Origin of the sequence: Pseudomonas sp. B1(2018) (assembly GCF_003097365.1) — a bacterium.
Lineage (GTDB): Bacteria > Pseudomonadota > Gammaproteobacteria > Pseudomonadales > Pseudomonadaceae > Aquipseudomonas > Aquipseudomonas laurylsulfatiphila.
The window spans coordinates 1-98,916 of the sequence record NZ_PYUK01000025.1; the positions used below are offsets into that span (position 1 = coordinate 1).

The following is a 98,916-nucleotide window of genomic DNA, read 5'->3' on the forward strand; positions in this document are numbered from 1 at the left end:
GCTGGGCCAATGTACTGAGCAATTGGCCGCGGTTGGTTTTTTTGCGCAAGACCTGGTGGCCTTTAGAGTCCTGGCCATGCAAGTGGAAACTGTGTTTGCCGATGTCGATACCGAGAAGCGTCATCGTATTCATGAGAGATCCTCCGGCCGAAAACGAAAAAAGCCCTGCAAGCGTAAACCTGCAGGGCTTCTCGGTCAGGCTGACCATCTCATTAAACCGCATCGCTGCGGTTTTTTTGTGTCTGTCGAATCGCTTAGACGAACAGCGACAACAACAGGATAAAGCCCAGGCCCACCACCGACAGGATGGTTTCCATCGCCGTCCAGGTCTTGAAGGTTTCAGCCACGGTCATGTTGAAGTACTGCTTGACCAGCCAGAAGCCGGCGTCGTTGACGTGCGACAGGATCAGGGAGCCGGCACCGGTGGCCAGCACCAGCAACTCACGGTTCACACCCGGAATCATCCCCACCACCGGCACCACGATGCCCGCGCCAGTGATGGTCGCCACGGTCGCCGAACCGGTGGCGATACGAATCACCGCCGCCACCAGCCAGGCCAGCAGGATCGGCGAGATCTGTGCGTTCACCGCCATATGGCCGATCACGTCACCCACGCCGCTGGTCACCAGCATCTGCTTGAAGCCACCACCGGCACCGATGATCAGGATGATCGCGGCGGTCGGCGCGAGACTGGCATCGAGCCACTTCATCATCTGGCTGGAACCAATGCCCTGCTTGTAGCCGAAGGTATACAGCGACAGCAGCAACGCCAGCAGCAGCGCCGAAATCGGGTGACCGATCAGGTCCATGAAGGCGCGGAAGATGTTGCCATCGGGCAGCACCACGTCGGCAAAGGTCTTGAGCAGCATCAGGAACACCGGCAGCAGCACGGTCACCAGCGTGATGCCGAAGCTCGGCAGTTCAGCCGAATCCGTTTCGCGGGCCAGTTGATCCACCAGCTCCTGGTTCGGATGACCGGGGATGTGCTTGGCAATGAACGTACCGAAGATCGGGCCGGCGATGATGGCCGTTGGCAGCGCAACGATCAGACCGTACAGAATGGTCTTGCCGATGTCGGCACCGAACACGCCGATGGCCAGCAGCGGACCCGGGTGCGGCGGCACCAGGCCGTGTACCGCGGACAGACCCGCCAGCAGCGGGATACCGATCTTGATGATCGACACGCCCGTGCGGCGAGCGACGATGAACACCAGCGGGATCAGCAGTACGAAGCCGATTTCGAAGAACAGCGGAATACCGACCAGGAACGCCGCGAACATCATCGCCCACTGCACCTTGTCCTTGCCGAAGGCGCGGATCAACGTCTGCGCGATCTGATCCGCACCGCCCGATTCGGCCATCATCTTGCCGAGCATCGTGCCCAGCGCGAGGATGATGCCGACAAAACCAAGCACGCCACCGAAGCCGTCCTGGAACGCCTTGATGATGGTGCCGATCGGCATGCCGGAGGTCAGCCCGAGGAAGGCTGCGGCGATGATCAGGGCAAGAAAGGGGTGCAATTTGAACTTGGTGATCAGGACGATAAGCCCGATCACCGTGACCACTGCATCGAGCAGCAGGAACGTCTCGTGGGACATGCCAAACATTAGGGGTGTCTCCTGGTTGTTGTTGTTATTAAAGCGGGTTAATCAGAAGCCGCGAGGACAGCGCTGTCTTTGCAAGCACAGTCATACCGCCTGCTTCAGGCCGTTCGCCTGCCACCAGACATGAGCCTGCGCAGCCAGTTGCTCGACGCTATGGGTCGAAGCATCCAGCGCCAGGGTCAACGGCTCGCCGACGGGCGATTCGAGGGTGGCGAACTGGCTGTCGATCAGGGTCGACGGCATGAAGTGGCCCGGCCGATGGGACACGCGGTCGGCAGCCACCTCGGGGGTCAACTCAAGGAACACGAAGCCCAGGCCCGGCAAGGCGCTGCGCAGACGTTCGCGATAGATGTGTTTGAGCGCCGAACAGGTCAGCACCGGGCGCTCGCCCTTGGCGTCGACACGGCGCAGCTCATCGCACAGGCTGTCGAGCCAGCCGGCGCGGTCTTCATCGTTCAGGGGGATCCCCGCGCTCATCTTTTCGATATTGGCGGCAGGGTGAAAAGAGTCGCCTTCAATGGCCGTGGCGCCGCTCAGTTGGCACAGGGCCTCGCTGACGCACGTCTTGCCGCAACCGGCAACGCCCATGATGACCAGGGCGGTGATGGGATGGTTCATGTAACACCTCAGCGCGCAGACAGCGCTACCTTTGCCAGTTATGACACTAGACCAAAAGCAGAAGTTGCCGACGCCTTTCTTGTCATTTTATGGGTTGCAGCAGGTTAGGTCCCAACGCCAAAAAGCGAGGATCAGGCGAACCCTCGCTCACGCATTTGCAGCTGCATCGAGACAGCGCTACCTTAGTGCCTTGAATTTTGTTTGGCAAGCCGTCGATGAACACAACCAAGAACGATAAAAATACCCGCACCACTGGCCGCCCTACCCTGAACGAAGTTGCCCGACTGGCCGGCGTCAGCCCGATCACCGCCTCCCGCGCCCTGCGTGGCGTCAGCACCGTGGCCACCGAACTGGTGGAAAAAGTGCAGAAAGCGGCGCTGGAACTCAACTATGTCGTCAACCCTGCCGCCCGCGCCCTGGCCTCGGCCCAGAGCCATTCGGTGGTGGTGTTGGTGCCTTCATTATCCAATTTGCTGTTCATCGATACCCTGGAAGCCATTCATCAGGTTTTGCGCCCCAAGGGCTTCGAAGTGCTGATCGGCAACTTCCACTACTCACGTGATGAAGAAGAAAACCTGCTGCGCAACTACATGGCCTATCAGCCACGCGGCTTGCTGCTGACCGGGTTCGACCGCACCGAAAGTTCGCGGCGGATGATCGAAGCCAGCAACATTCCCTGCGTGTACATGATGGAACTGGACAGTGCGGCCGGGCTCAATTGCGTTGGCTTTTCGCAACTGGCGGCCGGCGAAACGGCGGCCGAACACTTGCTGTCCCGCGGTCGCAAGCGCCTGGCCTACATCGGCGCGCAACTGGACCAGCGTACCTTGCTGCGCGGCGAAGGTTTCCGCAAAGCCCTGCAAAAGGCCGGTTTGTACGACCCGGCGCTGGAAGTGCTAACGCCCCGCCCGTCCTCGGTCGGCCTGGGCGGCGAATTGTTCCTGCAGATGATCGCCAGCCGCCCGGATGTCGATGCGATCTTCTTCGGCAACGACGACCTGGCCCAGGGCGCGCTGCTCGAAGCGATGCGACACGGAATCAAGATCCCCGAGCAAGTGGCGATCCTCGGCTTCAACGATTTGCCCATGTCCGAACACATGGTTCCGCGCCTGAGCAGCATCAACACTCCACGCGAAGCCATCGGCCGCCGCGCGGCCGAGCAGATGCTGACGCTGATGGCCGGCAACAGCGTGGCCAGGCCGGTGCAGGACATGGGGTTTGAGTTGAAGGTGCGGGAGAGTACATAAGCACCGGCATCAATGTGGTCAGGCAAGGGACATTGTGGCGAGGGGGCTCGCCCCCGTTCGGCTGCGGAGCAGTCGTAGTCCGGTTCACAGGGTTTAACTGTATGACCGCAGTGTCTGTTTTTGGGGTCGCTTCGCAACCCAACGGGGGCAAGCCCCCTCGCCACAGAAAAGCCCCCTCACCTTCGCTCAGTGTTCAATCCTGCGGATCGAGGTTATCCAGCACCCGATTCACCGCCAGTTCCGCCAGCATGATGATCTGTGCGATCGCCAGCGCCGTGTTGCGCTGGCTGCCTTCCAGATACGTTGCAAAGTCATTGGTCATCACACTCGCCGAGGCCAGGGATTCGCAGGCGTGCGCCAACAGCGTTTCGTTATTGATGCCGGGTGAGATGGAGAACATCGGGCTGGGATTGCGTGGGGGGTTGGGCGTGGGCTTGAACATGGCAATACTCCTAGAGTAGTGGAGCTGCCACGATTCGCTGCTAGACGAAAATAAGGTGGCAGCCGTGCGCGGGCTAGCAGACCAGGACTCTAGAACCCGGTAGACCCGAAGGTCTTCCCACGCACAGCCGCCATAACGTGAACTGGCGGGCAGATCACGATGGGTGGGCGTCATGCGTCTAAAGTATCCAGGCTGCTAGACCCGATCGCTGAATTTGCAGCGACACGGAACGATAGAGTCCGGATACCAGGCGCACAAGTCGGCGGATTCTGGCGTAGTTGTAGGCAAGGGTGCAAGAAAGCGTAACCTGCACAATTCATCTGAAGCCGCCCTCCTACAGCGCCCTCCTACAGCGCCTTCCTACATGCCACCACCTACAATTGCCTGTACGTCATTCTCGCTGGAGCAGAACATGGAACATGCACTGAAGATTCTCGGCAAGGCGTCGTCCATTAACGTCAGAAAAGTCCTGTGGACCTGCGAGGAACTGGGCATCACCTACGAACGCGAGGATTGGGGCAGCGGTTTTGCCTCCACCCACAGCCCGGAGTTCCTCCGGTTCAATCCCAACGCGCAGGTGCCGGTGATCATCGATGAAGCCGGGGTGTTATGGGAGTCCAATACCATCTGCCGCTACCTGGTGGGCAAACACCATCACCATCATACCGAGCTGCTGCCTACCGAACCGGCCGCCCGCGCCCGGGTGGAACAGTGGATGGATTGGCAAGCCACCGAGCTCAATCCGTCCTGGAGATACCCGTTCATGGCGCTGGTGCGCAAGGACCCGGAATTCCAGGACCCACATAGCCTCGAGGTCGGCATTCGCGGCTGGAACCAGAAAATGGCCATCCTCGAACACCAACTCGCAACCACCAAGGCCTATGTCGCCGGACCGCGGTTTACCCTGGCCGACATCGTCATCGGCCTGTCCGTCAACCGCTGGCTGATGACCCCGATCGAGCGTCCGGACTACCCCGCCGTCGATGAGTATTTCAAACGCCTGGCGCAGCATCCCGGCTTCCTGAAGCATTGCTGCAACGGCTTGCCTTGAATGGCCGCAGGTTGCCGCCCGGCGGCAACCGCTGACCGAACCCCCGCTAGAGACATAACGCTAACCATTTGATTTTGTTGTTTTTAACCCACGAGGCACACTATTTGCTGAGACCACGCATCGCCATCACCCACAAGGTCTCTTCATCATGTTGGTCAGTGCAAAACAATCGTTGGTGACCCCACTCCCCAAGCGTCCCGGTGACGAGCCCTCCGCCGATGCCGCCGCCGGTCTTCAGGGCGGCATGCAGGCGGTCATCGCCCAGGCCATGCAAAACAATGTGCAGGCGCAAACCACAGCCACCCAGCAGGTGCAGGACTCCGCCACCCGGATCGCCACGCAGCAAGTCAACGAGGCGAGCAAGATCAGCGACAACGTCGACGCAGCGTTCGCCAAGACCCGCGTGAACCTGCAAGCGACAGACGCCACCCGGCTCAACGAAGGCTCGGCCACCGCCGAATTCAAGGACTACATGAGCAAAACGCCTGAAGAGCGTCTGCGCGACAGCATTCTGAAAGAGATGGGCATTACCGAGGAGGACCTGAAAGCCATGCCGCCGGAGAAACAACAGGCAGTGGCGCAAGAAATTGCCGATCGCATGAAGGACAAAATGCAATTGGCGCAAGCGGATAAAGACAACGGCAGCAGTCAGGTGGTCGACAAGTTCCTCGCCTCACTCTAACCACTGCGCGATAAAAAAGGTCCCAAGCCCGGGACACTGTGGGAGCGAGCTTGCTCGCGATGGCGGACTGTCAGGCACCCCTTGTGTGACGGTCCAATCGTCATCGCGAGCAAGCTCGCTCCCACAAGGTTTGCAGTGTTTCAACTGACTGACAGTGCCCTCTACCGGGACCCTTTGTCAGTTACCGTGACTAGTTCAGTTGCAACGTCGAGTTGAACTGACTGATCGCATCCACCACATGCCGTGAGCCCTGCTGGATTTCCAGGATCACCTCCCCCGCCTCGTTCGCCAATTCCACGCCCAGGCCTGTTCGGCTCAGGCTCGATTGCATGCTCGATACCGCACTCAGCGACAAATCGTGGTTCTTGCGCACCACCTCGACGATCTCCAGCGTCGCTTGGCTGGTACGCGCCGCGAGGCTACGCACTTCATCGGCCACTACCGCAAACCCGCGCCCGTGCTCACCGGCCCGCGCCGCTTCAATCGCCGCGTTGAGTGCCAGCAGGTTGGTCTGATCGGCAATGCCGCGGATGGTCTGCACGATGGTGCCGATGATGTCGGACTGTTTGCTCACGGCATCGATACTCAGCGCCGCTTCGTTCAGGTCGCGGGAAATGTCCTGGATTATCTGCACCGTCTGCTGCACCACTTCGGAGCCCTTGCGCGCACAGACGTCGTTTTGCACCGAGGTGCTGTGGGCCGATTCGGCGGCGGTTTGCAGGGTGGTCATCTGGTGGGTGATATCGCTGGCAAACTTGACCACTTTGTACAAACGCCCCTTGGCGTCGAACAACGGGTTGTAGGACGCTTCGAGGAATACCGTCTGACCTTGCTTGTTCCTGCGCTCGAAACGATGGGAGTGATATTCGCCGCGGTTGAGCGAAGCCCAGAAATTGCGGTAACCCTGGGACTCGGCTTCGGCACGGTGGCAAAACAGGCTGTGATGCTGCCCCACCACTTCGTTGAGCGAGTACTGCATGGTTTTCAGGAAGTTGTCGTTGGCGCTGATGACCTTGCCTTCGGGCGTGAATTCGATCACGGCCATGGAGCGGCCGATCGCGGCGAGTCGGCTTTCGTTTTCGTGCTCCTTGTTGACCCGGGCGGTGATGTCGGTAGCGACCTTGATCACGCTCTTGACCTGCCGGTCGGGTCCCAGCACCGGCATGTAGCTGGCTTCGAGCCAGATTTCACGGCCGCTTTTGTGCAAGCGCAAAAAGGTCCCGCTCAGCGGCTCGCCCCGCGCCAGGTCGCGCCACAGTTTGGTGTAGTCGTCGCTGCGGTAGTACTGCTCTTCACAAAAAATCCGGTGATGCTTGCCGCGTACGTCTTCGGCGCTGTAACCCATGGCACTGCAAAAGTTTTCATTGGCATCGATGACGATGCCATCCGGGGTGAATTCAATCATCGCCATCGAACGACTGACCGCCGCCAGCTTGGCGTTGGCCTCGGTCAGCGCACAGCTGAAACGTTCGATTTCCAGCAGGTCAGCCTTGTGATGTAGGTTGAACATTGTTGTATCACCTTGCGCGCAATTTTTTGATTGATGAAAGTTGCAGGTCTTTCACATCCACCACTACGTTCCGTGGAACAGGCACACGCATCCCTCCAAAAAGAAGGACTAGTCAGGTGATAAACGATGATCAATCGGAGGGTCCTTACAGCGACACGCTCATCAAGACATCCTTCTCTTGATAGCCCGCATGCGGGCCAGCCCTAACAGGTTCGAATCAAATTCCATTTAGCGGACAGCTCCCTGTGTTCAAGTGTCGGTGCCTTTGATTGCGCACTCTGGCGGCCAGTCGACCGCCTCATCACGGTCGACATAGTTAGTTACACCTGATCATAGACAGCGACGAAGGGCTTGCAAGGCCACTAGTCGGCCAGTATCGAGCAGAAAAACGATTCAGCGAATTGTTGCTAATTGAGCCTGGCCAGAAGTGCCTGCATCACGGGTTCTGGAGAGGGGGATCAGCGGCCAGCGGGGAAAGCGGCACTGACCACTCAATTGGCGTAAGACTTGAGACCATTCGCGAGCAAGCCCGCTCCCACATTGGGTCTGTTGTGTCCACAAATCCTGTGGTCAACAAAGATCCCCTGTGGGAGCGGGCTTGCTCGCGAAGACGGCAGTTCAGGCACCGCAGAAACTTCAGACAGTACTACAAGCTGGCGCTCACCCTGGTAGCCACCTCCCCTGGCACCCAGCCCTTCCACACCTGCGGTTGATCACGCAAAAACGCTTCGGCGACTTCGCGGGGTTTCTGGCGCTTTTCACTCATCTGGCCCAGGGTCTGGTTCAACAGATCAATCGGCAGGTCGACCTTTTCGAAGAACGTCACCAGGTCCGGGTATTGCGCCTTGAACGGTGCCGACACGCCGATGGCCAGGCTCGCCGGCATCGAGCGCGTGCCTTTGGGGTTCGGGTTGTTGGCGTCGGCCAGGGTTTTCCAGGCTTCGGCGTCGAACGGCGGTTCGTCGAGCTTCACCAGTTTGAATCGCCCCAACAACGGTGTCGGCGACCAGTAGTAGAACAGCACCGGTTTGCCACGGCGGATCGACGACGCCACTTCTGCGTCCAGCGCTGCGCCGGAACCGGTGCGGAAGTTGACGTAGCTGGCGGTCAGGTCATAAGCCTTGAGTTTCTGGCTGTTGACGATTTCCGAGGTCCAGCCGGTGGGGCTGTTGAGGAAGCGTCCGCGGCTCGGGTCTTCGGGGTCGCGGAATACATCCTTGTACTTCGCCAGGTCGGCAACGGACTTCAGCTCCGGGGCCAAGGGCTTGATGCCGCGCTCGGGATCGCCCTTGATCACGTACTCCGGCACCCACCAACCCTCGGTGGCGCCTTTGACCGTATCGCCGAGGCCGAAGACCTTGCCTTCGGCGGCAGCCTTGACCCAGGCCGGGCTGCGTCCGGCCCACTCTTCACCGATGACCTGGATATCGTTTTTGGCCAGCGCCGCTTCCAGGCTGACGGTGCTGCCCGGCAGCGTGTCGGTCGGGTAGCCGTAACCTTTTTCAACGATCAGGCGCAGGATTTCGGTGATGAGGCTGCCGCTTTCCCACGTGATGTCGCCAAAATGGATAGGCGCCGCTTTTTCCGTGGCCGATGCCGGGTGGGACAACAGGCTCAGGGCCAGCAGCGAACTGCCGAGCAGGGTTTTGATCGATCTCATGCGGACCTCTTGTTCTGGAGTGGGCGGTTCAGGGATTGGTTGGCGCTGTGCCGGTCACACAGGGCCTGGGAACGGGTCATGTAGTCGCTGACCGAGCGCAGGGAGATGCCCAGCGCAGCGGCAATTTGCGGATAGGTCAGGCCGTCGATCCGCGACAGCAGGAAGGTCGAGCGCACTTTGCCGGGCAGCCGCTGAAGACTGCGCTCCACACGGGTCAGGGTCTGGGACCGTTGAGCCAGTTCCTCCGGCGATTCGGCGTGGATCGGCTCGGCCTGTTGCAGTTGCTGAAGGTACTGGCGCTCCAGATCACCTCGACGCCAACGCTGATAAAGCAGGCGCCGGGCGATGGTGGTGAGCAAGGCGCGGGGTTCACGAATTGCCGTCAGGCTTGGCGCCTGGAGCAGTTGCACGAAGGTTTCGCAGGCAATGTCTTCGACAGCGGCGGCATCGTTCAGAGACTGACGCAGGCGTGTGCAGAGCCAGTGGTAGTGAGCGCGGAACAGTCCGTCCACGTGTTTGCGGTGAAGAATATCGGCGCCGGACATAGGGGCTCCTGGGTTAGGGGTCGCTGAATGTCCGGTGGTCCGGTGAGGCGAATCCTAGCAAGGAGCCTTATTCATTAATAATACTTAAAACTTATTTTTATATTCACTTATGGAATTAACCCACAGATACACCGAAACCCTGTGGGAGCGGGCTTGCCCGCGAAAAATAAACCTGTCGACCCAACATTTGCGCGCTATCGCAAATCCCAATACCCCAGCCCCTCAGCTTCACGCTGATAATCAAGCACAACCTGATAGTCGCGTTCACTGGCGGGCAGCACCTCTGGCAACCCGAGGATTTCGGCAACGTCAGGCAATTCGCTCAACGCCTGATTCATCGCCTGCAATAGCCCTTCAGCCTGCTGATCGCTGACGCTGGCGGCCGTGATGTAGGGCAACGTCGGACTCAATGCACTGCAAGCGATCACGCGCAAACCGGTCACTTCTTCCTCGGCGTATCGGGCCAGACAGGCAAATGTCACGCTGTCGATCGCCGCCAGATCGGCAAGCCCCTCGCGTAACCAGCGCAGGCTTTCACGATGACTGCCGCTGATGCCGACCTCGGCAAAAAAACGCCCGTCACGCTGCAACGGCGCCAACCGGTGGCGCAGTAAATTCATGCCGCTGTTGGAGTCATGGCCATTGATCACGCCTCGACTGCCGCGAAAATCCGCCAGGATCTGGCGCGGATCATCGACCCGTCCCAGGATCAGACTGCAGTGATTGCCGCCGCTGCTGTCCGGCAGTTCGTAACGCGGCCGCCCCAGCACCCGCACCTTGCCGCGCAACGCTGTCATCAGCGGATAGCCGCAGGTTTGGGTGAGCAGCAAATGCGGCGACAACCACATCTCCATCAGTGACAGGCCTGCGGCATCGCCGCGGGTTTCGCCCAAGTGCTCGAGGATTCGCGCCAGCCAGCGTTCGTTGGCCTGGTGGATGGGTTCGGGGGCGGTGTACATCAGCAGTTCGGCGATGTGTTGGGTCATCATCGTATCTCCATACAACGAAGTTCCCTGTGGGAGCGGCGGTGCGACGATTCGACTTGCCCGCGATAGCGTTGGATCAGTCACCAGGTGTGCTGGATTTGAAATCGCCATCGCGGGCAAGCCCGCTCCCACAGGGGAAAGCGTCTGGCAAAAAAATCAGTGAAACGGATGCCTCGGGCTGTCGATGGCCTTTACACCGTATTCACGCCACAGCTGCCCATACCCCTGCACCAGGAATCCACCACTGCGTGCCAGCCATTGCTCGCGGCGGGCCCAATAGGCGCGGGGCAAATCGTACCAGGGCAACCCCGGCAACTCGTGGTGCACCAGGTGGAAATTGAGGTTCAGGAACAGCCAGCGCCACGGCCACGCCGCTTCATTGAGCACGGTACGTTGCTCCGGCGCCGCGTGAGGTCGATGTTCATAGTAGGAGCGAATCATCGCAATCGACAGCGCCGGTACGCTGATCAGCAACAGGTAATGCCACACCGGCAACAGGCTGTAGCGCGCGATGAACAGCAGCATCAACAGGGTCAAGGCGCCATGGCTGAGCCACATCAACCAGGCCTGGCGCTCGCCGCTTTTCAGGCGTTGCAGTTCTTCCCGGGCCAGCGTCAGCAAGGCGATTGGCGCACCGAGCAGAAAGCGCCCGAGCACGGTTTTGTTCAACCAGTGCAGGCCTTGTTCGAACAACGAACTGCCCTGCCACTGCTCGGCATTCAGGTAACGGCTTTCCGGATCGCGACCGGGAATGGTCAGGTCTTCATCGCGGTGATGCAGCAAATGGCTGTCGCGATACAAGGTGTAGGGATACCAGACGGCAAACGGTGCGTAGCCGAGGATTTTGTTCAGGGTTACCCAGCGCGTAGGGTGACCGTGCAGCAGTTCGTGCTGCACCGACAGCCACAACACCACCACGGGAATCAGCAACAACGTGCTCAACCACAGGCCCAATGAATTACTGGCCAGAACAAGGGCGAACCACGCGCCGTACACGCCGATCAACAGCAACCAGGTCGGCCACTCGGTGCGGGCGGTGAGGCGTTGGCGCAGGGTTTCGATTTCTTCTCGGTGGGCTGCATCGAAATAATGAGGCATGGCATTGCTCGGATCGGGGACCAATCCTCTTCTGTGCAACGACGCCCGGATTTCTTGCAGATTATTTTCAATGTGATCGCTCCCGCATTGCGCGGGAGCGATGGGTCAGCGCAGGCTCAATGCCCGAACACATTGACCTTTTTGGCTTTCTTGTCGGCGCGCTTTTCGATTGCGGTTTTCGCCGGCTTTTTCTTGTCTGCTTTCTTTGAATCCATACCTTTGGACATGATGCGTACTCCACTCGGGGGGATGTGAGATCAGGTATACACCTATCCCGGCACGCGTGTTCTTTTATAATCGCCGCTTTGCACACCGACAGTCCGAGACCATGCCCGACACCCAGTACGCCCTGCTTGACGAGCCGTTATGGCCATTGATGAACAAGTTCTATCGCGCTCACCAATCGTCGATGAAAGCCGTGCGCGACGCGCAGCTCTGGGTGGCCCGGCGTGACCAGATAGTTGCTGCTCTGTGTTTGCGTCCGGTGTCCGGCGGGCATTGGCTGACCGGGTTGTTTGTCGATCCGCAGTGCCGGGAACAAGGCATAGCCGCCGGATTGATTGCGGCAGCGGTGAAGGATTGCGAACTGCCGGTGTGGTTGTTCTGTCATCCGGACTTGCGCGGATTTTATGAGCGTCGCAGGTTTACGTTCGACCCGCCGATGCCTTATGCGATGGTAGAACGGTTGAGCCGGTATGCCCGTAGTAAACCGATGATTGCCATGGGGTTGGCGCCAGGCGTTTAACTTACTCAACCCTGTTGGAGATCCAATGTGGGAGCGAGCTTGCTCGCGATGAGGCCCGGTCAGTCAACATTGTTGGCGACTGATACACCGCCATCGCGAGCAAGCTCGCTCCCACATTGGTTTGTGGTGTGCTCAGTCGTCGGCGTTGGGGTCCAGGTCCGGGAACATCACTTCGGTGAAGCCGAACTTGCTGAAGTCGGTGATGCGCGACGGGTACAGGCGGCCGATCAGGTGGTCGCACTCATGCTGCACCACACGTGCATGGAACCCCGAAGCAACGCGCACGATGGGCTCGCCCTTGGGGTCGACGCCTTCGTAGCGGATCTGCTGGTAACGCTGCACCGCGCCGCGCAGGCCGGGCACGGACAAACAGCCTTCGAAGCCCTCCTCCGTGATCGGACTGAGCGGCGTGATCAAGGGGTTGATCAGGATCGTCTGCGGCACGGCCTCGGCATCCGGATAACGCTCGCTGTGCTCGAAACCAAAGATCACCAGTTGCAGGTCGACGCCGATCTGCGGAGCCGCCAGGCCAACGCCTCCCACACTTTCCATGGTCTGGAACATGTCATCGATCAGTTGCCACAGCTCGGGGCTGTCGAACATCTCGGCCGGCACCGGCGGGGCAATGCGCAGCAGGCGCTCGTCGCCCATTTTCAGAATTTCACGAATCATGATCAGGTTTCATCAATGGTCGGTTTGATTGAGTGATCGCGGCCCAGGCCCGAGACGTGGTGTTTTTCCTCATGGACGGGACCATGCTCGCCAGCCACTTTTTCCCCAGGGTCCTTGCCCTCTCGCGACATGTGTTCGATCACCGCGTTCATCTCCGCACCCAGCAGCAGCACCGCGGCGGAAATGTAGAAGTACAGCAACAGCACGATGATCGCACCGATACTGCCATACATGGCGTTGTAGTTGGCGAACTCCTTGACGTACAAACCGAAGCCCAGGGAGGCAATGATCCACACCACCACCGCCAGTACCGAGCCCGGCGTGATGAAGCGGAATTCCTGTTTGACGTCGGGCATGACGAAGTAGATCAACGCCACCGCGACCATCAGCAGAATCACGATCACCGGCCAGCGCAAGAGGGTCCAGAGCGTGACGATAAAGTACTCGAGGCCGACTTGCGCAGCGATCCAGCCCATCACCTGCGGCCCGAGCACCATCAGCGCGGCGGCGATCAGCAGCATGCCGGCAATGCCGACGGTGTAGATGATCGACAACGGAAAGCGCTTCCACAGCGGGCGCCCTTCAACCACGTCGTAGGCCGCGTTCATCGCGCTCATCATCAGCCGCACACCGGCAGAGGCGGTATACAGCGCAATCACGATACCCACCGAGAGCAAACCACCCTTGGACTGCTGAAGCTGGTCGATCACCGGGTTGACCTGTTCCAGCGCCTGGGGCGGCAGCACCAGTTCCGATTGCAGGCGCAGCCAGGAGAAGAAGTCCGGCAGGTGCAGGAAGCCGATCAGGGCGATCAGGAACAGGATGAACGGAAACAGCGAAAACAGCATTTGATAGGCCAGCGCCGAGGCATAAGTCGACATCTCGTCGGCGATGAACTCGGTGACCGTGCGCATCATCACACGGTGCAGGGGCAGGCCTCTCATGTCCGGAAAAATCATTCGCGTCTCCATTCGCCGCATACGGATTTGGGTTGGAGTCGTGGCGACTCAGGGGCCGTTTTCTATCATCAAGGTAGCCCAGTTGGCGACTTTGAAACAATTTCAGGATGCAAGTTCAGGCTGACACAAAAACGGCCATCGGAGATGGCCGCGTCGTGTTTTCATTAAACGGCCGGATCACGCGTCGTCGATACCTTTTTTAAGCGCATCCTTGGCCTTGCCCACTGCTTGCTGGGCCTCGCCTTTCTTTTCCTGCATCACGCCCTCGGCACGCAACTTGTCGTTGCCGGTGGCCTTGCCGACGCCCTGCTTGACGTTGCCGGCGGCTTCATTGGCCATGCCTTTGACTTTATCGCTTGTGCTACCCATGGTGATTCTCCTGCGAACAGTTCAGTGGGAAGAAAAGTCGTTACACAAGGTTGACCGGGGGCTTTTGCAGGGAGTTTCATTTATTTTCACCACGACATTTCATCGTTCAGTGCAGGTTGCGCTTTATGTTTGCGGGCCAACCCCCGAGAATGCGCAACACGTTCAGGCCATGGCGCTGAAGATCCAATCCCGTAGGAATGTTATGAAACTCGATAAAAAGCAGGCCATTGCCCGCAGAAACCAGGAACTCGGCGGTGCTGTGCTTGGCGTCAACAACTGCCACTTCGCCGAATTGAACCGTAATCGCAACATCTGGTGGTTCGACCTCCCGGTGACGCGCCTGGCAATCGGTCAGTACGAGTGGATCCACCTGCTGATGCACACGCCGGCCACCGACGAGCTGCTGCACCTGAAAGTGCCGACCGTGTTCTTGCGCGAGAAGCTCGAAGGGCTGGTGGTGCGCAATGAAGGCAAGCGCAAGGCGGCATTGAGCCTGGAACTGAGCGCCGACAAGGACTCCTTCCTGCAAGACATGCGCCCGGCGGGCACCAACGTCAACTTCGCGCCGTTTCGCCAACAATAAAGAAAAGATCGCAGCCTTCGGCAACGCCTACATGGGATCGCGGTCACCTGTAGGAGCTGCCGAAGGCTGCGATCTTTTGATCTTCAACAAAAAGCCCCGCATCTGCGGGGCTTTTTGATAATTACGCGGTAGCTTTCTTCGCGTTGATCTTCTTCAGCTCTTCATCGCGCAATTCACGACGCAGGATCTTGCCGACGTTGGTGGTCGGCAGTGCATCGCGGAACTCCACGGAGCGCGGGACCTTGTAGCCGGTGACATTGGCACGCATGTGCTCCATCACCTGTTCCTTGGTCAGGGTCACGCCTGGCTTGGCGACGATGAAAATCTTGATCGCTTCGCCCGACTTCTCGTCCGGAACACCGATGGCCGCGCATTGCAGTACGCCCGGCAGGGTCGCCAGCACGTCTTCGAGTTCGTTCGGGTATACGTTGAAACCGGACACCAGGATCATGTCTTTCTTGCGATCGACAATGCGCATGTAGCCATCAGGCTGGATCAGTGCGATGTCACCGGTCTTCAACCAGCCTTCACTGTCGAGGATCTCATCGGTGGCTTCCTGGCGTTGCCAGTAACCCTTCATGACCTGCGGCCCCTTCACGCACAGTTCGCCGATTTCGCCCATCGGTTGTTCGACACCGGCATCGTTGATGACCTTGCACAGGGTCGACGGCACCGGAATGCCGATAGTGCCGATCTGGATGTTCTGGATCGGGTTGACCGTGGCCACCGGGCTGGTTTCGGTCATGCCGTAGCCTTCACAGATGGCGCAACCGGTGACCGCCTTCCAGCGTTCGGCCGCGGCCAGTTGCAGGGCCATGCCGCCCGACAAGGTGACTTTCAGCGCGGAGAAGTCCAGCTTGCGGAAGCCTTCGTTGTTGCACAGGGCCACGAACAGTGTGTTCAAACCGACGAAGCCGCTGAACTTCCACTTCGACAGTTCCTTGACCATCGCCGGCAGGTCACGCGGGTTACTGATCAGGATGTTGTGGTTGCCGATCAGCATCATCGCCATGCAGTGAAAAGTGAAGGCATAGATGTGGTACAGCGGCAGCGGTGTGATCAGGATCTCGCAGCCTTCATTGAGGTTGGACCCCATCAGCGCCTTGCATTGCAGCATGTTCGCCACCAGGTTGCGGTGGGTCAGCATCGCGCCCTTGGCCACACCGGTGGTACCGCCGGTGTATTGCAGCACCGCGACATCGCTGCTGGCCGGATTGGCTTCCGCCACTGGCTGGCCCTGGCCTTTGCTCAGCACGTCGTTGAACTTGACGGCTTTTGGCAAGTGATAGGCCGGCACCATCTTCTTCACGTACTTGATGACACTGTTGACCAGCAGGCGCTTGAGCGGCGGCAGCAGGTCGGCGACTTCGGTGACGATCACGTGCTTGACGCCGGTTTTCGGCACCACGGTTTCCGCCAGGTGCGCCATGTTGGCCAGGCACACCAGGGCCTTGGCACCGGAGTCGTTGAATTGGTGTTCCATCTCCCGCGCGGTGTACAGCGGGTTGGTGTTGACCACGATCAGCCCGGCGCGGATGGCGCCGAAGACGGCAACCGGGTACTGCAACACGTTGGGCAGTTGCACGGCGATTCGATCGCCTGGCTGCAAATCGGTATGCTGTTGCAGGTAAGCGGCAAACGCACCGGACAATTCGTACAGTTCACCGTAGGTGAGTGTCTTGCCCAGGTTGCTGAATGCCGGCTTGTTGGCGAAGCGTTGGCAGGATTGCTTCAACACTGCCTGAATATTCGGATACTCGTCTGGATTGATGTCGGCAGCAATTCCAGCTGGGTACTTATCCTTCCAAAAGTCTTCGATCATGGAAGCCCACTCCTCAGCAACGCGAATTCAGCACCGCATTTGATGCGATTATTATTGGTGTTTGGTCATTGGTGAATCTGGCTGATAGAAGGCCGAGAAGTCACAAAGCGCGCCGAGAGTAGCAGCTTTGCCAAGGGTCGACTAGAGCCAAAAGCGGCCTCTACGGTCACATTTGTGACTCAAGACTTACAAGCAGTCATTTTAGAGCAAAAAACCTATTAAGCCCTGAAAGCCACGGAATTCGGGGCTCTAGCGTACGCCGAAAAGCATCGCGGGCAAGCCCGCTCCCACAAGGTCCGCGTCGTACACAAAGTGTGTGCACAACAGTGAATCTGTGGGAGCGTGGCTTGCCCGCGATCCGTGCGAAGCGCGGCCATTCACCGATCAGGCGATATCACGCAACTCCCGCCGCAAAATTTTGCCCACCGGCGTCATCGGCAGCGACTCACGCAGCACGATGTGCTTCGGTACTTTATACGCCGTGAAGTTCTCCTTGCAGTAAGCCTTCAGCTCTTCAAGGCTGACGCCCGCTTCACGGGCCACCACGAACAGCTTCACCGCCTCCCCCGACCGTTCGTCAGGCACACCGATGACTGCACAGTTGGCGACGTTCGGGTGAGCCATCACCACGTCTTCGATTTCGTTCGGGTACACGTTGAAACCCGAGACAATGATCATGTCCTTCTTGCGGTCAACGATGCGCACGAAACCGTCCGGGTCGATCACCGCAATGTCACCGGACTTGAACCAGCCCTCGGCATCCAGCACTTCGGCCGTGGCTTCAGGTTTCTGCCAATAGCCCTTCATGATCTGCGGGCCCTTGATGCACAACTCGCCGCGCTCACCCAAAGGTTGCTCGACGCCGTCATCGCTGATGACTTTCAGCGTGGTGCCCGGCACCGGCAGGCCGACCGTGCCGATCCGGGACTGCTCGCCATAGGGGTTGGTACAGGCCACCGGCGAGGTTTCGGTCAGGCCGTAACCTTCGGTGATGCGGCAACCGGTCAGTTGTTCCCAGCGCTCGGCCGTAGCCTTGACCAGTGCGGTGCCGCCGGAGTTGGTGAGCTTGAGGCTGGAGAAGTCCAGGGTCTTGAAGTCCGGGTGATCCATCAGCGCGACGAACAGCGTGTTGAGCCCCAACAGCGCCGAGAACCGCCAGTTCTTCAGTTCCTTGATGAAGCCGGCAATGTCCCGTGGATTGGTGATCAGCACGTTGTGGTTGCCCGTCACCATCATGCACATGCAGTTCGCCGTGAAGGCATAGATGTGGTACAGCGGCAGCGGCGCGATCATCACCTCCTGGCCTTCACGCAGCAGCGGCTGACCGTCGCTGGCCGACTGGCTGAGGCAGGCCCGTGCCTGCTGCATGTTCGCCACCAGGTTGCCGTGGGTCAGCATAGCGCCCTTGGCCAGGCCGGTGGTGCCACCGGTGTATTGCAGTACGGCGATGTCGTCGAGGCTGACCTTCAGCGGCTTGATGCCCAGGCCACGGCCCATGCGCAGCGCGCTCTTGAAAGAAACGGCCTGGGGCAAGGAATAGTCCGGGACCATCTTCTTGACCTTGCTCACCACGGTGTTGACCAGCCACCCCTTGGCGGTGGGCATCAGGTCGCCCATCTTCGCTTCGATCAGGTACTGGATGTCGGTGTCGGGGAGCACTTCCTGGACTTTCTGGCCGAACACGTTCAGGTACACCAGCGCCCGGGCACCGGAATCCTTGAACTGGTGACGCATTTCCCGCGCGGTGTACAACGGGTTGGTGTTGACCACGATCAACCCGGCGCGTAAAGCGCCGAACACGGCAATGGGGTAATGCAGGACGTTGGGCATCTGCACGGCAATGCGGTCACCCGGCACCAGGTCGGTGTGGGCTTGCAGGTAGCCGGCGAAAGCAGCGCTCTGGCGTTCCAGTTCGGCGTAGGTCAGGGTCACGCCCATGTTGCTGAACGCCGGGCGGTCAGCAAACTTCTTGCAGGAACGCTCGAACACCTCGATCACCGACTTGTAGGCACCCAGATCGATATCCAGGGGGACGCCGGCCGGGCGTTTGTCATTCCAGAAATCAGGTTGCATTGTTCTTGTCCTCTTTACCTGAATCTATCCGGGGCCGCATTTCTGTCATTTCTCCCTGATCCCTCAAAGGCAGAAAGCGAAAAGCGGAGCTTCACGGACACTAGCAGCTATGGCGATTCAGGCAAATATGCGCAAAGCCGTCATTGATCGCGTGAATCTTCCTGCCTTGCTGTGGGCTGATCAGACGCATGCAACGGGATGCGCTATACAATGCAACGACTCAGTGCAAAGGAACCGCCATGATCCATGACACTTTCTGGCTGACCACGAGCGACCACAGCCGCCTCTTCGTCAACCAGTGGCTACCCGACGGCAGTCTCAAGGCAATGATTCTGCTGGCCCATGGCATGGCCGAACACAGCGGCCGCTATGGAGCCCTTGCGGAAAAACTCTGTGATCAGAGCTATGGCGTGTGTGCGCCGGACCTGCGTGGACATGGCAAAACTGCCGAAAACGGGACCCTGGGGCATTTCGCCGATGACGACGGCTGGTGCAAGGTCGTCAGCGACCTGGCGTGCCTCAACCAGCACATCGGCCAGCAGCACCCTGGCATACCGATCGTGCTGCTCGGTCACAGCATGGGCAGTTACATCGCCCAGGCCTATCTGCTGCACCACAGCGCCAGCCTGCACGGGGCCATCCTCAGCGGCTCGAACTTCCAGCCCGTGGCGCTTTATCGCGCGGCACGGCAAATCGCCCGTTTCGAACGCCTGCGCCAGGGCGGCAAAGGCCGCAGCGCATTGATCGAATGGCTGTCGTTCGGTTCGTTCAACAACAAATTCAAACCGGCACGCACGCCGTTCGACTGGCTCAGCCGTGATCCGGCGCAGGTCGACCTGTACGTCAACGACCCGCTCTGCGGTTTCCGCTGCACCAATCAACTGTGGATCGATTTGCTCGGTGGCTTGCAGCAAATCAGCAAAGCGTCCAATCTCGCCCAGATCGACCCGGGCCTGCCGCTGCTGGTGATTGGCGGTGAATGTGATCCGGTGAGCGAAGGCAAACGTCTCAAGGATCTGGCCGACGCGTTGCGGGCGGCCGGCAGCCGGCACCTGCAACTGACCGTTTACCCGCAGGCACGGCACGAACTGTTCAACGAGAGCAACCGCGATGAAATCGTCGCCGATGTGCTGAACTGGATCGCCCAGGTCTTGAGCACCCCTCGGCCGCACCGAGCCGAATAGTTTTTTTGTGAATTTTTTAATTCGTCACAGGAATTGAGACAGATGACCCAGGTTACCAACACCCCTTACGAAGCCCTCGAAGTGGGCCAGACCGCCAGCTTCAGCAAGACGGTCGAAGAGCGTGACATCCAGTTGTTCGCCGCGATGTCCGGCGATCACAACCCGGTGCACCTGGATGCCGAATACGCTGCCAGCACCATGTTCAAGGAGCGCATCGCCCATGGCATGTTCAGCGGTGCGTTGATTAGCGCGGCGGTCGCCTGCGAATTGCCTGGGCCGGGCACCATCTACATCGGCCAGCAAATGAGTTTTCAGAAACCGGTGAAGATCGGCGACACCCTGACCGTACGCCTGGAGATTCTGGAAAAGCTGCCGAAGTTTCGCGTGCGCATTGCTACTCGCGTGTTCAATCAGCGGGATGAACTGGTGGTGGATGGCGAAGCGGAAATCCTCGCGCCACGCAAGCAACAGAGCGTGACGCTGACAGAGCTGCCGGCGATCAGCATCGGCTGATTGACCAGTTAAAAAACAATGTGGGAGCGAGCTTGCTCGCGATAGCGCCAGATCAGTCAACATCAATGTTGAATGTCAGGCCCTCATCGCGAGCAAGCTCGCTCCCACAGTTGTTTCGGCCAGGCTTACGAACGCGCACGCGCCTGGTTACGCAGGGCCTTGACCTGATCGTGATTGCGTTGCACGCCATGGTACTGGCGCTCAACCAGGTCACGAATGCCCACCAGGTTGTGCTTGTTGATTTTCTCCATGGCATCCCGATAAGCCTTCAATGCATGGTCTTCACCACGCTCGGCTTCATTGAGCACGGCCTCCTCGCCCTTGCCGGTGAACATCGACTTCACGTCGACCCAGCGACGGTGCAGGTCACCGCTGACACTGGTGGAGGTTTCCGGATCGCCACCCATCGAACGCACCGCGGACTGCAGCTCCGCAGCGGCCGTAGCACAATCGGTCGAACGCTTGATAAACAGCGTTTTGAGTTCAGGGTGCTTGATGTCTTCAGCGCAAGTCTTGAACCCGGCCTGACCGTCCTTGCTGGTTTCAATCAGGTCGTTGAGTACAGAAATCGCTTCTTTATTCATGTCAGTCATTTTTCAATTCCTTCGGTGGATGAAAGATGCAATGAGTACTGCACCCTGCATGCCAGCTCGGAATCGTTTAACTATTCTTTGTTTTTCAAACAGTTATCCATTCTCAAAAAATCTGTATCCGTTTTATTTGCATGATCTGTCATTTGGCCTGCATGCAGAATGCCTGTATTTTCCAGACTGACTGAATCAAGACGACCGATCGATGAATCCTGAAAAGCTCGAACTGCTGATCACCCGTGAAATGCCCTTCGGCAAATACAAGGGTCGAATCATTGCCGACCTGCCCGGCCCTTACCTGAACTGGTTCGCCCGGGAGGGTTTCCCTCACGGTGAATTGGGCGGCCTGCTGGCCTTGATGCAGGAAATCGATCACAACGGTTTGTCGGACTTGCTCGAACCGCTGCGCGCCAAACACGGCAAACCGGCCCCGCGTCACTGAATCATCTACCGAGCACCCTCATGCCTGACAATACCCGCCGCGCCCGTGATGAAGCCTTCTGGCAAACCTTTGCCGACCGCTACGATGTCGAACCCGGCCCGCTCAACCTGGAGAACGGTTACTTCGGACGCATGTCGCGCACGGTCGTCGAGGAGTACCAACGCAACATAGAGCTGATCAATCGCAGCAATTCGGTGTACGTGCGCCAGCGCTTCGAACAGGGCGACAGCCTGAAGATCCGTGCGCAACTGGCCAGGTTGACAGGCGTCCCCGGCGACAGCATCGCCCTGACCCGCAACGCATCGGAAGGTTTGCAGTCGCTGATCCGCAACTACAACCGGCTGCAGCCCGGCGATCAGGTACTGGTTTGCGATCTGGAATACGATACGGTCAAAGGCGCCATGCGCTGGCTGGCGCGTAATCGCGGCGTGGAAGTGATCGAAATCGAACACGCACACCCGGCCACCTTCGACAGCCTGCTGAACACCTACCGCGAAACCTTCGCCCGGTACCCACGGCTGAAGCTGATGGCCCTGACCCACGTCACCCATCGCACGGGCCTGGTGATGCCGGTGCAGGCGATTGCGGCCGCGGCGAAGGAACAGGGCATTGACGTCATCCTCGACGGTGCCCATGCCCTCGGCCAACTCGAATTTGACCTGACCGAACTGGGTATCGCCTTCGCCGGCTACAACCTGCACAAGTGGATCGGCGCACCGCTGACGCTCGGCTATATCTACATCGCCCCCGAACGCCTGGCCGACATCGACCCGGACATGGGCGAGATGCATTTCCCGCTCACCGACATCCGCGCCCGGACCTCGTACAGCACCCCCAACATTCCGGCGCTGCTGACCCTGCCGCTGGTGCTCGAAGAACATTGGGCGATGGGAGGGGCCGCGGCCAAGGGCGCGCGGCTCAATTATCTGCGCAACCGCTGGGTCAGTGCGGCGCGGCGGTTGCCGGGCGTTGAAGTCCTGACTCCGGACGACCCGCGCCTGTATTGCGGCATCACCTCGATGCGCTTTACCCGGCAGGCCGACCAGCAAGTCATGACCGAGCGCCTGCTCAATGAGTACAACCTGTTCACCGTGACCCGCAGCGGTGCGGCATGCGGTCCGTGCATCCGCATTACACCGGGGCTGACGACCAGGGCCGCCGACATGGATGTGCTGACCAGGGCACTGACTGAACTGGCCTGACGTCAGACGGTGTCTTTATCAAAGTCTTCGGGGGTGATGTAAGTAGAAAAGGCGTCAGGATCCACACCGATCACGACCGTTCCCAATAAACGCTCTTGAGCTGTGCCCCGGTTGACCCAGTCCATATTCAACAGTGTGCCGGCCCCGTGCATTTCACTGTAGATTTCGTCCTGTTCATTTCTCAGCCGGGCAATCTTTCGACCAGCGTAGCCTGGAAGTTCATTTATCTGCGAAGAGATAAGTTCGGGCACATACAGTTGTCCAACATAGGCCACATGCCGGTCGTTATGCTGTTCATCCAACTTCCTGACCGTCACATGAATATGGACGGATCGGCCGGCATAGAATCCGGGAAACACCGAGAGAAAACTGCAATTACCGTACTCGTTGGTCAGGCCACAACCTCTGAGGTAGCTGTCCTCATCGGTTCGCGGTATCGAGCCAATCTCTCCGGAAGGAGCCTCCTGATCGGGGTCTACCTCACTCCATCCCGAGTAAAGCCCTTGGGCATTACAATGCCAGATATCCACCAACAGGCCTTCGACAGGCTCGCAGGTATTAAAGTTGACGATGTTGAGCACCAACTCCATCGGCACTCCATCGGCACCCTCGGTTATGTCATATCGTTCAAGTCGGTCGTTCCGGAAATAAGGTCCGGCAATTTGCTCAGGCGAAAACACACACAGGGTTGCCTGGGTCTTTTCAAGATCGTTAGAGTGCGCAGCTTTAATGAAATCTTCCATTTTAATATCCCTATTCATTTTTAATACCTGTTCCATACAGGTGGCCGGCTCAGAATATCCAAACTGAGTGAAAACAGGGCGGCATTATGTTTTAAGTTATGACGTTAGTTCGTGCTATCAAATACGACGGGCAAAAAAAACGGTGCACCGACCAAGTGCACCGTAAAGCCGTAGAACACACAACGAAGTGTAGGGTGAAGCGATCAGTCCAGCAGCGCCAAGGCCTCGGCGGTGCATTCCTGAATGCGGGCCCAGTCGCCGTTCTTGATCCACTCCGGATCAAGCATCCAGCTACCGCCCACGCACATGACGTTTTTCAGCGCCATGTAGCTCTTGATGTTGGCAGGTCCCACGCCGCCGGTCGGGCAGAATTTCACTTCGCCGAACGGGCCGCCCAACGCCTTGATGGCCGCAACGCCACCGCTGACTTCGGCCGGGAACAGCTTGAAGCGGCGGTAACCCAGGCCGTAGCCTTCCATGATGCCCGAGGCATTGCTGATGCCTGGCAACAGTGGAATCGGGCTGGCGACGCTGGCTTCCAGCAAGTCGCGGGTGATGCCCGGCGTGACGATGAACTGCGAACCCGCCGCTTCCGCCGCCGCCAGCATGTGGCGATCCAGCACGGTGCCGGCACCGGTCACCAGCTCCGGACGCTGCTCGCGCAGAATCTGGATGGCCTTGAGACCGAATTGCGAACGCAGGGTCACTTCCAGGGCTGTCAGGCCACCGGCCGCGAGCGCGTCGGCCAGCGGCAGGACGTCCTGCTCGCGGGCGATGGTGATCACCGGCAGGATCCGCGCTTTCGCGCAGAGGCTGTCGATCAGGGCAACTTTGTCCGCCATGGAAACGGTCGGGGATGGGTTTGTCATAGCGGCTGTTCCTTGGCTCATGGGCACCAGAAAATCTCTAACGTGGGTTGCAGAAATGCGCGCACCGGCATTGCGGCGACATCGTCGCCGGCCAGTGCGGTACTCAGGGTGGTCAGCTTGGACTGACCGGAAATCGATAGAACCTTGTGCTTGGCCGAGGCCAGCAACGCGCGGCTCATGGTCAGGCGCTGGTGCGGCACGGTCGGCGCCAGCATCGGCCAGCAACGACGGACGCCATCGGCCTGCAATGCCTCGGCAAGGTTCGGGCTGTTGGGGAACAGCGACGCGGTGTGGCCGTCATCGCCCATACCGAGGATCAGCACGTCGATCACCGGCAGTTCGGACAGCAAGCGGTCGGCCTGTTCCGCCGCCTGTTCAAGGTTGGCGCTGGCGCTGTACAGGCTCAGGAACTGCGCCTTGGCCGCAGGACCTTGCAACAGATAACGCTTGATCAGGCCCGCGTTGCTGTCGGCGTGTTCCACCGGCACCCAACGCTCGTCGGCCAGGCTGACCACCACGTTCGACCAGTCCAGCGACTGCTTGGCCAGGTGCTGGAAAAACGCCACCGGACTGCGGCCACCGGAAACCACCAGGGTCGCAGTGCCCTGGGTGTCGATCGCGTCGCTCAATTGTTTGGCCACATTCAGTGCCAGGCTTTCCGCCAGCAACACCGGGCTCTTGAACCCATGGGCGCTGACGCCCTGCGGCAGTTTCAGTTTAGATATCGCCATACCACGACCTCCCGTCCCGCGTGATCAGAGCAATGGAGCTCATCGGCCCCCAGGACCCGGCCGCGTACGGCTTGGGCGCATCACCGGATTTTTTCCACCCGGCGATCAACTGGTCACACCACTTCCACGCGGCTTCGATTTCATCTTTACGGACAAACAGGTTCTGATTGCCGCGCATCACTTCCAGCAACAACCGCTCGTAGGCATCGGGAATCCGTGCGCTGCTCCAGGTGTCGGAAAAATTCAGCTGCAACGGACCACTGCGCAGCTGCATGCCTTTGTCCAGGCCTTGGTCTTTGGTCATCACGCGCAAGGAAATGCCTTCGTCCGGTTGCAGGCGGATAATCAGCTTGTTGCTGATTTGCAGGCGCTGCTCGGGAGCGAAGATGTAGTGCGACGGTTCCTTGAAGTGGATGACGATCTGCGACAGCTTCTGCGGCATGCGCTTGCCGGTACGCAGGTAAAACGGCACGCCGGCCCAGCGCCAGTTGCGGATGTCGGCACGCAGGGCGACGAAGGTTTCGGTATCGCTCTGGGTGTTGGAATTTGGTTCTTCCAGGTACCCCGGCACCGCTTTGCCTTCGCTGTAGCCGGCGATGTACTGGCCGCGCACCACCTGGGTGGTCAGGCCTTCCGGGCTGATCGGCGCCAGGGCCTTGAGCACCTTGACCTTCTCGTCACGAATACTGTCGGCGGACAGGTCGGCCGGCGGGTCCATGGCGATCAGGCAGAGCAGTTGCAGCAGGTGGTTCTGGATCATGTCGCGCAGCTGGCCGGCCTTGTCGAAATAACCCCAGCGACCTTCGATGCCGACCTTCTCGGCCACGGTGATTTCCACGTGGGAGATGTAATTCTGGTTCCACTGGGTTTCGAACAGGCTGTTGGCGAAACGCAGGGCGATCAGGTTCTGGACGGTCTCTTTGCCCAGGTAGTGGTCGATGCGGTAGGTGCGGTTCTCCGGGAAGAACTGCGCCACGGCGTCGTTGACCTTGCGCGAGGATTCCAGGTCCGAACCGATGGGCTTTTCCAGCACCACACGGGTGTTTTGCGCCAGGCCGACCTTGGCCAGGTTCTCGCAGATCGCACCGTAGACGGCGGCCGGCGTGGCGAAGTAGGCAATGACCCGTTGCGTGGTACCGGCCACTTCGGCCAGGGCCACATAATCTTCGGACTTGAGGAAGTCGACGTGCAGGTAGCTCAGGCGCGCCAGAAAACGCTCGACCACGGCTTCGTCCAGCTCTTTGGCACCGACATAGCGGCGCAGCTCGGAGGCGATGAACGTCAGGTGTTCCTGCTCGCTGCCCGGCTCACGGGCCAGCGCGATGATTCGCGTGTCTTCGTGCAACAGGCCGGCGCCGTCGAGTTGATAAAGGGCAGGAAACAGCTTGCGCAAGGCCAGATCGCCAAGGGCGCCGAACAAGGCAAAGGTGCACGGTTCAACCGTAATCGAGAGCATGATGTTTGTTCTTTTATCAAGTTAAGCTACAAATACCTTTTTTCAAGGCATCACTCAAGGGAAAATGTAGTAATAACCACAACATTTTCGCAAAATACAGATTCCGAGTGGTGGTCGGTCTGAGCCATCAGTAGGATAGGCCACCGTCATGGGCCTCACCAAAGGCCCTTTTTGCATTAGCCGCGCGCTTATCGGCGCCGGTGAATCAAGGATACTTATATGGACCGCGTGCGAAATTTACTGGAGCAAATCCAGAATCGCCTTGAAGAGCTGAACAAGGCCGAACGCAAAGTCGCCGAGGTGATCCTGCTCAACCCGCAGCAGGCCACCCGCTTCAGCATCGCCGCCCTCGCCCAGGCCGCCTCGGTCAGCGAACCGACGGTCAACCGTTTCTGCCGTTCGTTCGGCGTCAGCGGCTACCCCGAACTCAAGCTGCAACTGGCCCAGAGCCTGGCCAGTGGCGCCGCGTACGTCAGCCGTGCGGTGGAGGCCGATGACAATCCGGAGGCCTACACCCAGAAGATCTTCGGCAGCGCCATCGCCTCGCTGGACAGCGCCTGCCAGGCACTGGACCCGAACCTGATCAGCCGCGCCGTCGACCTGCTGATCCAGGCCCGGCAGATCCACTTCTTCGGCCTCGGCGCCTCGGCTCCGGTGGCCCTGGACGCGCAGCACAAGTTCTTCCGCTTCAACCTCGCTGTCACCGCCCACGCCGACGTGCTGATGCAGCGCATGATTGCCTCGGTGGCCCATACCGGCGAACTGTTCGTGATCATTTCCTACACCGGGCGCACCCGCGAACTGGTGGAAGTGGCGCGTATCGCCCGGGAAAACGGCGCCTCGGTGCTGGGCCTGACCGCCGAGAACTCGCCGCTGGCCAAGGCCAGCACCCTGAGCCTGAACATTCCGCTACCGGAAGACACCGACATCTACATGCCGATGACGTCGCGGATCATCCAGCTGACCGTGCTGGACGTACTCGCCACTGGCATGACGTTGCGCCGGGGCGTGGATTTCCAGCCGCACTTGCGCAAGATCAAAGAGAGCCTGAATGCCAGCCGGTATCCGGTGGGTGACGAGTTCAATTAATTAAAAGATCGCAGCCTTCGGCAGCTCCTACAGGTGTGCACACGCCCTTGTAGGAGCTGCCGAAGGCTGCGATCTTTTGATGTGCTGTTAACCCCCCACCCGCGCCTGCAAACTCAAATGCGCCCGCTCCCCCGGCGCCAGACTCAAACTGTCCGTCCCGCCACTTGCGGCTTCTACACAAACAAATTCGGATATCTCGTTCCAGGTCACGCCGAGCAACGGCCGCGAACCGGGATGCCACACCACCGTGTCGGCCGTTTTGCCCGTGTCGATGCACAACGCCCGCTGCCAGGCGTGGTCGTTGAGTTGTAATTCGCCGTCATGCTGGAACACCCGCTGGCAACCGCCGTCCACGCGCAACTCGCCTTCCTGCTGACAAACCTGTCGGCTCAACTGGTCATAACCCTGCGCGCCTTCGAGCCCAGACAGCGCTATCTCACTGATATCGCCTATACGCCAGTAAGCATGCAAAGCCTGGCTCATCTGGCACGGCATGTCGTCCTGATGCTCGGTGCTCAGGCGCAAGTCCATGCGCTCACCCAGGTGCGCGTGCAGGTCCACCTGCCAGTCGCACAACTTCAGCTGCCAGTGCAACCGCACGCCTTCGTCGTCACTGCTGCTGTCGAGCAGCTTCCAGTCGAGCAGTCGCGCCCAGCCATGGGACGGCCAGGCGTTTTCGCTCGGATGCCGGCCATACCAGGGCCAACACACCGGCACACCACCGCGAATGGCCCCGACCTGCGGCCACTTTGCCGCGCACCACAGCCAGGGTTTTTGCCCCTTGGGCTGGAAGTGCAGCAACTGCGCGCCCTGCCGACTGAACACCGCCTGACACAGCGGATGATCGATCACCAGCACGTCGCGCATCTGATAGCGCTCCCACGCAAACACCGGACGTTCGCGCAAGGATTTGAAGAAGCGTTGTAGCGGATGCTCAAGCATGTGCCACGGTCCTGAAAAACATGGGTGTACTCATCTCTCCAAACGGCCTGTGCTTATTGTTGTGGCGAGGGAGCTTGCTCCCGTTGGGGTGCGAAGCGCCCCCAAAAAAGGGACTGCTGTGCAGTCCAGCGGGAGCAAGCTCCCTCGCCACAAGGCATCCCCTCAAGCCCACCTTGTTGCTGCAAAAAAAAGCGGACAGCCATGGCTGTCCGCAAATATGCGCACATGGAGAGAAGCTTATCGCAGACGCGTTAGAACACCGACTGAATTTTCAGGCCGGCCACCAGCGCGTTGTCCACTTCATCCACACCACCCGGGTGAGTGACGTATTGCAGGTTGGGACGTACGGTCAGCCAGTTGGTCACGTGGAAGCCGTAATTGATCTCGTAGTTGTATTCGGTTTCACGAATAGGCGAGAACAGCGGATTGTCGTATTCCGAAACACCGTTGGCCGCGTTGGTCAGCTCGGCGTTTTTCTTCACGTCATCGTTGACATGGATACGGGCGAAACCGATGCCCACGTCATCCTTGGGACGTGCGTCGAACGGGCCCTTGTACACGAACATCAACGACTGGTAGTTGTCGATGAAGTTGGTGTCCTTGTCGTGGAAGGTGGCGTTGGCCGCGATGTTCAGGCCACGGGAAGCATCGCCGTTGTGGCTGGTGAGTTGCTGCTGCGCAACGAACCAGTAGCCGTGCTTGCTATCGTGGACGCGATAAGGGTTGCCGGTGGTCGCGGCATCCTGGCCGTTGTCGTCCTTGAGAACGTCGTCGGCATCGGAGGTGCTTTTGTAGTAGCCGACGCGGTATTCGCCCGGCAGGCTGTTGACCTTCGGCGACCAGACCAACTCCACCGGCAGGACGGTGCCATTGGTGCCACTGCCGCTGAGCTTGAAGCCGTTACCGTGCTCCAGTTGCGACGTGTTCTGGTTGTACGCGCCGATCTGGGCGTAGAGCTCGTCATTGATGTGGTACTTCACGCGGATCGCCGCCTGGCTGACCGGCCAGTTGTACCAGATGTTGGTGGCCCAGTTACCGACCTGGGATCCGCAGAACGCCAGGTTCTGGAATTCGCACGGGAAGGTGTTGAAGTCTTCACCTTCACCGAAGTAACCGGCCTTGACGTCCAGTTTGTTGTCGAAGAACTGGTGCTGAATCCACAACTGGGTCAGACGCACCATGTGGCCACGACCGTAGACTTCCTGGGAGGAACTCAAGGTGCCGGCACGCGGGTCGCCGATACGGTCGTTGGAGATGTTCTCGCCGTTACGGTTGGTGAGCTGGATCTTGGCCTGGGTGTTGTCCCAGCCGAACAGTTTTTCCAGGTCCAGCGCCGCACCCAGGCCAAACTGGTCGGCGTAGCGTGCGGTCTTGTCATCGTTGAAGCCGCCATGCAGGTTGCCGCCGACTTCACCGACGTAGTCCATCTTGATGTCGATGCCTTGCTCGATCAGCTTGGTACGCTCGCCACCCCAATCGCCCGTCATCCACTTGGAGTCGGAGCTGAACGCTTCATCGGCCATCGCATTGCCGGCCAGAACCAGTGCTGCCGCTGCTGAAACCTGGCAGATCAACCGGGCCTTGTTCTTCATCTTCATCCCTACATCCTCGTTTTATTGTTATTAACTTTTCTTCTTTAACGCGGTTACAACCGGTGCAATGCGCGACAGGCCGTGCATTGCGAATCCCCCCCTGTGGGAGCGAGCTTGCTCGCGAGAAACCTGAGAACACCGTGGGGTGTCAGATTTCCAGTGTCATCGTTGACGTCCATCGCGAGCGGGCTCGCTCCTACAGGTTTGTTCTTCAGCGGCCTTTGAATTGGGCGACGTTGGCGCTGTGCGCTTCGGTTTTTGGCACGCCGGCAACGCCCAAGCGCTCCCCTGTCCTGGCATCGAACAGCAGCACTTTCGCCGGATCGAATTGCAGGGTCAGGGTCTCCCCCACCGCAGGCGCCACGTCCGGCGCCAGGCGGCAGCAGACCTTGGTGTCATTGAGGTTGACGAAGACCAGGGTGTCCGGCCCGGTCGGTTCGGTGACCTGGACTTCGGCACGAATGGTCGGCAAACCGTTCGCTTCACCGTTGGCCAGGATGATCTGTTCAGGGCGCATGCCGAGGATCACTTCGCGGTCTTCGAGACCGGCGTCCTGCATGCCCAGCGGCAACTCGCAACGGGCCTGGCCGCTGTCGAGCAGCGCCAGCAGGCGACCGTCCTTGCGCTGCAGGCGCAGCGGGATGAAGTTCATCGGCGGCGAACCGATGAAGCTCGCCACGAAGAGGTTGGCCGGGTTGTTGTAGATGTCCTTCGGCGTACCGAACTGCTGGATGATCCCGTCCTTCATCACCGCCACCTTGTCGCCCAGGGTCATGGCTTCGATCTGGTCGTGGGTCACGTAGACCGTGGTGGTTTTCAGGCGCTGGTGCATCAGTTTCATTTCGGTGCGCATCTCGACCCGCAGCTTGGCGTCGAGGTTGGACAGCGGTTCGTCGAACAGATAAATCTTCGGCCGCCGTGCCAGGGCACGGCCCATCGCCACGCGCTGCTGCTGACCACCGGAGAGCTGGCCGGGTTTGCGGCTGAGCAGGTGTTCGATCTGCAACAGCTTGGAAACCCGAGCGACTTCTTCGTCGATTTCCGCGGTCGGCATTTTGCGGATCTTCAGGCCGAAGGCGATGTTGTCGCGCACGCTCATGGTCGGGTACAGCGCGTAGGACTGGAACACCATGGCGATGTCACGATCCTTGGGGCTCATGCCGCTGATGTCGGCGTCATCCACCAGGATCGCGCCACCGCTGATGGTTTCCAGGCCGGCGATGCAGTTCATCAGCGTGGATTTACCGCAGCCCGACGGGCCGACCAGGATCAGGAACTCACCGTCATCGATTTTCAGTTCGATGTTTTTCAGGGTGTCCGGCAAGCCGGGGCCGTAGGTCTTGTTGACGTTGCGTAATTCGAGAGTTGCCATCTTTCTACCCCTTGACCGCGCCGGACGTCAGCCCACGCAGGAAATACTTGCCAGCGAATATGTAGACCAGCAGTGTCGGCAGCCCGGCGATCATCGCGGCGGCCATATCAACGTTGTATTCCTTGGCCCCGGTGCTGGTGTTGACCAGGTTGTTCAGGGCCACGGTAATTGGCTGGGCATCGCCGCTGGCGAAGACCACGCCGAACAGGAAGTCGTTCCAGATCTGGGTGAACTGCCAGATCAGGCAGACCATCACGATCGGGATCGACATCGGCAGCAGGATTTTCAGGAAGATCGTGAAGAAGCCCGCGCCATCGAGCCTTGCGGCCTTGACCAGCGCATCCGGAATGCTCACGTAGTAGTTGCGGAAGAACAGCGTGGTGAACGCCAGGCCGTAGACCACGTGCACCAGCACCAGGCCGGTGGTGGTGTTGGCCAGGCCGAATTTGCCGAGGGTGAACGAGGCCGGCAGCAGCACGGTCTGGAACGGCAGGAAGCAGCCGAACAGCAACAGGCCGAAGAACAACTGCGAGCCACGGAAGCGCCACATCGACAGCACGTAGCCATTCATCGCGCCGATGAAGGTCGAGATCAGCACCGCCGGCACGGTGATTTTCACCGAGTTCCAGAAGTAGCCGCCGACCACGTCCCAGGCCTTGATCCAGCCGATGCCGTCGATCACGGTCGGCCAGCTCAGCAGGTTGCCGGTGCGGATGTCTTCCGGGGATTTGAAGCTGGTCAGCAGCATCACCACCAGCGGGATCAGGTACACCGCCGCTGCCAACAGCAGGGTGGCGTAGATCGCGATGCGGCTGAAACTGATGCCCGATTTTCCGAGTTGATTAGTCATGGCGTTTGCCTCGCAGCTCGGAGTACAGGTACGGCACGAGGATGGTCAGCACGGCACCAAGCATCAGCATGGCGCTGGCCGAACCGATGCCCATCTGGCCACGGCTGAAGGTGAAGGAATACATGAACATCGCCGGCAGGTCGGATGAATAACCCGGGCCGCCCGCGGTCATCGCCGCGACCAGGTCGAAGCTCTTGATCGCGATGTGCGCCAGGATCATGAAGGCACTGAAGAACACCGGACGCAGGCTCGGCAGGACGATCTTCAGGTAGATGGTCGGCAGGCTCGCCCCGTCGACTTGCGCGGCGCGGATGATCGATTGATCGACACCGCGCAGGCCGGCCAGGAACATCGCCATGACAAACCCGGAGGCTTGCCACACGGCGGCGATCACCAGGCAGTAGACGACACGATCCTGATCCACCAGCCAGTCGAGACGAAAGCCTTCCCAGCCCCAGTCACGCAGCATCTTGTCCAGGCCCAGGCCAGGGTTGAGCAGCCATTTCCAGGCGGTACCGGTGACGATCATCGACAGCGCCATCGGGTACAGGTAGACGGTGCGGATGAAGCCTTCCTTGCGAATGCGCTGGTCCAGCAGCACGGCAAGGAACACGCCCAGCACCAGGCTGATGCCGATGAACATGCCGCCGAACACCGCGAGGTTCTTGCTCGCGACCCACCAGCGGTCGTTGTCCATCAGGCGCATGTATTGCTGCAGGCCGACCCACTTGTAGCTCGGCATGAAGCTGGAATTGGTGAAGGACAGAATGAACGTCCAGATGATGTAACCGTAGAAGCCAACCAACACGATCAGCATGCTCGGCGCGAGTACCAATTTGGGTAGCCAGCGTTGCAGCGCATCGAACGGTGAGGCTTTGCTGAAAACCGCCACAGAGCTCATCGGGATAATCCAGGTTTAGAGAAATGAAGCGACACAAGGACCCCTGGCTGGAGCAGGATCCTGTGGGAGCTGGCTTGCCAGCGATGAGATCAACCGGGTTCATAGTCAAACCGAGTCGCCTGCATCGCGGGCAAGCCCGCTCCCACACAATCCCATTCCAGTCAGGAACGGGTTGTGTCAGGGATTACTGGGCAGCTTTGACAGCCGAAGCCAGTTGGGCGCTGGCCTTGGCCGGGTCAGCGTTCTTGTCGTTCATGAAGTTGGTGACGACGTCGAAGATCGCACCCTGCACGGCCAGGGAGGTGGCCATGTTGTGCGCCATGCTCGGTTGCAGGCCGCCAGTCTTGTCGTCCGCAATGAAGTCTTTCGCCGACTTCTGGGCGCACTCGTCGAAGCCGAGCTTGTCCATTTCGCCCAGCATGTCGTTACGCACCGGGATCGAACCCTTGTTCATGCTGAAGACTTTCTGGAAGTCGGTGCCCAAGGCGACCTTGGCCAGGTCTTGCTGGGCAGCGATGTCACCCTTGCGATCAGCCTTGAGCTTGAACACCGCCAGGGAGTCGATGTTGTAGGTGAAGGCCTTTTCAGTGCCCGGGAACGCTACGCACAGGTAGTCCTTGCCCGCGACTTTCTTGGCCGCGGTCCACTCGCTTTTCGCCCAGTCGCCCATCATCTGCATGCCGGCCTTGCCATTGATGACGTCGGCGGCGGCGATGTTCCAGTCACGACCGGCGCGGTTCGGGTCCATGTAGCCGGTGATCTTTTTCAGCTCGGCGAACGACTGGGTCATCTCCGGGCCGGACAGGGTTTTCTGGTCCAGGTCGACCAGGGCTTTCTTGTAACCGTCGGCGCCCATGACCGAGAGCACCACGTCTTCGAACACGGTGCTGTCCTGCCAAGGCTGGCCACCGTGGGCGAGCGCAATGAAGCCTGCGGCCTTGAGCTTGTCGCCGGCGGCATAGAATTCTTCGAGGGTGGTCGGGGCTTTTTCGATCCCGGCTTTCTTGAACACTTCCGGATTGATCCACAGCCAGTTGACGCGGTGGATGTTCACCGGCACGGCGACGTAATCGCCTTCGTACTTCACGGTGTCGGAGACTTTCTTCGACAGCAGGCCATCCCAGTTTTCCGCCTTGGAAACGTCTTTCAACGCGTCGGTGCTGAGCAGGCCGGTGCTGCCCCATTCCTGGATGTCCGGACCCTTGATCTGCGCAACGCCTGGCGGGTTGCCGGCTACGGCGCGACTCTTGAGCACGGTCATGGCCGTGGAACCGCCGCCACCGGCGACTGCGCCGTCCTTCCAGGTGAAGCCGTCTTTTTCGACTTGAGCCTTCAGGACATCGACCGCTGCTTTTTCACCACCGGAGGTCCACCAGTGAACGACTTCAACGGAACCTTTGGATTCGGCGGCCAGGACACTGAGGGGGAGCGCAGACAGGGAAGCGAGAGAAATGACAGTAGCGAGGCGAGAAATCGCATTCATCTAGGAGCACCTTTCTTGTTGTTATGCATGCAAGTCTGTTGCTTGCGCTGCATAGGATTCTAAACAGGGGATATCCCCTCGCAGGTAACGAAGGGATGCGCGAATGTCACCGCATGGTTACATAGAACCGCTCTGGGACAACTGCGCCAGCGCCGTTGCCATGCTCGGCGCCAGCGCCAGGCGCGGAATCAGCACGGCTTGCCAGGCATGGTAAAGGTCAGGCTTTCCGGGCCAGATGTCGGCACTCGGGCGGTTTTGCGGATCGAGTTCGTGATACCAGCTGCCATCGCAGCGGTCGATGAAATGACTGTCACAGAATTCCCAGAACAGGCGATACCACTGCTCGTACTGCACGTCACCCGTGCGCTTGATCAGCGCACTGGCGGCGGCACTGGCTTCGCAATGGGTCCAGTGCAGGCGATGGCGGACCACCGCTTTGTTGTCCCAATCCAGGGTGTAGACAATCCCCGGCGCGCCATCGATGTTCCAGCCGTGACGACAGTTGTGCTCGAAGAGTTGTTGCGCATCGGTGACCAGCCAGCCCGGCGTGAGCATCCCCGCGCTCACCCGCGAAGCTTCGAGGTGCAGCAACAGCCGCGCCCACTCGAAACCGTGGCCCGGGGTGGTGCCGTAGGGGCGAAAACCGTCCGCCGGATTGTCACGGTTGTAGTCTCGCAGTGGCTGCCAGTCGCGGTCGAAATGCTCGATCACCAGGTAGTCGTTGGCAGCGGCGTGACCATGGATCACCCGCTCGACGATGCGCTGGGCGCGGCACAACCAGCGGTTGTCTTCAGTGACATCGGCCAGGGCGAGGAAGGCTTCGGTGGCGTGCATGTTGCTGTTGGCGCCGCGATAGGCTTCCTCTTCACTCCAGTCGCGATTGAAGGATTCGCGCATCGCGCCTTCTTCTTCACTCCAGAACCAGGTGTCGATGATGTCAATGGCATCATCGAGCAAGGCTTGCGCACCGGGACGCTGTGCGACCACCGCAGAACTGGCGGCCAGCGCGACGAAGGCATGCAGGTAGGCGTTCTTGCCGGTATTGCCATCGCGATGTTCGGCAGTGGCGAACCAGCCGCCGTGAACCGCATCGCGCAACGGACCACGCAGGGCCGCAACACCGTGATCGACCAGCTCGGCAAAGCCCGGCAAGCCCTGGATATGGGCCATGGCGAAGCTGTGGGTCATGCGTGCGGTGTTCATGGTCTGGGCTTGCGCATCGGCCGGGAGGCGGCCCCTTTCATCGAGGTTGCCGAAGCCTTCAGGGAGCCTGGAAGCCTTGGCAAAGCTCAACAGGCGCAGGCCTTCGGCGGCGAGCCATTGCTGGTGGGCCGGTGCGTTCAGCCAACTGCTGAAGGCGGGTTGGAGGGTGTCCATGGCGTACCTTTTTTGTTGTTATGACTGAGGGGGAGCATAAACAACGGAAGGCGACGGGCTTGTAACGAAGGGGGTGGGTTATGTCACTGACTTGTGACATTTCCTAATTGAGTGATTTTTTGTGGCGAGGGAGCTTGCTCCCGCTGGACTGCGCAGCAGTTCCTCTTTTGGGGGCGCTTCGCGCCCCAGCGGGAGCAAGCTCCCTCGCCACAGGGTCGGAGTCATTCCACTGAGCGGGGTAACTGCAGGGTCACCCGCAACCCGCCCTCACGCAGGTTCTGCAAGCTGACCTCACCACCATGGCTATGGGCAATGTTGCGGGCAATCCCCAGCCCCAACCCATACCCCTGCTGCTGCCCGGCCAGGCGGAAATGCGGTTCGAACACCTGCTCCAGCCGCTGCTCCGGCACGCCGGGGCCTTCATCATCGACATGCAGGATGAACGCGCGGTCATCGTCATCGATGTGCAGGTGCGCGTTCTGCCCGTACTTCAACGCATTGTCGATCAGGTTGCCGATGCAGCGCTTGAGCGCCAGGGGTTTGCCCGGATACGCCGCCAGCGCCCGCCCCTGCTGGGTCACGCGACCATTGCCGTTGGGCGCCAGGTACGGTTCCACCAGGCAGTCGAGCACATGGTTGAGGTCAACCGGCTCGATGTTCTCGTGGATGTCGGTGTCCTTCACGCATTGCAGCGCGCCCTTGACCAGCAACTCGAGCTCGTCCAGATCGCGCCCGAACTTGGCTTGCAGCGTTTCGTCTTCGAGCAATTCAACGCGCAGGCGCAAACGGGTGATCGGCGTGCGCAAGTCGTGGGAAATCGCACTGAACAACTGGCTGCGCTCGGTCAGGTAACGGCTGATGCGCTCGCGCATGGTGTTGAAGGCGCGCCCTACCTCGACCACTTCACTGCCACCGCCCTCGGCCACCGGTTCCACGTCGGCACCCAGCGACAGATCGCGCGCGGCCCGCGCCAGGCGCTTGAGCGGACGACTCTGCCAGTGCACCAGCAGGCCGATGAACAACAGCAGAAAGCCGCTGGTCAGGACGATGAACCACACCTGTTGTGCCGGCAGGCCCTGCTCTTCAAGACTGGTATAGGGCTCGGGCAGCAGCGAGGCGATGTACAGCCATTCACCCGGTGCCATCTGGATCTGCGTGACCAGCACCGGCGGGTTCACCGGTTCCAGGGTCAAGGCGTAGTGCGCCCAGGAGCGCGGTAACTCATCGAGTTTCAGGCCGCCATTGAAGATGCGCAGGTCTTCCGGGCTGACGAAGGTCACCGAGATGTCCGTGTCCTGGCCGAGGGACTGGCGCAGCACCTCGTCCACCGCCTTGAGCACCGCCTCTTTGCGCGGGGTGATGGGCAGCACTTCCATGCCCAGGGGTTTGTCGTTGAGCGTGACCACGAACCGGGTGCCGCCCATGCTGCGCAACTGATCGAGCACCAGGGGCCGAAACGCCACCGGCAACGAACGGAAATAACTGACACTGGCCGTCATCGAATGGGCGAGGCTGCGGGCGCTGGTGACCAGGCCCTCGAGCTGCGTGGCGCGCAGTTGCGACACCCAGATCACACTCGACAGCGCCTGGGCGAACAGCACGGCCAGCAAGGTCAACAGCAACATCCGCCCGAGCAGCGAACGCGGCATCGGCACCCTGGCGGCGAGCTTGCGCAACATCTCAGTGGCCATTGCCGGCAACCACATTGGCCGCCAGTTGGTAGCCGCTGCCACGTACGGTGCGGATCAACCGTGGCGGCTTTTCCGTGTCGCGCAGGCGCTGGCGCAACCGGCTGACCGCCATGTCGACGATGCGATCCAGCGGCATCAGTTCACGGCCACGGGTCGCGTTGCCGATGGTGTCGCGGTCGAGGATTTCCTGCGGATGGTCGAGGAACAGTTTCAGCAGTGCGAAGTCGGCGCCCGAAAGAATCACCTCTTCGCCATCGATGTGAAACAGCCGATGGCTGACCATGTCCAGGCGCCAGTCATCGAAGGCCAGCACCTCACCGCCGTTACGCTCCTGACCGAACTGCGCGCGGCGCAGCAACGCCTTGATCCGCGCCTGCAATTCCCGTGGGCTGAACGGCTTGCCGAGGTAATCGTCGGCACCCAGTTCCAGGCCGATGACCCGGTCGGCTTCGTCGGAACTGGCGGTGAGCATGATGATCGGCACCTGCGCCTGGCGCGGATGCTGGCGAATCCAGCGACACAGGCTGAAGCCGTCTTCGTCGGGCAACATCACGTCAAGGATCACCAGGTCGGCCGGCGCTTCGTTCAGCGCCTGGCGAAAACCGGAGCCATCGGCAGTGGCACGTACCTGGAACCCGGCGCGAGTCAGGTAGGTGTCCAGCAACTCGCGTATCTCTTGATCGTCATCGACCAACAAAATCGACTTGTTGACTGAGCTCACTTCGAAGGCATCCTTGTTGTTTGAATTGGGCGGATTATGCCTGATGAACCTTGAAAAATTGTTGCCTGTTCTGGCCTCATCGCGGGCAAGCCCGCTCCCACAAGGTTATGTACACATTCTGAAAATGCCGGTGATCCTGTGGGAGCGGGCTTGCCCGCGATGAAGGCGACTCGATCTCAAGCCTGTTCGAGCGCTACTCCCGCGCCAACAAGTCCGGAATACGGCGCCGTCACCAGCCACACCGGAATCCCCTTGAAGTAATCGCTCATGCACCCCTTGTCGGCGAAGCAGCGGGCGAAACCGCTTTCGAGGAAGAAATCGGCAAACCGTGGAATCACTCCGCCCACGATGTACACGCCACCGCGTCCACCGCAGGTCAGCACGTTGTTGCCCGCCACGCGACCGAGCCAGCAGCAGAACTGCTCAAGCACTTCCACGGCAATCGGGTCGCCCGCCAGCCCGGCGGCGGTGATGGCTTCCGGCGTGTCGAGCACCGGCGTGTGCCCGTCCACCGCACAGATCGCCCGGTAGACACGGGGCAAGCCGCCGCCGCTCAACGCGGTTTCAGCGCTGACGTGACCGATCTCGTTGAAGATGTGCTGCCAGAGTTGGGTTTCACGCGGGCTGCTCAATGGCAGGTCGACGTGGCCGCCCTCCCCTGGCAACGCAGCAAACCGGCCCTCGCCCAGATCGAGCAAGGTGCCGACGCCCAGGCCTGTGCCCGGGCCAATCACCACGGCCGGGCGCAACGGTTCCGCCGTGCCTTCGCAGACCACGCGGAATTCGCCGGGCTGCAAGCGAGTCATGCCCAGGGCCATGGCCGAGAAGTCGTTGACCAGCAACAGTTGATCCACCTGCAAGGTCTGGCAGAAACCCTTGCGGCTCAGACGCCAGTGATTGTTGGTGAACTTGAATTCGTCGCCGCTCACGGGACCGGCCACCGACAGGCACACCGAACCGATCGACCCCGGCGCCAGCCCCAGACCGTTGAGGTAGAGGCTGATCGCTTCTTCCGGGCTGGGGAAATCCGCCGTTGCCAGCACCTGGACCGATTCCAGCTGCTGGTTTTTCCACAACGCGAAACGTGCGTTGGTCCCACCGATGTCACCGACCAAAGCCAGTTTCAATTAAGCGTCTCCAGGGCAGAAGTAAAGGCGCTGGCGCCCTGCTCCGCCGAGCTGAAGGCCATGCGCATGAAACCAAACAGTTCGCGACCGGTGCCGATGTTGTTGCCCAACAGGCCCTTGGCCGGTGTGCGCGCTGCGAATTCTTCGGCGTCCACCTTAAGCTCCAGGGTGCCTTTGACGCCATCGACGCGGATGATATCGCCCTCTTGCACCCGCGCCAAAGCGCCGCCGACATAAGCTTCGGGGCTGACGTGAATCGCCGCCGGAATTTTCCCCGACGCACCGGACATGCGTCCGTCAGTCACCAGCGCCACTTTGAAGCCGCGGTCCTGCAACACGCCGAGGAACGGCGTCATCTTGTGCAGCTCGGGCATGCCATTGGAGCGCGGCCCCTGGAAGCGCATCACCGCGACAAAATCCTTCTCCAGCAAACCGGCCTTGAACGCATCGGCCAGGTCCTGCTGATCCTGGAACACCATGGCCGGCGCTTCGACGATCTGGTTCTCCACAGCGACGGCGGAGACTTTCATCACCCCGCGACCGAGGTTGCCTTCCATCACCCGCAGGCCACCTTCGGCCGAGAATGCACGGGCGACCGGACGCAGGATGCTTTCATCGAGGCTGTCGGTCACGCCTTCGCGCCACACCAGCTCGCCGTTGTCGAGGAACGGCTCCTGGGTATAGCGGCTCAGACCATGGCCCATCACGGTGTTGACGTTTTCGTGGAGCAGCCCGGCTTCCAGCAGTTCGCGGATCAGGAACGACATGCCGCCCGCAGCCTGGAAGTGGTTAATGTCGGCTTTGCCGTTCGGGTAGACGTGGCTCAGGGTCGGCACGACTTCGGAGAGGTCGGCCATGTCCTGCCAGGTCAGTTGAATGCCCGCCGCCATGGCGATGGCCGGCATGTGCAGGGTGTGGTTGGTCGAGCCGCCCGTGGCGTGCAACGCGACAATCGAATTGACCAGCGAACGCTCGTCGACGATTTCGCCGATCGGCATGAAATCGCCGTTCTGCTTGGTCAGGCGCGTGACCTGGTGCGCGGCTTCGCGGGTCAGGGCATCACGCAACGGCGTGTTCGGGTTGACGAAGGACGCACCCGGAAGATGCAGGCCCATGACTTCCATCAGCAACTGGTTGGTGTTGGCGGTGCCGTAGAAGGTGCAGGTGCCAGGGCTGTGGTAGGACTTCATCTCCGATTCCAGCAGCTCCTCGCGGGTCGCCTTGCCTTCGGCGTATTTCTGGCGCACGTCGGCTTTCTGCTTGTTGGAAATGCCCGAGACCATCGGCCCGCCCGGCACGAAGATCATCGGCAGATGGCCGAAGCGCAGCGCGCCCATCATCAGGCCCGGCACGATCTTGTCGCAGATACCGAGCAGCAGCGCGCCGTCGAACATGTTGTGGGACAGCGCCACGGCGGTGGACAACGCGATCACTTCGCGGCTCGGCAGGCTCAGCTCCATGCCCGGCTCGCCCTGGGTCACGCCATCGCACATGGCCGGGGTGCCACCGGCGAACTGGCCGACGGAGCCGATTTCGCGCAGGGCCTTTTTGATCAGTTCCGGAAAGACTTCGTACGGCTGGTGCGCCGAGAGCATGTCGTTATATGACGAAACAATCGCGATGTTCGCGGCGTTCATCATCCGCAGGCTGTGCTTGTCGTCGCTGCCGCAACCGGCCACGCCATGGGCGAAGTTGGCGCATTGCAGCTTGCCGCGCATCGGCCCGTCGCTGGCCGCACCGCGAATCAATGCAAGGTAAGCCTCACGCGTGGCGCGACTGCGGGCGATAAGCCGTTCGGTGACCTCAAGGACGCGGGGATGCATGTGTAGAACTCCAGGCTAACGGATGTGGCGACCTGATTGTCTATGCTGATCAAAGGCCGGTGTCGATGGGATGACAGACGGTTTTCTTGATCGGTTGGACCAGTTGATTCAGGTCACTCGTTGTAGATTGAACAAAATATTGCCATCAAAAAGGCTTGTTTTCTATTTTTTTGCGAATAATCTTGTAATTCCAACAACAAAACGACGGTAGCGCCGCACTATGACTCTTCGAATCGCAATCAATGGTTTTGGCCGCATCGGCCGTAATGTCCTGCGCGCACTCTATACCCAGGGCTACCGTCAGGATCTGCAGATCGTCGCCATCAACGACCTGGGCGACAGCGCGATCAATGCTCATCTACTCAAGTACGACACCGTTCACGGCACGTTCGATGCCGATGTCCAGCACGACCTGGAGAGTCTGACGGTCAACGGCGACCGCATTTCGGTCAGCGCCATTCGCAACCCCGCCGACCTGCCCTGGGCTGCGGAAAAGATTGATGTGGTGTTCGAATGCACCGGCCTGTTCACCGACCGGGCCAAAGCCGCCGCGCATATTACGGCCGGCGCGCGCAAAGTGATCATCTCGGCCCCGGCCAAAGGCGCCGATGCCACCGTCGTTTATGGGGTGAACCACGACATTCTGCGCCAGTCGCACCAGATCATTTCCAACGCGTCGTGCACCACCAACTGCCTGGCCCCGGTGGCCCAGGTGCTGCACCGCGAGCTGGGCATCGAAAGCGGTCTGATGACCACCATTCATGCCTACACCAACGACCAGCACCTGACCGATGTCTATCACGTCGACCCGTACCGCGCCCGTTCGGCCACCCAGAACATGATCCCGAGCAAGACCGGTGCTGCTGAAGCGGTGGGCCTGGTGCTGCCGGAACTGGCGGGCAAATTGACCGGCATGTCGGTGCGCGTCCCGGTGATCAATGTGTCGCTGGTGGATCTGACCGTGCAGCTCAAGCGCGAAGCGTCGGCCGATGAGGTCAATGCGCTGATGAACGAGGCCAGCCAGCACTCGAAGATCCTTGGGTACAACACCCTGCCGCTGGTCTCCAGCGACTTCAACCACAACCCCCTGTCGTCGATCTTCGACGCCAACCACACCAAGTCCAGCGGCAAGCTGCTCAAGGTCCTGGCCTGGTACGACAACGAGTGGGGCTTCTCCAACCGCATGCTCGATAACTGCCTGGCGCTGTGTAACGCCGAATAAAGCGCTGCCTGTTCACCTGTAGGAGCTGCCGCAGGCTGCGATCTTTTGATCTTGAATTTCAGCAGACCAAGATCAAAAGATCGCAGCCTTCGGCAGCTCCTACACGGGTATTTGCAACACTCACAGGCGTCTGGAGCAGCACGCAACTCACACAAAAGACCCTAGCGGCATCGCCGGGTAAAGCACTGCCTACTCACCTGTAGGAGCTGCCGCAGGCTGCGATCTTTTGATCTTGATTTTCAGAAGACCAAGATCAAAAGATCGCAGCCTTCGGCAGCTCCTACACGGGTATTTGCAACACCTCACAGGCGTCTGGAGCAGCATCAATGATCGGCATTACTTTTACGCAAAAGACCCTGGCGGCGCGCAAGCGTATCGCCCTGGTTGCCCATGACCACTGCAAGGTGTTCTTGCTCGACTGGGCCGAACGGCAGAAAGACAAGCTGGCCCAGCATGATCTGGTCGCTACCGGCACCACGGGGTTGTTGTTGCAACAACGCCTCGACCTGCCCGTGGAAAGCATGATCAGTGGTCCGTTGGGTGGCGATCAACAGCTCGGTGCGCAAATCGCCGAGCAGCGGGTCGACATGCTGGTGTTCTTCTGGGACCCGTTCGAGCCACAACCCCACGACCCGGATATCAAGGCATTGCTGCGGGTCGCGGCCGTGTGGAACATCCCGGTGGCGTGCAACGAATGCAGCGCCGACTACCTGCTCAGCAGCCCGTTGATGGATCAGGCGCATCCCCATCGGATTCCCGATTACGCGAGCTATTTGCAGGGTCGCGCGTAAAGCTTCTGTTATGTGCCGGTCTGATGCTGCTGACGCTCGATCACGGCTGGCCGATCTACCTGGCGATTGCCGGGATGGGGCTGGGCAACCCTCCTGAATTCACCCCGCGCTTTTTCCTCTTTTTACCCCCTTTTTCGGCACATTTTTCTGCGCAAACGTTCAACCACTACCGTTCGTCGGCAGCCCATTCATGTAACCTGGCCTTCACGCCGATGTGCATTGATCGGCGCTAAATGGATTTAGCGAGTGAGCCGCAACGGCTCACAGCCAACACTTCATCCATTCGCGAGTTCGCCCTATGTTCGACTCACTGTCCATCCGCCTGAAAATCGTCCTGCTGTCCGGTCTGTGCCTGCTGGGGGTAGTCGCCCTGATAGTGGGCATGAACATCTACCAGACCGATCAGAACGATGACCTGGTCAACGATTCCAGCAGCAGAATGCTCACCGCCAGTGTGCAGGACCTGCTGCAGGCCAAGGCCGCCGAGCAGGCGGTGCGGGTGCAGAAGACCTTCGGTGAAACCCTGACGGTGGTGACCGCCCTGGCGGATCAGATCAAGGACATGCGCGCCATGGCCGCCAAGCGCTCGCTCGAGTCCGGCGCCTTGCGTGAAGAGTTGAACCAGAGCCTGAAAACCGCCTTCGAACGCAACGGCAAGGTGCTGGGCATCTGGCTGGCCTTCGAACCCAACGGCCTGGATGGCAAGGACAGCGAATTCGCCAACGACGCCGCCCGTCAATCCAACGAGGTCGGTCGTTTCGCCACCTACTGGAGCCGTGCCGGGGGTGAGTCGCTGAACACGATCATGGTCGAAGAGGACATGACCAAGACCACCCTGAACCTCAGCGGCAATCCGTACAACGTCTGGTACACCTGCCCTCGGGACAGCAAACGCACCTGCCTGCTCGACCCCTACGCCGATACTGTCGGCGGCAAGGAAGTGTTGATGACCACCATTTCCGTCCCGCTGCTGGTCGACGGCAAGTCCATCGGCGTGGTCGGTGTCGACATCGCCCTCGACGCCCTGCAAGCGGCGGCGATCGACTCTCAGCACGACCTGTTCAACAGTGCCGGGCACATGCTCATCGTTTCCGGCACCGGCGTGCTGGCCGCCTACAGTGTCGATGCCGGTAAGGTCGGCAAGAGCATCGGCGACACCCTGGGTGCCGACGGCAAGGACATCCTGCAACTGCTTGGCAGTGGTGCACCGAAGATTCTCCAGCAAGGCGACCTGATCCGTGCGGTGTACCCGGTCAGCCCGATTGCCGATGCCAAGGCCTGGGCTGTGGTCATCGACCTGCCCAAACAAGTGCTGCTGGCTGACTCGGTGAAGCTGCAAGCGGTACTCGACGATGCCCAGCAAAGCGGCACGATCAAGGCCTTGTCGGTGGCGGTGATTGCCGGTGTGATCGGCCTGCTGCTGATGTGGCTCACCGCGTCCGGCGTGACCCGACCGATCAACAGCGTGGCGCAAATGCTCAAGGCGATTGCCAGTGGCGACGGTGACCTGACCCAGCGCCTGCACTACAGCAAGCAGGACGAACTGGGCGAACTGGTGAACTGGTTCAACCGCTTCCTCGACAAGCTGCAACCGACCATCGCGCAAATCAAGCAAAGCATCACCGATGCCCGCGGCACGGCCGACCAGTCTTCGGAAATCGCCCGCCAGACCAGTGAAGGCATGCAGGTGCAGTTCCGCGAAATCGACCAGGTCGCCACCGCGTCCAACGAAATGAGCGCCACGGCCCACGATGTCGCCAACAGCGCCTCGAACGCGGCCAACGCCGCCAAGGGTGCCGATCAGTCGGCGCGCGACGGCATGTCAATCATCGAGCGCAGCACCCGCGACATCAATCAACTGGCCGACGAAGTCAGCAAGGCCGTGACCGAAGTCGAAGCCTTGGCGGTGAACAGCGAACAGATCGGCTCGGTGCTGGAAGTGATCCGCAGCATCGCCGAGCAAACCAACCTGCTGGCCCTCAACGCGGCGATTGAAGCGGCCCGTGCCGGCGAAAGCGGTCGCGGCTTTGCGGTGGTCGCCGATGAAGTGCGCAACCTGGCCAAACGCACCCAGGATTCGGTGGAGGAAATTCGCCTGGTGATCGAACGCATCCAGTCCGGTACCCGCGGTGTGGTCGCCACCATGCACTCGAGCCAGACCCAGGCCCACAGCAATGCCGGGCAGATCCAGCAGGCGGTCCAGGCCCTGAGCAAAATCAGCGACGCGGTCACTGTGATCAGCGACATGAACCTGCAAATCGCCAGCGCCGCCGAGCAGCAAAGCGCCGTCGCCGAAGAGGTCAACCGCAATGTCTCGGCGATCCGCACCGTCACCGAAACCCTGACCGGCCAGGCCACCGAGTCGGCGCAGATCAGCAGCCAGCTCAACACCCTGACCACCCACCAGATGAAGTTGATGGATCAGTTCCGGGTGTAAGCAGCACCACCGATAAATGTGGGAGCGGGCTTGCTCGCGAAAGCGTTGTGTCTGACAACAATGATGTCGACTGACACTCCGTCTTCGCGAGCAAGCCCGCTCCCACAGGTTTCACCTGGCTTGTCACCTGATTTGATCTAAGATCTCGCTCTCGTTCCGGAGGGCCTTCGATGACTGGTTTACTCACGTCCATTCAAGCCGCGCTCGGCTTGCCCAACACCCCGATCTCGTTCACCGCCACGGGCGCCCTGCCCTCGGCATTTGCCGTCACCGAACTGGCTTGCGCGAGCATCGCCGCCGCCGGTCAGGCCGCCAGCGAACTGCTGCACCAACAGACCGGACGCCGGCCCGACCTTGAGGTTGACCGACGCCTGGCGTCCTTCTGGTTCGGGACCTCGATTCGCCCGATCGGCTGGAGCGTTCCGCCGCTGTGGGACCCGGTGGCCGGTGATTACGCCACCCGCGACGGCTGGATTCGCCTGCACACCAACGCGCCCCATCACCGCGCCGCTGCCGAACGCGTGCTCGGTGCCTGTGCCGACCGCGCAGCGATGGCCGACAAAGTGGCGCAATGGGCGAAAAGGGAGCTGGAACAGGCGGTGGTCGATGCCGGTGGCTGTGCTGCCGAAATGCGCACCTGGGATCAATGGCAGGTCCATCCTCAAGGCCAGGCAGTGAATGCCGAACCCCTGGTTCTGTTCGCCAACCACCCAAGCCAGAGCTACAAACCGTGGACAGGTTCAGTGGTTCGCCCCCTGGCCGGCATCAAGGTGCTGGACTTGACCCGGGTACTGGCAGGCCCCATCGCCAGCCGCTTTCTGGCAGGCCTGGGCGCCGATGTCCTGCGCATCGATCCGCCGACCTGGAACGAGCCAGGGGTAGTGCCGGAAGTCACGCTGGGAAAACGTTGCGCGCGTCTTGATCTGAACGACAAATCCGACCGCGGCGTATTCGAATTCCTGCTCAAGGACGCCGACATTCTGCTCCACGGCTATCGTGCCGATGCGCTGGAGCGACTTGGCTTGGGCACGAATCAACGCCGGTCACTGAACCCGGACTTGATTGATGTTTGCCTCAACGCCTATGGCTGGAGTGGCCCCTGGCAAAATCGCCGGGGCTTCGACAGCCTGGTACAGATGAGCAGTGGCATTGCCGAAGCGGGCATGCGTTGGAAAAGTAGCGACAAGCCGACACCGCTCCCCGTGCAAGCCCTCGATCACGCCACCGGGTATTTGATGGCGGCCAGTGCGATCAGGTTGTTGGCGCAACGGTTGAGTGACGGTACAGGTGGCTCGGCGCGACTGTCGTTGGCGCGTACCGCGAAGTTGTTGATCGAGCGGGGGCCCGGCCCGGATGAGTCGTTGCGCGGCGAAGATCAACAGGATCTGGGGATGCTGGTGGAGCAAACGTCCTGGGGGGCGGCGCATCGGTTGCAGGTGCCGGTGAAGATCATCGGGACGCCACTACAGTGGACATTGCCCGCGACTGAACTGGGTTCACATCCCGCGCAGTGGTGGTGACCGTCAGATCGCCTTCGCGAGCAAGTCGGATCGCCGCACCGCCGCTCCCACAGTTGATCGTGGTCGTCCTGTAGAACTCGGTCACCTGTGGGAGCGAGCTTGCTCGCGATGACGCCAGAAGAGGCAACTAAAAACCCGGATCAGCTCAGTCCACCCGACTCAACGAAGTCCAAAGAAGCTGCGCCGCATACCCTCGATATGGTCGCCACGCTTCCGCCCGCGCCAACAGCTGCTTCGCCGTCACCGGCCCACCCTCCAGCGCCGCCAACGCATTGACCAGCCCCACGTCGCCATTGGGAAATCCATCCATCTCCCGCAACTGGCGCAATGCAATGTATTGCGCCGTCCAGTCACCAATCCCGTGCAACGCCAGTAACCGCGCTACGCCCCCCTCCCGACCAGGCTCGAACAATCGCGGGTCATCGAGCAATGCCCGGGCCACACCCGACAAGGTCCGCCCTCGGCTTTTCGGCATGCCCAACGCAGCCAGATCGGCCTGCGCCAACACCTGCGCCGAGGGGAACACATGACTCAAACCCGCTAACGGCTTACCCAGTGGCACGCCATATTGCGCCACCAGTTTCCCCGCCAGGCGGATCGCCGCCGTCACCGTAATCTGCTGGCCCAGCACCGCGCGGATCGCCAGTTCCAGCCCGTCCCACGCCCCCGGCACACGCAGCCCGGGACGCTCGGCAATCAACCGGGCCATCAGCGGATCAAGCGCCAAATGCCGATGGATGGTGGCGAGGTCGGCATCGAGATCGAACATCCGCCGCACGCTTGCGACGATGTCGGGCACGGCGCTCGGGTCGGGAAAGTCCAGCGTCAGCTCAAGGGCGTCAGACGTGGTAGGCCGGATAGAAAAGCTGCCGTGCATCCCCTTCAGATCGATGCTGCGCGAGTAGACGCCGTCGGCAACCGTTTCCAGTCCTGCAATCGCCCGTGCCGACAAAAATCCCAGCATGGCCGGCCAGTCATAGGGTGGCTGATACGCCAGCAGCAGCTTCACAGACTCAGCAACCCGCTATACAACCCATAAGCCGCCAGCCCGGCGCCGCCGATGACCGCAGTGAAAACGCCTTTCTCGAGCGTCGTGAACAATGGCATGCCCTGTTCATGGCGGGCCTTGGCAAACAGGATCACACCCGGCGCATACAGCAACGCCGACAGCAGCAAATACTTCAGGCCGCCGGCGTACAGCAACCACACCGCGTAACTCAAGGCGATGACGCCAACCAGCAAATCCTTGCTGCGCTCGGCGGTTGCCTGCTGGTAGGTTTCCCCGCGCACGCACAACAACACCGCATAGGCCGCCGACCACAGGTACGGCACCAGAATCATCGATGACGCCAGATAAATCAGACTGGTGTAGGTGCCGGCGGAAAATAGCGTGATCAGCAGGAACAACTGGATCATCGAGTTGGTCAGCCACATGGCATTGACCGGCACACGGTTGGCGTTTTCCCTGGTCAGGAATGCCGGCATGGTCTTGTCTTTCGCCGTGGCGAACAGGATTTCGGCGCACAACAGTGCCCAGGACAGCAACGCCCCCAACAGCGAGATCGCCAGGCCGACGCTGATCAGCACTGCCCCCCAGTGGCCGACGATATGCTCAAGCACCGCCGCCAACGAGGGGTTCTGCAGTTTCGCCAGTTCCGGCTGGGTCATGATCCCCAGCGACAGCACGTTCACCAGCACCAACAGTGCCAATACCCCAATGAACCCGATCACCGTCGCCCGGCCCACGTCGGAACGTTTCTCTGCCCGGGCCGAATAGACACTGGCCCCCTCGATACCGATGAACACGAACACGGTAACCAGCATCATGTGCCGAACCTGATTCATCACACTGCCGAATTCCGGGTTGTTACGCCCCCAGATATCGAGGGTAAAGATGTCCGCCTTGAACGCCACGGCGGCAATCACGATGAACATGATCAACGGTACGATCTTGGCCACGGTGGTCACCTGGTTGATGAACGCCGCCTCCTTGATCCCGCGCATCACCACAAAATGCACGGTCCAGAGCAGCACCGAAGCGCAGGCGATGGCGATCGGCGTGTTGCCTTCGCCAAAGACCGGAACGAAATAACCAAGGGTGCTGAACAGCAGCACGAAGTAGCCGACGTTGCCCAGCCAGGCGCTGATCCAGTACCCCCAGGCGGACGAGAAGCCCATGTAGTCGCCGAACCCGGCCTTGGCATAGGCATACACCCCGGACTCCAGCTCCGGCTTGCGATTGGCCAAGGTCTGGAACACGAACGCCAGGGTCAGCATGCCGACGGCGGTGATCGCCCAACCGATCAGGATCGCCCCGGCATCGGCCCTCGCCGCCATGTTTTGCGGCAGGGAAAAGATCCCGCCGCCGATCATCGAACCCACCACCAGGGCGATCAATGCGCTCAGGCGAAGCTTGCTCGGTGATTGCGACATCGTTGCATCTCCATTTTTTTTCGGGGGGCGACAACTGCCGCGAGATCGTCACATATCGGGCTTCAACTAAACTGTTGAAGCGTAATAACGTTTATTGGATAACGCCAACCCATGTCTTTTTACTTGCACAAAATGGCTATTAAAGGCGCCGATATAATCATTTGTTGTATACGCTTTTCCAATACATCCATTTCGTACAAAAAACCCGTGAGGAAGATTGGCGAATTCTGAAAAACCAACTAGCGTCATAATTCGAAACAGAATACAAAATAACTGAAATAATCCACTCAAAGGCTCTAAATCAGGCATTACAAGCAGCCGCCTTGAAATGATGGCACTCCGCCAACAAACTGGGAACGCTCTCATTTAGTGATCCAAGTCAGCTGATTGGATAACCAACGGAATTAATCTGCTGGCCTCTCTTCTCCTGCATTGGAGTCATGCAATGTCTGAAGCTCCCGGAAAACTCAAACTCGGCGCACTGGTTGCATTAGTCGTCGGTTCGATGATTGGTGGCGGGATCTTTTCCTTGCCGCAAAACATGGCCGCCAGTGCCGATGTCGGTGCCATTCTGATCGGTTGGGCAATCACCGCCGTCGGCATGCTCACCCTGGCGTTCGTGTTCCAGACCCTGGCCAATCGCAAACCCGACCTGGACGGCGGGGTCTACGCCTACGCCAAGGCCGGTTTCGGCGACTACATGGGCTTCTCGTCCGCCTGGGGATACTGGATCAGTGCCTGGCTGGGCAACGTCGGTTACTTCGTCCTGCTGTTCAGCACGCTCGGCTACTTCTTTCCGCTATTCGGGGAGGGGAATACCCCTGCTGCCGTGATCGGTGCCTCGGTGCTGCTCTGGGCCGTGCATTTCCTCGTACTGCGAGGCATCAAGGAAGCCGCGTTCATCAACCTGGTGACCACCGTCGCCAAGATCGTGCCGCTGGTGCTGTTCGTGTTGATCGCGTTGTTCGCCTTCAAACTGGACATCTTCACCGCTGACATCTGGGGCCTCAAGAATCCGGACCTGGGCAGCGTGATGGACCAGGTGCGCAAGATGATGCTGGTCACCGTGTGGGTGTTCATCGGCATCGAAGGCGCGAGCATCTTTTCGGCCCGGGCGGAAAAACGCAGCGACGTGGGTAAAGCCACCGTGATCGGCTTTGTCACCGTGCTGTTGTTCCTGGTGCTGGTGAACGTGCTGTCGCTGGGGATCATGACCCAGCCGGAACTGGCCAAACTGCAGAACCCGTCGATGGCGGCGGTGCTGGAGCATGTGGTCGGCCACTGGGGCGCAGTGCTGATCAGCGTCGGCCTGATCATCTCGCTGTTGGGGGCGTTGCTGTCGTGGGTGCTGCTGTGTGCGGAGATCATGTTCGCCGCAGCCAAGGACCACACCATGCCGGCGTTCCTGCGCAAGGAGAACGCCAACCATGTACCGGTCAATGCCCTGTGGCTGACCAACGCCATGGTGCAGATCTTCCTGGTCATTACCTTGTTCTCGGCCAGCACTTACCTGTCGCTGATCTACCTCGCCACCTCGATGATCCTGGTGCCGTACCTGTGGTCGGCGGCCTATGCCTTGCTGCTGGCCGTGCGGGGCGAAACCTACGAGGGCGCGTCGGGCGGTCGGCAGAAAGATCTCATCATCGGCGCCGTGGCCCTGGTCTACGCGATCTGGCTGCTGTACGCCGGCGGCACCAAATACCTGCTGCTGTCCGCCCTGCTCTATGCCCCCGGCGTGATCCTGTTCGCCAAGGCCAAGCTGGAAATCGACAAACCGGTTTTCACCAACGTCGAGAAGCTGATTTTCGCTGCGGTGGTCGTCGGCGCCGTGGTGGCGGCCTACGGTCTCTACGACGGCTTCCTGACCCTGTAATGCAATTGTTTTGTCATCTGGAGGATCACTGTAATGACCACGGAAAAAGTTAAGTACGGCGTCCATTCCGAAGCCGGCAAACTGCGCAAAGTCATGGTTTGCTCCCCAGGACTTGCCCATCAGCGGCTGACCCCGAACAACTGCGATGAACTGCTGTTCGACGATGTGCTGTGGGTGGCCCAGGCCAAGCGCGACCACTTCGACTTCGTCACCAAGATGCGCGAACGTAACGTCGATGTGCTGGAAATGCACAACCTGCTGACCGACATCGTCGCCATTCCCGAAGCCCTGGACTGGATTCTGGAACGCAAGATCACCGCCAACTCGGTGGGCCTGGGCCTGATCAACGAAACCGCGTCGTGGCTGCGCAGCCTGGAGCCACGTCACATCGCCGAATTCCTGATCGGCGGCGTATCGGGCGACGACTTACCGACCAGTTTCGGCGGCAAGGCCATCGAGATGTTCCGCGACTTCCTCGGCCACTCCAGCTTCATCCTGCCGCCGCTGCCCAACACCCAGTTCACCCGCGATACCACCTGCTGGATCTACGGTGGCGTTACCCTCAACCCGATGTACTGGCCGGCGCGCCGTCAGGAGACCCTGCTGACCACCGCCATCTATAAATTCCACCCCGAGTTCACCAACGCCGACTTCCAGATCTGGTACGGCGACCCGGACAAGGACCACGGCAACGCCACCCTTGAGGGCGGTGACGTGATGCCGATCGGCAACGGCGTGGTGTTGATCGGCATGGGCGAACGCTCCTCACGCCAGGCCATTGCCCAACTGGCGGTGAACCTGTTCAAGAACAAGGCCGTCGAGAAAGTGATAGTCGCCGGCCTGCCGAAATCCCGCGCGGCGATGCACCTGGACACCGTGTTCAGCTTCTGCGATCGCGACCTCGTCACGATCTTCCCGGAAGTGGTGAACCAGATTGTCGCCTTCACCCTGCGTCCCGATGAAAGCAAGGCAGGCGGCATCGACATCCGTCGCGAGGACAGCAACTTCCTCGACACCGTCGCCCAGGCTCTCAACCTCAAGGCATTGCGCGTGGTGGAAACCGGCGGCAACAGCTTCGCCGCCGAACGCGAGCAATGGGACGACGGCAACAACGTGGTGGCCGTGGAACCGGGCGTGGTCATCGGCTACGACCGCAATACCTACACCAATACCCTGCTGCGCAAGGCCGGGGTGGAGGTCATCACCATCAGCGCCGGCGAACTCGGCCGGGGACGGGGCGGCGGCCATTGCATGACCTGCCCGATCATCCGCGATCCGATTGACTACTAACCTATTACCTTGGCCCGCGCTGCCCTCTACCCCAGGGCATGCTCGGACCAAGGGGATAACCGACACCTTAGGAGATCCAAAATGGCGTTCAACATCCATAACCGCAATCTGCTGAGCCTGGAACACCACACCCCTCGCGAATTGCGCTACCTGCTCGACCTGTCCCGCGACCTCAAGCGTGCCAAGTACACCGGCACCGAACAGCAGCATCTCAAGGGCAACAACATCGCGCTGATCTTCGAAAAAACCTCGACCCGCACCCGCTGCGCGTTCGAAGTTGCAGCCTATGACCAAGGCGCCAACGTCACCTACATCGACCCGAACTCCTCGCAGATCGGTCACAAGGAAAGCATGAAGGACACCGCCCGCGTGCTCGGGCGCATGTACGACGCCATCGAGTACCGTGGCTTCAAGCAGGAAATCGTCGAGGAGCTGGCCAAGTTCGCCGGTGTACCGGTGTTCAACGGCCTGACCGACGAGTATCACCCGACACAAATGATCGCCGACGTGCTGACCATGCGTGAACACGCCGACAAACCGATCCACGAAATCAGCTACGCCTACCTCGGCGACGCGCGCAACAACATGGGTAACTCGCTGTTGCTGATCGGCGCCAAGCTCGGCATGGACGTGCGCATCTGCGCGCCAAAAGCCCTGTGGCCGGCGGACGACCTGGTCGCCCGCTGCAAACAGTACGGTGAAGAAAGCGGCGCGCGCATCACCCTCACCGAGGACCCGAAAGCGGCGGTCAAGGGCGTGGATTTCATCCACACCGACGTCTGGGTCTCGATGGGCGAACCGGTTGAAGCCTGGGCCGAACGCATCCAGCAACTGCTGCCGTACCAGGTCAACGCCGAACTGATGAAAGCCACCGGCAACCCGCGCACCAAGTTCATGCACTGCCTGCCGGCGTTCCACAACTGTGATACCAAGGTCGGCAAGCAGATTGCCGAGCAGTACCCGCACCTGAGCAACGGCATCGAAGTGACCGATGACGTGTTCGAGTCGCCGGCTTGCATCGCCTTCGAGCAAGCGGAAAACCGCATGCACACCATCAAGGCGATTCTGGTATCGACGCTGGCTGACCTTTAACAACCGATCACGCTTCCACGATCGATCACTGACCTGTAGGAGCTGCCGAAGGCTGCGATCTTTTGATCTTGCTATTGATCTTCAAAGATCAAAAGATCGCAGCCTCCGGCAGCTCCTACCCCCAAAAGGACTGCACCATGCGAATCGTCGTTGCTCTGGGCGGTAATGCCCTGCTCCGCCGCGGCGAACCGATGACCGCTGACAACCAGCGCGCCAACATCCGGATCGCCACCGAACAGATCGCCAAGATCCATCCCGGCAACCAACTGGTCATCGCCCACGGCAATGGCCCCCAGGTCGGCCTGCTGTCATTGCAGGCGGCGGCCTACACCTCGGTTTCACCCTACCCGCTGGACGTGCTCGGCGCCGAGACCGAAGGCATGATCGGCTACATCATCGAACAGGAACTGGGCAACCTGCTGGACTTCGAAGTGCCCTTCGCGACCCTGCTGACCCAGGTCGAAGTCGATGCCAATGACCCCGCCTTCAAGAACCCGACCAAACCCATCGGCCCGGTCTACAGCAAGGCCGAGGCGGAACAACTCGCCGCCGAGAAAGGCTGGGCCATCGCCCCGGACGGCGACAAATACCGTCGCGTGGTCGCCAGCCCGAAACCGAAACGCATCTTCGAAATCCGTCCGATCAAATGGCTGCTGGAAAAAAGCAGCATCGTGATCTGCGCCGGCGGCGGCGGCATTCCGACCATGTATACCTCGCCCGGCAAACTCGAGGGCGTCGAAGCGGTCATCGACAAGGACCTGTGCTCGGCGCTGCTGGCTGAACAGCTTGAAGCCGATCTGCTGGTGATCGCCACGGACGTCAACGCCGCTTTCATCGACTTTGGCAAACCCACGCAGAAAGCCATCGCCCAGGCGCACCCCGACGAAATGGAAAAACTCGGCTTCGCCGCCGGCTCTATGGGACCGAAGGTGCAGGCAGCCTGCGAATTCGCGCGCCATACTGGAAAAGTGGCAGTGATTGGCTCGCTCGCAGACATCGAAGCGATCGTTCAGGGCAAGGCCGGTACGCGCATCAGCACGGCAACACCGGGCATTATTTACTCGTAAGGAGAGACGTCCATGGCAATGTTTGAGCCAGGCCACTTGCACATCGAGCGTCACGCGCTGACCAAGGATGATGTGAGCTACAACATCCACCTCGACTATGAAGTCAGCAAGAACCCCAAAGGGGAAAAAGGCATTCAGTTCACCATGCATGGCAGCATTCAGGGCAAGGAGCTGAAGGAGCCCTTCTTCCTGCCCAAGGAGGAAGCCTACAACTTCGCCAGCAACGTGACGAAAATCGCCGAGAAATATGGCATTCCCAAAGAAAAAATCGCCATTGGTTCGTCACACGAACATTACGACCTGATGTTCGAAGACATCCGCACGCAACTGAATATGAAATCCGGCGACCCGATAGATCTCGAGAAATTCGAGTAGCCCACATTTCCTGTGGGAGCGGGCTTGCTCGCGTAAGCGTCGTGTCAGGCACCATCGTTGGCGACTGATACACCGCTTTCGCGAGCAAGCCCGCTCCCACAGGGGAGATCATCGACCTATCGAAGTCCGCGCAAGATTTCACCATTAGCCCGCCCCAAGGCATACTTGCCACCCTCCGCACTGCAGAACCCGAAACCGCCCCATGCGTATCCACGTCAGCTTCATCGACCGCGTCGGTATTACCCAGGAAGTCCTGGCCCTGCTTGGCGGGCGCAATCTGAACCTGGATGCGGTGGAAATGGTCCCGCCCAATGTTTACATCGACGCCCCGACCCTGAGCCCGCAAGTCCTCGAAGAACTGCGCGATGCCCTGTTCAGCGTGCGTGGCGTACAAGCGGTGACGGTGGTCGACATCCTGCCCGGCCAGCGTCGGCACTTGCAGCTCGACGCATTGCTGGCCGCCATGACCGACCCGGTGCTGGCACTGGACAGCGACGGCAAGGTGTTGCTGGCCAACCCGGCGTTGATCGCCCTGTACGGCCGCGAACCGAATGGTGAAAGTGTGGCCGAGCTGTTTGCCGACCCGGCCTTGCTCGACGCCCTGCTCGAACACGGCTTTCGCCTGCCCCTGCGGGAAATCATCGTCAATGGCCAGACCTTCCTGCTCGACGCCACGCCGATCACCGACGCCGGCGCCCTGTTGACCCTGTACCAGCCGAACCGCATCGGCGAACGTCTGTCCGCGCTGCACCATGATCACGCCGAAGGTTTCGATGCACTGCTCGGCGAGTCCCCGGTGATCCGCACCCTCAAGGCGCGCGCCCAGCGGGTGGCGGCCCTCGATGCACCGTTGCTGATCCAGGGCGAAACCGGCACCGGCAAGGAACTGGTGGCCCGTGCCTGTCACGCCATCAGCGCCCGGCACAGCTCCCCCTTTCTGGCGTTGAACTGCGCGGCATTGCCGGAAAACCTCGCCGAAAGTGAACTGTTCGGCTACGCCCCCGGCGCTTTCACCGGCGCGCAACGTGGTGGCAAGCCTGGGCTGATGGAGCTGGCCAACCAGGGCACGGTGTTTCTCGATGAAATCGGCGAGATGTCGCCGTATTTGCAAGCCAAGCTGCTGCGTTTCCTCAACGACGGCAGTTTTCGCCGGGTCGGCGGTGACCGTGAGGTCAAGGTCAACGTACGGATCCTCAGCGCCACCCACCGCGACCTGGAAAAAATGGTCAGCGAAGGCCTGTTCCGCGAAGACCTGTTCTATCGCCTCAACGTCCTGAATGTTGAAGTACCGCCGTTGCGCGAGCGCGGCCAGGACATCCTGCTGTTGGCCCGCTACTTCATGCAGCAGGCCTGTGCGCAGATCCAGCGCCCGATCTGTCGCCTGGCACCGGGCACTTACCCGGCGCTGCTGGGCAACCGCTGGCCGGGCAACGTGCGGCAATTGCAGAACGTGATCTTCCGCGCCGCGGCGATTTGTGAAAGCAGCCTGGTGGACATCGGCGACCTCGACATCGCCGGCACCTCAGTGGCCCGCCAGGGCGACCATGACGTCGACAGCCTGGAACAGGCCATGGACGAATTCGAGAAGACCCTGCTGGAAAAACTCTACGTCAGCTATCCCTCGACCCGGCAACTGGCAACCCGCCTGCAAACCTCCCACACCGCGATTGCCCATCGGTTGCGCAAGTACGGCATACCCGGCAAAGCCTGACCCCTCCCCCTGTAGGAGCTGCCGCAGGCTGCGATCTTTTGACTTTGATCTTATGGTGCCTGCAACAAGATCGCAGCCTGCGGCAGCTCCTACAGACCCGTTCAAAAACGACCTCCATCTGTACTGAAAGCGCTACAGCGGAACGATAACGCTACACCCCTCTCCGATCACGGCTGTGCAAGGCTTTGATCCACCTCGGCTTTTATCATCGACATATGCCGTATCGATTTCGCTACAGCGAATGAATTTCAAGCTTTATCGAAACCACCTAAATCATTGATCAATAACAATAAAATCAACATTGGCCGCGTTCTTGCTATGTAGTTCTCCATCACAGGGCATCGCCCAAGCATTCAATCGCGTCCACCAGACGAGTCTGGCCCCTTAGGAGTTTCCATGAGCGAGTTGCGTTTTACTGAAGATCACGAATGGCTGCGCACCGAAGCTGACGGCAGCGTCACGGTCGGCATCACCGCTTTCGCACAGAACGCCCTGGGCGACGTGGTTTTCGTTCAACTGCCTGAGCTGCAGTCCTACGACAAAGGCGCCGAAGCCGCCACCGTGGAATCGGTAAAGGCTGCCAGCGGCGTGTACATGCCATTGGACGGCGAAGTGCTGGAAGTGAACCCGGCCCTGGACAGCAGCCCTGAGCTGGTCAACGAAGATCCGCTGGGCGAAGGCTGGTTCTTCCGTTTCAAACCTGCCGATGCCTCCGCTGTCGGCCAACTGCTGGACCAGGACGCCTACGACCGCCTGATCAAAGCCCAAGCCGAAGCCTGAGGAGCACTGACATGACCCAAGTGAATCTGACCACTGCCAACGAATTCATCGCCCGTCACATCGGCCCTCGCGCCGGTGACGAGCAAGCCATGCTCAACAGCCTCGGCTTCGACTCCCTGGAAGCCCTGAGCGCCAGCGTGATTCCCGACAGCATCAAGGGCACCAGCGTCCTCGGCCTGGAAGACGGCTTGAGCGAAGCCGATGCCCTGGCCTTGATCAAGTCCATCGCGAGCAAAAACCAGCTGTTCAAGACCTTCATCGGCCAGGGCTACTACGGCACCCACACGCCGTCGCCGATCCTGCGCAACCTGCTGGAAAACCCGGCCTGGTACACCGCCTACACCCCGTACCAGCCAGAAATTTCCCAAGGCCGTCTCGAAGCGTTGCTGAACTTCCAGACCCTGATCAGCGACCTCACCGGCCTGCCGATCGCCAACGCCTCGCTGCTCGACGAAGCCACCGCCGCTGCCGAAGCCATGACCTTCTGCAAACGCCTGAGCAAGAACAAAGGCAGCCATCAGTTCTTCGCCTCCGTGCATTGCCACCCGCAGACCCTCGACGTACTGCGCACCCGTGCCGAGCCTCTGGGCATCGACGTGGTGGTTGGCGACGAGCGTGAACTGACCGACGTGACGCCGTTCTTCGGCGCCCTGCTGCAATACCCGGCAAGCAACGGTGACGTGTTCGATTACCGCGAGCTGACCGAACGTTTCCACGCCGCCAACGCCCTGGTCGCCGTGGCGGCCGACCTGCTGGCCCTGACCGTGCTGACCGCACCGGGCGAATTCGGTGCCGACGTGGCCATCGGCAGCGCACAGCGCTTCGGCGTGCCGCTGGGCTTCGGTGGCCCGCACGCCGCTTATTTCTCCACCAAGGACGCCTTCAAGCGTGACATGCCGGGCCGCCTGGTCGGTGTTTCCGTAGACCGTTTCGGCAACCCGGCCCTGCGCCTGGCCATGCAGACCCGCGAACAACACATCCGTCGCGAGAAAGCCACGTCGAACATCTGCACCGCGCAAGTGCTGCTGGCCAACATCGCCAGCATGTACGCCGTGTACCACGGTCCGAAAGGCCTGACGCAAATCGCCAATCGCGTGCATCACCTGACTGCGATCCTGGCCAAAGGCTTGAACGCATTGGGTCTGAACGTCGAGCAAGCGAACTTCTTCGACACCCTGACCGTGAAGACCGGCGCTCAAACCGCCGCCCTGCACGACAAGGCGCACGCCCAGCGCATCAACCTGCGCGTGGTCGATGGCGAGCGCCTGGGCCTGTCCCTGGACGAAACCACCACTCAAGCCGACGTTGAAACCCTGTGGAGCCTGCTGTCCGACGGCAAGGCCCTGCCGGACTTCGCCACCCTCGCCGCCTCGGTGCAGAGCGCCATCCCGGCCGCGCTGGTACGTCAGTCGCCAATCCTCAGCCACCCGGTGTTCAACCGCTATCACTCGGAAACCGAGCTGATGCGCTACCTGCGCAAACTGGCGGACAAGGACCTGGCGCTGGACCGCACCATGATCCCGCTGGGCTCGTGCACCATGAAACTCAACGCCGCCAGCGAAATGATCCCGGTGACCTGGGCCGAATTCGGCGCCCTGCACCCGTTCGCCCCGGCCGAGCAAAGCGCCGGTTATCAGCAATTGACCGACGAACTGGAAGCCATGCTGTGCGCTGCGACCGGCTACGACTCGGTTTCGTTGCAACCGAACGCCGGTTCCCAGGGTGAATACGCCGGCCTGCTGGCGATCCGCGCCTACCACCAGAGCCGTGGCGAAGACCGCCGCGACATCTGCCTGATCCCGTCGTCGGCCCACGGCACCAACCCGGCTACCGCTCAGATGGCCGGTATGCGTGTGGTCGTGACCGCGTGCGATGCCCGTGGCAACGTCGACATCGAAGACCTGCGCGCCAAGGCCATCGAGCACCGCGAGCACCTCGCCGCGCTGATGATCACCTACCCGTCGACCCACGGCGTGTTCGAAGAAGGCATCCGCGAAATCTGCGGCATCGTTCATGACAACGGCGGCCAGGTGTACATCGACGGCGCCAACATGAACGCCATGGTCGGCCTCTGCGCGCCGGGCAAGTTCGGCGGCGACGTGTCGCACCTGAACCTGCACAAGACCTTCTGCATCCCCCACGGTGGTGGCGGCCCGGGCGTTGGCCCGATCGGTGTGAAATCGCACCTGGCGCCGTTCCTGCCGGGCCACGCACAGATGGAGCGCAAGGAAGGCGCCGTTTGCGCGGCACCATTCGGCAGCGCGAGCATTCTGCCGATCACCTGGATGTACATTCGCATGATGGGTGGTGCGGGTCTCAAGCGCGCTTCGCAGCTGGCGATCCTCAATGCCAACTACATCTCCCGTCGCCTCGAAGAGCACTATCCCGTGCTGTACACCGGCAGCAACGGCCTGGTGGCGCACGAATGCATCCTCGACCTGCGTCCATTGAAAGACAGCAGCGGCATCAGCGTCGATGACGTGGCCAAGCGCCTGATCGACTTCGGCTTCCACGCGCCGACCATGTCGTTCCCGGTAGCCGGCACGCTGATGATCGAGCCGACCGAAAGCGAATCCAAGGAAGAACTGGACCGCTTCTGCGACGCCATGATCCGCATCCGCGAAGAAATCCGCGCGGTGGAAAACGGCACCCTGGACAAGGACGACAACCCGCTGAAAAACGCTCCACACACCGCCAAGGAACTGGTGGGCGAGTGGTCGCACCCGTACAGCCGCGAGCAAGCGGTTTACCCGGTTGCGTCGCTGATCGAAGGCAAGTACTGGCCGCCGGTCGGTCGCGTCGACAACGTGTTTGGCGACCGCAACCTGGTCTGCGCCTGCCCGTCGATCGAAAGCTACGCTTGATACATGGGGGGCGGCTCACCCGCCCCCCTTCAAGAACACCGCATCCCTGTGTAGGAGCTGCCGCAGGCTGCGATCTTTTGATCTTGATCTTGAAAAAACAGGATCAAAAGATCGCAGCCTGCGGCAGCTCCTACACACAAAGCATCTCCCGTGATACGCCTATAACAAGAAACCGGAGAACCACCATGTCGTTAAGCGTGTTCGACCTGTTCAAGATTGGCATCGGCCCCTCCAGCTCCCACACCGTTGGCCCGATGCGCGCCGCTGCGCGTTTCGTCGAAGGCCTGCGCCGTGAAGGGCTGCTGACGGCCACCACCTGCGTCAAGGTCGAGCTGTACGGCTCGCTTGGCGCCACCGGCAAAGGCCACGGCAGTGACAAGGCCGTGCTGCTGGGCCTGGAAGGCGAACACCCGGACACCGTGGATACCGAAACCGTCGCTGCGCGCCTGCAAGAGATTCGCAGCAACGCACGCTTGAACCTGCTCGGCGAACACAACATTGCGTTCAACGAGAAAGAACACCTGGCGATGATTCGCAAACCCTTGCCCTATCACCCCAACGGCATGATTTTTCGCGCCTTCGATGCGGCGGGTCTGCAGATCCGCAGCCGCGAGTACTACTCGGTCGGCGGCGGTTTCGTGGTCGATGAGGACGCCGCCGGCGCCGACCGCATCGTCGAAGACGCCACGCCCCTGACCTTTCCTTTCAAAAGCGCCAAGGACCTGCTCGCTCATTGCGCCAAATACGGCCTGTCGATCAGCCAGGTGATGCTGACGAACGAAAGCGCCTGGCGCCCGGAAGCGGAAACCCGCGCCGGCCTGCTGAAGATCTGGCAGGTCATGCAGGACTGCGTCGCCGCCGGTTGCCGTAATGAAGGCATCCTGCCCGGAGGCTTGAAGGTCAAACGCCGGGCGGCAGCGCTGCATCGGCAATTGTGCAGCAACCCTGAATCATCCTTGCGCGATCCGCTGTCCGTGCTGGACTGGGTCAACCTCTACGCCCTGGCCGTCAACGAAGAAAACGCCAACGGCGGACGCGTGGTCACGGCACCCACCAATGGTGCGGCCGGGATCATTCCGGCTGTGCTGCATTACTACATGCGTTTTATCCCCGGCGCGAATGATGACGGGGTGGTGCGCTTTCTGCTCACTGCCGCCGCCATCGGCATTCTGTACAAGGAAAACGCCTCGATTTCCGGCGCCGAAGTCGGCTGCCAGGGTGAAGTCGGCGTCGCCTGCTCGATGGCGGCCGGAGCCTTGTGCGAAGTGCTCGGTGGCAGCGTGCAACAAGTGGAGAACGCCGCGGAAATCGGCATGGAACACAACCTCGGGCTGACCTGCGACCCGATTGGCGGGCTGGTGCAGGTGCCTTGCATCGAGCGCAACGCCATGGGTTCGGTCAAGGCCATCAATGCCGTGCGCATGGCCATGCGCGGCGACGGGCAACACTTCGTCTCCCTCGACAAGGTCATCCGCACCATGCGCCAGACCGGCGCCGACATGAAAAGCAAATACAAGGAAACCGCCCGTGGCGGTTTGGCGGTCAACATTATCGAGTGCTGATGCGCGCTCATCTGCACCCTTCTTCAGGAGCTGAATATGTCCACCGAACAACTGTTGAAAACCCCGCTGCACGCGCTGCACATCGAACTCGGCGCGCGCATGGTGCCGTTCGCCGGCTATGACATGCCGGTGCAATACCCGCTGGGCGTGATGAAAGAACACCAGCACACCCGCGACCAGGCCGGGCTGTTCGATGTCTCGCACATGGGTCAGATCCGCCTGACCGGCGCCGATGCCGCCAAGGCCCTGGAAACCCTGGTGCCGGTGGACATCATCGACCTGCCGGTGGGCATGCAGCGTTACGCGATGTTCACCAATGCGACGGGCGGTATCCTCGATGACCTGATGGTCGCCAACCTGGGCAACGACGAACTGTTCCTGGTGGTCAACGCCGCTTGCAAGGATCAGGACCTGGCCCACCTGCGCAAGCACATCGGTGAGCAGTGCACGATCGAGCCGCTGTTCGAAGAGCGTGCCCTGCTTGCCCTGCAAGGCCCGGCTGCAGTGACCGTGCTGGCACGCCTGGCCCCGGAAGTTGCGAAGATGACCTTCATGCAGTTCGCCCGCGTGAAGCTGCTGGGCGTGGACTGTTTTGTCAGCCGCTCGGGTTACACCGGCGAAGACGGTTTCGAAATTTCCGTCCCCGCCGCCAACGCCGAAGCCCTGGCTCGCGCCCTGCTGGCCGAACCGGAAGTGGCCGCCATCGGCCTTGGCGCCCGCGACTCCCTGCGCCTTGAGGCGGGCTTGTGCCTGTACGGGCATGACATGAACACCGAGACCAGCCCGATCGAAGCGAGCCTGCTGTGGGCGATATCCAAGCCGCGTCGCGCCGATGGCGCACGGGCCGGCGGCTTCCCTGGCGCCGAAACCGTGTTCGCCCAGCAACAGGCAGGTGTCAGCCGCAAACGCGTCGGCCTGTTACCGCAGGAACGCACACCGGTGCGCGAGGGTGCCGAGATCGTCAACGAAGCCGGCGACATCATCGGTAGCGTCTGCAGCGGCGGTTTCGGGCCGACCCTGGGCGGCCCGCTGGCCATGGGTTATGTCGACAGCGCCTATATCGCACTGGACACACCCGTCTGGGCGATTGTGCGTGGGAAAAAGGTGCCATTGCTTGTAAGCAAAATGCCATTTGTTCCACAACGCTACTATCGCGGCTGATTGAATGTTCCTATAAGTAACGCGGTTGCGTTAACTGTGCACTAATGTGTAACGCAACCGCCATAAAATAGTGCATTGTTTGGCTCTAAGCTTCGATTATGAACTTTGCTTATAACGATCGAAAACATTTGAACAGCGCTAGCGTATAAGGCCCCACTAGTGGACTGACTTTGCCATCAACCTGAGGAAATACGGGGCCTTCACAGGGCTTGTTTTTTCTCCCGTAGTTGGCGTAGAGTTTGTTCACTGTGTTTGCATGGGTCGCTTGGAATCGTGACCTGGGCAGTAGCCTACAAGTTAGCTACATCCCGTTCGACGTCTTCTTACTCTCCTGCAACCAGCCCCAGTACTCTTTCATGAGAAGGAGACTGTCATTAATTTTTTGCGTCAAAGGAAATAAGAAATGTCCCAACGTCAGAGCGGTACCGTCAAGTGGTTTAACGACGAGAAAGGTTTTGGTTTTATCACTCCTGAAAGCGGTCCGGATCTGTTCGTGCATTTCCGCGCCATCCAGGGCAACGGCTTCAAGAGCCTGAAAGAAGGCCAGAAAGTGACTTTCATCGCCGTGCAAGGCCAGAAAGGCATGCAGGCTGACGAAGTACAAGCAGAAGCCTAATCTTCTGTAACGAAAAAGCCCCTGATGCTGACATCAGGGGCTTTTTTGTGCGCGTAAATCCGTAAAATGGCTTCTTTTTTCGCCGAGAGCCTGCCATGTCGAAACACCTGCTTACTCCCCAGGGCGACTTTCCTGCCGCTGGCCTGGGTCGTCGTCTGGCAGCCATGTTCTATGATTTCCTGCTGTGCACCGCCCTGCTGATCGTCACCAGCGGCCTCTACAAGATGATCCAGATGGCGATCATCGGCGAAGAAAGGATGCGCACCCTGACCGAAGCCGGCGCGCTGGACGGCGATCCCCTGCTCTCCACCGTCCTGCTGTTCGTACTGTTCGGCTTCTTCGCCAAATTCTGGACCTGGTCGGGTCAGACCCTGGGCATGCAGGTCTGGTGCATTCGCGTGCAGAACGCCGACGGCTCATCCATCAGCCTGTGGCAGGCGCTGTTGCGCTTTGTGGTGTCGATCGCTTCCTTGCTGTGTGTTGGCCTTGGGTTCTTCTGGTCGCTGTTCGACAAACAGCAACGCAGCTGGCATGACATCTATTCCAATACCGAACTGGTGCGGATTCCGAAGAAGACCAAGTAACACCCACAAAAAAGATCGCAGCCTTCGGCAGCTCCTACAGGGTTTTGTTTACACCTGCAGGAGCTGCCGAAGGCTGCGATCTTTTGCTTTCCGGCTTTTAAGCGTTCCCAGCCAGTTTCATCCGCGCCGCCTGGGTGAAGTCCAGCATCCGCTTGAGCGGTCGAATCGCCTGCGGGATCAGCGCCGGATCGACAAAGATCTCGTTCGCACCTTCTTTCAACGCCTTGAGCGTGCGCTCAAGGGTGTTCATGGCCATCCACGGGCAATGTGCACAACTGCGGCACGCCGCGCCGTTACCCGCCGTCGGGGCTTCGATAAAGACCTTGTCCGGGCACAGCTGCTGCATCTTGTAGAAGATGCCGCGGTCGGTGGCAACGATCAGCGTCTTGTTCGGCAGGCTCTGTGCCGCCGCGATCAACTGACTGGTGGAGCCCACGGCGTCGGCCAGTTCAATCACCGAAGTCGGCGACTCCGGGTGCACCAGGATCGCAGCATCCGGGTACAGCGCCTTCATGTCTTCAAGCTGCTTGGACTTGAATTCTTCGTGAACGATGCAGGCACCGTCCCACAGCAGCATGTCGGCACCGGTCTGACGCTGGATGTAGGTCCCCAGGTGCTTGTCCGGCCCCCAGATGATGGTCTCGCCGTTGTCCATCAGGCTTTCGACGATTTCCAGCGCACAGCTTGAAGTCACCACCCAATCCGCGCGGGCTTTTACCGCAGCGGAAGTGTTGGCGTACACCACGACCGTGCGCTCCGGGTGTTGGTCGCAGAACGCGGAAAACTCGTCCACCGGGCACCCCAGGTCGAGCGAACAGGTCGCTTCGAGGGTCGGCATCAACACGCGTTTTTCCGGATTGAGGATCTTGGCAGTCTCCCCCATGAACTTCACGCCGGCGACGACCACGGTCTTGGCCGGATGGGCATTGCCGAAGCGGGCCATCTCCAGCGAGTCGGAGACACAGCCGCCCGTCTCTTCGGCCAGCGCCTGAATGACAGGGTCGCAATAGAAGTGGGCCACCAGCACCGCGTCCTGAGCCTTGAGCTCGGCAGCGATGGCGGCACGGTAGTAAGCCTCTTCATCGGCGGTCAGCGGTTTGGGCTGTTTGGCGTCGAGGTGGGCTTGAACCAGAAGGCGTTCGGATATTTGCGTCATGTTCGCAAGACCTGCAGGCGCATTCGCGCGAAAGTCGAGTATACACCCGGCTCCGGACCCTTCAGGGTACCGCCGGGAAAGTGAGTATTCATCAGGCACGGACAGCGTTGAAGCTGCGCAAGGCTACAGAATATCCGACAGATGCAAAAGATGATTCTGATCTGCGTCTTGCGCAGTAGCCCGGAGCGAGGCGGACTTGAATCGCAGGCAAAAAAAAATCCGGAAATCCTCACTTGCGTGGGCCTTCCAGACTTTTAAAACTGCTAAAAATGGTGGGTCGTGTGGGATTCGAACCTACGACCAATTGGTTAAAAGCCAACTGCTCTACCAACTGAGCTAACGACCCGCTGTGTGGTGGCGCGTATAATACTGATTTTTAAGGACTATTCAACACCTATTTTGAAAAAAATCAAAAATAAGGTGTTGGATCGCTGATTCCGGCCGCCGCAAAGCCTTCTGCGCGCAGTCGGCAGCTGTCGCATTTGCCGCACGCACGGCCATCATCGTCGGCCTGATAGCAGGAAACGGTCAGCCCGTAGTTCACGCCAAGCTTCACGCCCGCCTGGACAATCTGCGCCTTGCTGAGGTTTTGCAGCGGTGCCTGAATGCGGAAGCCATTGCCTTCCACGCCGGCTTTGGTTGCCAGGTTGGCCATGCGCTCGAAGGACTCGATGAACTCGGGACGGCAGTCCGGGTAACCGGAGTAATCCACTGCATTGACGCCGATGAAGATATCCCGCGCACCGAGCACTTCAGCCCAGCCCAGGGCCAGGGACAGGAACACCGTGTTACGCGCAGGCACGTAGGTGACAGGAATGCCCTCACCCAGCTCTTCCGGAATATCGATGCTGCTGTCGGTCAGCGCCGAGCCGCCCATGCCGTTCAGGTTCAGGCCGATCACCTTGTGCTCGACCACACCCAGATCCCGCGCCACGCGCTCGGCGGCGTGCAATTCGGCGTGAGAGCGCTGACCGTAGTCGAAGCTCATGGTGTAGCAGCTGTAGCCTTCGGCCCGCGCCATGGCCACCACGGTCGCCGAGTCCAGGCCACCGGACAGCAGGATGACCGCACGTTTTTCAGCAGTGTTGAGTTGTTCAGTCATTTCAGCGCCCCGGCTCGTCATTCCATAGATATTTATGCAGCTGCAATTGCAAACGCACTGGCAGGTTATCCGCCACCACCCAGTCCGCCAGGTCCCGGGCATTGAGATCATGGTGGCTTGGCGAGAACAGGACTTCGCCGGCGCGCTGGTCCAGACCGTACTGGATCAGTTTGGAAACGGACCAGTCATAGTCCTCCCGCGAACAGATGACAAATTTCACCTGATCGTTGGGCGTGAGCAGCTCGATGTTTTCGTAGCGATTGCGGTGCGCTTCCTTCGAACCCGGGGTTTTCAGGTCGACAACGCGACTGACCCGGGAATCTACCGGCGAGATATCGATAGAGCCACTGGTTTCCAGTGACACTTCGTAACCGGCGTCGCACAAGCGCTTGAGCAAGGGAATGGCGTTGGGTTGCGCCAGGGGCTCGCCCCCCGTGACACAGACATAACGCGGGCGGAAACCGGCGACCTGCTCGAGGATATCGTCGAGGGTGCGAATGGTTCCGCCGGTGAACGCGTAGGCGCTGTCGCAGTATTGGCAACGCAACGGACAACCGGTCAGGCGCACAAAAACCGTGGGCAGGCCGGCAGTCCGAGTTTCACCCTGCAACGAGTAGAAAACTTCGGTGATTCTCAATGTGTCTTGCATAGTCGCCACGGGCGTAACAGCTAAACAGGCTGTCCGCCTCCGTCAGGCACTTCAAGGAACCCCGGCAATGCGCAGATCCCAAAAAGCGTGTTTCAGAAAAAGGGGGTGAATTCTAACGAAAAAACCCGCGACAAGCGCGGGTTTCTTTGAAACGGCTCAAGCCGCCTTACATTTTCTGCAGATCACGCTGCGCCAGCTGAGCAGCGGAAGTGCCCGGATACTGGGACACGACCTGCTGCAGAATGCCCTTGACCCGGTCGGTATGACCGAGACGGCGCTCTACATCAGCGAGCTTGTACAGCGAATCAGGCACCTTGGCGTGCTTGGGATACAGCTGCGAAACCTTGGCAAATGCCTGACCTGCACCTTGCAAATCGCCTTTGGCCAGGTTCACTTCGCCCAGCCAGTACTGGGCATTGCCCGCGTACTGACTGTTCGGGTATTTGCGCAGGAATGCGGCGAAAGCCTGGCTGGCCTTGTCGAAATCCTTGGCCTTGATCAGGTCGAAGGCAGCATCGTAATAGAGCTTTTCCTTCGCCGGATCTGCCGGCTCGCTACCCGCGGCAGGTGCTTGAGCGGCGGCTGCGCCAGCTGCTGCACCTGCGGCTGCACCGGGGGTGTTCGATTCACCACCGGTTGAAGAATTTTCAGGAGTCGCGGCTGGTGCAACGCCGGTTCCTATGCGCCGATCAAGATCCTGGTATCGCTCCAGGTTTTCCTGCTTCATGCGCGCTACATCATTTTGCAGTTCTTCGATCACACCCTGTTGGCGCGAGATCTGTTCCTGCATTTGTTGCAGTTGGTTGAACAGCTGACCCTGTGCCGAGACAGGGGTCGAAACCCCTCCCCCGGCATAGGCGCCGTTCGTACCGTAACCTGCAGGCGGATAACTGCTCCCGCTATTGTTATAGCCGGAGTCATTATCGACCACAGGAACCGCAGCCCACGCCGCAAGCGGCGCGAGGCTGAGAGCCAGAACAGTTACAGCACGACGGCACGTTCGCATGACGAATTACTTACGCAGTTCGACGCGACGGTTTTGAGCCCAGGACTGCTCGTCGTTGCCGGTAGCAACTGGACGCTCTTCGCCGTAGGAAACCAGTTCCAGCTGAGCTGGGGAAACACCTTGCAGTACCAGGTAACGCTGAACGGCTTTCGCACGACGCTCGCCCAGTGCCATGTTGTACTCACGAGTACCACGTTCGTCGGTGTTGCCTTCCAGAACAACGCGAGCGCCGTTTGCTTTCAGGTCTTTGGCGTGAACGTCCAGAGCGCGCATGGCTTCTGGCTTCAGGTCCGAGCTGTCGTATTCGAAGTAGAAAGTGGTGATAGCGCGCAGTGCAGCTTCTTCGCTCAGGGAGCCGTCAACTGCACCAGTGTTTGCGCCGTAACCAGCGTTTGGATCTACCGCGCCTTCACCGGCATTGTCGCCGCCTTTGGACGAGCAACCTACAGCTACAGCCATGGCCAGTGCCAGCGCAGCAAATTTACCAAACTTCAGCATTTCCATCGTGAAACTCCTAATGAACCCCAGTGTGTTAAGTAAAACGTATAGCGCCGCGTCAGTTCAGGTAAGGGGACCAGGAAGGTTCTCTGACTTCGCCTTGTGCGGTAGGAAGCGGGAGCCTTACGCGTCCATTGATGGACACGAGCATCAAGACTCCCCGGCCCTGCTGGCGGGTGGCGTAGATTACCATGGTGCCGTTGGGCGCGACAGTAGGCGACTCGTCCAGAGTGCTATCAGTGAGGATTTTTACACTACCGCGCTGCAAATCCTGGGCCGCTACCTTGAAATTGGTGAAACCATCCTGACGGTGAATCATGACAAGCGTCTTTTCATCAGCCGACAATTTAGGGTTGGCGTTGTAGTTGCCGACGAAAGTCACGCGTTCGGCACCGCCGCCACCGGCGCTGGTCTTGTAGATCTGCGGTTTGCCGCCACGGTCTGAAGTGAAGTAGATGGTCGAGCCATCCTTGCCCCAGAACGGTTCGGTGTTGATGCCAGGACCATTGGTGACGCGGCTGATCTGACGCGAGCCGAGGTTCATCACATAGATGTCCGGGTTGCCGTCCTTGGACAGCACGAACGCCAGGCGATTGCCATCCGGCGACCAGGCAGGTGCACCGTTCAGGCCTTCGAAGTTGGTGATCTGCTCACGGCGACCGGTGTCGATGTTCTGCATGAAGATACGCGGACGCTTCTGCTCGAAGGAGACATAAGCGATGCGCTTGCCATCCGGTGCGAAACGCGGCGACAGGATCGGCTCACGCGATTGCAACAGGGTCACGGCGCGGGCACCGTCGTAGTCCGAACGCTGCAGGGTGTAGCGAGTGTTGTTCTCGGAGAAACGCTCGGCCGTTACGTACAGCAGGCGAGTCGAGAAGGCACCCTTGATACCCGTGAGTTTTTCGAACGACTGGTCAGAGATGTAATGCGCCATGTCGCGCAACTGATCGACACCGCCCGACACGCTGCCGGTCAGCACTTGCTGCTCGGTGGCTACGTTGAACAGTGCATATTGCACCTGCAGGCGACCGCCCGCCGGAACAATGCTGCCGACCATGACGTACTGGGCACCCAGTGCCTTGAAGTCACGGAAGATGATTTCGCTGGCCTGGCTCGGCTGGCTGATCATGTTCTGCTTTGGAATCGGCGAGTAGTAACCCGAGTTGCGCAGGTCGTTACCGATGATTTCCGCCATGTCGTCCGGCAGCACGCTACCGCCCTGGAAGCCGAACGGTACAACGGCGATCGGGGTCGCCCGATCGCTGCCGCTGGTAACCAGAATGTTTTTCTCATCTGCCATCGCCATCCCTGCCATGCAGCAGATAACGACCAGCATTCCTCGAAGAAGGTTTCTCACAAGGCTAGATCCTCAGGTGTGAATGTCATCTTGAATGAACGATACGGAGCGAAATCACTCGGCTTCATTCCCTGCATTTCTGTCAAACGTCCAATATTCTTCACTGCTGCAACAGCCGAGGCGTCAAATGGACCGTCGCCACTGGACTTGGACACGCTGACCGAAGTCACCGTACCGTCCGGCAACATGCCGATTTGCAACACGACCGTCATGCCTTTGCGTGCCGAAGGTGGACGAGCCCAGCCTTCCGCTGCACGCGCACGAATCAGGTCATCGAAACTGCCGGCGACTTCGTCACCCTGCTCATCGGCCAAGGCCTGCTGACGCTGCGGCGTGTCGGAAAGCAAATCTGCCAGGGCCTGAGCCTTTTTGTCTTCGGCGGATTTACGCGCCGCGTCCTGCGATTTCTTCTTCGCAGCATCGGCAGCAGCTTTCTTCTTCGCTTCCTCGGCGACTTTCTTCTTCGCCTCTTCAGCCTCGGCTTTCTTCTTGGCGTCTTCCGCGGCTTTCTTCTTCGCGTCTTCGACGATCTTTTTCTTCGCTTCTTCAGCGGCCGCTTTCTTGGCCTCTTCTTCAGCAGCCTTCTTGGCTTCTTCTTCAGCTTTCTTCTTGGCTATATCAGCCAATTGTTTCTCTTCTGCCTTCTTGGCTTCCGCGGCTTTCTTCGCGTCGTCGGCTTTCTTGGCTTCATCAGCCTTTTTCGCCTCGTCCGCTTTCTTCGCCTCGTCGGCCTTCTTGGCTTCCTCGGCCTTTTGAGCCGCCTCTTCTTTCTTTTGTTCCGCAGCCTTCACCGCTTCCTGCTCGACCTTTTTCTGCTCCATCTGCTCGACTTCGGTCTGACGCGCAGCAGATTTCTGCGCCTCACCGGCAATCTTCTGATTGGTCTGGGTGGTCGCCCGACTTTTCGATTTCAGCTGGTACAAGGTCGCCTGGACAATCGGCTTGGCCGGCGGCAGCTCCGGGGTAAAGGCAAAACTGACGAACAACATGCCGAACACCAGCACGTGCAAGCCAATCGCCCAGACACTAGGCCAGAAGTAGCTTTCCGAGGCGGACGGCTCTCGCTGTTGCTGCATCAGGGCGCCTCGGTAATCAAGCCAACATTACCGACCCCGGCTTTCTGCAACCCGCCCATGGCCCCCATGACGGAGCCGTAATCGACGGATTTGTCGCCGCGAATGAAGACCTGGGTGTGCTTGCCGTTTTCATTGCCGACGCGAATGATCTTGGTCACGGCGTCAGTCATCTGCGGCAACGTCATGGCCCGGTCCTGCTGCTTGTCCGTGTCGACTTCGCTGCCAAGGTTCCAGTAGTAGGTCTTGTCGGATTTGATGGAAATGGTCAGGACCTGGGTGTTGTTGTCCTGCGGCAAGGCTTCGCTGGAAACCTTGGGCAGATCAACTTTCACGCCCTGATTGAGCATCGGCGCGGTCACCATGAAGATGACCAGCAGCACCAACATCACGTCGATGTAGGGCACCACGTTCATCTCGGCGACCGGCTTGCGCTTTTTGCGAGCTCGAGCGATTAAAGCCATTGGAAATTACCTGCTTATTCTTCGCTGGTGTGCACTTTGCGGTGCAGGATCGCCTGGAACTCGTCGGCGAAGGTGTAGTAGCGGCCCAGCAGGGTTTCGCTGCGCGCAGCAAAACGGTTGTAAGCGATAACGGCTGGAATGGCCGCGAACAGACCGATGGCCGTGGCGATCAGTGCTTCGGCGATACCCGGGGCCACAGTGGCCAGGGTCGCTTGCTGGGCGGTGGCCAGGCCACGGAAGGAGTTCATGATCCCCCAGACGGTACCGAACAGACCGATGTAGGGGCTGACGGAACCGACGGTGGCGAGAAAGGGCAGGCTCTGCTCGAGCTTTTCTTCTTCGCGGGAAATCGCAACACGCATGGCACGGGCCACGCCTTCCATGACCGCTTCCGGGTCAACGCCTGGCTGCTGGCGCAGGCGGGAGAATTCCTTGAAACCGGCACGGAAGATTTGCTCGACACCCGAATCGGGGTCCGGGTTGCTGCCCGCCTGGCGGTACAGTTTGGACAGGTCGATACCCGACCAGAAGCGCTCTTCAAAGCTCTCCAGGGCACGTCGACCGGCGCGCAGCAAGTTGCTGCGCTGAAAGATCATGATCCACGAGGTCACCGATGCGGCTACCAGGGTCAGCATTACCAGTTGCACCACGATACTGGCATTGCTGACCAGGCTCCACATGGAGGAATGGTCGACGACGTTAGCTTCCACGCTTTATCTCCTGCTTTGAGTGTGTACCCGCGCCGCTCACGTCGGCAAAGGCCGCTCGTAGAGCTTCGGGAATGGCCCGGGGTTTCAAACTTTCAGTGCGCACACAGGCCACCAGAAACTGCCCTTCGCAGAGCAGCACATTATCCGTTGCCCGCCTGACCTGCTGCTTGAAGCGCAGGCTGGCACGGTTCAATTCGATTACTTCAGCGCTTACCAGCAGTTCGTCGTCCAGTCGCGCCGGCGCGTGGTAGCGCGCTTCGCTGGAATGCACGACGAACAACAGGTCCTCCCCTGCCAGTTGCGATTGGGCAAAGCCCAGGTCTCGCAGCCGCTCGGTTCGAGCCCGTTCCATAAACTTGAGGTAATTGACGTAATACACGATGCCGCCCGCATCGGTGTCCTCGTAATAAACGCGACAACGATGTGCGAAAGGCTCAAGCCCGTTTTGCGCGCGCATACTCTAGTGCTTACTCCTCAGGTTGCCAATCCGGCCAGGCAACTGTTTTTCATTGATCTGCGGCTTTCTTGCGAAAGTACGGTGCTGGGACCCTACATTGCCCGAAAAAATCAGCACGCAACGTTAATTAATCGTCACTGGCACCGAGGAACTCGTCTGCCACGGGCATTTCGCCCAATCGTGACGGAATGTTTAAACCGAAATGCAGATAGGCATGCCGCGTCACCACTCGCCCCCTTGGCGTGCGCATGATGTAACCCTGCTGGATCAGGTAAGGCTCAAGCACGTCTTCAATGGTGTGACGCTCTTCGCTGATGGCGGCGGCCAGACTGTCGACCCCGACCGGCCCGCCATCGAACTTCTCGATCATGGTCAGCAACAGACGCCGGTCCTGGTGATCGAAGCCGCGTTCGTCGACGTCCAGCAGGTTCAGCGCCAGGTCGGCAATCGGCTTGGTGATATGCCCCTTGGCGCGAACCTCGGCGAAATCACGCACCCGGCGCAACAGTCGGTTGGCAATCCGGGGCGTGCCACGGGCACGGCGGGCAATTTCGAAGGCGCCTTCCGGGTCCAGCGGCAAACCAAGGATGCTCGCCGAACGACTCACGATCGTCGACAAGTCGGCGTTATTGTAAAACTCAAGACGCTGAACGATGCCGAAACGGTCGCGCAACGGGTTGGTCAGCATGCCAGCCCGGGTCGTTGCGCCGACCAGGGTGAACGGCGGCAGATCGAGCTTGATCGAACGCGCAGCCGGGCCTTCGCCAATCATGATGTCGAGCTGGAAGTCCTCCATGGCCGGGTACAGCACTTCTTCAACGATGGGCGACAGGCGATGGATTTCGTCGATGAACAGCACATCGTGAGGCTCAAGGTTGGTCAACAGCGCAGCGAGATCACCCGGACGCTCCAGCACCGGGCCTGAAGTGCTCTTGATCGACACCCCCATTTCCTGGGCGATGATGTTGGCGAGGGTGGTTTTGCCCAGGCCCGGCGGCCCGAAGATCAGCGTGTGGTCCAGGGACTCGTTACGACCGCGAGCCGCCTGAATGAACAACTCCATCTGCTCGCGAACGGTCGGCTGGCCAATGTATTCCGCCAGGCTGACCGGGCGAATGGCACGGTCCTGGACTTCTTCGCGCTCACGCGGACTGTGCGTGGCAGCGATCAGACGATCAGCTTCAATCACTTAGATCATTCCCTTCAAGGCGCGACGGATCATGTCTTCACTGCTCAAACCTTTCTCCTTGATCGCAGACACCGCCTTGCTCGCTTCCTGCGGCTTGTAGCCCAGGGAAATCAGGGCGCTGACCGCGTCAGTCTCGGCAGTGTTCACCGGGGCCGGTCCATCCGGCTGGTTCGGCACCAGGGCGAACATGGCCGGTACGGTTTCCCAGGCCTTGAAGCGATCCTTGAGCTCCACCAGCAAACGCTCGGCGGTTTTCTTGCCCACACCTGGCACCTTGGTCAGCGCCGAAGTGTCCTGGGACTGTACGCAACGAACCAGTTCGTCGACTTCCAGGCTCGACATCAAGGCCAGCGCCAGTTTCGGCCCGACACCATTGAGGCGGATCAACTCGCGGAAAAAGTCGCGCTCACGCTTGCCGACAAAACCATAGAGTAACTGTGCGTCTTCGCGCACGACCAGATGAGTGTGCAACGTCAGCGGCTCACCGACCGACGGCAAGCGATAGAGGGTCGTCATCGGCACTTCGAGTTCATAACCCAGACCGTTTACATCCAGAATCAAGTGTGGAGGCTGCTTCTCAGCCAGGGTGCCGCGCAAACGTCCAATCACGTTACAAATCCTTGAGCGTTGGCCAGCTCTGGGCCAGCGACTGATGGAGCAAGGGAGTAGCGCCGACAACCCAGGCGAAACGCCCTCCCCCCATGAAAATGATTGTTGATGCTATCAGAGACGCAGGCGCCCGCCACGACTGCGTGCCGCCCCGAGACCATGGGGCAGCAGACTGGAGCGGGTATGAGCATGACAGATGGCAATGGCCAGGGCGTCCGAAGCATCGATCTGCGGCTTGCTGGTCAGCTTGAGCATGTGCATGACCATCATCTGCACCTGCTCCTTGTTGGCCGAGCCGGTACCGACCACTGCCTGCTTGACCTGGGTTGCGCTGTATTCGGCAATTTCCAGGCTTTCCTCGGCACCTGCCACGATCGCTGCACCACGGGCCTGCCCCAGTTTCAGGGCGGAATCGGCGTTACGGGCCATGAACACCTTTTCGATCCCCATGGTCACCGGATGGTAAGTCTGAATGATCTCCCGCACCCCGCGATAGACAATCTGCAATCGCTCAGCCAGCTCGCCGGCACCGGTGCGGATACAACCGGAGGCGACGTACTCGCAGCCACGGCCGGTATCACGCACCACACCGTAACCGGTGATGCGCGAACCGGGGTCGATACCAAGAATTAAAGTCATAACGCCTGCAAAAGGAATTCGCGGTTGCCTGAGGATAACCGTGTAGGAGCTGCCGCAGGCTGCGATCTTTTGATTTTAGAAGCAAAGATCAAAAGATCGCAGCCTGCGGCAGCTCCTACAGGGCGGCGATCTTTATCGGTACATCAACCGAGCTGCGCGGCCACCGATTCCGGGATTTCCGCGTTGGAGTAGACGTTTTGCACGTCATCCAGGTCTTCGAGCATGTCGATCAGCTTGAGGACCTTCTCGGCGCCTTCCAGATCGAGTTCGGCGCTGGTGGTCGGCAGCATGACGATTTCCGCGTCGTCACCCTTGAAACCCGCCGCTTCCAGTGCGTTACGCACGGAATAGAATCCGGCAAACGAGGTGAACACGTCGATCGAACCGTCTTCGTTGGTCACCACGTCATCGGCGTCGGCTTCCATGGCCGCTTCCATCAGCGCGTCTTCGTCAACGCCGGCAGCGAAGGAGATCTGCCCCTTGCGTTCGAACAGATAGGCCACCGAACCGTCAGTCCCGAGGTTGCCGCCGCACTTGCTGAACGCGTGACGAACAGCGGCGGCAGTGCGATTACGGTTGTCGGTCATGCATTCGACCATCACCGCCACGCCGCCCGGACCGTAACCTTCGTAGGTCAGCTCGACCACGTCGTCGGTATCGGCAGCGCCGGTACCGCGGGCGATGGCACGATCGATGATGTCACGGCTCATGTTGGCACCCAGGGCCTTGTCCAGGGCCAGGCGCAGACGCGGATTGGAGCCTGGATCACCACCACCCTGACGGGCAGCGACGGTCAGCTCACGAATCCACTTGGTGAAGATCTTGCCCCTCTTGGCATCCTGACGTTCTTTGCGGTGCTTGATGTTCGCCCACTTGGAATGACCTGCCATAACTCGCTCCGAATTCTCTTTGAAACATTGCCCGCTGCGCTGTATTGCGCCGGCCGGCAAACAAAAATCTTGAACAGCTTTGCCTATAAAGAAAGGGCGCATCCGCAGATGCGCCCTTCGGGTCAGCCTTACTCGGCCTTAGGCGTTTCACGCAGACGAATGTGCAACTCGCGCAATGCCTTGGCATCCACCTGGCCCGGCGCCTGGGTCATGACATCGGCCGCGCTCTGGGTTTTCGGGAAGGCGATCACTTCACGGATCGACTGGGCGCCGGTCATCAGCATCACCAGACGGTCCAGACCGAAGGCCAGGCCACCGTGCGGCGGTGCGCCATATTTCAGGGCGTCGAGCAGGAAGCCGAATTTCTCTTCCTGTTCCACTTCGTTGATGCCCAGCAGACGGAAGACCGCTTGTTGCATCTCTTTGCGGTGGATACGGATCGAACCGCCACCCAGCTCGGTGCCGTTCAACACCATGTCATAGGCACGGGACAGAGCGCCCGCCGGGTTGGCTTCCAACTCCGCCGGGGAACACTTCGGCGCGGTGAACGGGTGGTGCAAGGCGCTGAAGCTGCCGTCGTCGTTCTCTTCGAACATCGGGAAGTCAACGACCCACATCGGAGCCCATTCGCAGGTCAGCAGGCTCAGGTCGTGACCGAGCTTGATGCGCAGTGCGCCCAACGCTTCGCTGACGATCTTGGCCTTGTCGGCACCGAAGAACACGATGTCGCCGTCGACTGCACCAACACGATCCAGGATCACGTTGAGGTTGGCTTCAGGGATGTTCTTCACGATCGGCGATTGCAGACCGTCAACGCCATTCGCGCGCTCGTTGACCTTGATGTACGCCAGGCCCTTGGCACCGTAGATGCCGACAAACTTGGTGTAGTCGTCGATCTGCTTGCGCGGCATGCTCGCGCCGCCAGGCACGCGCAGGGCGGCGATGCGGCATTTCGGGTCGTTGGCCGGGCCGCTGAACACCTTGAAGTCGACTTCCTTGAGCTGGTCGGCCACGTCAACCAGTTCCAGCGGGTTACGCAGGTCTGGCTTGTCGGAACCGTAGCGGCGCATGGCTTCTTCGAAGGTCATGTGCGGGAACTCACCGAATTCCAGGCCCAGCACTTCCTTGAACAGGTTGCGGATCATTTGCTCGGTCAGGCCCATGATCTCTTTTTCATCGAGGAAACTGGTCTCGATGTCGATCTGGGTGAATTCCGGCTGGCGGTCGGCCCGCAGGTCTTCGTCGCGGAAGCACTTGGCAATCTGGTAGTAACGGTCGAAGCCGGCCACCATCAGCAGTTGCTTGAACAGCTGCGGCGATTGCGGCAAGGCGAAGAACGAACCGGCATGAGTACGGCTCGGCACCAGGTAGTCGCGCGCGCCTTCCGGGGTAGCACGGGTCAGGATCGGCGTTTCTACGTCGAGGAACCCGTTCTCGTCCAGGAAGCGACGGATGCTGGTGGTCATGCGCGAACGCAGACGCAGCTTCTCGGCCATTTCCGGGCGACGCAGGTCGAGGAAACGATAGCGCAGGCGGGTTTCTTCACCGACGTCGGAGAACTCGTTCAGCGGGAACGGCGGGGTTTCCGATTCGTTCAGCACTTCCAGCTCGTAGCCGAGGACTTCGATCATGCCCGACGCCATGTTGGCGTTGGTCGCACCGGCCGGACGCAGGCGAACCTTGCCGGTGATCTTCACGACGTACTCGCTGCGCACGCGATCGGCCGCGGCGAAGGTTTCAGCGCGGTCCGGATCGAACACGACCTGGGCCAGACCATCACGATCACGGATATCGAGGAAAATCACCCCACCGTGGTCACGGCGACGGTGAACCCATCCGCAAAGGGTAATTTCCTGGCCGTCCAGGCTTTCGTTCAGTTGGCCGCAATAATGGCTGCGCATCATGGTCGTGGTTTCACTTCTCGTAATTCGAAATTCGGTTGGAGATCCTACAGCAGCCCCGCCTTTAAAAAGTCACCGGGTGATGCAAGAGCTCGCGTGTGTCGTTCAATTCAGGTTCAGGACCTTAGTCAGCTTTGTCGCCGCCGGCCAGGTTCTTCTTGGAACCGGTCTTGAAATCGGTTTCGTACCAACCCGTGCCGCTAAGGCGAAAGCCCGGCATGGACAGCATTTTCTTAAGCTCTGGCGCCTGACAGGCAGGGCAGTCGACCAGCGGTGCATCGCTGATCTTTTGAATGGCTTCCAACTGATGACCACAGGAAGCACATTGATAATCGTACATCGGCATGGAGGTTGTCTCGGCGATCAGATTGCTACCGCACACGCTGGGGTTTCGCGGCAAAGAGCGGGATTATATCCATTAAATGCGGCCTGTGCAGCCGTAAGACTGCACAGACCGACACTCTGCCGCTTTCACCGCCCAGACTAGGCAGTGACGATGCACCCCCCTTCCTTGAGGCTGTGTACGACACAGACGACCCTCACCAATCCACTGAAATTCCTCACTCCGCCATGACGCAAGTGAACTTCGCGATCCACATGGGATAACAGGCTACTGACCGAACAACCGTTGGCCCGGGCCATTGCTCCCAAAATATCCCAATAAACCTGCTCAAGCCGCAAACAGGTTGCGAAGCCATTCAATCGCACGGAACGGGAGAAGGGCTGGGCCAACCCCATATCGAATTCGCGAACAAACGGATCGACCCTTACATCCCTGCGCGAACCGTATCGCCCCTCTTCTTGCCTTTGATAAACCATAACGCTGACACTCCTTTGCCATCCTGGTTTCTTAAAGCGCAACTGTGTGTCGACTTATAAAAACGCAGGAGCAAAGGTATTTTCCAGCCGACTTTATGACCCTCGACGTAGGATAAGCCAACAACTTTTGGCAGACCCCGGAGATCGTCCTACTCCAGACGTTTTCCCACGCAGCGAAACGAAGCCCCCGTCAGAAACACCCCATGGAATGACGTAGGAAAGAAGAGCGCCAAGCCGCCGCGCCACTTTTTTTCATACACCCGCATACGCGGATCAGCAGATCACCCGCCTTATCGCAGCCCCGTAACTTCGGGCAACCTGCGGCAAATCACCGCCAAAGAGCCGTCGGACGCCCTGATTTGAGTAGCCTGCGGCTTTGCTGTTAAATAGACGACGTGTCGCCAGTGCCTATTTTTCCGGGCACGGCGCATAGGCTGATACCGGGCACGTGTCCAACGCCTCTTTATTATCTTGAAGCGAACCGTGCGCCATCAGCTCTTCCTTGTGAGCTGTCTTAACGTGAGTTAATCAAAATGTTGAAAATCGTCCATCTGTTGATAGGCGCAGCAGCCTTGCTGCTGTCCTTCATCCCTAGCCTGCACCCTGAAGCCTTGCCTTACCTGCAACAACCTGATGCGCTGTACCTGGCCTTTTTCGGCCTGCTCAATCTCACGCTTGCACCTGTCATCCCTTACTGGAACAAAGGTCCGCGCCACCAACTGCAAAACCTGGTCAGTGTCCTGCTGGCTCTGGCGGTAGTACTGCAGACTCTGACGCTGATCGCGCCGATGCCTGTCATCGCCGGTCAACCTGCCGTTCTGTTCAGCCTGGTCGCAGCCCTGATCGCTGTTGCCCTGCACCTGGGCATCAGCTTCTACAAATCGTCACCGGTCGCCGCCTCGCCAAGCTACGACATGAGCAACCGCGATACCGGCACCGTCAAGTGGTTCAACACGTCCAAAGGCTTCGGCTTCATCTCCCGCGATTCCGGCGACGATATCTTCGTCCACTTCCGGGCCATTCGCGGTGAAGGCCACCGCGTCCTGGTAGAAGGCCAGCGCGTGGAGTTCTCCGTCATGAATCGTGACAAGGGCCTGCAAGCCGAAGATGTGATCGCCGCGCTGCCGCGTCGCTGATTCAAGGCTGAAAAAAAACCGCGCACAGCCTGGCTGTCCGCGGTTTTTTTCATGCCTGCACGTTGCTTACTGCACATCGATTAGTAGTGCGGTGGCGGCGCTTCCTCTTCGAACGATTCGAACTGGCCGACCATTTCCTCCTGCCGCTTGAGCAACGCAGCCATTTGCAGTTGAAGACGCTCGACCACCCGCTGCTGCGCAACCAGCACATCATTCAATGCCTGAATGGTGTCATCCTGAAAGGCCAGGCGGCTTTCAAGATCGGTAACGCGTTCTTCCAGGCTCATGATTCAGCCCTCCAGAAACGTAAAGTCATCGGTCAATATCAGGCGCAAACGCTCGCGAATGGCGGCAATCTGCTCCGAACTGTAGGGCTTTGCCGGATGCCTACCCCAAACGGGTGCTGGCCAGGCGGCATCTTCGTGTTTGCGCACAATCACGTGCATGTGCAACTGGCTGACGACATTGCCCAGCGCCGCAACATTCAACTTGTCCGCATCGAACGAGTCCTTGAGCACTTGCGAAAGCGTCGTCGTCTCCTGCCAAAGCTGTCGCTGGTCTGCGACATCCAACTGAAATATCTCGCTGATAGCCTCACGACGAGGCACCAGGATGAACCAGGGATAGTTCGAGTCGTTGGACAACAGCAACCGGCAGAGCGGAAAGTCCCCGATCGGTAACGTGTCTTGTTGAAGTCGTGGATCTAAAGCAAACACTGCGCGTACTCCCGCCGGGTCATCATTTTCAGCTTAGCGTCCATCCAGAGGAGCGGCGCACCAAGCGACCGGACGGCAGCATACCTGTGAACGGCGCACGCTTCACGGCGAACCTTGCACAAACACCAAGAGTGCCAGCGAAAAGCTGACAGCCCGCCCCCGAATGAGACAATTTTCAACGCCGCGCACCACTACAGAACCGGCCAACCGAAAAAAGCGCCGAAATGACTGATTAACAACGAAGAGTTCGCGCCAAACACCCGATCAACAGGAGTGAATTCAGCACAGGATTAAAATTTTTTTGCACCAAAACCGCACAGTGGGTCTACGCTGAACGCTTCGACATCCGCCATTTACTCACTGGCGGGGTGAACCGGTAACATTTTTGGTTGTCAGGCAGTCGGCCAAAAGGGTGCAACATGATGCGAAGCAAAGCGTCAAGCCCAAACCAAAGGCGCTTGAACCCCCCGGTTTCATGAGGTTTTTACAGCGCCAGAGCGTCAATTTGAAAAAACCGCAAGAAAATATGGCTTTGTGCACGTTTGTTGCATACATACCCAACATCACCTGAGTGACACCCGCTGGAAGTGGGGGGCATTCAGGCAAAAAAGACAGTGGCAAGGTAGCCCGATGGAGATTCAAACGTTTCACCAGGACTCTTTTTACCGACACCAAGGCTCAGAAAACAGCATTAAAGTTGTCAGCCCGGTTGCGTCGGAGCTCGAAATTTGCGACATCTACCTCGCTGTTTGCGACATGGTCGTAAAGAAGGCGAAAGGTTAGATACGCAAGTATCGCCAACATTGTCGGCGTGATATAAGTTTGCGCCGACACAAAAAGAAAGAGCCGCCCAGATAATAAAACAGGTGGGACGGCAGTACTCTTCTAAAACCAAAGGAGCAAATCACGATGCGCGTGATGAAGTGGAGCATGATCGCACTGGCAGTTGCAGCAGCAGCCAGTACCCAATTGGCTACGGCCGCCCCTTTCGTAAGTGACCAGGCTGAAGCCAAAGGTATTGTTGAAGACAGCTCTCTGAACTTGCTGGTTCGCAACTACTACTTCAACCGTGACCGCAAAGATGGCGCTACCGACCAGAAAGACTGGACCCAAGGCATCTGGGGCAATTTCAGCTCCGGTTACACCCAAGGCCTGATCGGTGTTGGCGTTGACGCTTTCGGTTACCTGGCAATCAAACTGGACGGCGGTGATGGCACCGGCGGCACCGGTAACATGAGCCGCGACGCCGATGGCGAAGTTAACAACAGCCAGGGCAAAGCCGGCGGCGCTGTTAAGTTCCGCGTATCGAAAACCGAGCTGAAAGTCGGCGACATGCAGCCAAGCACTGCTCCAGTGTTCGCTGTTGGCGGTTCCCGTATCCTTCCTCAAACTGCCAGCGGTATCCAACTGCAAAGCAGCGAAGTCAAAGACCTTGACCTCGAAGCCGGTCACTTCTACTCGGCGACCAGCCAGGACCGCAACGCTCGTGACGGCGGCCTGTTTGCAACCTACGCTGGCGTAGAAGCCAACTCCATCGACTACTTCGGTGGCAAATACGGCATCACCGACAACCTGTCGGCATCGCTGTACGGCGCCAAGCTGGAAGACATCTGGAACCAGTACTACGCCAACCTGAACTACACCATCCCGCTGGGCGGCGACGAGTCGCTGAACCTGGACGGTAACATCTACAACACCAAAGACACTGGTGATGCCAAAGCCGGCGAGATCAGCAACACTGCTTACTCCCTGGCAGCCGCTTTCTCGTTCATGAAAGCACACACCATCACCCTCGCCTTCCAGAAGGTTAACGGTGACACTCCGTTCGACTACATCGGTGTGGGCAAGAACAACCGCGGCGGCGACTCGATCTTCCTCGCCAACTCCATCCAGTACTCTGACTTCAACGCCCCAGGCGAGAAGTCTGCCCAGGTTCGTTATGACCTGAAAATGGCTGAGTACGGCGTTCCAGGTCTGAGCTTCATGACCCGTTACGTTAAAGGCTGGGACATCGACGGCACCAAAACTCCAGTTGGCAGCCCTTACGCTGGCCTGTATGGCGAAGACGGCAAGCACAACGAGACCAACTTCGAAGCCAAGTACGTTGTTCAGACTGGCCCGGCAAAAGACCTCTCCTTCCGTATTCGTCAAGCATGGCACTTCGCTAACGCTGACGAAGGTGAAGGCGACGTGAAAGAGTTCCGTTTCATCGTCGACTACCCGCTGTCGGTTTTGTAATCGCATCCAGTTAGTTTGCGGTAACAAAACAAAAGGCCCATCTTCGGATGGGCCTTTTTTGTTGTCCGTGCAAATTGTTCAATTATTGAACAATCGCCATACATGCCTGACCGAAAAGTCAGGCATGTATGGCAAGGTCTATCACTGCACTGCGGACTCCTGAACCACACGAATAACCCGCTGTGGAAATGGAATATCGATGCCGGCCTCCCTCAGGCGATCACGGGACAGTTCATTGAACATGAACATCACATCCCAATAATCCGCTGTCTTCACCCAGACACGCAGGGAAACAGTGATAGAACTGTCACCCAATGTCGAAATGACTGCCTGAGGTTCCGGGTCAGTCAATACACGCGGATCCTTGGCCAACTCCAGCAACACTTGCCGGGCTTTCTGCAAGTCCGCTTCATAATCGACGCCCACATCAAACACCACTTTGCGGGTCGGCTGGCGATTGGTGTTGGTGATAATGCCGTTCGACAGATTTCCGTTGGGCACGATGATGGTCTTGTTGTCACCGGTGCGCAGTACGGTATGGAAAATCTGGATGCTGTCGACGGTACCGGCAACCCCCTGAGCCTCGATCCAGTCGCCGATACGAAACGGACGGAACAGCAAAATCAACACGCCACCGGCGAAGTTCGCCAGGCTGCCCTGCAAAGCCAGGCCAATGGCCAGGCCCGCCGCACCAATCGCTGCCACAAACGAAGTGGTTTCCACACCGATCATCGAGGCCACGCTGACGACCAGCAGGATCTTGAGGATGATGTTCGCCAGGCTGCTGATAAAGCCCTGCAGCGCCAGGTCGGCATTGCGCAACGCAATCAGCCCGCCGAGCTTTTTCGTCACTTTGTTGATCAGCCACCAGCCGATGGCCAGGGTGATGACCGCCAGCAGTACGCGACTGCCGTATTCCATGATCATCGGGATCCAGGTTTGGGATACCTTGACCAGGTTGTCTACCTCAGCGCTTAAATCCATCTACTTTCTCCTGTTTTCCGGCTATGCGGCATGCGTAAAAAAAAGCGGCAGAAAGATCGAACCGCGACGGATTCAATCGTTTCTGCCGTTGCTTGGGCCTCCGACGTCACAAACGCCAGGAGGTTCCCGCTTTCAAGGTCAGTCGCGGAAGTTGTTGAACTGCAGCGGCATACCGAACTCCTTGGCCCGCAGCACAGCAATGGCTTCCTGCAGGTCATCACGCTTCTTGCCGGTAATACGAACCTGCTCGCCCTGAATGGCGGCCTGGACCTTGAGCTTGGCATCTTTGACGTGAGCAACGATTTTCTTCGCCAGCTCCTTGTCGATGCCTTCCTTGAGGACAGCCTCCTGCTTCATCAGCTTGCCCGACGCGAAGGCATCCTTGACTTCGAGGCACTGCACGTCGATTTTGCGCTTGACCAGAGCCAGCTTGAGGATCTCAATCATCGCTTCGAGCTGAAAATCCGCTTCTGCGGTCAGGTTGACGGTCAGGTCTTTTTCCTTGAACTCGAAGCTGCCTTTGCCTTTCAGGTCATAACGACGATCGAGTTCCTTGACGGCGTTCTCGACCGCGTTGGTGACTTCGTGTTTGTCCAGTTCGGATACCACGTCGAACGACGGCATGTAATCTCTCCAAATTTAAAGGCGCACCGATGGAGCGCGCCTGGCTTGCGGTTAAAATCCGCGCTGATTATAACGGGTCTTTCCCATCATTCACTGTGAGCTGCCGATGCACGCCTTAAACAGAGCAAAAAGCTGATGTCCACCACCTGGCATGTACTCGGCGCCGGCAGCCTCGGCACTTTATGGGCGACACGCCTGGCCCGGGCTGGCGTGCCGGTCAGGCTGATCCTGCGGGACACCGCGAGACTGCAGGCCTATGAGGCTGCAGGCGGATTGACACTGGTGGAACACGGCCAGGCGCAACACTACGCCGTGCCCGCCGAACCAGCGGACAGCCGCCAGCCGATCAACCGCCTGTTGGTAGCGTGCAAAGCCTACGATACCGAAAGCGCGGTGGCCCGACTGGCGTCACGCCTGGCCCCCGGCGCCGAGCTGATCCTGCTGCAAAATGGCCTGGGCAGTCAGGACGCGGTGGCCGCACAGGTTCCCCAGGCACGCTGCATCTATGCCTCGAGCACCGAAGGCGCCTTCCGCGATGGCGATTGGCGCGTGGTGTTTGCTGGCCATGGCTTCACCTGGCTGGGGGATGCGAGCCATCCGGTCGCGCCGATCTGGCTCGATGACTTGAGCGCTGCCGGCATCCCTCACGAGTGGAGCACCGATATTCTGACCAGGCTGTGGCGTAAGCTGGCCCTCAACTGTGCAATCAACCCGCTGACGGTGCTACACGATTGCCGCAACGGCGGATTGCAGCAACATCAGTGCGAAGTGGCCACCCTGTGCGGTGAACTGGTGGAGTTACTTGAGCGTTGCGGTCAGCCGGCGGCGGCTGAAAACCTGCAGCAGGAAGTCGAACGGGTAATTCACGCCACCGCGGCCAACTACTCCTCGATGCATCAGGACGTCACGAGCCAGCGCCGCACGGAAATCAGCTACCTGCTGGGCTACGCCTGCAAAGTGGCCGGGCGACATCAACTGAACCTGCCTCACCTCAAGCAGCTTGAATCAAGGTTGATCGCTCGCCTGCAAAGCCTTGGATTGCCCAGCGACTGAGCAGCGGCTACGCTGGCCACTTGTTCCTTGTTTGCGATGAATCCGATGCCATTGCGCCAGCGCCTTGAAAACCTGCCCGTCGGCCAGAAATTGCTGGCCGCCCTGCTGGTACTGATGGTCACCGTCCTGCTGGTTGCCAACCTGACCTTTATCAGCGCCGCGTACTACATCTCCCAGGAAAGCATGGCACCCCAGGCCCTGCAGACCATCGGCCGACTGGTATCCAACCCGAGCCTGGCCTCCGAAGCCCTGGCGTCACCGCAAAGCGCCGAGCGCCTGCTGAATGAACTCAACAGCTATTCGCCATTGCGCGCGGCAGCCCTGTATGACGGACAGGGTGAGCGATTGGCGCAACTGCAGCATGGCGACAATCTGGAGCTGCCCAAGCGTTTCCGGCATATCGAAGACTGGCAGGCCACCGAGTTTCGCACCAATCAAGTCATCACCCTGCCCCGCCCCGGCTCGGCACCGGGACATTTGCTGTTGGTCGCCAGCAGTGAACTGCCAGTGGCGTTCTACACAGGGACCCTGACGGCCAGCCTGGGGATTCTGATCTTCAGCGTACTGCTGTGGCTGATCATTGCCCGCCAGATCAAGCGCCTGATCACCCGGCCGATCCACCAGCTCGAAGAGTTGTCGCGGCAGGTCACCCGTGAAGAAAACTACGCACTGCGCGCTTCACGAGGAAACCACGATGAAATCGGCAGCCTCGCCGAGGCGTTCAACACCATGCTCTCGCGGATCGAGGCCAGGGAGCAGCAACTCAAGCGGGCTCGGGACGACTCCCAGGCCGCTTACGACCAGGCCCAGGGCCTGGCGGAAGAAACCCGTCATACCAACCGCAAACTGGAGCTCGAAGTCCAGGTGCGCAGCAAGATCGAGAAAAAACTCACCGGCTTCCAGAACTACCTCAACAGCATCATCGACTCCATGCCGTCGGCGCTGATCGCCCTCGATGAACAGCTCTACGTGACTCAATGGAACCAGGAAGCGAGTGCCCTGTCCGGCACACGCCTCGATGAAGCCCTGAACCAGCCCATCTTCCTCGCCTTCGAACCGCTCAAGCCGTTCTTGCCGCAACTCAAGGAAACGGTCGAGCAGCATACTGTGGCCAAAATCGAACGTGTCACCTGGCTCAAGGACGACGAGCCCCGCCACTATGCCCTGACTTTCTATCCGCTGATGGGCGGTGCCGGGCGTGGCGTAGTGATCCGGATCGACGACATCACCCAGCGCCTGTCCCTGGAAGAAATGATGGTGCAGTCGGAGAAAATGCTGTCGGTAGGCGGTCTTGCCGCCGGCATGGCTCACGAGATCAACAATCCGCTGGGTGCGATCCTGCACAACGTGCAAAACATTCGCCGACGCCTGTCCCCCGACCTGCCGAAGAACCTTGAAGTGGCCGAACAGGCCGGCATCGAACTGGATACGGTCAATCAGTATCTGAAAATCCGCGAAGTGCCACAGTTGCTCGACGGCATCCAGCAGGCCGGTGCCAGGGCCGCCAAAATCGTCACCCACATGCTCAGTTTCAGCCGTCGCAGCACCCGCCAGATGGCCCCGTGCGACCTGCCCGCCCTGATTGATCAAGCGGTGGAAATCGCCGGCAACGATTTCGACCTGGCGATCGGCTTCGACTTCAAGGGCCAGGCCATCATTCGTCAGTTCGACCCGGCGCTGGGCCCGGTCCCCGGCACCGCCAACGAACTGGAGCAAGTACTGCTCAACCTGCTGAAAAACGCTGCGCAAGCCATTCACCAGCGCGAGGACGACAGCGAGCCGGGGCGGATCATTCTGCGCACCCGGCTGAACCCGCCGTGGGCGGAAATCCAGGTCGAGGACAACGGCATCGGCATGAGTGAAAGCGTGCGCAAACGCACCTTCGAACCCTTCTTCACCACCAAGGAAATCGGCCAGGGCACCGGACTTGGGCTGTCGGTGTCGTACTTCATCATCACCAATAACCACAAGGGGCAGATGGAAGTGCAATCGACCCTGGGCCAAGGCACTTGCTTCACCTTGCGCCTGCCCCTGGCGAGCACGCCACCTGTCGCGCAAGAACTCAATCTGCTATCGAGGTAACCATGGGCTTTCGTTTGTCGAAGATTTACACCCGCACTGGCGACAAAGGCGAGACCGGGCTGGGCGATGGCCGTCGCGTCCCCAAGGATCACCCGCGGATCGAGGCCATTGGCGAAGTCGATACGCTCAACAGTCAGGTGGGCGTGTTGCTGGCCGGGTTGGCGGCACAAACGGATACTGTTGCAGGTTTGCAGGAAGTGATCGAGGTTTTGGCGCCTTGCCAGCATCGATTGTTCGATCTGGGCGGTGAGCTGGCAATGCCGGAGTATCAGGCCTTGAATACAGCGGAAATCGAGCGCCTGGAAACGGCAATCGATGTGTGGAATGAAGAGTTGGGGCCGCTGGAAAACTTCATCTTGCCCGGCGGTTCAGCGCTGATTGCCCAGGCCCATGTCTGCCGTAGCCTGGCGCGCAGTGCCGAGCGGCGGTGTCAGCAATTGAACGCGATTGAACCGTTGGCCGGGGTTGGCCTGGCGTATATCAATCGGTTGTCGGATTTGTTGTTTGTGGTGGCGCGGCTGATTGCCAAGCGTCAGGGCGTGGCGGAGATTCTATGGCAGCCTGCGGCGAAGCCTGAAGCTTAATCAGCGCCTGTCAGGGCCCCTTCGCGGGCAAGCCCGCTCCCACAGGGATTGCTAGTGCTCACACAATCTGTGTTTCACCTTGAACACTGTGGGAGCGGGCTTGCCCGCGAAGGGGCCTGTAGGCTCGCTAGAGAATTAACCCTCAGGCCAAAACGCCCGAATCCCCGCCACACCCTGCGCACCCGCCGCCCAGGCTTTCTCGACCTCGGCCGGGCCAACGCCACCCAGCAGGAACACCGGCTTGCTGAACCCCTCGATCAAGCTCGACACCTGTTCCCAACCCAACGGCTCGGCACCCGGATGAGTCAGAGTGGGTTGAACCGGCGACAGGGTCACGAAATCCACCCCCATCTGTTCGGCCAGCGCCAATTCTTCAGCGTTATGGCACGAGGCCGCCAGCCAGCGCGAAGCCGGTAGCGGTCGGCCAGCCGCTGCGTATTTGCGCAACTGCGCCGAAGTGATGTGCCAACCCGCGGACGGGAAATCACCCAACCATTCGAACGGCCCCTTGATCATCAATTGTGCCTTGCCGGCGCACAGGCCCACCGCATCGACAGCCAGGTCGCGATACTTGGGATCGTAACCGTTCGGTGCGCGCAGCTGGATCAGCTTGATGCCACCGGCAATGGCCTTCTGGATGCCACGCAGCAACGCCGGGGTTTCCAGGTCTTCCGGGGTAATCAGGTACTGCGACGGCAATCGGGCCGCCGCGACGATCGGCCGATTGGCCGCTGGAAACTCGTAACCCGACAGATCCCGGGGCGACACCCAGGCCAGCGGTTGGCCTTCGGCGCCGTGGGGCTCGCCGCTAAACGCCGAGACTTCCCAGACATCCAGCAACACCTGCTTGTCCGGGTAATCGTGCCGGACCTTGATCAGCGGGCGCGCCGCTTCGACCGCGATGCCCAACTCTTCATGGAGTTCGCGGGCCAGTGCAGTTTCGACCGACTCGTCGGCCTCGACCTTGCCCCCGGGAAACTCCCACAGGCCACCCTGATGCTGTGAATCGGCACGGCGGGCGATCAGGATCTGGCCGCTGCCATCGCGGATGACGGCGGCGGCGACATGGACTCGCTTCACTTTTCCAACTCCTCCAGTCCGGCCTTCTGCCAGGCCTTGAACGCAGGCCATTGGTAGAGGGTTTCAACATAGGCTTCGTCAGCCGCGGACAGCTTCACCCGATAGGTGCGCAGACGCACGGCGATGGGCGCAAAGAACGCGTCGGCCAACGTGAGGCGGCCAAACAGGTACGGACCGCTCTCGGTCGCGGCAGCACGGCACTCGGCCCACAGCGCCGACATGCGCTCGATATCCGCCTGGACATCGGCCGGGACCGGCGACAGCGCTGCGTCATGGCTCAGGTCGAACGGCATGTTGCCGCGCATGGCGAAAAAGCCACTGTGCATCTGCGCGCACGCCGAACGCGCCTGGGCACGGGCGGCGGTGTCTTTGGGCCACAGGTTCGCGTCGGGGAACCGTTCTGCCAGGTATTCGGCAATCGCCAGGGAGTCGGCGATGGTGCCGTGTTCGGTCTTCAGCAGCGGGACCTTGGCGGTCGGCGAATGCTTGAGCAGGCGCTCGCGGGTGTCCGGCTGGTTCAGCTTGATCAGTTCTTCGGTGTAGGAGGCGCCAGCCAGATCGAGGGCCAGAGCGCCGCGCAGGGACCAGGAGGAATGCAGTTTGTCGCCGATGATCAGGTGCAGGCTCATGTTCGGGACCTTTTGATGGGGGGGACAGGCCAAAATCTCTAGCGTCTGGTCATCCGTCATCGCGGGCAAGCCCGCTCCCACAGTGACCGCGCTGAACACAACCTTTGTGTACGCCACTGAACCTGTGGGAGCGGGCTTGCCCGCGATCGGGTCGACGCGGTCTTAAGTACGGTACTCGGCGTTGATCTTCACGTACTCGTGGGACAGGTCGGTGGTCCAGATGGTTTCGCTGCAATCGCCACGACCCAGCTCGATACGAATGGTGATTTCTTCCTGCTGCATCACCGCCGCGCCCTGGGCTTCGGTGTAGGTCGCGGCGCGCGCGCCACGGCTGGCAATGCACACGTCACCGAGGAACACGTCGATCTTGCTCACATCCAGATCCGGCACACCGGCACGGCCAACGGCGGCCAGGATGCGGCCCCAGTTCGGGTCGGAAGCAAACAACGCCGTCTTGATCAGCGGCGAGTGAGCCACGGTGTAGCCGACATCCAGGCACTCCTGGTGATTGCCGCCGCCGTTGACTTCAACGGTCACGAACTTGGTCGCGCCTTCGCCGTCGCGAACGATGGCCTGGGCCACGTCCATGCACACTTCGAACACCGCCTGCTTCAACTTGGCGAACAGTTCGCCCTCGGCGCGGGTGATTTCCGGCAGCGCAGCCTGACCGGTGGCGATCAGCATGCAGCAGTCGTTGGTCGACGTATCGCCATCGATGGTGATGCGGTTGAACGACTTGTTGGCGCCATCGAGCATCAGGTTTTGCAACACATCGCGGGAGACTTTGGCGTCGGTCGCGATGTAACCGAGCATGGTCGCCATGTTCGGGCGAATCATGCCGGCGCCTTTGCTGATGCCGGTCACGGTGATGGTCACACCATCGTGCTGGAACTGACGGCTGGCACCTTTGGGCAGGGTGTCGGTGGTCATGATGCCGGTGGCGGCAGCTTCCCAGTTGTGGATCGACAGGTCGTCGAGAGCGGCTTGCAGCGCACCCTCGATTTTCTCGACAGGCAACGGCTCGCCGATCACACCGGTGGAGTACGGCAGCACCTGGCTGGCATCGACACCGGTCAGCTCGGCCAGTTTGGCGCAAGTGCGCTCGGCGGCGGCCAGGCCTGGCTCGCCGGTACCGGCGTTGGCATTGCCGGTGTTGGTCAGCAGGTAACGCACAGGGCCTTGTACGCGTTGCTTGGCCAGGATCACCGGGGCAGCGCAAAAGGCGTTCAGGGTGAACACGCCGGCTACCGTGGAGCCTTCAACACAGCGCATGACCACAACATCCTTGCGCCCCGGGCGTTTGATGCCAGCCGAGGCGATACCGAGTTCAAAACCGGCAACCGGGTGCAACGTTGGCAAAGGACCAAGACCAACAGCCATGAATGCGCTCCTTTATAAATGATGTCAGCACCGTTTCAGGAAGACGGTGGTTCGAATGGTAAAACGCCGCGACGGCAGAAGCCGGTCGCGGCGCGGGTATTTCAGCGATTGAAACGGGTTTTACTGGATCTGCCCGTGGCAATGCTTGAACTTCTTGCCCGAACCGCAGTAGCACAGCTCATTGCGACCCAGCTTGTGCTCGCTGCGAACCGGGGCAGCGGCGAGCGCCACATCGACCTCTTCGCCCAGCACTTCCGGTTGGTCCAGGCCTGGAGCTTCTTCATGCAGGAACTGCATGCGAGCGGCCAATGCCTCGGCCTCCTGGCGCAGGCGCTGCTCTTCCTCGATTGGATCTTCGCGGCGAACCTGAACGTGGGACAGCACACGGATCGAGTCGCGCTTGATCGAGTCCAGCAGCTCGGAGAACAGGGTGAACGACTCGCGCTTGTATTCCTGTTTCGGGTTCTTCTGGGCATAACCACGCAAGTGGATACCGTGACGCAGGTGGTCCATGGTCGACAGGTGGTCTTTCCACAGGTCGTCCAGAACGCGCAGAACGATTTGCTTCTCGAAGGTGCGCAGCGCTTCGGCGCCCGCCTGGTCTTCTTTCTCGTTGTACGCCGCGATGAGCTCGTTCATGAGCTTCTCGCGCAGGGTTTCTTCGTACAGGTGATCGTCTTCGTCGAGCCATTGCTGGATCGGCAGTGTCACACCGAAGTCGCTCTGCAACGCAGCTTCCAGACCGGCCACGTCCCACTGCTCAGGCAGCGATTGCGGAGGAATGTGTGCGCTGACGGTGGCGTTGAGCACGTCCTGACGGAAGTCGGCGATGGTCTCGCCAATGTTGTCGGCGGCCAGCAACGTGTTACGCATGTGATAGATCACTTTACGCTGTTCGTTGTTGACGTCGTCGAACTCGAGCAGTTGCTTGCGGATGTCGAAGTTGCGACCTTCAACCTTGCGCTGGGCCTTTTCAATGGCGTTGGTCACCATGCGGTGCTCGATCGCCTCGCCAGGCTGCATGCCCAGGGCCTTCATGAAGTTCTTCACCCGGTCAGAGGCGAAGATGCGCATCAGGCTGTCTTCCAGCGACAGGTAGAAACGGCTGGAACCGGCGTCGCCCTGACGACCGGCACGACCACGCAGCTGGTTGTCGATACGCCGCGATTCGTGACGCTCGGACGCAATCACCTGCAAACCACCCGATTCGAGCACTTGTTGGTGACGCTTCTGCCAGTCGGCCTTGATCTGGGCAATCTGCTCAGGGGTCGGGTTTTCCAGTGAAGCCACTTCCACTTCCCAGTTACCGCCCAACAGGATGTCGGTACCACGACCGGCCATGTTGGTGGCGATGGTCAGTGCACCCGGGCGACCGGCCTGGGCAATGATCTCGGCTTCCTTTTCGTGGAACTTGGCGTTCAGGACCTTGTGTTCGATGCCTTCCTTCACGAGCAGGTTGGACATGTGCTCGGAGGTTTCGATGGTGGCGGTACCCACCAGCACCGGACGACCGGCGGCCATGCTTTCCTTGATGTCGGCCACGATTGCCGCGTATTTCTCGTCGGCGGTCAGGAACACCAGGTCGTTGTAGTCTTTACGCGCCAGCGGCTTGTTCGGTGGAATCACCATGACCTGCAGGCCATAGATCTGGTGGAACTCGAACGCTTCGGTGTCGGCCGTACCGGTCATGCCGGACAGTTTGTTGTACAGACGGAAGTAGTTCTGGAAGGTGGTCGACGCCAGTGTCTGGCTTTCGGCCTGGATGTTCAGGTTTTCCTTGGCTTCGATGGCCTGGTGCAGGCCTTCGGACAAACGGCGACCCGGCATGGTACGGCCGGTGTGTTCGTCGACCAGTACGACCTGACCGTCCTGCACGATGTATTCGACGTTGCGATGGAACAGCTTGTGCGCGCGCAGGCCGGCGTAGACGTGAGTCAGCAGGCTCAGGTTGTGCGCCGAGTACAGGCTTTCGCCCTCAGCCAGCAGGCCGATGCGGGTCAGCGTTTCTTCGACGTACTGGTGACCGGCTTCGTTGAGTTCGACCTGACGGGTCTTCTCGTCGACGGTGTAGTGACCGGCCTGGGTCACTTCGCCTTCGACTTCTTCAACGTGCAGCTTGAGCTGCGGGATCAGCTTGTTGACCTCGATGTACAGCTTGGAGCTGTCCTCGGCCTGACCGGAGATGATCAGCGGCGTGCGGGCTTCGTCGATGAGGATGGAGTCGACTTCGTCGATCACGGCAAAATTGAGTTCGCGCTGGAATTTTTCTTCCATGCTGAACGCCATGTTGTCGCGCAGGTAATCGAACCCGAATTCGTTGTTGGTGCCGTAGGTGATGTCGGCGGCGTAGGCAGCACGCTTCTCTTCCGGCGGCTGGAACGGCGTGACAACGCCGACCGTCAGGCCGAGGAATTCATAAAGCGGGCGCATCCAGTTGGCGTCACGGCGGGCCAGGTAGTCGTTCACCGTCACAACGTGCACGCCGTTGCCGGACAGCGCGTTGAGGTAAACGCCCAGTGTTGCCACCAGGGTCTTGCCTTCACCGGTACGCATTTCCGCGATCATGCCTTCATGCAAGGTCATGCCGCCGATCAGCTGGACATCGAAGTGGCGCATGCCCATGACACGCTTGCCGGCTTCGCGGGCGACCGCAAAGGCTTCTGGCAGGAGCTTGTCGAGGGATTCCCCTTTGGCGATGCGGGCCTTGAACTCGCTGGTCTTGGCACGCAATTGATCGTCCGAAAGGGCCACCATTTGCTCTTCGAAGGCATTGACGAGTTGCACCGTCTTGAGCATGCGTTTGACTTCACGCTCGTTCTTGCTTCCAAAAAGTTTCTTTAACAAAGGCGCAAACATATCGGCAGGATCTTCCACACTAAAGGGATGGAGGGCGGCCCCGTGAGTCGCCCGTGCAGCCCTCATGGCCGCATGCGAACGAGCATTCTACCCGGAAACGGTGGTGAGGAAAGTGGCGATATTCCACGATGCTGGCACAGCGCTTTGACGGGGCTCACTTAAAATAGGGGCGTTTTGCTCAACTTCAAGCCGTTCAAGGCAGAAGTTAGTTGTTGATTTAATGGGTAAAGCACCCACAAAAGCAATGGGCGGGTGCATCCGGCGCTTTCTGCTACCATGGCGCCTCTGTTACTTCAGGTGTCTGATCATGGCATTTCGCCCACTTACGGCCAAAGTACCCGCCGTTCTATTACGCGAAGCCAAGCCGCTGAAAGCCATTCTCGGCCACGCTCAACGCCTGGGCCATTTGCAACGTTTGCTCGAAAGCCAATTGCAACCCGCCGCTCGCGAGCATTGCCACGTGGCGTCCTGGCGCGAAGGCAGTTTGTTACTGATTGTCACCGACGGCCATTGGGCAACCCGCCTGCGCTACCAGCAGAAGCGCCTGCAGCGGCAACTGCAACTGTTCGACGAGTTTGCCAACCTGACGCGAATCCTGTTCAAGGTGCAGCCACCGACCGTCCAGCGGGGCGCGGCCGGGCACACCATGGATCTGTCGGATGATGCGGCCGCGACCATCCAGGCCACGGCCGACGGGATCAGCGACCCGAATCTGCGGGCAGCGCTGGAGCGACTGGCGGCGCACGCCAAGACCAAAGTTTAAACACAAGATCAACAGATCGCAGCCTTCGGCAGCTCCTACACCGATCTCTGTAGGAGCTGCCGAAGGCTGCGATCCTTTGCTCTACTAGCGGCGTTTGCTGCCGCCCAGCAATGAGCCCATCAAGCCGCGCACCAACTGTCGGCCAAGCTGGTTCGCCGCCTGTTGCATCGCCGACTTCAGCGCCTTCCCTGCTGCCGTGCCGAGGAACTCCCCGGCCTGTTCGGTGAAACTCGGTTCCTGTTTGCCCTGCTCCGCCTCGGGCTCGGGCGCCAGGCCCTTGCGCCCCATCAGCACTTCATAGGCCGACTCGCGGTCAATCGGCTTGTCATAACGCCCCTGCAACGGCGAACCGGCAATCAGCGCCGTACGCTCGGCACCGGTCAAAGGCCCGATCCGCGACTGCGGCGGCGCGACCAGCACCCGCTGCACCATTTCCGGGGTGCCTTTTTCCTGCAGCGTGCCGACCAGCGCTTCGCCGATCCCGAGTTCGGTCAACACCGACAATGTATCGAACGCCGGATTCGGCCGGAAACCTTCGGCCACTGCGCGCAGGGACTTTTGCTCCTTGGCGGTAAACGCACGCAGACCGTGCTGGATGCGCAAGCCCAGCTGAGCCAGCACATCATCCGGCAGGTCACCCGGCGACTGGGTGACGAAATACACGCCCACGCCTTTTGAACGAATCAGCCTCACCACTTGTTCCAGACGATCACGCAATGCCTGGGGCGTGCCGTTGAACAACAAGTGGGCCTCGTCGAAGAACAGCGCCAGCAAGGGTTTGTCGGCATCGCCACGCTCCGGCAGTTGCTCGAACAGCTCGGCCAGCAGCCACAGCAGGAACGTCGCGTAGACTTTCGGCGCTTCATGCACCAGACGGCTGGCATCCAGCAAATGGATGCGCCCGCGGCCATCGGCGGTGGGCTGGAGGATGTCTTCGAGTTGCAGCGCCGGCTCGCCGAACAAGGCTTCGGCGCCCTGTTGCTCCAGGGTCGCCAGACGTCGCAGCAGCGCCTGGCTGGAGCCGGTGGTCATCAATGCCGCATCGTCGCCCAGCAACTCGGGGTGGTCCCGCAGGTGATTGAGCAGCGCTTTCAGATCCTTGAGATCGAGCAACAACAGGCCTTCGCGGTCCGCCACCTTGAACGCCGCGTACAGCGCCGACTGCTGACTGTCGGTCAGTTCCAGCAGGCTGCCCAGCAGCAGCGGCCCCATTTCACTCAAGGTTGTGCGTAAAGGATGACCGGACTGACCCTGTACGTCCCACAACGTCACCGGATAAGCCTGAGGCTTGTGGTTGAGCCACGGCATCCCGGCAATCCGCTCGGCGATCTTGCCCTGGGGGTTGCCCGCGGCACCGAGGCCGCACAGGTCTCCCTTGATGTCGGCGGCGAACACCGCCACGCCGGCATCGCTGAAAGCTTCGGCCATTCGTTGCAACGTCACGGTTTTTCCGGTGCCGGTCGCGCCCGCGATCAAACCGTGGCGATTGGCCAGGCGCATGGCCTGGGCAATCGGCTGCCCCTTGAGGTCGGCGCCGATAACGAGTTGCAGTGAGTCAGGCATTTGGTCACCCATGATTAATCTTTGGTCCTACACGGCCGATAGAGATAACGACAAAGCAGTCAGACACGATCTGGTAGGAAATTTCCCTAAGGAGAGTCGGAAAATTCAATTGCTTTCAACCTTGCCCGTCGTGCGTCCCTTTATAAAAGCACGCGCTGGACATTAAGACCTTAGCGGAACCCCAAGCCATGAACAAAAATCTGCGTTTCAGCCATAAAATCCTGCTTGCCGCCGCCCTCATTGTTATTGCCGCCTTCGCCTCATTCACGCTGTACAACGACTATTTGCAGCGCAATGCGATCCGCGAGGACCTCAACAACTACCTCAACGAGATGGGTGACGTCACCGCCAACAACATCCAGACCTGGCTGGCCGGGCGTATTTTGCTGATCGAGAACCTCTCGCAAAACATCGCCATCAACCCCGAACAAGCCAATGTCGCCAGCCTGCTTGAGCAGAAAACCCTGACGTCGACTTTCATGGCGTCCTACCTGGGTGATGCCACCGGACACTTCACCATTCGTCCGGACGCGAAGATGCCCGACGGTTTCGATCCGCGTGTTCGCCCCTGGTACAAAGGCGCCGAAAACAGCAGCACGCCGACCCTGACCGAACCCTACATCGATGCGGCAACCGGTCAACTGATCATCTCGATGGCCACGGCTTCGAAAAAAGCCGGACAGAGCGTCGGCGTGGTGGGTGGCGACCTGAGCCTGCAAACCCTGATCGCGACCCTCAGCGCCCGCGACTTTGATGGCATGGGCTACGCGTTTCTGGTCAGTGCCGACGGCAAGATCCTGGTTCACCCGGACAAAGCGCTGGTGATGAAATCCCTGAGCGAGGCGTATCCGAAAGATACCCCGCGCATCGGCAACGGCTTCAGCGAAGTGGACGTCGACGGCAAGACCCGCATCGTCAGCTTTACCCCGATCAAGGGCTTGCCTTCGGTCAACTGGTACATCGGTCTGTCGGTCGACAAGGAAAAAGCCTACTCGATGCTCAGCGAGTTCCGCACCTCGGCTGTGGTTGCAACCATCATTGCCGTGGCCATCATCATCGCCCTGCTCGGCATGTTGATTCGCATCCTGATCCAGCCGTTGCACGTCATGACCCGAGCCATGGCCGACATCGCCGACGGCGAAGGTGATCTGACCAAACGCCTGACCATCCAGAACAATGACGAATTCGGCACCCTCGGCACCGCGTTCAACCGTTTCGTCGAGCGCATTCACGGCTCGATCCGTGAAGTGTCCTCGGCCACCGGGCAAGTCAACGAAGTGGCGTTGCGCGTGGTCGCGGCCTCCAACTCGTCGATGTTCAACTCCGACCAGCAAGCCTCGCGCACCAGCAGCGTTGCGGCCGCGATCAATCAGCTCGGCGCCGCCGCCCAGGAAATCGCTCGCAATGCGGCGCAGGCTTCGAGCCAGGCCAGCGATGCCCGCAGCCTGGCCGAAGACGGCCAGCAAGTGGTGGACCGCAGCATCGTGGCGATGAATCAACTGTCGAGCATGCTCAGCGCCTCGAGCACCAACATCGAATCGCTGAACAGCAAAACGGTGAACATCGGGCAGATTCTCGAAGTGATCACCAGCATTTCCCAGCAAACCAACTTGCTGGCACTCAATGCCGCGATCGAAGCCGCCCGCGCCGGTGAAGCCGGTCGAGGTTTTGCCGTGGTGGCGGACGAGGTGCGCAACCTGGCACACCGCACGCAGGAATCGGCGCAACAGGTGCAAACCATGATCGAGGAACTGCAAGTCGGTGCCCGGGAATCGGTGAGCACCATGAGCGACAGTCAACGCCACAGCCAGGACAGTGTGGAAATCGCCAACCTCGCCGGCGAACGTCTGAACAGCGTGACCTTGCGTATCGGGGAAATCGACGGCATGAACCAGTCGGTGGCCACCGCGACCGAAGAACAGACCGCCGTGGTGGAGTCGATCAACGTCGACATCACCGAGATC

89 protein-coding genes, 1 tRNA gene and 5 pseudogenes are annotated in these 98,916 nt (G+C 59.9%); 35 read left to right on the forward strand and 60 right to left on the reverse strand.

Annotated elements, in window-relative coordinates; translation table 11 throughout:
- From C9422_RS32690 to C9422_RS28310, 3 genes and pseudogenes are all read right to left on the reverse strand, one after another.
- Positions 1-133, reverse strand: a pseudogene (locus tag C9422_RS32690) (IS110 family transposase); the annotation flags it as partial.
- 121 nt (positions 134-254) lie between these two features.
- Positions 255-1,607 carry a GntP family permease gene (locus tag C9422_RS28305; RefSeq protein WP_007974485.1) on the reverse strand — a complete coding sequence of 451 codons (1,353 nt, stop codon included), beginning with the start codon at positions 1,605-1,607 and terminating at the stop codon, positions 255-257.
- Between the two features lie 81 nt (positions 1,608-1,688).
- The gene (locus tag C9422_RS28310) at positions 1,689-2,222 is read right to left on the reverse strand and encodes a gluconokinase (protein WP_116582928.1); all 534 of its coding nucleotides are present in this window, start codon (positions 2,220-2,222) and stop codon (positions 1,689-1,691) included.
- Positions 2,223-2,437: 215 nt separating this feature from the next.
- Here C9422_RS28310 and C9422_RS28315 point away from each other — a divergent pair, with 215 nt between their 5' ends.
- Positions 2,438-3,469 carry a LacI family DNA-binding transcriptional regulator gene (locus C9422_RS28315; protein WP_116582929.1) on the forward strand — a complete coding sequence of 344 codons (1,032 nt, stop codon included), beginning with the start codon at positions 2,438-2,440 and terminating at the stop codon, positions 3,467-3,469.
- 193 nt (positions 3,470-3,662) lie between these two features.
- On the opposite strand, the gene C9422_RS28320 is transcribed toward C9422_RS28315, so the two are convergent.
- Positions 3,663-3,911, reverse strand: a complete 249-nt coding sequence (locus tag C9422_RS28320; RefSeq protein ID WP_102700526.1) for a DUF6124 family protein — start codon at positions 3,909-3,911, stop codon at positions 3,663-3,665.
- Between the two features lie 412 nt (positions 3,912-4,323).
- Between C9422_RS28320 and C9422_RS28325 the strand changes: the two genes are divergently transcribed.
- A complete protein-coding gene (locus tag C9422_RS28325; RefSeq protein WP_008052684.1) occupies positions 4,324-4,962 on the forward strand; it encodes a glutathione S-transferase family protein in 639 nt (212 codons plus the stop codon).
- A gap of 148 nt (positions 4,963-5,110) precedes the next feature.
- Positions 5,111-5,644 carry a hypothetical protein gene (locus C9422_RS28330; RefSeq protein WP_116582930.1) on the forward strand — a complete coding sequence of 178 codons (534 nt, stop codon included), beginning with the start codon at positions 5,111-5,113 and terminating at the stop codon, positions 5,642-5,644.
- A 190-nt stretch (positions 5,645-5,834) separates the two neighbouring features.
- On the opposite strand, the gene C9422_RS33010 is transcribed toward C9422_RS28330, so the two are convergent.
- The 6 genes and pseudogenes from C9422_RS33010 to C9422_RS28355 all read right to left on the reverse strand — a co-directional run bounded on the left by C9422_RS33010 (position 5,835) and on the right by C9422_RS28355 (position 11,443).
- The gene (locus C9422_RS33010; RefSeq protein WP_227698141.1) at positions 5,835-6,374 is read right to left on the reverse strand and encodes a methyl-accepting chemotaxis protein; all 540 of its coding nucleotides are present in this window, start codon (positions 6,372-6,374) and stop codon (positions 5,835-5,837) included.
- Positions 6,375-6,380: 6 nt separating this feature from the next.
- Positions 6,381-7,154: pseudogene (locus C9422_RS33015) on the reverse strand (PAS domain-containing protein); the annotation flags it as partial.
- A 646-nt stretch (positions 7,155-7,800) separates the two neighbouring features.
- Positions 7,801-8,814 (reverse strand): ABC transporter substrate-binding protein, encoded by a 1,014-nt coding sequence (locus tag C9422_RS28340; protein WP_116582932.1) that lies wholly within the window; start codon positions 8,812-8,814, stop codon positions 7,801-7,803.
- Positions 8,811-9,359 (reverse strand): sigma-70 family RNA polymerase sigma factor, encoded by a 549-nt coding sequence (locus C9422_RS28345; RefSeq protein ID WP_116582933.1) that lies wholly within the window; start codon positions 9,357-9,359, stop codon positions 8,811-8,813. The genes C9422_RS28340 and C9422_RS28345 overlap by 4 nt, the downstream gene beginning before the upstream one ends.
- A 194-nt stretch (positions 9,360-9,553) precedes the next feature.
- Positions 9,554-10,345, reverse strand: a complete 792-nt coding sequence (locus C9422_RS28350; RefSeq protein ID WP_116582971.1) for a phosphate/phosphite/phosphonate ABC transporter substrate-binding protein — start codon at positions 10,343-10,345, stop codon at positions 9,554-9,556.
- 156 nt (positions 10,346-10,501) lie between these two features.
- Entirely contained in the window at positions 10,502-11,443 is a 942-nt protein-coding gene (locus tag C9422_RS28355; protein ID WP_116582934.1) for a fatty acid desaturase, read from the reverse strand.
- Between the two features lie 328 nt (positions 11,444-11,771).
- Here C9422_RS28355 and C9422_RS28360 point away from each other — a divergent pair, with 328 nt between their 5' ends.
- On the forward strand, positions 11,772-12,188 hold the full coding sequence (locus C9422_RS28360; RefSeq protein ID WP_116582972.1) for a GNAT family N-acetyltransferase: 417 nt from the start codon (positions 11,772-11,774) through the stop codon (positions 12,186-12,188).
- 132 nt (positions 12,189-12,320) lie between these two features.
- Here the strand turns inward: C9422_RS28360 and def are convergent, their stop codons facing one another.
- The 3 genes from def to C9422_RS28380 form a co-directional block, all read right to left on the reverse strand.
- A complete protein-coding gene (def, locus tag C9422_RS28370) occupies positions 12,321-12,860 on the reverse strand; it encodes a peptide deformylase (RefSeq protein WP_116582935.1) in 540 nt (179 codons plus the stop codon).
- A gap of 2 nt (positions 12,861-12,862) precedes the next feature.
- Positions 12,863-13,819: a YihY/virulence factor BrkB family protein gene (locus C9422_RS28375; protein WP_007974461.1), complete on the reverse strand. Its 957-nt coding sequence runs from the start codon at positions 13,817-13,819 to the stop codon at positions 12,863-12,865.
- A gap of 177 nt (positions 13,820-13,996) precedes the next feature.
- The gene (locus tag C9422_RS28380) at positions 13,997-14,188 is read right to left on the reverse strand and encodes a CsbD family protein (RefSeq protein ID WP_007974460.1); all 192 of its coding nucleotides are present in this window, start codon (positions 14,186-14,188) and stop codon (positions 13,997-13,999) included.
- Between the two features lie 202 nt (positions 14,189-14,390).
- Between C9422_RS28380 and C9422_RS28385 the strand changes: the two genes are divergently transcribed.
- Complete coding sequence (locus tag C9422_RS28385; RefSeq protein ID WP_007974458.1) at positions 14,391-14,771, forward strand: hypothetical protein; 381 nt, start codon at positions 14,391-14,393, stop codon at positions 14,769-14,771.
- 121 nt (positions 14,772-14,892) lie between these two features.
- On the opposite strand, the gene fadD1 is transcribed toward C9422_RS28385, so the two are convergent.
- Both fadD1 and fadD2 read right to left on the reverse strand, forming a co-directional pair.
- Positions 14,893-16,593 (reverse strand): long-chain-fatty-acid--CoA ligase FadD1, encoded by a 1,701-nt coding sequence (fadD1, locus tag C9422_RS28390; protein WP_116582936.1) that lies wholly within the window; start codon positions 16,591-16,593, stop codon positions 14,893-14,895.
- Positions 16,594-16,977: 384 nt separating this feature from the next.
- Positions 16,978-18,666 carry a long-chain-fatty-acid--CoA ligase FadD2 gene (gene fadD2, locus C9422_RS28395; protein ID WP_116582937.1) on the reverse strand — a complete coding sequence of 563 codons (1,689 nt, stop codon included), beginning with the start codon at positions 18,664-18,666 and terminating at the stop codon, positions 16,978-16,980.
- A 239-nt stretch (positions 18,667-18,905) separates the two neighbouring features.
- Here fadD2 and C9422_RS28400 point away from each other — a divergent pair, with 239 nt between their 5' ends.
- The gene (locus tag C9422_RS28400) at positions 18,906-19,850 is read left to right on the forward strand and encodes an alpha/beta hydrolase (RefSeq protein WP_116582938.1); all 945 of its coding nucleotides are present in this window, start codon (positions 18,906-18,908) and stop codon (positions 19,848-19,850) included.
- A 42-nt stretch (positions 19,851-19,892) separates the two neighbouring features.
- On the forward strand, positions 19,893-20,363 hold the full coding sequence (locus C9422_RS28405; protein WP_007974451.1) for a MaoC family dehydratase: 471 nt from the start codon (positions 19,893-19,895) through the stop codon (positions 20,361-20,363).
- 125 nt (positions 20,364-20,488) lie between these two features.
- On the opposite strand, the gene C9422_RS28410 is transcribed toward C9422_RS28405, so the two are convergent.
- The gene (locus tag C9422_RS28410; protein WP_116582939.1) at positions 20,489-20,956 is read right to left on the reverse strand and encodes a PA2169 family four-helix-bundle protein; all 468 of its coding nucleotides are present in this window, start codon (positions 20,954-20,956) and stop codon (positions 20,489-20,491) included.
- A gap of 202 nt (positions 20,957-21,158) precedes the next feature.
- On the opposite strand from C9422_RS28410, the gene C9422_RS28415 reads away from it, so the two are divergent.
- Together C9422_RS28415 and C9422_RS28420 are read left to right on the forward strand one after the other, a co-directional pair.
- Positions 21,159-21,395 (forward strand): DUF3820 family protein, encoded by a 237-nt coding sequence (locus tag C9422_RS28415; RefSeq protein ID WP_003227425.1) that lies wholly within the window; start codon positions 21,159-21,161, stop codon positions 21,393-21,395.
- Between the two features lie 20 nt (positions 21,396-21,415).
- Positions 21,416-22,597: an aminotransferase class V-fold PLP-dependent enzyme gene (locus tag C9422_RS28420; protein ID WP_116582940.1), complete on the forward strand. Its 1,182-nt coding sequence runs from the start codon at positions 21,416-21,418 to the stop codon at positions 22,595-22,597.
- 2 nt (positions 22,598-22,599) lie between these two features.
- On the opposite strand, the gene C9422_RS28425 is transcribed toward C9422_RS28420, so the two are convergent.
- The 4 genes from C9422_RS28425 to zwf all read right to left on the reverse strand — a co-directional run bounded on the left by C9422_RS28425 (position 22,600) and on the right by zwf (position 26,396).
- Positions 22,600-23,340 (reverse strand): intradiol ring-cleavage dioxygenase, encoded by a 741-nt coding sequence (locus C9422_RS28425; protein ID WP_256590042.1) that lies wholly within the window; start codon positions 23,338-23,340, stop codon positions 22,600-22,602.
- Positions 23,341-23,543: 203 nt separating this feature from the next.
- Positions 23,544-24,209: a bifunctional 4-hydroxy-2-oxoglutarate aldolase/2-dehydro-3-deoxy-phosphogluconate aldolase gene (locus C9422_RS28430; RefSeq protein ID WP_007974446.1), complete on the reverse strand. Its 666-nt coding sequence runs from the start codon at positions 24,207-24,209 to the stop codon at positions 23,544-23,546.
- Between the two features lie 17 nt (positions 24,210-24,226).
- Positions 24,227-24,940, reverse strand: a complete 714-nt coding sequence (gene pgl, locus C9422_RS28435; protein WP_116582941.1) for a 6-phosphogluconolactonase — start codon at positions 24,938-24,940, stop codon at positions 24,227-24,229.
- Positions 24,927-26,396, reverse strand: coding sequence for a glucose-6-phosphate dehydrogenase (gene zwf, locus C9422_RS28440; protein ID WP_007974442.1), 1,470 nt, complete (start codon positions 26,394-26,396; stop codon positions 24,927-24,929). The genes pgl and zwf overlap by 14 nt, the downstream gene beginning before the upstream one ends.
- A gap of 228 nt (positions 26,397-26,624) precedes the next feature.
- Between zwf and C9422_RS28445 the strand changes: the two genes are divergently transcribed.
- A complete protein-coding gene (locus tag C9422_RS28445; protein WP_170948639.1) occupies positions 26,625-27,485 on the forward strand; it encodes a MurR/RpiR family transcriptional regulator in 861 nt (286 codons plus the stop codon).
- 87 nt (positions 27,486-27,572) lie between these two features.
- On the opposite strand, the gene C9422_RS28450 is transcribed toward C9422_RS28445, so the two are convergent.
- The 11 genes from C9422_RS28450 to edd all read right to left on the reverse strand — a co-directional run bounded on the left by C9422_RS28450 (position 27,573) and on the right by edd (position 41,364).
- Positions 27,573-28,427 carry a D-hexose-6-phosphate mutarotase gene (locus C9422_RS28450; RefSeq protein ID WP_116582942.1) on the reverse strand — a complete coding sequence of 285 codons (855 nt, stop codon included), beginning with the start codon at positions 28,425-28,427 and terminating at the stop codon, positions 27,573-27,575.
- 251 nt (positions 28,428-28,678) lie between these two features.
- Positions 28,679-30,025, reverse strand: a complete 1,347-nt coding sequence (locus C9422_RS28455; protein WP_116582943.1) for a carbohydrate porin — start codon at positions 30,023-30,025, stop codon at positions 28,679-28,681.
- Between the two features lie 205 nt (positions 30,026-30,230).
- A complete protein-coding gene (locus C9422_RS28460) occupies positions 30,231-31,391 on the reverse strand; it encodes an ABC transporter ATP-binding protein (RefSeq protein ID WP_007974435.1) in 1,161 nt (386 codons plus the stop codon).
- 4 nt (positions 31,392-31,395) lie between these two features.
- Complete coding sequence (locus tag C9422_RS28465) at positions 31,396-32,241, reverse strand: carbohydrate ABC transporter permease (protein ID WP_007974434.1); 846 nt, start codon at positions 32,239-32,241, stop codon at positions 31,396-31,398.
- Positions 32,234-33,142, reverse strand: a complete 909-nt coding sequence (locus C9422_RS28470) for a carbohydrate ABC transporter permease (RefSeq protein ID WP_007974433.1) — start codon at positions 33,140-33,142, stop codon at positions 32,234-32,236. Before C9422_RS28470 ends, C9422_RS28465 begins: the two co-directional genes overlap by 8 nt.
- Before the next feature lie 184 nt (positions 33,143-33,326).
- Positions 33,327-34,625 (reverse strand): ABC transporter substrate-binding protein, encoded by a 1,299-nt coding sequence (locus C9422_RS28475; protein ID WP_116582944.1) that lies wholly within the window; start codon positions 34,623-34,625, stop codon positions 33,327-33,329.
- 117 nt (positions 34,626-34,742) lie between these two features.
- Complete coding sequence (locus C9422_RS28480) at positions 34,743-36,002, reverse strand: AGE family epimerase/isomerase (protein ID WP_116582945.1); 1,260 nt, start codon at positions 36,000-36,002, stop codon at positions 34,743-34,745.
- 221 nt (positions 36,003-36,223) lie between these two features.
- The gene (locus C9422_RS28485; RefSeq protein ID WP_218195159.1) at positions 36,224-37,651 is read right to left on the reverse strand and encodes an ATP-binding protein; all 1,428 of its coding nucleotides are present in this window, start codon (positions 37,649-37,651) and stop codon (positions 36,224-36,226) included.
- Positions 37,652-37,682: 31 nt separating this feature from the next.
- The gene (locus C9422_RS28490; protein WP_116582946.1) at positions 37,683-38,414 is read right to left on the reverse strand and encodes a response regulator; all 732 of its coding nucleotides are present in this window, start codon (positions 38,412-38,414) and stop codon (positions 37,683-37,685) included.
- 176 nt (positions 38,415-38,590) lie between these two features.
- Complete coding sequence (locus C9422_RS28495) at positions 38,591-39,541, reverse strand: glucokinase (RefSeq protein ID WP_116582947.1); 951 nt, start codon at positions 39,539-39,541, stop codon at positions 38,591-38,593.
- Positions 39,538-41,364, reverse strand: a complete 1,827-nt coding sequence (gene edd / locus C9422_RS28500; RefSeq protein ID WP_007974426.1) for a phosphogluconate dehydratase — start codon at positions 41,362-41,364, stop codon at positions 39,538-39,540. Before edd ends, C9422_RS28495 begins: the two co-directional genes overlap by 4 nt.
- A 220-nt stretch (positions 41,365-41,584) precedes the next feature.
- Between edd and gap the strand changes: the two genes are divergently transcribed.
- The 6 genes and pseudogenes from gap to C9422_RS28530 all read left to right on the forward strand — a co-directional run bounded on the left by gap (position 41,585) and on the right by C9422_RS28530 (position 47,334).
- Positions 41,585-42,586, forward strand: a complete 1,002-nt coding sequence (gap, locus tag C9422_RS28505) for a type I glyceraldehyde-3-phosphate dehydrogenase (protein ID WP_116582948.1) — start codon at positions 41,585-41,587, stop codon at positions 42,584-42,586.
- Between the two features lie 326 nt (positions 42,587-42,912).
- Entirely contained in the window at positions 42,913-43,377 is a 465-nt protein-coding gene (locus tag C9422_RS28510) for a methylglyoxal synthase (protein WP_116582949.1), read from the forward strand.
- Positions 43,374-43,466 (forward strand): annotated as a pseudogene (locus tag C9422_RS32785) (DUF454 domain-containing protein); the annotation flags it as partial. The gene C9422_RS28510 and the pseudogene C9422_RS32785, both read left to right, overlap by 4 nt.
- A 482-nt stretch (positions 43,467-43,948) precedes the next feature.
- Positions 43,949-44,908, forward strand: a pseudogene (locus tag C9422_RS33020) (chemotaxis protein); the annotation flags it as partial.
- Between the two features lie 378 nt (positions 44,909-45,286).
- Positions 45,287-45,814 (forward strand): annotated as a pseudogene (locus tag C9422_RS33025) (methyl-accepting chemotaxis protein); the annotation flags it as partial.
- Positions 45,815-45,984: 170 nt separating this feature from the next.
- The gene (locus tag C9422_RS28530; protein ID WP_116582952.1) at positions 45,985-47,334 is read left to right on the forward strand and encodes a CoA transferase; all 1,350 of its coding nucleotides are present in this window, start codon (positions 45,985-45,987) and stop codon (positions 47,332-47,334) included.
- A gap of 145 nt (positions 47,335-47,479) precedes the next feature.
- Here C9422_RS28530 and C9422_RS28535 read toward each other — a convergent pair whose 3' ends face one another.
- Both C9422_RS28535 and arcD (C9422_RS28540) read right to left on the reverse strand, forming a co-directional pair.
- Complete coding sequence (locus C9422_RS28535) at positions 47,480-48,343, reverse strand: DNA-3-methyladenine glycosylase (protein ID WP_116582953.1); 864 nt, start codon at positions 48,341-48,343, stop codon at positions 47,480-47,482.
- Complete coding sequence (gene arcD / locus C9422_RS28540; RefSeq protein ID WP_116582954.1) at positions 48,340-49,767, reverse strand: arginine-ornithine antiporter; 1,428 nt, start codon at positions 49,765-49,767, stop codon at positions 48,340-48,342. Before arcD (C9422_RS28540) ends, C9422_RS28535 begins: the two co-directional genes overlap by 4 nt.
- A 445-nt stretch (positions 49,768-50,212) precedes the next feature.
- Between arcD (C9422_RS28540) and arcD (C9422_RS28545) the strand changes: the two genes are divergently transcribed.
- From arcD (C9422_RS28545) to C9422_RS28600, 12 genes are all read left to right on the forward strand, one after another.
- Positions 50,213-51,640, forward strand: a complete 1,428-nt coding sequence (gene arcD, locus C9422_RS28545; RefSeq protein WP_007974411.1) for an arginine-ornithine antiporter — start codon at positions 50,213-50,215, stop codon at positions 51,638-51,640.
- Between the two features lie 33 nt (positions 51,641-51,673).
- Entirely contained in the window at positions 51,674-52,930 is a 1,257-nt protein-coding gene (gene arcA / locus C9422_RS28550; RefSeq protein ID WP_007974408.1) for an arginine deiminase, read from the forward strand.
- Positions 52,931-53,011: 81 nt separating this feature from the next.
- Positions 53,012-54,022, forward strand: a complete 1,011-nt coding sequence (locus C9422_RS28555) for an ornithine carbamoyltransferase (protein ID WP_007974406.1) — start codon at positions 53,012-53,014, stop codon at positions 54,020-54,022.
- A 137-nt stretch (positions 54,023-54,159) separates the two neighbouring features.
- Positions 54,160-55,089, forward strand: a complete 930-nt coding sequence (gene arcC / locus C9422_RS28560; protein ID WP_116582974.1) for a carbamate kinase — start codon at positions 54,160-54,162, stop codon at positions 55,087-55,089.
- A gap of 12 nt (positions 55,090-55,101) precedes the next feature.
- Positions 55,102-55,464 (forward strand): DUF5064 family protein, encoded by a 363-nt coding sequence (locus tag C9422_RS28565; protein ID WP_116582955.1) that lies wholly within the window; start codon positions 55,102-55,104, stop codon positions 55,462-55,464.
- 202 nt (positions 55,465-55,666) lie between these two features.
- Positions 55,667-57,175: a sigma-54-dependent transcriptional regulator gene (locus tag C9422_RS28570; RefSeq protein WP_007977290.1), complete on the forward strand. Its 1,509-nt coding sequence runs from the start codon at positions 55,667-55,669 to the stop codon at positions 57,173-57,175.
- Positions 57,176-57,571: 396 nt separating this feature from the next.
- Positions 57,572-57,955, forward strand: a complete 384-nt coding sequence (gcvH, locus tag C9422_RS28575) for a glycine cleavage system protein GcvH (RefSeq protein WP_007977291.1) — start codon at positions 57,572-57,574, stop codon at positions 57,953-57,955.
- Positions 57,956-57,966: 11 nt separating this feature from the next.
- A complete protein-coding gene (gcvP, locus tag C9422_RS28580; protein WP_116582956.1) occupies positions 57,967-60,819 on the forward strand; it encodes an aminomethyl-transferring glycine dehydrogenase in 2,853 nt (950 codons plus the stop codon).
- 185 nt (positions 60,820-61,004) lie between these two features.
- On the forward strand, positions 61,005-62,381 hold the full coding sequence (locus C9422_RS28585; protein ID WP_116582957.1) for an L-serine ammonia-lyase: 1,377 nt from the start codon (positions 61,005-61,007) through the stop codon (positions 62,379-62,381).
- 36 nt (positions 62,382-62,417) lie between these two features.
- Positions 62,418-63,542, forward strand: coding sequence for a glycine cleavage system aminomethyltransferase GcvT (gcvT, locus tag C9422_RS28590; RefSeq protein ID WP_095965383.1), 1,125 nt, complete (start codon positions 62,418-62,420; stop codon positions 63,540-63,542).
- Positions 63,543-63,945: 403 nt separating this feature from the next.
- A complete protein-coding gene (locus C9422_RS28595) occupies positions 63,946-64,158 on the forward strand; it encodes a cold-shock protein (protein ID WP_007977299.1) in 213 nt (70 codons plus the stop codon).
- A gap of 95 nt (positions 64,159-64,253) precedes the next feature.
- Positions 64,254-64,742, forward strand: coding sequence for an RDD family protein (locus C9422_RS28600; protein WP_116582958.1), 489 nt, complete (start codon positions 64,254-64,256; stop codon positions 64,740-64,742).
- Positions 64,743-64,839: 97 nt separating this feature from the next.
- On the opposite strand, the gene nadA is transcribed toward C9422_RS28600, so the two are convergent.
- The 18 genes from nadA to C9422_RS28690 form a co-directional block, all read right to left on the reverse strand.
- Positions 64,840-65,898 carry a quinolinate synthase NadA gene (gene nadA / locus C9422_RS28605; protein WP_007995624.1) on the reverse strand — a complete coding sequence of 353 codons (1,059 nt, stop codon included), beginning with the start codon at positions 65,896-65,898 and terminating at the stop codon, positions 64,840-64,842.
- Between the two features lie 270 nt (positions 65,899-66,168).
- Positions 66,169-66,244, reverse strand: a tRNA-Lys gene (locus C9422_RS28610).
- A gap of 63 nt (positions 66,245-66,307) precedes the next feature.
- Positions 66,308-67,000, reverse strand: a complete 693-nt coding sequence (queC, locus tag C9422_RS28615; protein WP_102698370.1) for a 7-cyano-7-deazaguanine synthase QueC — start codon at positions 66,998-67,000, stop codon at positions 66,308-66,310.
- A gap of 1 nt (position 67,001) precedes the next feature.
- Positions 67,002-67,649 (reverse strand): 7-carboxy-7-deazaguanine synthase QueE, encoded by a 648-nt coding sequence (gene queE / locus C9422_RS28620; protein WP_007977310.1) that lies wholly within the window; start codon positions 67,647-67,649, stop codon positions 67,002-67,004.
- A 166-nt stretch (positions 67,650-67,815) separates the two neighbouring features.
- The gene (gene ybgF / locus C9422_RS28625; RefSeq protein ID WP_116582959.1) at positions 67,816-68,655 is read right to left on the reverse strand and encodes a tol-pal system protein YbgF; all 840 of its coding nucleotides are present in this window, start codon (positions 68,653-68,655) and stop codon (positions 67,816-67,818) included.
- Between the two features lie 6 nt (positions 68,656-68,661).
- Positions 68,662-69,159 (reverse strand): peptidoglycan-associated lipoprotein Pal, encoded by a 498-nt coding sequence (gene pal, locus C9422_RS28630; RefSeq protein ID WP_003178634.1) that lies wholly within the window; start codon positions 69,157-69,159, stop codon positions 68,662-68,664.
- A gap of 52 nt (positions 69,160-69,211) precedes the next feature.
- A complete protein-coding gene (gene tolB / locus C9422_RS28635) occupies positions 69,212-70,492 on the reverse strand; it encodes a Tol-Pal system beta propeller repeat protein TolB (RefSeq protein WP_165824822.1) in 1,281 nt (426 codons plus the stop codon).
- Positions 70,493-70,509: 17 nt separating this feature from the next.
- Complete coding sequence (tolA, locus tag C9422_RS28640; protein WP_007977318.1) at positions 70,510-71,589, reverse strand: cell envelope integrity protein TolA; 1,080 nt, start codon at positions 71,587-71,589, stop codon at positions 70,510-70,512.
- The gene (gene tolR, locus C9422_RS28645; protein WP_162130292.1) at positions 71,589-72,041 is read right to left on the reverse strand and encodes a protein TolR; all 453 of its coding nucleotides are present in this window, start codon (positions 72,039-72,041) and stop codon (positions 71,589-71,591) included. Before tolR ends, tolA begins: the two co-directional genes overlap by 1 nt.
- Before the next feature lie 23 nt (positions 72,042-72,064).
- Positions 72,065-72,760 (reverse strand): protein TolQ, encoded by a 696-nt coding sequence (gene tolQ, locus C9422_RS28650; RefSeq protein ID WP_007995636.1) that lies wholly within the window; start codon positions 72,758-72,760, stop codon positions 72,065-72,067.
- The gene (gene ybgC / locus C9422_RS28655; RefSeq protein WP_007990726.1) at positions 72,750-73,217 is read right to left on the reverse strand and encodes a tol-pal system-associated acyl-CoA thioesterase; all 468 of its coding nucleotides are present in this window, start codon (positions 73,215-73,217) and stop codon (positions 72,750-72,752) included. Before ybgC ends, tolQ begins: the two co-directional genes overlap by 11 nt.
- Positions 73,218-73,344: 127 nt before the next feature.
- A complete protein-coding gene (gene ruvB / locus C9422_RS28660; protein ID WP_015096600.1) occupies positions 73,345-74,406 on the reverse strand; it encodes a Holliday junction branch migration DNA helicase RuvB in 1,062 nt (353 codons plus the stop codon).
- Positions 74,407-75,015 (reverse strand): Holliday junction branch migration protein RuvA, encoded by a 609-nt coding sequence (gene ruvA, locus C9422_RS28665; RefSeq protein ID WP_116582961.1) that lies wholly within the window; start codon positions 75,013-75,015, stop codon positions 74,407-74,409.
- Positions 75,016-75,129: 114 nt separating this feature from the next.
- Positions 75,130-75,654, reverse strand: a complete 525-nt coding sequence (gene ruvC, locus C9422_RS28670; protein ID WP_095965392.1) for a crossover junction endodeoxyribonuclease RuvC — start codon at positions 75,652-75,654, stop codon at positions 75,130-75,132.
- 143 nt (positions 75,655-75,797) lie between these two features.
- Positions 75,798-76,544 (reverse strand): YebC/PmpR family DNA-binding transcriptional regulator, encoded by a 747-nt coding sequence (locus C9422_RS28675; RefSeq protein WP_007977329.1) that lies wholly within the window; start codon positions 76,542-76,544, stop codon positions 75,798-75,800.
- 128 nt (positions 76,545-76,672) lie between these two features.
- Positions 76,673-78,448 carry an aspartate--tRNA ligase gene (gene aspS / locus C9422_RS28680; RefSeq protein WP_007977331.1) on the reverse strand — a complete coding sequence of 592 codons (1,776 nt, stop codon included), beginning with the start codon at positions 78,446-78,448 and terminating at the stop codon, positions 76,673-76,675.
- 121 nt (positions 78,449-78,569) lie between these two features.
- A complete protein-coding gene (locus C9422_RS28685) occupies positions 78,570-78,791 on the reverse strand; it encodes an FmdB family zinc ribbon protein (RefSeq protein ID WP_007977333.1) in 222 nt (73 codons plus the stop codon).
- 137 nt (positions 78,792-78,928) lie between these two features.
- Positions 78,929-79,264, reverse strand: a complete 336-nt coding sequence (locus C9422_RS28690) for a ribbon-helix-helix domain-containing protein (protein WP_116582962.1) — start codon at positions 79,262-79,264, stop codon at positions 78,929-78,931.
- A gap of 533 nt (positions 79,265-79,797) precedes the next feature.
- On the opposite strand from C9422_RS28690, the gene C9422_RS32790 reads away from it, so the two are divergent.
- Positions 79,798-80,400, forward strand: a complete 603-nt coding sequence (locus tag C9422_RS32790) for a cold-shock protein (protein ID WP_095965394.1) — start codon at positions 79,798-79,800, stop codon at positions 80,398-80,400.
- 80 nt (positions 80,401-80,480) lie between these two features.
- On the opposite strand, the gene C9422_RS28700 is transcribed toward C9422_RS32790, so the two are convergent.
- Both C9422_RS28700 and C9422_RS28705 read right to left on the reverse strand, forming a co-directional pair.
- A complete protein-coding gene (locus C9422_RS28700; protein ID WP_007977339.1) occupies positions 80,481-80,687 on the reverse strand; it encodes a SlyX family protein in 207 nt (68 codons plus the stop codon).
- 3 nt (positions 80,688-80,690) lie between these two features.
- Positions 80,691-81,116, reverse strand: coding sequence for an HIT domain-containing protein (locus tag C9422_RS28705; protein WP_007977340.1), 426 nt, complete (start codon positions 81,114-81,116; stop codon positions 80,691-80,693).
- Between the two features lie 909 nt (positions 81,117-82,025).
- On the opposite strand from C9422_RS28705, the gene C9422_RS28710 reads away from it, so the two are divergent.
- The gene (locus tag C9422_RS28710; protein WP_116582963.1) at positions 82,026-83,354 is read left to right on the forward strand and encodes an OprD family porin; all 1,329 of its coding nucleotides are present in this window, start codon (positions 82,026-82,028) and stop codon (positions 83,352-83,354) included.
- Between the two features lie 141 nt (positions 83,355-83,495).
- Here the strand turns inward: C9422_RS28710 and C9422_RS28715 are convergent, their stop codons facing one another.
- Both C9422_RS28715 and C9422_RS28720 read right to left on the reverse strand, forming a co-directional pair.
- Positions 83,496-84,338 (reverse strand): mechanosensitive ion channel family protein, encoded by an 843-nt coding sequence (locus C9422_RS28715; protein ID WP_007977343.1) that lies wholly within the window; start codon positions 84,336-84,338, stop codon positions 83,496-83,498.
- A gap of 138 nt (positions 84,339-84,476) precedes the next feature.
- Positions 84,477-84,962 carry a YajQ family cyclic di-GMP-binding protein gene (locus C9422_RS28720; RefSeq protein WP_007977344.1) on the reverse strand — a complete coding sequence of 162 codons (486 nt, stop codon included), beginning with the start codon at positions 84,960-84,962 and terminating at the stop codon, positions 84,477-84,479.
- Positions 84,963-85,097: 135 nt separating this feature from the next.
- Between C9422_RS28720 and C9422_RS28725 the strand changes: the two genes are divergently transcribed.
- The 3 genes from C9422_RS28725 to C9422_RS28735 are packed head-to-tail and all read left to right on the forward strand — an operon-like array spanning position 85,098 to position 88,681.
- Positions 85,098-86,015, forward strand: a complete 918-nt coding sequence (locus C9422_RS28725; RefSeq protein WP_116582964.1) for a putative 2-dehydropantoate 2-reductase — start codon at positions 85,098-85,100, stop codon at positions 86,013-86,015.
- A 45-nt stretch (positions 86,016-86,060) separates the two neighbouring features.
- The gene (locus C9422_RS28730) at positions 86,061-88,097 is read left to right on the forward strand and encodes a PAS domain-containing sensor histidine kinase (RefSeq protein ID WP_116582965.1); all 2,037 of its coding nucleotides are present in this window, start codon (positions 86,061-86,063) and stop codon (positions 88,095-88,097) included.
- Between the two features lie 2 nt (positions 88,098-88,099).
- Positions 88,100-88,681 (forward strand): cob(I)yrinic acid a,c-diamide adenosyltransferase, encoded by a 582-nt coding sequence (locus tag C9422_RS28735; protein ID WP_116582966.1) that lies wholly within the window; start codon positions 88,100-88,102, stop codon positions 88,679-88,681.
- Between the two features lie 135 nt (positions 88,682-88,816).
- Here C9422_RS28735 and C9422_RS28740 read toward each other — a convergent pair whose 3' ends face one another.
- From C9422_RS28740 to secA, 4 genes are all read right to left on the reverse strand, one after another.
- Complete coding sequence (locus C9422_RS28740; protein ID WP_116582967.1) at positions 88,817-89,761, reverse strand: Nudix family hydrolase; 945 nt, start codon at positions 89,759-89,761, stop codon at positions 88,817-88,819.
- Positions 89,758-90,390 carry a glutathione S-transferase family protein gene (locus C9422_RS28745; protein WP_102698384.1) on the reverse strand — a complete coding sequence of 211 codons (633 nt, stop codon included), beginning with the start codon at positions 90,388-90,390 and terminating at the stop codon, positions 89,758-89,760. The genes C9422_RS28740 and C9422_RS28745 overlap by 4 nt, the downstream gene beginning before the upstream one ends.
- 162 nt (positions 90,391-90,552) lie before the next feature.
- Complete coding sequence (argJ, locus tag C9422_RS28750) at positions 90,553-91,770, reverse strand: bifunctional glutamate N-acetyltransferase/amino-acid acetyltransferase ArgJ (RefSeq protein WP_116582968.1); 1,218 nt, start codon at positions 91,768-91,770, stop codon at positions 90,553-90,555.
- Between the two features lie 120 nt (positions 91,771-91,890).
- Complete coding sequence (gene secA / locus C9422_RS28755; protein WP_116582969.1) at positions 91,891-94,626, reverse strand: preprotein translocase subunit SecA; 2,736 nt, start codon at positions 94,624-94,626, stop codon at positions 91,891-91,893.
- 307 nt (positions 94,627-94,933) lie between these two features.
- On the opposite strand from secA, the gene C9422_RS28760 reads away from it, so the two are divergent.
- Positions 94,934-95,389, forward strand: a complete 456-nt coding sequence (locus tag C9422_RS28760; RefSeq protein ID WP_116582970.1) for a DUF721 domain-containing protein — start codon at positions 94,934-94,936, stop codon at positions 95,387-95,389.
- 84 nt (positions 95,390-95,473) lie between these two features.
- Here C9422_RS28760 and C9422_RS28765 read toward each other — a convergent pair whose 3' ends face one another.
- On the reverse strand, positions 95,474-96,952 hold the full coding sequence (locus C9422_RS28765) for a helicase HerA-like domain-containing protein (protein WP_104449438.1): 1,479 nt from the start codon (positions 96,950-96,952) through the stop codon (positions 95,474-95,476).
- Positions 96,953-97,140: 188 nt separating this feature from the next.
- Here C9422_RS28765 and C9422_RS28770 point away from each other — a divergent pair.
- Positions 97,141-98,916: methyl-accepting chemotaxis protein (locus C9422_RS28770; RefSeq protein WP_133249041.1), on the forward strand; the 1,776-nt coding region annotated here is incomplete at its 3' end.

Coding starts and splice junctions, on each gene's coding strand:
- C9422_RS28305 (WP_007974485.1), bottom strand. CDS start 1,607: ATGTTTGGCATGTCCCACGAGACGTTCCTGCTGCTCGATGCAGTGGTC.
- C9422_RS28310 (WP_116582928.1), bottom strand. CDS start 2,222: ATGAACCATCCCATCACCGCCCTGGTCATCATGGGCGTTGCCGGTTGC.
- C9422_RS28315 (WP_116582929.1), top strand. CDS start 2,438: ATGAACACAACCAAGAACGATAAAAATACCCGCACCACTGGCCGCCCT.
- C9422_RS28320 (WP_102700526.1), bottom strand. CDS start 3,911: ATGTTCAAGCCCACGCCCAACCCCCCACGCAATCCCAGCCCGATGTTC.
- C9422_RS28325 (WP_008052684.1), top strand. CDS start 4,324: ATGGAACATGCACTGAAGATTCTCGGCAAGGCGTCGTCCATTAACGTC.
- C9422_RS28330 (WP_116582930.1), top strand. CDS start 5,111: ATGTTGGTCAGTGCAAAACAATCGTTGGTGACCCCACTCCCCAAGCGT.
- C9422_RS33010 (WP_227698141.1), bottom strand. CDS start 6,374: ATGACCACCCTGCAAACCGCCGCCGAATCGGCCCACAGCACCTCGGTG.
- C9422_RS28340 (WP_116582932.1), bottom strand. CDS start 8,814: ATGAGATCGATCAAAACCCTGCTCGGCAGTTCGCTGCTGGCCCTGAGC.
- C9422_RS28345 (WP_116582933.1), bottom strand. CDS start 9,359: ATGTCCGGCGCCGATATTCTTCACCGCAAACACGTGGACGGACTGTTC.
- C9422_RS28350 (WP_116582971.1), bottom strand. CDS start 10,345: ATGACCCAACACATCGCCGAACTGCTGATGTACACCGCCCCCGAACCC.
- C9422_RS28355 (WP_116582934.1), bottom strand. CDS start 11,443: ATGCCTCATTATTTCGATGCAGCCCACCGAGAAGAAATCGAAACCCTG.
- C9422_RS28360 (WP_116582972.1), top strand. CDS start 11,772: ATGCCCGACACCCAGTACGCCCTGCTTGACGAGCCGTTATGGCCATTG.
- def (WP_116582935.1), bottom strand. CDS start 12,860: ATGATTCGTGAAATTCTGAAAATGGGCGACGAGCGCCTGCTGCGCATT.
- C9422_RS28375 (WP_007974461.1), bottom strand. CDS start 13,819: ATGATTTTTCCGGACATGAGAGGCCTGCCCCTGCACCGTGTGATGATG.
- C9422_RS28380 (WP_007974460.1), bottom strand. CDS start 14,188: ATGGGTAGCACAAGCGATAAAGTCAAAGGCATGGCCAATGAAGCCGCC.
- C9422_RS28385 (WP_007974458.1), top strand. CDS start 14,391: ATGAAACTCGATAAAAAGCAGGCCATTGCCCGCAGAAACCAGGAACTC.
- fadD1 (WP_116582936.1), bottom strand. CDS start 16,593: ATGATCGAAGACTTTTGGAAGGATAAGTACCCAGCTGGAATTGCTGCC.
- fadD2 (WP_116582937.1), bottom strand. CDS start 18,666: ATGCAACCTGATTTCTGGAATGACAAACGCCCGGCCGGCGTCCCCCTG.
- C9422_RS28400 (WP_116582938.1), top strand. CDS start 18,906: ATGATCCATGACACTTTCTGGCTGACCACGAGCGACCACAGCCGCCTC.
- C9422_RS28405 (WP_007974451.1), top strand. CDS start 19,893: ATGACCCAGGTTACCAACACCCCTTACGAAGCCCTCGAAGTGGGCCAG.
- C9422_RS28410 (WP_116582939.1), bottom strand. CDS start 20,956: ATGACTGACATGAATAAAGAAGCGATTTCTGTACTCAACGACCTGATT.
- C9422_RS28415 (WP_003227425.1), top strand. CDS start 21,159: ATGAATCCTGAAAAGCTCGAACTGCTGATCACCCGTGAAATGCCCTTC.
- C9422_RS28420 (WP_116582940.1), top strand. CDS start 21,416: ATGCCTGACAATACCCGCCGCGCCCGTGATGAAGCCTTCTGGCAAACC.
- C9422_RS28425 (WP_256590042.1), bottom strand. CDS start 23,340: ATGGAAGATTTCATTAAAGCTGCGCACTCTAACGATCTTGAAAAGACC.
- C9422_RS28430 (WP_007974446.1), bottom strand. CDS start 24,209: ATGACAAACCCATCCCCGACCGTTTCCATGGCGGACAAAGTTGCCCTG.
- pgl (WP_116582941.1), bottom strand. CDS start 24,940: ATGGCGATATCTAAACTGAAACTGCCGCAGGGCGTCAGCGCCCATGGG.
- zwf (WP_007974442.1), bottom strand. CDS start 26,396: ATGCTCTCGATTACGGTTGAACCGTGCACCTTTGCCTTGTTCGGCGCC.
- C9422_RS28450 (WP_116582942.1), bottom strand. CDS start 28,427: ATGCTTGAGCATCCGCTACAACGCTTCTTCAAATCCTTGCGCGAACGT.
- C9422_RS28455 (WP_116582943.1), bottom strand. CDS start 30,025: ATGAAGATGAAGAACAAGGCCCGGTTGATCTGCCAGGTTTCAGCAGCG.
- C9422_RS28460 (WP_007974435.1), bottom strand. CDS start 31,391: ATGGCAACTCTCGAATTACGCAACGTCAACAAGACCTACGGCCCCGGC.
- C9422_RS28465 (WP_007974434.1), bottom strand. CDS start 32,241: ATGACTAATCAACTCGGAAAATCGGGCATCAGTTTCAGCCGCATCGCG.
- C9422_RS28470 (WP_007974433.1), bottom strand. CDS start 33,142: ATGAGCTCTGTGGCGGTTTTCAGCAAAGCCTCACCGTTCGATGCGCTG.
- C9422_RS28475 (WP_116582944.1), bottom strand. CDS start 34,625: ATGAATGCGATTTCTCGCCTCGCTACTGTCATTTCTCTCGCTTCCCTG.
- C9422_RS28480 (WP_116582945.1), bottom strand. CDS start 36,002: ATGGACACCCTCCAACCCGCCTTCAGCAGTTGGCTGAACGCACCGGCC.
- C9422_RS28485 (WP_218195159.1), bottom strand. CDS start 37,651: ATGCCGCGTTCGCTGCTCGGGCGGATGTTGCTGTTGACCTTGCTGGCC.
- edd (WP_007974426.1), bottom strand. CDS start 41,364: ATGCATCCCCGCGTCCTTGAGGTCACCGAACGGCTTATCGCCCGCAGT.
- gap (WP_116582948.1), top strand. CDS start 41,585: ATGACTCTTCGAATCGCAATCAATGGTTTTGGCCGCATCGGCCGTAAT.
- C9422_RS28510 (WP_116582949.1), top strand. CDS start 42,913: ATGATCGGCATTACTTTTACGCAAAAGACCCTGGCGGCGCGCAAGCGT.
- C9422_RS28530 (WP_116582952.1), top strand. CDS start 45,985: ATGACTGGTTTACTCACGTCCATTCAAGCCGCGCTCGGCTTGCCCAAC.
- arcD (WP_116582954.1), bottom strand. CDS start 49,767: ATGTCGCAATCACCGAGCAAGCTTCGCCTGAGCGCATTGATCGCCCTG.
- arcD (WP_007974411.1), top strand. CDS start 50,213: ATGTCTGAAGCTCCCGGAAAACTCAAACTCGGCGCACTGGTTGCATTA.
- arcA (WP_007974408.1), top strand. CDS start 51,674: ATGACCACGGAAAAAGTTAAGTACGGCGTCCATTCCGAAGCCGGCAAA.
- C9422_RS28555 (WP_007974406.1), top strand. CDS start 53,012: ATGGCGTTCAACATCCATAACCGCAATCTGCTGAGCCTGGAACACCAC.
- arcC (WP_116582974.1), top strand. CDS start 54,160: ATGCGAATCGTCGTTGCTCTGGGCGGTAATGCCCTGCTCCGCCGCGGC.
- C9422_RS28565 (WP_116582955.1), top strand. CDS start 55,102: ATGGCAATGTTTGAGCCAGGCCACTTGCACATCGAGCGTCACGCGCTG.
- C9422_RS28570 (WP_007977290.1), top strand. CDS start 55,667: ATGCGTATCCACGTCAGCTTCATCGACCGCGTCGGTATTACCCAGGAA.
- gcvH (WP_007977291.1), top strand. CDS start 57,572: ATGAGCGAGTTGCGTTTTACTGAAGATCACGAATGGCTGCGCACCGAA.
- gcvP (WP_116582956.1), top strand. CDS start 57,967: ATGACCCAAGTGAATCTGACCACTGCCAACGAATTCATCGCCCGTCAC.
- C9422_RS28585 (WP_116582957.1), top strand. CDS start 61,005: ATGTCGTTAAGCGTGTTCGACCTGTTCAAGATTGGCATCGGCCCCTCC.
- gcvT (WP_095965383.1), top strand. CDS start 62,418: ATGTCCACCGAACAACTGTTGAAAACCCCGCTGCACGCGCTGCACATC.
- C9422_RS28595 (WP_007977299.1), top strand. CDS start 63,946: ATGTCCCAACGTCAGAGCGGTACCGTCAAGTGGTTTAACGACGAGAAA.
- C9422_RS28600 (WP_116582958.1), top strand. CDS start 64,254: ATGTCGAAACACCTGCTTACTCCCCAGGGCGACTTTCCTGCCGCTGGC.
- nadA (WP_007995624.1), bottom strand. CDS start 65,898: ATGACGCAAATATCCGAACGCCTTCTGGTTCAAGCCCACCTCGACGCC.
- queC (WP_102698370.1), bottom strand. CDS start 67,000: ATGACTGAACAACTCAACACTGCTGAAAAACGTGCGGTCATCCTGCTG.
- queE (WP_007977310.1), bottom strand. CDS start 67,649: ATGCAAGACACATTGAGAATCACCGAAGTTTTCTACTCGTTGCAGGGT.
- ybgF (WP_116582959.1), bottom strand. CDS start 68,655: ATGCGAACGTGCCGTCGTGCTGTAACTGTTCTGGCTCTCAGCCTCGCG.
- pal (WP_003178634.1), bottom strand. CDS start 69,159: ATGGAAATGCTGAAGTTTGGTAAATTTGCTGCGCTGGCACTGGCCATG.
- tolB (WP_165824822.1), bottom strand. CDS start 70,492: ATGCTGGTCGTTATCTGCTGCATGGCAGGGATGGCGATGGCAGATGAG.
- tolA (WP_007977318.1), bottom strand. CDS start 71,589: ATGCAGCAACAGCGAGAGCCGTCCGCCTCGGAAAGCTACTTCTGGCCT.
- ybgC (WP_007990726.1), bottom strand. CDS start 73,217: ATGCGCGCGCAAAACGGGCTTGAGCCTTTCGCACATCGTTGTCGCGTT.
- ruvC (WP_095965392.1), bottom strand. CDS start 75,654: ATGACTTTAATTCTTGGTATCGACCCCGGTTCGCGCATCACCGGTTAC.
- C9422_RS28675 (WP_007977329.1), bottom strand. CDS start 76,544: ATGGCAGGTCATTCCAAGTGGGCGAACATCAAGCACCGCAAAGAACGT.
- aspS (WP_007977331.1), bottom strand. CDS start 78,448: ATGATGCGCAGCCATTATTGCGGCCAACTGAACGAAAGCCTGGACGGC.
- C9422_RS28685 (WP_007977333.1), bottom strand. CDS start 78,791: ATGCCGATGTACGATTATCAATGTGCTTCCTGTGGTCATCAGTTGGAA.
- C9422_RS28690 (WP_116582962.1), bottom strand. CDS start 79,264: ATGGTTTATCAAAGGCAAGAAGAGGGGCGATACGGTTCGCGCAGGGAT.
- C9422_RS32790 (WP_095965394.1), top strand. CDS start 79,798: ATGTTGAAAATCGTCCATCTGTTGATAGGCGCAGCAGCCTTGCTGCTG.
- C9422_RS28700 (WP_007977339.1), bottom strand. CDS start 80,687: ATGAGCCTGGAAGAACGCGTTACCGATCTTGAAAGCCGCCTGGCCTTT.
- C9422_RS28710 (WP_116582963.1), top strand. CDS start 82,026: ATGCGCGTGATGAAGTGGAGCATGATCGCACTGGCAGTTGCAGCAGCA.
- C9422_RS28715 (WP_007977343.1), bottom strand. CDS start 84,338: ATGGATTTAAGCGCTGAGGTAGACAACCTGGTCAAGGTATCCCAAACC.
- C9422_RS28720 (WP_007977344.1), bottom strand. CDS start 84,962: ATGCCGTCGTTCGACGTGGTATCCGAACTGGACAAACACGAAGTCACC.
- C9422_RS28725 (WP_116582964.1), top strand. CDS start 85,098: ATGTCCACCACCTGGCATGTACTCGGCGCCGGCAGCCTCGGCACTTTA.
- C9422_RS28730 (WP_116582965.1), top strand. CDS start 86,061: ATGCCATTGCGCCAGCGCCTTGAAAACCTGCCCGTCGGCCAGAAATTG.
- C9422_RS28735 (WP_116582966.1), top strand. CDS start 88,100: ATGGGCTTTCGTTTGTCGAAGATTTACACCCGCACTGGCGACAAAGGC.
- C9422_RS28745 (WP_102698384.1), bottom strand. CDS start 90,390: ATGAGCCTGCACCTGATCATCGGCGACAAACTGCATTCCTCCTGGTCC.
- argJ (WP_116582968.1), bottom strand. CDS start 91,770: ATGGCTGTTGGTCTTGGTCCTTTGCCAACGTTGCACCCGGTTGCCGGT.
- secA (WP_116582969.1), bottom strand. CDS start 94,626: ATGTTTGCGCCTTTGTTAAAGAAACTTTTTGGAAGCAAGAACGAGCGT.
- C9422_RS28760 (WP_116582970.1), top strand. CDS start 94,934: ATGGCATTTCGCCCACTTACGGCCAAAGTACCCGCCGTTCTATTACGC.
- C9422_RS28765 (WP_104449438.1), bottom strand. CDS start 96,952: ATGCCTGACTCACTGCAACTCGTTATCGGCGCCGACCTCAAGGGGCAG.